This is a genomic window from Aeromonas enterica, assembly GCF_054052465.1.
This window is the reverse complement of record NZ_JBSTYL010000017.1, coordinates 1-104,211: the sequence shown is the minus strand read 5'-3', so window position 1 is coordinate 104,211 and position 104,211 is coordinate 1. Positions and strand designations below refer to the sequence as shown.

Annotated in this window: 106 protein-coding genes, 1 tRNA gene and 1 riboswitch; of the genes, 64 read left to right on the top strand and 43 right to left on the bottom strand. The window is 59.1% G+C overall.

Annotated elements, in window-relative coordinates; translation table 11 throughout:
* Positions 1-96 precede the first annotated feature (96 nt).
* From ACW5XD_RS16715 to uhpC, 6 genes are all read left to right on the top strand, one after another.
* The gene (locus ACW5XD_RS16715) at positions 97-780 is read left to right on the top strand and encodes a hypothetical protein (protein WP_456495820.1); all 684 of its coding nucleotides are present in this window, start codon (positions 97-99) and stop codon (positions 778-780) included.
* 53 nt (positions 781-833) lie between these two features.
* The gene (locus ACW5XD_RS16710) at positions 834-1,595 is read left to right on the top strand and encodes a substrate-binding periplasmic protein (protein ID WP_456495819.1); all 762 of its coding nucleotides are present in this window, start codon (positions 834-836) and stop codon (positions 1,593-1,595) included.
* Between the two features lie 228 nt (positions 1,596-1,823).
* Positions 1,824-2,219 (top strand): nucleoside diphosphate kinase regulator, encoded by a 396-nt coding sequence (gene rnk / locus ACW5XD_RS16705; RefSeq protein ID WP_043137446.1) that lies wholly within the window; start codon positions 1,824-1,826, stop codon positions 2,217-2,219.
* Between the two features lie 217 nt (positions 2,220-2,436).
* Entirely contained in the window at positions 2,437-3,027 is a 591-nt protein-coding gene (gene uhpA / locus ACW5XD_RS16700) for a transcriptional regulator UhpA (RefSeq protein ID WP_042036506.1), read from the top strand.
* Entirely contained in the window at positions 3,024-4,544 is a 1,521-nt protein-coding gene (gene uhpB / locus ACW5XD_RS16695) for a signal transduction histidine-protein kinase/phosphatase UhpB (protein WP_456495818.1), read from the top strand. The genes uhpA and uhpB overlap by 4 nt, the downstream gene beginning before the upstream one ends.
* A 24-nt stretch (positions 4,545-4,568) precedes the next feature.
* Positions 4,569-5,912 carry an MFS transporter family glucose-6-phosphate receptor UhpC gene (gene uhpC, locus ACW5XD_RS16690; protein WP_456495817.1) on the top strand — a complete coding sequence of 448 codons (1,344 nt, stop codon included), beginning with the start codon at positions 4,569-4,571 and terminating at the stop codon, positions 5,910-5,912.
* A 4-nt stretch (positions 5,913-5,916) separates the two neighbouring features.
* On the opposite strand, the gene ACW5XD_RS16685 is transcribed toward uhpC, so the two are convergent.
* The gene (locus ACW5XD_RS16685; protein ID WP_456495816.1) at positions 5,917-7,050 is read right to left on the bottom strand and encodes a GGDEF domain-containing protein; all 1,134 of its coding nucleotides are present in this window, start codon (positions 7,048-7,050) and stop codon (positions 5,917-5,919) included.
* Between the two features lie 498 nt (positions 7,051-7,548).
* Between ACW5XD_RS16685 and ACW5XD_RS16680 the strand changes: the two genes are divergently transcribed.
* The 3 genes from ACW5XD_RS16680 (at position 7,549) to ACW5XD_RS16670 (ending at position 10,118) form a co-directional block, all read left to right on the top strand.
* On the top strand, positions 7,549-8,337 hold the full coding sequence (locus ACW5XD_RS16680) for a transporter substrate-binding domain-containing protein (protein ID WP_456495815.1): 789 nt from the start codon (positions 7,549-7,551) through the stop codon (positions 8,335-8,337).
* 94 nt (positions 8,338-8,431) lie between these two features.
* Entirely contained in the window at positions 8,432-9,391 is a 960-nt protein-coding gene (locus ACW5XD_RS16675) for an amino acid ABC transporter permease (RefSeq protein ID WP_456495814.1), read from the top strand.
* On the top strand, positions 9,375-10,118 hold the full coding sequence (locus ACW5XD_RS16670; protein ID WP_274453873.1) for an amino acid ABC transporter ATP-binding protein: 744 nt from the start codon (positions 9,375-9,377) through the stop codon (positions 10,116-10,118). The genes ACW5XD_RS16675 and ACW5XD_RS16670 overlap by 17 nt, the downstream gene beginning before the upstream one ends.
* A 102-nt stretch (positions 10,119-10,220) precedes the next feature.
* On the opposite strand, the gene ACW5XD_RS16665 is transcribed toward ACW5XD_RS16670, so the two are convergent.
* Positions 10,221-10,988 carry a substrate-binding periplasmic protein gene (locus tag ACW5XD_RS16665; RefSeq protein ID WP_456495826.1) on the bottom strand — a complete coding sequence of 256 codons (768 nt, stop codon included), beginning with the start codon at positions 10,986-10,988 and terminating at the stop codon, positions 10,221-10,223.
* Between the two features lie 234 nt (positions 10,989-11,222).
* Here ACW5XD_RS16665 and ACW5XD_RS16660 point away from each other — a divergent pair, with 234 nt between their 5' ends.
* The gene (locus ACW5XD_RS16660) at positions 11,223-12,062 is read left to right on the top strand and encodes a sterol desaturase family protein (protein ID WP_456495813.1); all 840 of its coding nucleotides are present in this window, start codon (positions 11,223-11,225) and stop codon (positions 12,060-12,062) included.
* 66 nt (positions 12,063-12,128) lie between these two features.
* On the opposite strand, the gene ACW5XD_RS16655 is transcribed toward ACW5XD_RS16660, so the two are convergent.
* From ACW5XD_RS16655 to ACW5XD_RS16635, 5 genes are all read right to left on the bottom strand, one after another.
* Positions 12,129-12,668: a hypothetical protein gene (locus ACW5XD_RS16655; protein WP_456495812.1), complete on the bottom strand. Its 540-nt coding sequence runs from the start codon at positions 12,666-12,668 to the stop codon at positions 12,129-12,131.
* Between the two features lie 18 nt (positions 12,669-12,686).
* Positions 12,687-12,842, bottom strand: coding sequence for a hypothetical protein (locus tag ACW5XD_RS16650; RefSeq protein WP_456495828.1), 156 nt, complete (start codon positions 12,840-12,842; stop codon positions 12,687-12,689).
* Positions 12,839-14,161 carry a hemolysin family protein gene (locus ACW5XD_RS16645; protein WP_456495811.1) on the bottom strand — a complete coding sequence of 441 codons (1,323 nt, stop codon included), beginning with the start codon at positions 14,159-14,161 and terminating at the stop codon, positions 12,839-12,841. Before ACW5XD_RS16645 ends, ACW5XD_RS16650 begins: the two co-directional genes overlap by 4 nt.
* 348 nt (positions 14,162-14,509) lie before the next feature.
* Positions 14,510-15,490 carry a phage integrase gene (locus ACW5XD_RS16640; RefSeq protein ID WP_456495810.1) on the bottom strand — a complete coding sequence of 327 codons (981 nt, stop codon included), beginning with the start codon at positions 15,488-15,490 and terminating at the stop codon, positions 14,510-14,512.
* 82 nt (positions 15,491-15,572) lie between these two features.
* A complete protein-coding gene (locus ACW5XD_RS16635) occupies positions 15,573-15,872 on the bottom strand; it encodes a helix-turn-helix transcriptional regulator (RefSeq protein WP_456495809.1) in 300 nt (99 codons plus the stop codon).
* Between the two features lie 118 nt (positions 15,873-15,990).
* On the opposite strand from ACW5XD_RS16635, the gene ACW5XD_RS16630 reads away from it, so the two are divergent.
* The 9 genes from ACW5XD_RS16630 to ACW5XD_RS16590 all read left to right on the top strand — a co-directional run bounded on the left by ACW5XD_RS16630 (position 15,991) and on the right by ACW5XD_RS16590 (position 21,119).
* Positions 15,991-16,317, top strand: a complete 327-nt coding sequence (locus tag ACW5XD_RS16630) for a Cox family DNA-binding protein (protein WP_456495808.1) — start codon at positions 15,991-15,993, stop codon at positions 16,315-16,317.
* A complete protein-coding gene (locus ACW5XD_RS16625; RefSeq protein WP_456495807.1) occupies positions 16,314-16,724 on the top strand; it encodes a hypothetical protein in 411 nt (136 codons plus the stop codon). Before ACW5XD_RS16630 ends, ACW5XD_RS16625 begins: the two co-directional genes overlap by 4 nt.
* 39 nt (positions 16,725-16,763) lie before the next feature.
* Complete coding sequence (locus tag ACW5XD_RS16620) at positions 16,764-16,946, top strand: hypothetical protein (protein WP_456495806.1); 183 nt, start codon at positions 16,764-16,766, stop codon at positions 16,944-16,946.
* Positions 16,946-17,167: a hypothetical protein gene (locus ACW5XD_RS16615; RefSeq protein WP_456495805.1), complete on the top strand. Its 222-nt coding sequence runs from the start codon at positions 16,946-16,948 to the stop codon at positions 17,165-17,167. The genes ACW5XD_RS16620 and ACW5XD_RS16615 overlap by 1 nt, the downstream gene beginning before the upstream one ends.
* On the top strand, positions 17,154-17,447 hold the full coding sequence (locus tag ACW5XD_RS16610) for a helix-turn-helix domain-containing protein (RefSeq protein ID WP_456495825.1): 294 nt from the start codon (positions 17,154-17,156) through the stop codon (positions 17,445-17,447). Before ACW5XD_RS16615 ends, ACW5XD_RS16610 begins: the two co-directional genes overlap by 14 nt.
* Before the next feature lie 84 nt (positions 17,448-17,531).
* Positions 17,532-17,768: a hypothetical protein gene (locus ACW5XD_RS16605; protein WP_456495804.1), complete on the top strand. Its 237-nt coding sequence runs from the start codon at positions 17,532-17,534 to the stop codon at positions 17,766-17,768.
* Positions 17,765-18,199, top strand: a complete 435-nt coding sequence (locus ACW5XD_RS16600; RefSeq protein WP_456495803.1) for a hypothetical protein — start codon at positions 17,765-17,767, stop codon at positions 18,197-18,199. The genes ACW5XD_RS16605 and ACW5XD_RS16600 overlap by 4 nt, the downstream gene beginning before the upstream one ends.
* Positions 18,196-18,480 (top strand): hypothetical protein, encoded by a 285-nt coding sequence (locus tag ACW5XD_RS16595; protein ID WP_456495802.1) that lies wholly within the window; start codon positions 18,196-18,198, stop codon positions 18,478-18,480. Before ACW5XD_RS16600 ends, ACW5XD_RS16595 begins: the two co-directional genes overlap by 4 nt.
* A gap of 104 nt (positions 18,481-18,584) precedes the next feature.
* Positions 18,585-21,119, top strand: a complete 2,535-nt coding sequence (locus ACW5XD_RS16590; protein WP_456495801.1) for a replication endonuclease — start codon at positions 18,585-18,587, stop codon at positions 21,117-21,119.
* Between the two features lie 1,107 nt (positions 21,120-22,226).
* Here the strand turns inward: ACW5XD_RS16590 and ACW5XD_RS16585 are convergent.
* The 3 genes from ACW5XD_RS16585 to ACW5XD_RS16575 are packed head-to-tail and all read right to left on the bottom strand — an operon-like array spanning position 22,227 to position 25,398.
* On the bottom strand, positions 22,227-22,481 hold the full coding sequence (locus ACW5XD_RS16585; protein ID WP_456495800.1) for an ogr/Delta-like zinc finger family protein: 255 nt from the start codon (positions 22,479-22,481) through the stop codon (positions 22,227-22,229).
* Between the two features lie 54 nt (positions 22,482-22,535).
* Positions 22,536-23,387, bottom strand: a complete 852-nt coding sequence (locus ACW5XD_RS16580) for a phage portal protein (protein WP_456495824.1) — start codon at positions 23,385-23,387, stop codon at positions 22,536-22,538.
* Entirely contained in the window at positions 23,269-25,398 is a 2,130-nt protein-coding gene (locus tag ACW5XD_RS16575) for a terminase large subunit domain-containing protein (protein WP_456495799.1), read from the bottom strand. The genes ACW5XD_RS16580 and ACW5XD_RS16575 overlap by 119 nt, the downstream gene beginning before the upstream one ends.
* Positions 25,399-25,578: 180 nt before the next feature.
* On the opposite strand from ACW5XD_RS16575, the gene ACW5XD_RS16570 reads away from it, so the two are divergent.
* From ACW5XD_RS16570 to ACW5XD_RS16445, 26 genes are all read left to right on the top strand, one after another.
* Positions 25,579-26,487 carry a GPO family capsid scaffolding protein gene (locus tag ACW5XD_RS16570; protein WP_456495798.1) on the top strand — a complete coding sequence of 303 codons (909 nt, stop codon included), beginning with the start codon at positions 25,579-25,581 and terminating at the stop codon, positions 26,485-26,487.
* A 9-nt stretch (positions 26,488-26,496) separates the two neighbouring features.
* On the top strand, positions 26,497-27,552 hold the full coding sequence (locus ACW5XD_RS16565) for a phage major capsid protein, P2 family (protein WP_456495797.1): 1,056 nt from the start codon (positions 26,497-26,499) through the stop codon (positions 27,550-27,552).
* A 38-nt stretch (positions 27,553-27,590) separates the two neighbouring features.
* Positions 27,591-28,277: a phage terminase small subunit gene (gene gpM / locus ACW5XD_RS16560; protein WP_456495796.1), complete on the top strand. Its 687-nt coding sequence runs from the start codon at positions 27,591-27,593 to the stop codon at positions 28,275-28,277.
* 119 nt (positions 28,278-28,396) lie between these two features.
* Positions 28,397-28,858 carry a head completion/stabilization protein gene (locus tag ACW5XD_RS16555; protein ID WP_456495795.1) on the top strand — a complete coding sequence of 154 codons (462 nt, stop codon included), beginning with the start codon at positions 28,397-28,399 and terminating at the stop codon, positions 28,856-28,858.
* Positions 28,855-29,346, top strand: coding sequence for a phage tail protein (locus ACW5XD_RS16550; protein WP_456495794.1), 492 nt, complete (start codon positions 28,855-28,857; stop codon positions 29,344-29,346). The genes ACW5XD_RS16555 and ACW5XD_RS16550 overlap by 4 nt, the downstream gene beginning before the upstream one ends.
* A gap of 11 nt (positions 29,347-29,357) precedes the next feature.
* The gene (locus ACW5XD_RS16545; protein ID WP_456495793.1) at positions 29,358-30,503 is read left to right on the top strand and encodes a DUF2586 domain-containing protein; all 1,146 of its coding nucleotides are present in this window, start codon (positions 29,358-29,360) and stop codon (positions 30,501-30,503) included.
* Positions 30,500-30,961 carry a phage protein gene (locus tag ACW5XD_RS16540; protein WP_456495792.1) on the top strand — a complete coding sequence of 154 codons (462 nt, stop codon included), beginning with the start codon at positions 30,500-30,502 and terminating at the stop codon, positions 30,959-30,961. Before ACW5XD_RS16545 ends, ACW5XD_RS16540 begins: the two co-directional genes overlap by 4 nt.
* Before the next feature lie 3 nt (positions 30,962-30,964).
* Complete coding sequence (locus tag ACW5XD_RS16535; protein WP_456495791.1) at positions 30,965-31,279, top strand: phage holin, lambda family; 315 nt, start codon at positions 30,965-30,967, stop codon at positions 31,277-31,279.
* Between the two features lie 5 nt (positions 31,280-31,284).
* The gene (locus tag ACW5XD_RS16530; RefSeq protein WP_456495790.1) at positions 31,285-32,364 is read left to right on the top strand and encodes a DNA-methyltransferase; all 1,080 of its coding nucleotides are present in this window, start codon (positions 31,285-31,287) and stop codon (positions 32,362-32,364) included.
* Positions 32,361-32,819 carry a glycoside hydrolase family 24 protein gene (locus ACW5XD_RS16525; protein WP_456495789.1) on the top strand — a complete coding sequence of 153 codons (459 nt, stop codon included), beginning with the start codon at positions 32,361-32,363 and terminating at the stop codon, positions 32,817-32,819. Before ACW5XD_RS16530 ends, ACW5XD_RS16525 begins: the two co-directional genes overlap by 4 nt.
* The gene (locus ACW5XD_RS16520; RefSeq protein WP_456495827.1) at positions 32,816-33,241 is read left to right on the top strand and encodes a hypothetical protein; all 426 of its coding nucleotides are present in this window, start codon (positions 32,816-32,818) and stop codon (positions 33,239-33,241) included. Before ACW5XD_RS16525 ends, ACW5XD_RS16520 begins: the two co-directional genes overlap by 4 nt.
* Positions 33,123-33,377 (top strand): Rz1-like lysis system protein LysC, encoded by a 255-nt coding sequence (gene lysC, locus ACW5XD_RS16515; protein ID WP_456495823.1) that lies wholly within the window; start codon positions 33,123-33,125, stop codon positions 33,375-33,377. The genes ACW5XD_RS16520 and lysC overlap by 119 nt, the downstream gene beginning before the upstream one ends.
* Entirely contained in the window at positions 33,374-33,649 is a 276-nt protein-coding gene (locus tag ACW5XD_RS16510; protein WP_456495788.1) for a putative phage tail assembly chaperone, read from the top strand. The genes lysC and ACW5XD_RS16510 overlap by 4 nt, the downstream gene beginning before the upstream one ends.
* A gap of 14 nt (positions 33,650-33,663) precedes the next feature.
* The gene (locus ACW5XD_RS16505) at positions 33,664-33,831 is read left to right on the top strand and encodes a DUF6890 family protein (protein WP_456495822.1); all 168 of its coding nucleotides are present in this window, start codon (positions 33,664-33,666) and stop codon (positions 33,829-33,831) included.
* A 16-nt stretch (positions 33,832-33,847) separates the two neighbouring features.
* Complete coding sequence (locus ACW5XD_RS16500) at positions 33,848-35,761, top strand: phage tail tape measure protein (RefSeq protein WP_456495787.1); 1,914 nt, start codon at positions 33,848-33,850, stop codon at positions 35,759-35,761.
* A complete protein-coding gene (locus ACW5XD_RS16495; protein WP_456495786.1) occupies positions 35,758-36,081 on the top strand; it encodes a DUF2590 family protein in 324 nt (107 codons plus the stop codon). Before ACW5XD_RS16500 ends, ACW5XD_RS16495 begins: the two co-directional genes overlap by 4 nt.
* A complete protein-coding gene (locus tag ACW5XD_RS16490; RefSeq protein ID WP_456495785.1) occupies positions 36,078-37,259 on the top strand; it encodes a baseplate J/gp47 family protein in 1,182 nt (393 codons plus the stop codon). Before ACW5XD_RS16495 ends, ACW5XD_RS16490 begins: the two co-directional genes overlap by 4 nt.
* Entirely contained in the window at positions 37,256-37,849 is a 594-nt protein-coding gene (locus tag ACW5XD_RS16485; RefSeq protein WP_456495784.1) for a phage tail protein, read from the top strand. The genes ACW5XD_RS16490 and ACW5XD_RS16485 overlap by 4 nt, the downstream gene beginning before the upstream one ends.
* On the top strand, positions 37,846-39,579 hold the full coding sequence (locus tag ACW5XD_RS16480; RefSeq protein WP_456495783.1) for a phage tail-collar fiber domain-containing protein: 1,734 nt from the start codon (positions 37,846-37,848) through the stop codon (positions 39,577-39,579). The genes ACW5XD_RS16485 and ACW5XD_RS16480 overlap by 4 nt, the downstream gene beginning before the upstream one ends.
* Before the next feature lie 9 nt (positions 39,580-39,588).
* Positions 39,589-40,143, top strand: coding sequence for a hypothetical protein (locus ACW5XD_RS16475; RefSeq protein ID WP_456495782.1), 555 nt, complete (start codon positions 39,589-39,591; stop codon positions 40,141-40,143).
* 9 nt (positions 40,144-40,152) lie between these two features.
* The gene (locus ACW5XD_RS16470; RefSeq protein WP_456495781.1) at positions 40,153-41,034 is read left to right on the top strand and encodes a hypothetical protein; all 882 of its coding nucleotides are present in this window, start codon (positions 40,153-40,155) and stop codon (positions 41,032-41,034) included.
* On the top strand, positions 41,031-41,564 hold the full coding sequence (locus tag ACW5XD_RS16465; RefSeq protein ID WP_456495780.1) for a baseplate complex protein: 534 nt from the start codon (positions 41,031-41,033) through the stop codon (positions 41,562-41,564). Before ACW5XD_RS16470 ends, ACW5XD_RS16465 begins: the two co-directional genes overlap by 4 nt.
* A complete protein-coding gene (locus ACW5XD_RS16460) occupies positions 41,561-43,174 on the top strand; it encodes a hypothetical protein (protein ID WP_456495779.1) in 1,614 nt (537 codons plus the stop codon). Before ACW5XD_RS16465 ends, ACW5XD_RS16460 begins: the two co-directional genes overlap by 4 nt.
* A 200-nt stretch (positions 43,175-43,374) precedes the next feature.
* Entirely contained in the window at positions 43,375-44,028 is a 654-nt protein-coding gene (locus tag ACW5XD_RS16455; protein WP_456495778.1) for a phage virion morphogenesis protein, read from the top strand.
* Positions 44,029-44,555: 527 nt separating this feature from the next.
* The gene (locus ACW5XD_RS16450; protein ID WP_456495777.1) at positions 44,556-45,797 is read left to right on the top strand and encodes an SIR2 family anti-phage-associated protein; all 1,242 of its coding nucleotides are present in this window, start codon (positions 44,556-44,558) and stop codon (positions 45,795-45,797) included.
* Entirely contained in the window at positions 45,794-47,656 is a 1,863-nt protein-coding gene (locus ACW5XD_RS16445) for an ATP-binding protein (RefSeq protein WP_456495776.1), read from the top strand. The genes ACW5XD_RS16450 and ACW5XD_RS16445 overlap by 4 nt, the downstream gene beginning before the upstream one ends.
* Positions 47,657-47,857: 201 nt before the next feature.
* Here ACW5XD_RS16445 and phoU read toward each other — a convergent pair whose 3' ends face one another.
* From phoU to ACW5XD_RS16415, 6 genes are all read right to left on the bottom strand, one after another.
* A complete protein-coding gene (gene phoU, locus ACW5XD_RS16440; RefSeq protein WP_042036494.1) occupies positions 47,858-48,568 on the bottom strand; it encodes a phosphate signaling complex protein PhoU in 711 nt (236 codons plus the stop codon).
* A 111-nt stretch (positions 48,569-48,679) separates the two neighbouring features.
* Entirely contained in the window at positions 48,680-49,498 is an 819-nt protein-coding gene (pstB, locus tag ACW5XD_RS16435) for a phosphate ABC transporter ATP-binding protein PstB (RefSeq protein WP_043137469.1), read from the bottom strand.
* A gap of 119 nt (positions 49,499-49,617) precedes the next feature.
* Positions 49,618-51,267: a phosphate ABC transporter permease PstA gene (pstA, locus tag ACW5XD_RS16430; protein ID WP_456495775.1), complete on the bottom strand. Its 1,650-nt coding sequence runs from the start codon at positions 51,265-51,267 to the stop codon at positions 49,618-49,620.
* 50 nt (positions 51,268-51,317) lie between these two features.
* The gene (locus ACW5XD_RS16425; protein WP_456495774.1) at positions 51,318-53,555 is read right to left on the bottom strand and encodes a phosphate ABC transporter permease; all 2,238 of its coding nucleotides are present in this window, start codon (positions 53,553-53,555) and stop codon (positions 51,318-51,320) included.
* Positions 53,556-53,762: 207 nt separating this feature from the next.
* Complete coding sequence (gene tadA, locus ACW5XD_RS16420; RefSeq protein WP_456495773.1) at positions 53,763-54,302, bottom strand: tRNA adenosine(34) deaminase TadA; 540 nt, start codon at positions 54,300-54,302, stop codon at positions 53,763-53,765.
* Positions 54,299-54,544, bottom strand: coding sequence for a hypothetical protein (locus ACW5XD_RS16415; protein ID WP_456495772.1), 246 nt, complete (start codon positions 54,542-54,544; stop codon positions 54,299-54,301). Before ACW5XD_RS16415 ends, tadA begins: the two co-directional genes overlap by 4 nt.
* A 267-nt stretch (positions 54,545-54,811) precedes the next feature.
* Between ACW5XD_RS16415 and ACW5XD_RS16410 the strand changes: the two genes are divergently transcribed.
* The 4 genes from ACW5XD_RS16410 to aceA all read left to right on the top strand — a co-directional run bounded on the left by ACW5XD_RS16410 (position 54,812) and on the right by aceA (position 58,992).
* Positions 54,812-54,888 (top strand) — tRNA-Pro (locus ACW5XD_RS16410).
* A gap of 259 nt (positions 54,889-55,147) precedes the next feature.
* Entirely contained in the window at positions 55,148-55,294 is a 147-nt protein-coding gene (locus ACW5XD_RS16405) for a hypothetical protein (RefSeq protein ID WP_456495771.1), read from the top strand.
* 703 nt (positions 55,295-55,997) lie between these two features.
* Positions 55,998-57,605 (top strand): malate synthase A, encoded by a 1,608-nt coding sequence (gene aceB, locus ACW5XD_RS16400; protein WP_456495770.1) that lies wholly within the window; start codon positions 55,998-56,000, stop codon positions 57,603-57,605.
* A gap of 73 nt (positions 57,606-57,678) precedes the next feature.
* Entirely contained in the window at positions 57,679-58,992 is a 1,314-nt protein-coding gene (gene aceA, locus ACW5XD_RS16395) for an isocitrate lyase (RefSeq protein WP_043137483.1), read from the top strand.
* A 111-nt stretch (positions 58,993-59,103) separates the two neighbouring features.
* Here aceA and hda read toward each other — a convergent pair whose 3' ends face one another.
* From hda to upp, 3 genes are all read right to left on the bottom strand, one after another.
* Positions 59,104-59,805, bottom strand: coding sequence for a DnaA inactivator Hda (gene hda / locus ACW5XD_RS16390; protein ID WP_016351307.1), 702 nt, complete (start codon positions 59,803-59,805; stop codon positions 59,104-59,106).
* Between the two features lie 103 nt (positions 59,806-59,908).
* Complete coding sequence (locus tag ACW5XD_RS16385; RefSeq protein ID WP_456495769.1) at positions 59,909-60,928, bottom strand: DUF2066 domain-containing protein; 1,020 nt, start codon at positions 60,926-60,928, stop codon at positions 59,909-59,911.
* A 147-nt stretch (positions 60,929-61,075) separates the two neighbouring features.
* Positions 61,076-61,702, bottom strand: a complete 627-nt coding sequence (upp, locus tag ACW5XD_RS16380; protein ID WP_043137488.1) for a uracil phosphoribosyltransferase — start codon at positions 61,700-61,702, stop codon at positions 61,076-61,078.
* Between the two features lie 175 nt (positions 61,703-61,877).
* On the opposite strand from upp, the gene purM reads away from it, so the two are divergent.
* Both purM and purN read left to right on the top strand, forming a co-directional pair.
* Complete coding sequence (gene purM, locus ACW5XD_RS16375; protein WP_456495768.1) at positions 61,878-62,915, top strand: phosphoribosylformylglycinamidine cyclo-ligase; 1,038 nt, start codon at positions 61,878-61,880, stop codon at positions 62,913-62,915.
* A gap of 32 nt (positions 62,916-62,947) precedes the next feature.
* Positions 62,948-63,586 carry a phosphoribosylglycinamide formyltransferase gene (gene purN / locus ACW5XD_RS16370; protein ID WP_456495767.1) on the top strand — a complete coding sequence of 213 codons (639 nt, stop codon included), beginning with the start codon at positions 62,948-62,950 and terminating at the stop codon, positions 63,584-63,586.
* Between the two features lie 119 nt (positions 63,587-63,705).
* Here the strand turns inward: purN and ACW5XD_RS16365 are convergent, their stop codons facing one another.
* The 5 genes from ACW5XD_RS16365 to ACW5XD_RS16345 form a co-directional block, all read right to left on the bottom strand.
* Complete coding sequence (locus ACW5XD_RS16365) at positions 63,706-64,467, bottom strand: Nif3-like dinuclear metal center hexameric protein (RefSeq protein WP_456495766.1); 762 nt, start codon at positions 64,465-64,467, stop codon at positions 63,706-63,708.
* Positions 64,468-64,646: 179 nt separating this feature from the next.
* On the bottom strand, positions 64,647-65,990 hold the full coding sequence (locus tag ACW5XD_RS16360) for a sigma-54-dependent transcriptional regulator (protein WP_456495765.1): 1,344 nt from the start codon (positions 65,988-65,990) through the stop codon (positions 64,647-64,649).
* Positions 65,987-67,021 carry a sensor histidine kinase gene (locus ACW5XD_RS16355; protein WP_456495764.1) on the bottom strand — a complete coding sequence of 345 codons (1,035 nt, stop codon included), beginning with the start codon at positions 67,019-67,021 and terminating at the stop codon, positions 65,987-65,989. Before ACW5XD_RS16355 ends, ACW5XD_RS16360 begins: the two co-directional genes overlap by 4 nt.
* 106 nt (positions 67,022-67,127) lie before the next feature.
* Entirely contained in the window at positions 67,128-68,549 is a 1,422-nt protein-coding gene (locus ACW5XD_RS16350) for a sigma-54 dependent transcriptional regulator (protein WP_456495763.1), read from the bottom strand.
* Positions 68,550-68,817: 268 nt separating this feature from the next.
* Positions 68,818-69,684: a DUF2726 domain-containing protein gene (locus ACW5XD_RS16345; protein WP_456495762.1), complete on the bottom strand. Its 867-nt coding sequence runs from the start codon at positions 69,682-69,684 to the stop codon at positions 68,818-68,820.
* Positions 69,685-69,876: 192 nt separating this feature from the next.
* Between ACW5XD_RS16345 and ACW5XD_RS16340 the strand changes: the two genes are divergently transcribed.
* From ACW5XD_RS16340 to ppx, 3 genes are all read left to right on the top strand, one after another.
* On the top strand, positions 69,877-70,389 hold the full coding sequence (locus ACW5XD_RS16340) for a glycine cleavage system protein R (protein WP_456495761.1): 513 nt from the start codon (positions 69,877-69,879) through the stop codon (positions 70,387-70,389).
* 75 nt (positions 70,390-70,464) lie between these two features.
* Positions 70,465-72,534: a polyphosphate kinase 1 gene (gene ppk1, locus ACW5XD_RS16335; RefSeq protein WP_456495760.1), complete on the top strand. Its 2,070-nt coding sequence runs from the start codon at positions 70,465-70,467 to the stop codon at positions 72,532-72,534.
* Positions 72,524-74,014 (top strand): exopolyphosphatase, encoded by a 1,491-nt coding sequence (gene ppx, locus ACW5XD_RS16330; RefSeq protein WP_456495759.1) that lies wholly within the window; start codon positions 72,524-72,526, stop codon positions 74,012-74,014. Before ppk1 ends, ppx begins: the two co-directional genes overlap by 11 nt.
* A gap of 58 nt (positions 74,015-74,072) precedes the next feature.
* On the opposite strand, the gene mgtE is transcribed toward ppx, so the two are convergent.
* The 14 genes from mgtE to ACW5XD_RS16260 all read right to left on the bottom strand — a co-directional run bounded on the left by mgtE (position 74,073) and on the right by ACW5XD_RS16260 (position 88,556).
* Entirely contained in the window at positions 74,073-75,416 is a 1,344-nt protein-coding gene (gene mgtE, locus ACW5XD_RS16325) for a magnesium transporter (protein WP_456495758.1), read from the bottom strand.
* A gap of 122 nt (positions 75,417-75,538) precedes the next feature.
* Positions 75,539-75,708: riboswitch (M-box (ykoK) riboswitch) on the bottom strand.
* Positions 75,709-75,929: 221 nt separating this feature from the next.
* Positions 75,930-77,138 carry a flagellar hook-associated protein FlgL gene (gene flgL, locus ACW5XD_RS16320; RefSeq protein WP_456495757.1) on the bottom strand — a complete coding sequence of 403 codons (1,209 nt, stop codon included), beginning with the start codon at positions 77,136-77,138 and terminating at the stop codon, positions 75,930-75,932.
* Between the two features lie 4 nt (positions 77,139-77,142).
* Positions 77,143-79,146, bottom strand: coding sequence for a FlgK family flagellar hook-associated protein (locus ACW5XD_RS16315; protein WP_456495756.1), 2,004 nt, complete (start codon positions 79,144-79,146; stop codon positions 77,143-77,145).
* A gap of 3 nt (positions 79,147-79,149) precedes the next feature.
* Positions 79,150-80,226, bottom strand: a complete 1,077-nt coding sequence (gene flgJ / locus ACW5XD_RS16310; protein ID WP_456495755.1) for a flagellar assembly peptidoglycan hydrolase FlgJ — start codon at positions 80,224-80,226, stop codon at positions 79,150-79,152.
* 43 nt (positions 80,227-80,269) lie between these two features.
* On the bottom strand, positions 80,270-81,367 hold the full coding sequence (locus ACW5XD_RS16305; protein WP_456495754.1) for a flagellar basal body P-ring protein FlgI: 1,098 nt from the start codon (positions 81,365-81,367) through the stop codon (positions 80,270-80,272).
* A gap of 8 nt (positions 81,368-81,375) precedes the next feature.
* Complete coding sequence (gene flgH / locus ACW5XD_RS16300) at positions 81,376-82,047, bottom strand: flagellar basal body L-ring protein FlgH (RefSeq protein WP_456495753.1); 672 nt, start codon at positions 82,045-82,047, stop codon at positions 81,376-81,378.
* A 60-nt stretch (positions 82,048-82,107) separates the two neighbouring features.
* On the bottom strand, positions 82,108-82,896 hold the full coding sequence (gene flgG, locus ACW5XD_RS16295; RefSeq protein WP_456495752.1) for a flagellar basal-body rod protein FlgG: 789 nt from the start codon (positions 82,894-82,896) through the stop codon (positions 82,108-82,110).
* A 14-nt stretch (positions 82,897-82,910) separates the two neighbouring features.
* Positions 82,911-83,657: a flagellar basal-body rod protein FlgF gene (gene flgF / locus ACW5XD_RS16290; protein WP_456495751.1), complete on the bottom strand. Its 747-nt coding sequence runs from the start codon at positions 83,655-83,657 to the stop codon at positions 82,911-82,913.
* Positions 83,658-83,802: 145 nt separating this feature from the next.
* Positions 83,803-85,164: a flagellar hook protein FlgE gene (flgE, locus tag ACW5XD_RS16285; protein ID WP_456495750.1), complete on the bottom strand. Its 1,362-nt coding sequence runs from the start codon at positions 85,162-85,164 to the stop codon at positions 83,803-83,805.
* 10 nt (positions 85,165-85,174) lie between these two features.
* On the bottom strand, positions 85,175-85,906 hold the full coding sequence (locus ACW5XD_RS16280; RefSeq protein ID WP_456495749.1) for a flagellar hook assembly protein FlgD: 732 nt from the start codon (positions 85,904-85,906) through the stop codon (positions 85,175-85,177).
* Positions 85,907-85,921: 15 nt separating this feature from the next.
* Positions 85,922-86,341: a flagellar basal body rod protein FlgC gene (flgC, locus tag ACW5XD_RS16275; protein ID WP_042870559.1), complete on the bottom strand. Its 420-nt coding sequence runs from the start codon at positions 86,339-86,341 to the stop codon at positions 85,922-85,924.
* Positions 86,341-86,739 (bottom strand): flagellar basal body rod protein FlgB, encoded by a 399-nt coding sequence (gene flgB / locus ACW5XD_RS16270; RefSeq protein WP_456495748.1) that lies wholly within the window; start codon positions 86,737-86,739, stop codon positions 86,341-86,343. The genes flgC and flgB overlap by 1 nt, the downstream gene beginning before the upstream one ends.
* A 62-nt stretch (positions 86,740-86,801) precedes the next feature.
* Positions 86,802-87,626 carry a CheR family methyltransferase gene (locus ACW5XD_RS16265; protein WP_043137538.1) on the bottom strand — a complete coding sequence of 275 codons (825 nt, stop codon included), beginning with the start codon at positions 87,624-87,626 and terminating at the stop codon, positions 86,802-86,804.
* Positions 87,627-87,644: 18 nt separating this feature from the next.
* On the bottom strand, positions 87,645-88,556 hold the full coding sequence (locus ACW5XD_RS16260) for a chemotaxis protein CheV (protein WP_042870567.1): 912 nt from the start codon (positions 88,554-88,556) through the stop codon (positions 87,645-87,647).
* Between the two features lie 222 nt (positions 88,557-88,778).
* Between ACW5XD_RS16260 and flgA the strand changes: the two genes are divergently transcribed.
* From flgA to ACW5XD_RS16245, 3 genes are all read left to right on the top strand, one after another.
* On the top strand, positions 88,779-89,384 hold the full coding sequence (flgA, locus tag ACW5XD_RS16255; RefSeq protein ID WP_456495821.1) for a flagellar basal body P-ring formation chaperone FlgA: 606 nt from the start codon (positions 88,779-88,781) through the stop codon (positions 89,382-89,384).
* A gap of 90 nt (positions 89,385-89,474) precedes the next feature.
* Positions 89,475-89,798 (top strand): flagellar biosynthesis anti-sigma factor FlgM, encoded by a 324-nt coding sequence (gene flgM / locus ACW5XD_RS16250; protein ID WP_456495747.1) that lies wholly within the window; start codon positions 89,475-89,477, stop codon positions 89,796-89,798.
* Positions 89,795-90,211, top strand: a complete 417-nt coding sequence (locus ACW5XD_RS16245; RefSeq protein ID WP_456495746.1) for a flagella synthesis protein FlgN — start codon at positions 89,795-89,797, stop codon at positions 90,209-90,211. Before flgM ends, ACW5XD_RS16245 begins: the two co-directional genes overlap by 4 nt.
* Before the next feature lie 64 nt (positions 90,212-90,275).
* Here the strand turns inward: ACW5XD_RS16245 and yfcE are convergent, their stop codons facing one another.
* On the bottom strand, positions 90,276-90,818 hold the full coding sequence (gene yfcE, locus ACW5XD_RS16240) for a phosphodiesterase (RefSeq protein WP_456495745.1): 543 nt from the start codon (positions 90,816-90,818) through the stop codon (positions 90,276-90,278).
* Positions 90,819-90,828: 10 nt separating this feature from the next.
* Complete coding sequence (locus tag ACW5XD_RS16235) at positions 90,829-92,466, bottom strand: peptide ABC transporter substrate-binding protein (protein WP_456495744.1); 1,638 nt, start codon at positions 92,464-92,466, stop codon at positions 90,829-90,831.
* A 240-nt stretch (positions 92,467-92,706) separates the two neighbouring features.
* Between ACW5XD_RS16235 and ACW5XD_RS16230 the strand changes: the two genes are divergently transcribed.
* Positions 92,707-93,606 carry a DMT family transporter gene (locus tag ACW5XD_RS16230; protein WP_456495743.1) on the top strand — a complete coding sequence of 300 codons (900 nt, stop codon included), beginning with the start codon at positions 92,707-92,709 and terminating at the stop codon, positions 93,604-93,606.
* Positions 93,607-93,742: 136 nt separating this feature from the next.
* Here the strand turns inward: ACW5XD_RS16230 and rsuA are convergent, their stop codons facing one another.
* Entirely contained in the window at positions 93,743-94,435 is a 693-nt protein-coding gene (gene rsuA / locus ACW5XD_RS16225) for a 16S rRNA pseudouridine(516) synthase RsuA (protein WP_456495742.1), read from the bottom strand.
* Between the two features lie 173 nt (positions 94,436-94,608).
* Between rsuA and ACW5XD_RS16220 the strand changes: the two genes are divergently transcribed.
* Positions 94,609-95,805 carry an HD-GYP domain-containing protein gene (locus ACW5XD_RS16220; RefSeq protein ID WP_456495741.1) on the top strand — a complete coding sequence of 399 codons (1,197 nt, stop codon included), beginning with the start codon at positions 94,609-94,611 and terminating at the stop codon, positions 95,803-95,805.
* Here the strand turns inward: ACW5XD_RS16220 and ACW5XD_RS16215 are convergent.
* Together ACW5XD_RS16215 and fsa are read right to left on the bottom strand one after the other, a co-directional pair.
* Entirely contained in the window at positions 95,802-95,990 is a 189-nt protein-coding gene (locus ACW5XD_RS16215; RefSeq protein ID WP_456495740.1) for a hypothetical protein, read from the bottom strand. The genes ACW5XD_RS16220 and ACW5XD_RS16215 overlap by 4 nt on opposite strands.
* A 109-nt stretch (positions 95,991-96,099) precedes the next feature.
* The gene (gene fsa, locus ACW5XD_RS16210; protein ID WP_456495739.1) at positions 96,100-96,750 is read right to left on the bottom strand and encodes a fructose-6-phosphate aldolase; all 651 of its coding nucleotides are present in this window, start codon (positions 96,748-96,750) and stop codon (positions 96,100-96,102) included.
* 127 nt (positions 96,751-96,877) lie between these two features.
* On the opposite strand from fsa, the gene ACW5XD_RS16205 reads away from it, so the two are divergent.
* The 5 genes from ACW5XD_RS16205 (at position 96,878) to ACW5XD_RS16185 (ending at position 104,059) form a co-directional block, all read left to right on the top strand.
* On the top strand, positions 96,878-97,774 hold the full coding sequence (locus ACW5XD_RS16205) for a glycyl-radical enzyme activating protein (RefSeq protein ID WP_456495738.1): 897 nt from the start codon (positions 96,878-96,880) through the stop codon (positions 97,772-97,774).
* Between the two features lie 4 nt (positions 97,775-97,778).
* Entirely contained in the window at positions 97,779-100,211 is a 2,433-nt protein-coding gene (locus ACW5XD_RS16200; protein ID WP_456495737.1) for a formate C-acetyltransferase/glycerol dehydratase family glycyl radical enzyme, read from the top strand.
* A gap of 94 nt (positions 100,212-100,305) precedes the next feature.
* Positions 100,306-101,052, top strand: coding sequence for a DeoR family transcriptional regulator (locus ACW5XD_RS16195; RefSeq protein ID WP_456495736.1), 747 nt, complete (start codon positions 100,306-100,308; stop codon positions 101,050-101,052).
* 142 nt (positions 101,053-101,194) lie between these two features.
* Positions 101,195-102,088: an EamA family transporter gene (locus tag ACW5XD_RS16190; RefSeq protein WP_456495735.1), complete on the top strand. Its 894-nt coding sequence runs from the start codon at positions 101,195-101,197 to the stop codon at positions 102,086-102,088.
* A gap of 120 nt (positions 102,089-102,208) precedes the next feature.
* The gene (locus ACW5XD_RS16185; protein ID WP_456495734.1) at positions 102,209-104,059 is read left to right on the top strand and encodes an extracellular solute-binding protein; all 1,851 of its coding nucleotides are present in this window, start codon (positions 102,209-102,211) and stop codon (positions 104,057-104,059) included.
* Positions 104,060-104,211: the final 152 nt, after the last annotated feature.

The following is a 104,211-nucleotide window of genomic DNA, read 5'->3' as shown; positions in this document are numbered from 1 at the left end:
CCCGTGTGTGCGCCAACGGGGGGTGGGGGCCCGCCGTTACCGCGGCGGGGGCCGGGGTCCCTCACCCGGGGCCCCTGCTCTTTCGAGCGATCAAGCATGATGCGATTGTTACTTCCGTTATGGCTGCTTGGCAGCGCCCTCTCCTTTCAGGCTCATGCCGAGGAGACTCCCGATCTGGCCGCCCGGATCAGCTATCACGACAGGGTCACCAGCAGCGATGGCATCGCCAAGGAAAACAGCTGGCAGGAGAAGTGGATGCGGGTCGGCAACCAGGTGTGGAGTCAGCGGCTCATCCCGCTGCCGCTGGCGCGCGCCTATCACGCCACTCACGATGCCAACCCGGGCCACAAACACTTTACCCATCAGATGGCGGCACGCTGGGTGACCCGTGACGAGCAAGGGGAGCTGCAACTGCGCTACGCCGACAGCTGGCACAACCAGCTGGTGGAAGTGCCGGAGGAAGAGTACGGCCAGGTGGCCTTCAAGCCGGATTGGGAGCGGATCCGCTACCTCATCAACCCGGCCCTGCTGCAAGGGATGACGCCTCTGGATGAGGCCGCCCCCGAACAGGCACGCTGGTATGAAGGGCGCGAGGGCAAGCAGCGTACCCGCATCCTCTGGTCGAGCCGTTGGCAGATCCCGCTGGTGGTGGAGTCGGCAAGCCTGGACGGCTATCGTAGCTACCGGATGGAGGTGACCCTCAAACCCGTGCCAAAACAGCTGCCCTGGCTGCAGCTGGAGGACTACCAGACCCTGGATCTGAGGGATTTCTTCGACTGACGTGCCACCCTGAATGGGGTGAGCTGACTTGTGGTAACGGGATGTTACACTCTATGTACTCATCCCTGATCCGGTTTCCTATGCGCATTCCCGTTCTCATGCTGCTGTTCTGCAGCCTGCTCTTTCCCGCCATTCAGGCCCATGCCGTTGTGGTCATCGCGGCCGAGGTCCCCCCTTATGTCATTCGATCCTACCAGGGCGCGCCGAGCGGCATGGCCATAGAGGTGCTGGAGGAAGCCGCCCGCCGTCTCAAGGAGCCGCTGACAATCGAGCTGATGCCGCTGGCCCGCGCCCTCAGCCAGACCCGTCATCGCCAGAACGTATTGCTGGTGCCGCCGGTCAGAAGTCCCCAGCGCGAGCCGCAGTTTCTCTGGATTGCCCCCCTGCTGGACGAAGCCTTCGTGCTGGTCAGTCATCGCCGGCATCACCCCGATCCACTCTCGGTCAAGGCGCTGCCCGGCCTGACCATAGGGGTGATGCGCGGTTCCTATGGCCAGAGCCTGATCCAGCCGCTTGGCCGGGTGAAACAGGATGTGGTAGCCGAGGAGGTCAGCAATGCCAGCAAGCTGGCGCTGGATCGCATTCAGGGTTGGGCCGTGGCCTGGAACAGCGCCCGTTACAATCAGCAGCAGGCCGGCTTGCCGCTGACGGATCTGGTGCGCGGCGACACCCTGCAACAGACGGCCCTCTACCTTGCCGCCAGCCCCCGCTTTCCCCCTGCCGAAGCGCTGCGCTGGCGCAAGACCATTCTGGCCATGCGCGACGATGGCAGCTTGGCGCGCATCATCAAGCAGTACGATTATCAGGCCCCCTGACAAGCCTATCAGGATAATTGCCAAAGCAGTCCAGAATGGTTATGGTATCCCCATGAAAGCGTTCATGATTTTTCCAAGCCAGCTCACACCCCGTTGAGCCCCCGCCCTCGCCCCTGACAGCGAGTCGTTCGGGGGCATGCGTTCCCGATCTATTTTTTCGTATCGACCCCTTTTGCGACCAGCTTGCCCGCCATCCTGGTCATATGACCCATTGATAAGGAATATCCTATGCAAAGACCTCATCTCGTGATTTCCAGCCTGGATCTCGATCGCATCGAACAACTGCTCGGCAACCACCCGCAACACCTGGCATTGCAGGAGGAACTCGACCGCGCCGAGATGCGCGAGCCAGCCGACATGCCGCCGGACGTGGTGACCATGAACAGCACGGTGCGCTTCAAGATGCAGAGCAGCGGCAACGACTTCTGCCTGACCCTGGTCTATCCGAAGGATGTGCAGGGTGATGAGTCCAAGATCTCCGTGCTGGCACCGGTCGGCAGCGCCTTGCTGGGGCTGAAGGTGGGCGACAGCATCGCCTGGCCGGGCCCCGCCGGTCGCACCATCCAGGTCGAGATCCTGGAGGTGGTCTATCAGCCGGAGCGGGCGGGCGAGCTGCACCGCTAACCGCCACGGGCACGCGCCGACCTCCACGAGGGACGGCGCGTGTTCTCCCCGGCCTGGGCCGGGTGCAAAGCCGCCCCCTCCCTGATCCCGATCAAGCTTTGGGGCACAAGCGCCCACCATACCGACCACAATGCGCCCTTCCTCTTGAGCCCGAGCGAGGCGGCAGGTATCTTGTTGGCCGCGCCAGCACCCTGGCCGCAGATTTCAGGCTGACATCATGATAAAGATTGCCCTCATCGACGATCACCAGATCGTCCGCTCCGGTTTTGCCCAGTTGCTCAATCTCGAGCCCGATCTCAAGGTCGTGGCCGAATTCGGCTCGGCCGCCGACGCCCTCGCCGGGTTGCCAGGCAGCGGCGTACAGCTGTGCGTGTGCGATATCTCAATGCCGGATCAATCCGGGCTGGACCTGCTCAAGCGCCTCCCCTCCGGCCTCGCCGTGGTGATGCTGTCGGTGCACGACAGTCCGGCATTGATCGAGCAGGCCCTGCAGGCCGGTGCCAAGGGTTTTCTCTCCAAGCGTTGCAGCCCGGATGAGCTGATCGCCGCGGTGCGCACCGCCGCCCACGGTGGCTGCTACCTGACCCCGGATATCGCCCACAAGCTGGCCTGCAACAGCCAGGATCCCCTCACCAATCGGGAGCGGGAAGTGGCGCAGCTGCTGGCGCGCGGGCTGGAAGTCAAAGCCATCGCCGAACAGCTCGGCCTCTCTCCCAAGACGGTGCACGTGCACCGCGCCAACCTGATGGACAAACTGAAAGTCAGCAACAACGTGGAGCTGGCCCATCGCATGCTGGACAGCTGGTGATCCCCCGCCTTGCCAGCTATGTCGCCATCTCGCTGGCGGCCTGCTTCATCTTTGCCGCCGGCTGGTTTTGCCTGTGGAGCATCAGCCTGCATCTGGCGGGATCCCCCATACTGGCGGTGCTGCTGTTCCCGTTCGGCCTGCGCCTCGGCCTCTTGCTGCAAAGCCCGATCGCCTACTGGCCGCCGCTGCTGCTGTGTGAATCCCTGCTGCTCTACTGGCTCAATCAGGAGGTAGGGCTGCCACTGTGGCCGCTGATCCAGGCGGGCAGCCTGCTCACCCTGCTGCCGCTGCTCATCGCCCGCCGCCAGCAGGTGCGCAACGACTGGCAACAGCTGTTGGTGCTGCTCGCCACCGTCACTGTGGCGGCGCTGCTGCAATCCCTGCTCTGGCATCTGGCCGGGGAAGATGGCCTCACCGCCCTGCTGCTCACCCTGACCGGCGGCCTGACCCTCACCTCCACCTGCATGCTGATCTGGCACTACCTCACCCGCGCCACCTGGGTGCCGCTCGGGCCTGCGCTAGTGGATCAACCGGTGGACTGGCGCTTTCGTCATCTGGTCTGGTATCTGCTGCTGTTCGTGCTGAGCCTCTGGCTGCAGCTCGGCCTGCCGGACTCGCTGGTGCGCTTCACCCCGTTTTGCCTCGCCATTCCCATCATGGCCATGGCCTGGCGCTACGGCTGGCAGGGGGCTCTGCTCGCCACCCTGATGAACACGGTCGCCCTGATGGCGGGCCAGGCCTGGCACGAACACCCGCTGGATCTGCTGCTCTCCCTGCTGGCCCAGAGCCTGACCGGCCTGCTGCTGGGGGCCGGCATCCAGCGCCAGCGCGAGCTCAATCAGGCGCTGACCCGCCAGCTCGCCTACAACCGCCAGCTCACCGAGCGGCTGCTGGAAACCGAGGAGAGCATTCGCAAGGAGGTAGCCCGCGAGCTGCACGACGACATAGGCCAGACCATCACCGCCATCCGCACCCAGGCCGGCATAGTGCGCCGTCTCGCGCCAGACAACGCCGGGGTCGGCCAGAGCAGCGCCCTCATCGAAACCCTGTCGCTCGGTATCTACGATGCGGTGCGCGGCCTGCTCGGTCGTCTGCGTCCCCGCCAGCTCGACGACATGAGTCTGGAGCAGGCGGTACGCAGCCTGCTGCGGGAGCTGGAGCTGGAGCGCCGCGGTATCGTCACCCGGCTCGAGTGGCAGCTGGCGGACGAGGGGCTCTCCGACGCCCAGCGGGTCACCCTGTTTCGGGTCTGTCAGGAGGGGCTCAACAACGTGGTCAAACACGCCAACGCCAGCTCGGTCACCATTCGCGCCCATCGCCAGGCCGAGCGCCTGCTGCTGTTGCTGGAGGATGACGGCTGCGGCCTGCCGGAGCACCGCACGCCCCAGGGGTATGGCCTGCTCGGCATTCGCGAACGGGTGCAGGCCCTCGGCGGCAGCCTGCAACTCTCCTGCATCCACGGCACCCAGCTGACCGTGGCCCTGCCCAATCGCAAACGGGAGGAGCCTCATGGCTGACCCCCTTATCCAGCGAGGCCCTGCATGCTGAGTTTTATGAGAAGCGCGCCGCCCCAGCCGCTCATCCGCGATCAGGCCGAGATCGATGCCAGCTACCGTCACTGGCGGCTGCATATTCTGCTGACCATGTACCTGGGCTATGCGGTCTTCTACTTCACCCGCAAGAGCTTCAACTTCGCCATGCCGGACATGCTGGCGGACGGCATGCTGGACAAGTCCGACATCGGCATGCTGTGGACCCTGTTCTACATCACCTACGGCTGCTCCAAGTTCTTCTCCGGCATCATCAGCGACCGCGCCAACCCGCGCTACTTCATGGGGCTGGGGCTGATGGCCACCGGGGCCATCAACATATTGTTCGGCCTCTCCTCGTCCCTCTGGCTGTATGCGGCACTCTGGGTCGCCAACGCCTTCTTCCAGGGCTGGGGCTGGCCCCCCTGCTCCAAGCTGCTCACCAGCTGGTATTCGCGTACCGAGCGCGGCTTCTGGTGGTCGGCCTGGAACACGGCCCACAACGTGGGCGGGGCCCTGATCCCGCTCATCGTCAGCACCATCGCCCTGCAACACGGCTGGCGCTACGGCATGATAGTGCCCGGTGTCATCGCCATTCTGACCGGCTTGTTCCTCTGCTGGCGGCTGCGGGACACCCCGAGCGCCATGGGGCTGCCCACGGTCGGCGAGTGGCGCCAGGATGCCCTGGAGATCGCCCAGCAGACCCAGGATGCGGGCCTCTCTCCTCGCCAGATCCTGCGTAAATACGTGCTCGGCAACCCCTACATCTGGCTGCTGGCCTGCTGTTACGTGCTGGTCTACGTGGTGCGCACCGCCATCAACGACTGGGGCAATCTCTACATGACGGAGCAGCGCGGCTTCAACCTGATGAGCGCCAACTCGGCCATCTCCATGTTCGAGGTGGGGGGCTTTATCGGCGCCCTGGTGGCGGGCTGGGGATCGGACAAGCTGTTCAACGGCAACCGGGGGCCCATGAACCTCATCTTCGCGGTGGGGATATTGCTGGCGGTGGGGTCGCTGTGGCTGATGCCCTTCTTCAGCTATGTGATGCAGGCGGCCTGCTTCTTCACCATCGGCTTCTTCGTGTTCGGCCCCCAGATGCTGATCGGCATGGCGGCGGCCGAGTGCTCCCACAAAAATTCGGCGGGGGCCGCCACCGGCTTCGTCGGCCTGTTCGCCTACATGGGGGCGGCGCTGTCGGGTTATCCGCTGGCCAAGGTGATGGAGATCTGGCACTGGAACGGCTTCTTCGTGGTGATCTCGGTGGCGGCCGGGGTCTCGGCCCTGTTGCTGCTTCCCTTCCTCAAGGCCCAGGCGCCGCGCACCCAGGCTCCGGAAGTGGAGTTGGCGCCTTGAGGCGTCAGGCCAGTCGGCAGATCCGGTTCTTGCCCTCCCGCTTGGCCTGATAGAGGGCGCCGTCGGCCTGGCTGAACAGGGTGTCGAAATGCCAGCCGTGCTGGCAACGCGCCAGCCCCATGCTGACCGTGATGCCGATGCCGTCCAGCTCCAGCGCCGCCAGATCCTGCAATATCTGCTCGCAGCGCGCCTGCTGGGCTTGCTCATCCTCCTGCGGCAGCAGCACGACAAACTCCTCGCCGCCAAAGCGGCTGGCCACCAGCTCAGGCTGAGCGCCGAGATAAGCCCCCACCGCTGCCAGCACCCGGTCCCCCATCTCGTGGCCGTGACGATCATTGATCTGCTTGAAATCATCCAGATCCAGCACCGCCAGGGCGCCAAATTTGCTCACCCGTCGCGCCGCCATCCGCTCCATGAAGCCGCGCCGGTTCAACAGACCGGTCAGGGAGTCGTGGCTGGCCTGCTGGCGCAGCGCCAGCGCCCGGTACTGGGTACAGAGCAGCAGCACCCCGAAGGTGGAGAGGTAACTCCCCATCAGCATGGAGAGAAAAGGCAGCACATTGACGCCGCTCTGATCCATCAGCACCCGCACATCCCCCTGCAGCAGAAACCCCATCCGCATCAGATTGAAGCCATAGAGCAGGATATTGACCACGGTGAACACCAGCACAGCCGGCAGGTAGTCAGGATAGCCGTGCCGCCAGATGAGCAGCACTATCACGGCCCCCAGCACCATGTAGCTCAGGCAGGCCAGCAATACCCGTGGCGCCATCTGTTCGTTGAACAAGATGCTCCAGCTCAGGGTCAACACATAGATCAGCATGAACAGGGCTGTGGCGCGCCAGCTGAGGGGCTTGCCAAAGAAACGTTGCAATGCCAGCGGCATCAGGGCGATGCAGACGGTGATCAGCAGATTGGCCAGCCAGATCCCCGCCAGATTGGGCATGAAGGCCTGCAGTGAGAAGAGACTCTGGGCCACGAGGGCGCACAGGCTGGACCACCACCAGAGTCCGAGTCCGGGGATCTCCCTGTGGGTCGACCAGATGATGGAGAGGGTGATAAAACCGAGGCTGTAGCCACCCAACGCCATGATCATCAGGGTGAATACATCCAGCTTGAGCAGTATTGAGGTGTCCATACCCGTGCCACTAAACGAAGGTAAGTGAGTATATTGGAAGCGCAAAACAAGACCCAGTGGTGTCTGACTAAATTCTCAATAAAAGTTCATCGGTTGCATAAAATCTCGCTTGAGCCGCCCCATAAGAATCCCATCCATGCTGCCCGCAGGAGGGTAAGGAACGTTTGGCACCGTTGATGAGGGGAGCGGTGTAACAAAGTGTCCCACAGGCATTTTGGACTTGAACCCGCACCATTAGATAGATATGTTGTTTTCGTGTGATTTTATGAGTGCAGCCACGGGGAAAAGACGCCACTAACCTATTGAGTCATCTGGCACAATCGGAGTTTGGTACATTTTTCACTCAGCACTGAGAATATGGAATCTCATATGGGGCTTTTGCCTCAACCAAGACAATAATCCTGTCTTGCCTGTTGCCGGATGCAGCAGTCTCTTGTGCCACGGAGTCGCACGGGAGCAGGTTCAAGGCCGAACACAACATCGACAGAGACGTCACTTATGATCAAAAAACTCATTCTATCTACCTTGCTGTTTTGCGGGCTGGCCAGTGCCGCGCCCAGTTCCACCCTGGACGCCGTACTGGAGCGCGGCGTGCTGCGCGTCGGCTTCGACGCCGGCTATCAACCCTTCGAAATGACCAACAAGCAGGGGCAGTACATCGGCTTCGACGTGGATCTTGCCAAGATGGTCGCCAAGGAGATGGGCGTGAAGGTCGAGTTCGTCAACACCGCATGGGATGGCATCATTCCAGCACTGCTGACCGACAAATTCGACGTCATCATGGGCGGCATGACAGTCACCCCCCAGCGCAACCTGCGCGTCAACTTCGCCGATCCCTACATAGTCGTCGGTCAGACCATAGTGCTGCGCAAGGACAAAGCAAACGAAATCAAGTCCTTCAGCGATCTCAACGATCCCAAGTACAAGATCGCGGTCAAGCTTGGCACCACAGGCGAGCAGGCAGTCAAGCGCCTGATCCCCAAAGCCACCCTGCTGCAGTTTGAAACTCAGGATGATGCCAAGCTGGAAGTGATCAACGGCAAGGTGGATGCCTTCGTCTACGACCTGCCTTACAACGCCATCTTTGCCTCCCAGAATGCAGGCGCCGTGGTGCACCTCGACAAGCCGTTCACCTTCGAGCCGCTGGCCTGGGCCATCCGCAAGGGCGATCAGGACACCCTCAACTGGTTCAACAACTACCTGCGCCAGATCAAGGGCGATGGCAGCTACGACCGCCTCTACAAGAAGTGGTTCGAATCCCACGCCTGGCTGAACCAGCTCAAGTAACCTCTCAAGGGGCGGTTCGCCGCCCCTTCACGCAGATCCCCACACAATAAATAACTACAACGAGGTTGCGACAGTGCACAACCCAACAAGACAGATGGAAAAACAACCCAATCAACTGCTCTGGCACGGCGTCTTCCTGCTGATGCTGCTGGCTGCCGTATTCGGTATCTATAAAGCGGTTCAATCCGTGGATTACACCTGGCGCTGGGAGCGGATACCCCAATACATCGCTTACCAGGCGGAGCAGAACAATCTGGCCGAATTTGATGGCACAGTGGTCGCCGGCACCACCAGCGCCGAACAGGGCAAGCTGTTCCTGCAAAACGATCTCGACCCCAATCAGCGCCAGGCCATCGCCAGCACAGGCGTGAAAGTCGCAGAAGGCGACACCATCTTCCGGGGCGATACCCTGGATACCGAACTCACCTGGACCGCAGGCCCCATCGCCTGGGGCGTCTGGGTCACGGTCAAGCTCTCCCTGGTGGCGGGCGTGTTCGCCATCCTGCTCGGCACCCTGGCAGGCCTGGCCCGCCTCTCCCCCAACCCGGCCCTGCGCAATCTGGCCGTCACCTATGTAGAACTCATTCGTGGCACGCCGCTGCTGGTGCAGATCTTCATCGTCTACTTCTTCATCGGCACAGTGCTGAACCTGGACCGGTTCACTGCCGGGGTCGCGGCGCTGGCCGTCTTTACCGGCGCCTATGTCGCGGAGATCGTGCGCGCCGGCATCAGCTCCATTCACAAGGGGCAGATGGAGGCCGGTCGCAGCCTCGGGCTCACCTCCGCCCAGACCATGCGCTACGTCATCCTGCCGCAAGCCTTCAAGCGGGTGCTGCCACCGCTGGCGGGACAGTTCATCAACCTCATCAAGGACTCCTCCCTGGTTTCGGTCATCTCCATCACGGATCTCACCAAGGCGGGGCGTGAGGTGGTGAGCTCCACCTTCAGTCCGTTCGAGGTGTGGTTCACCGTGGCCCTGCTCTATCTGGTGCTGACCGGCACCCTCTCCTTTCTGGTACGTCGTCTGGAGGTGAAATATGCGCGTAGCAACTGATCCGATTATCAAGGCGACAGGTGTCGAGAAATTCTATGGTACCGAGGTACACGCCCTGAAAAACGTCAGCACCCAGGTGGCTGAAGGGGAAGTGGTGGTGATCGTCGGCCCCAGCGGCTCGGGCAAGTCCACCTTCCTGCGCACCCTCAACCAGCTGGAAACCATCAACGACGGCAACATAGTGGTCGATGGCATCTCTCTGACCGAACCGGGCGACGTCAACAAGCTGCGGGAAGAGGTGGGCATGGTGTTCCAGTCCTTCAACCTCTTCCCCCACCTGAACGTGCTGGACAACATCTGCCTGGCACCGCAGAAGGTGCGTGGGCTTTCGCGCAATGATGCGCGGGACAGGGCCAAGGCTCTGCTGCTGAAAGTGGGGTTGTCGAACAAAGCAGAGAGCTATCCGTCCCAGCTCTCCGGCGGCCAGCAACAGCGGGTGGCCATCGCCCGGGCACTCGCCATGCAACCGCGCATCATGCTGTTCGATGAGCCCACCAGTGCGCTCGACCCCGAGATGGTGGGCGAGGTGCTGGATGTCATGAAGGGGCTGGCCCGCGAGGGCATGACCATGGTGGTGGTGACCCATGAGATGGGTTTTGCCCGCGAGGTGGCGGATCGGGTGCTGTTCATGGAAAACGGCGAGCTGCTGGTGGATGAGAAGCCGACCGACTTCTTTGATAATCCCCCCTCCCCCCGCCTGCGCCAGTTCCTGAGCCAGGTGCTGTAAACGGCGACTCAGAAAAAGTAAAAAGAGGGACTCGCAGTCCCTCTTCTATTTTGGCCGAAACACTGGGTTCAACGGCTGAATCTGACCGGTTCCGTCATCAGTTCAGCGCGGGGACTTTCCCAGATAATGCTCCACTATGGAACGGATCCCGTCCCGCTTCTTGAGCTCGTAGAGCCGCTTGTCGAACTGCTCGGCAAAGTCCTCCTTGAAGTCAAACTCCCCCTTGCGGCTGTAGCCGAGAAACCCCTGCTCCTTGCTGAGCACTGGCCCTTGCTTGAGCTGGGACATGTCGGCCACCGCCAGCTGGTTGCCCTTGATCATGTTGAGCAGCTCATAGAGCAGGGAGAGGCGGTCGTTGATTGTGCAGTCCACCCGACCACGCACAATCTTGAGCAGGTTCTCCCGGTTGCTTTTCACCTCCTCCAGCCCGATCTTCTGCTGCTGGACGGCCTGCCAGAAGGGGGCACCACCGATGGTGAAACCGGCATTCATGCCAAAGCGCAGCCCGTAGTAGTCGGCCGGGAACTGCGCCTGCGGAGTATTGACCGCCACCCCGGCGCCGCACATCACTACCAGCTCCTCGTCGAGCAGAGGCTGGGAGTAGGGCCATATCCAGGGGCGGCTGTCGGGCTGGTAGTAGGGCGGGAAGATGGCGAAGGCGCTGCCCTGCTCCACCATGCTGAGGCCGCGTCGCCAGGGTATGGCCTTGATCACCACCTCGTAGTCATCCATGGAGGCCGTCACACTGCGCACTATGTCGGCATAGATCCCCTTCACCTCATCCCCCTCCTGCCAGGAGTAGGGGGGATAGTTGGCATCGGCCAGGATCTCGACCCGGGTCTTGGCCTGCGCCAACAGGCAGACCCCCATCAACAAGCAACACCACAGCCGCATCATCTATCTGCCACTCCAGAGGTAGAAAATCTCATCAAGCATAGTCACGGTGGCTTCCGCTCAGGGAGGCATAGCGCCAATTTATGAAAAGCGGCTCGCTGCGCTTCATGACGAGCACCTGATGACGACACCCCACCGGCAAAAAATGTTAATGAAAGATTAAATCCATCCTTTATGCTGGAAAGCAATTGCTCTGACCGGATACCCGACATGGATGTGCAACTGCTGCTTCTCTATCTCTCCCCGATCTTTCTGGCCTTTATCGGCTGGGAGATGATCTATCTGCGCAAGCACGGGACGGCCTTTCCCACCGCCACTTACCAGTGGCGAGACTTGTTCGCCAACGCCACTTTGGCACTGATGCATCAGGGGGGCGATGCGCTGGCGGCCATCGCCATCGCCTACCTCTATGACGCCCTCTGGGGCTGGCGATTGTTCGACATCGAGCTCAATCTCTGGAACCTGTTGCTGCTCTTTCTCCTGCAGGATCTCTGCTACTGGCTGTTCCACTTCGCCAGCCACCACGTGCGCTGGCTCTGGGCCTCCCACGTGGTGCACCACAGCTCGGAGCGACTCAACCTCTCCACCGCCTTTCGCCAGAGCCTGATGTACCCCATCTCGGGCATGTGGCTGTTCTGGATCCCCATGATCCTCATCGGCTTCCCGCCCGAGGCCGTGGTGGCGACCGTGCTCTTGAGCCTGGGCTTTCAGTTCTTCGTCCACACCCAGGTGGTGGGCAAGCTCGGCAAACTGGAGTGGGTTTTCAACACCCCCTCCCACCACAGGGTGCACCACGCCAGCAACGCCAAATACATAGATCGCAACTTCGCCGGGGTGCTCATTATCTGGGACAGGCTATTCGGCACCTTCGTGGAAGAAGACCCGGCCGAGCCGTGCCGCTTCGGCATCACCAAGCCAATCCACAGCTTCAACCCGCTCACCCTCACCTTCCACGAATGGCGCGACATGCTGCGCGAGGCCAGTGGCCTCCCCTGGCAGAAGAAAATAAGCGTGCTGTTTGGCAAGCCGGCCGGCCCGGCCTCCTCCTGATTGCCTACCACGCAAACGACTGAGGCCACCCAATGGGTAGCCTCATCTCTTGTCGGTGGTGACGACTCAACGTCCTGCCAACACCCGTTTTATCTGTTTGGTCCAGTCGGACACCCGGCCCTGCTGGGGCAGCCCCTTCCAGATCTGTTCCCACTGAGCCGGGCTCAGAGGACGACCCAGTCGACGCTGTACCCCGGCATAGAGATAATCGTGGGCCGTGGTGCGGGCCTGGGCCGAGGTGAGGAACTTGGCCACAGGGTCGGTCAGCCGCACATCCCGCATACCGAGCAAGGGATAATCGCTGTGCACCGCCGCCAGCATGGTCTCGCGCATGGCCGACTCGATATAACCGCGGGCAAACAGGGCGGTCACCGACTCCAGCGACCCCTGCTCCGGGCCGTGATACTCTTCATCGAATACCGGGCTCGGCTCTGCCACGGCACTTTGCACCACGGCATCGGGATCCTGCTGCGGCACCACCACCGCCTTGGGAGCGGCAGGCTTGGCAACGGCAGTGGCCTTGCGGGGTGCGCTCTGGCTGCAAGCACCCAGCGCAAGGGCGAGCGCCACACAGGCCAGCGCACGGGAATGAGACTGCATCTTCATGACTCCTTGATAGCTCCTTTACGATTCCTGAGCAGGCTTCTCGGTCACCACGGGTTCGACCCGGGTAACCAGCAGTTGGTCGATCTTGTAGCTGTCGATGTCGACGACTTCGAACTTGTAGCCCGCGTACTTCACCGACACCAGGCGCGCTTGGGGAGCCTGGCATCCGATCACACAGCTGCGTCCGCAGGCTTCTCAGCCACCACGGGTTCGACCCGGGTGACCAGCAGTTGGTCGATCTTGTAGCTGTCGATGTCGACGACTTCGAACTTGTAGCCCGCGTACTTCACCGAATCGGTGCGCTTGGGGATCTTGCGCAGCATGAACATGATGAAGCCGGCTATGGTCTCGTAGTTCTGGCTATCCGGAAACGCCTCTATGTCGAAAGCACGCATCACGTCGGAGATCGGAGTCACCCCGTCCACCAGCCAGGAGTTTTCGTCCCGCTGCACTATTTGCTCTTCCACCACGTGGGTGGCCCACTCGCCCATGACGGTACTCATCAGGTCGTTCATGGTGACTATCCCCACCACCAGCGCGTATTCGTTCATCACCACGGCGAAGTCGCCCCTGTGGTTCTTGAAGTACTCCATCGCCTCGTAGAGGTTGAGGGTGTCGGGAATGATGATGACGTTCTGCACCAGGGAGCCGCTGTTGAGGTCTATGCTCTGGCCGCTGATGACGCGGATCAGCAGCTCTTTGGCATCGACGAAACCCTTGATGCTGTCGAGGTTGTGGTCGCACACCAGAAACTTGTTGTGCGGGTGTTCGGCAATCTTGGCCTTGATGCTCTCCTCACCCTCTTGCAGGGTGAAATAGATCAGGCTCTCGCGGGCGGTCATGGCGGAGGTGACGCCGAGGGACTGCAACTCGAACACGTTCTCGATGAGCTGATGCTCTTCACGCTGGATGACGCCGGCCTCGGCGCCTGCATCCATCACCGCATAGATGTCGTCAGAGGTGATCTCGTCGTTGCGTATCATGGAGACTCGCAACAGACGGAACAACGCATTCGCCATGCCATTGAAGAACCACACCAGCGGCATCAGCAGGGTCACGCACAGCAGCATGGGGCGTACCACCACCACGGCGATCCGCTCCGGCATGGTCATGGCCAGGCGCTTGGGCATCAGGTCGGCGATCAGGATGAACATACCGGTGACGAACACGAAGGAGGCGGCGGAGCTTATCTGGCTGAGCCAGGGGCCCTGATAGAAGCCGGAGATGAACCCCTTGATGGCAGGATTCAGGGCCGACTCGCCCAGGATACCACCCAGGATGGCGACGGTATTGAGGCCGATTTGCACCACGGTAAAGAAATTACCCGGCTGGGCCTGCAGCGCCAGCACCTTGGCGGCATGGCGATTTCCCTCATCGGCCATCACCTGCAACTTGATCTTGCGGGAGGCGGCAAGGGATATCTCGGAAAGAGAGAAGAACACGCTGCCGGCAACCAGCAACATCAGAAAAAATAAACTATCGGCAAAACTCATGATTAACCTATTGCTACACCCGCCTTAGCACAAGACGGCAAACTGGGCCTGGGAGACCAGACCGTGAGTCCATCCGGGACTCACACAGGGGGCATATTCTAGCAGAAAAGCGCCTGTTGGGTGGCGATATCTTACTCTGCCCCTCAGTGCAACAAAAAAGGCGCCCAAAGCGCCTTTTTATTCATTTTGTCATCAGATTCACTCACCCTTGAAAACTCAAGGAATACAGCGTGACACCTTGCTATACCTGGCTTGCCGCAACAATCCTTTATCCAGGCTAGAGGCTCTGGTGAGCTTTCATCCACCCTCTCTAGTGGTCAGGTGTGGTCAATCATGTGGACACAACACCTAACCAGCTCCCCCTTTCAGCGGGTTGAACTGCACCGCATCCTGTAAGAAATCAGGAGCGAAATGGGCATAGGTCATAGTCTGCTGGATGCTGCCATGACCTAGGATCCGTTGAAGCACTAGGATGTTGCCACCATTAGCTATGAAGTGAGTCGCAAAGGTATGCCGCAGTACATGCACGGCTTGTCCTTTGGGCAAATCGGGCTTCACAGCTCTAAGCGTCTCTCTCACCCGCAGATAATTCGCCATGGGGAACAATACCCCCCGCTTGTTTGCCACCCATTCAACCTCAACTTCTGCACTAATGGGGACAGCCCGATTCTTGCCGTTCTTGGTGGCCACGAACGTGACCCGCCGATTCACCACATGCTCGGCCCGTAAGGTGTAGGCCTCACTCCACCGTGCGCCGGTGCTCAGGCATAGTACGGCAATCCCGCGATCATCCCCTGTCAACCCTGCCAGCAACTGCTTGACCTCAAACGGAGAGAGATAGCTCATCTCCCTAGGGGCAACCTTCAACGCTTTCAGTTTCCGAATCGGATTCTCACCCCTGTACAAACCGCCCTCGATGAGGAAGTTAAACATGCCACTTAACTCCACCACCAGGCGGTTGACGCTATTGGGGGTGATACCTGCAGCCAGCATACCTGAGCGCAAAAAAGTCAAGGTATGAGCATCAAGCTGATTGACCCGGACCTCGCCCAGATAGCGATCTGCCCGCAGCAAGGTACGTCGTGCATGGATGCCCCATTTTTGATATTGCCCTTTGTGCACCCACCAGATTTCGATGAGCTCGGCCAGCATGCGGGCATCTGCGGGCTTACTCTGCCAGGGCTTGTCATGCTGCGTCGCCAGCACATGACGCTCAAAGGCAACAGCTTCGTGTTTCTTGGCAAACCTCCGCCGGACCCGCTTTCCATTGCGACCCGTCGGTCTTACGTCCACTTGGTATTGACCATCATCGAGCTTCTTAATAGACATTAGAGAAGCCCTCCGATCGATTGAACAGCCTGCTCACACAGACTCATTGCATCAATGGCGTCGAGAAACGCCAAGTGCAGGGTTAACCAGTTTTCTTGCCTGAGGCTGAACAGGCGCCTTCGTCTTGCCCAGAGTGTGCGAGAGCCGGTGCGATTTGTCCGGCTCCTGGCGCGATTTTGTCTGTCATAAACCAGAGAGCGTATTTTTCAAGCTGTGGATGATTCAGCATTCTCATCACCACCTCTGTGGAGGGCACGCTTCGACCATTCTCATAGTGTACGTACGAGCTATAGATCACCCCTATCAGCTCCGCGAATTCCTTCTTGTTTAGTCTCTCCGACTCTCTGATTAACGCCATTTTTTGATTAATGGTGGTTGACATGAATATCCAATCCCATATTTAATATGCAAATAGATTTTGCCGATGAGCGATATTTGAATCGCTAGAGCCCCTGAAAGCTCGCAGCAGCTAACAGGGATAACCGGAGAGGTTACCAGAGATGAGCGACACAACAAAAAAGCCAGAGGGTGAGAGCGAGATCCCCGCTCGGTTTACGATCGGGCTGACACCAACCATGGTTCATACCGATGCCGTCACAGCAGACGCTTTTGGCAGAGCCATTGGCAAAACACGCAAGGCCGTGGTGGAAATGATCAAGGCGGGCAAACTGCCTGGTGTCGAAATGAAGATCCCCGGCAACCCAAGTGCCAAAGGCGATTACTACGTTTACCTCCCCGCCTGGAACGCCGGTATAAAGCTCGCATTTGAGAGCCGCCCCAAGGAAATCCGCGACGGCTGGCTGGCTTGGCTGGGGCTGAGTGTATGACTTCCCCCGAAGATTTCCCCGCCCTGCTGAGGGCGCAACTCCTACAAAGCAAATCCCAAGTGCCGCGTTACTGGCGCGAAGCCAATCAAAAACAGCGTGCAGCCATCTGCTACACCGCCGAACTCCCGGCGGCATGTGCAGGCCCCGTATTGCCCATCGGTAGAGCAGATAGAGAGTCGATCCGCCAGGCGGTGGTAGAGCTCGGGTTACAACATCTGTTCCATGGGCGCATGTCGGAATACGAGTGGCACACCGGCTGTTTACCGGAGCTGCAATCGATAGAGGAGACAAGGTCAGCCGATCGGCTGGAGAGGAAGAAGGGCCTGTTGATGACACTGGTCAACAGCCTACAAACCGCAAATAGCGGGCAAAAGAAAACCCCGATCACTGGTGCTAGTAACACCTAACGGGGCTCTTTATCAAAGTTCGGACTAAGGAAAATTGACATGCCAATGTTACCCATTCGTCACGCCGTCCGCAATGCTCGGCTCCAAAACCGCAAACTCGCTGGCCATCCCGGCCGCCATTTGAAAAGCAATCCCGACCGCATCGCCGCCGCCGAACGTCCCGCCGCCATGGCATGGGGTGGCCTGTGGGCGCTGGTCAACCGCCGCAAAGGGGGCCTTTGATGGTCTTCCACCCCATCAGCTCCCGCACGGCTGGCCATGGGGTGCGCTGCACCCTGCTGGTCTTGCGGCTGTCTGCCTGGGCGCCACTACCGTCCGAGAGAGCCCACTGCTACATCGAACGCAAAAACGCCCGTGCCGCTGTGCGCTGGTTCGATACCCATTGCCACCTTAACGCTATCATTCGGAGCCATCACTATGTCTATCCCCATGCACACCACTGAGCTGCAATCTACCTACCACCTCAACAAAGAAACCTGTGCCCGTATGCGTCAGTTGCGTGAGGCCATGGGATTGAGTCGCCCCAAGTTCGCCGAGAAGTTGGGGATCCCGCCAACCACCTTGAAAAACTACGAGCTCGGCTATCGCGAGATCGGCGGTTACCTCCTCCTGCAGATCGCCAACCACGGCGAACTCAAAGAGCACATCACATGGCTGATGACCGGCACTAATGCAGCTCAGCTCATTCTCACTGCGAATGACATCAAACAATCCCATCAGTAACCCCTCATTCCTGGCCGGTTCGCCGGCCTTATCGCTGAGCCCCTATGCGTGGTGGCTCAGCGATAACCACTACGAGGAAACGCCATGGATATGTCAGCGCTCTCAGCCGGGATCTGTGCAACGGCAAACACCGTCATCAGTTCATACCGGCCATCAATGTCCGATGCGGAGTTGTTCTGTATCAGGGTGACCCTAGAAGCCCTGATTGACTTGGCTGCCGACTATGGCCTGGTCATCGTTCGCCAGCAATTACTGGACATGGTCAGCAGGATTGAGGGCCGCAGACTCACCCGCCGCATCGAAGAGGAAGCCGTCTCATGAGCGACGCTATCAAGATCGCCAGCCAGGCCCCCAAGCTGATCGAGGGCATGCTGGCCGATATGTTCGCCGCCCGGGCGGACGACAACCGCGTTTGTATGGGCAGCGTCCAGTCTGGCCCACAGCACATCCAGATCCAGCTGGTTGTCACCAGTCGCCCGGATGCGCTGCTCGATGATGACAGTGGAGACGAAGCCGACTCCGCTGAACCGACCAACCCGAAAAGCGGGCTGTATATGCACTGGCTGACCTACCGTGCGCAATATCTTGTTATTGGCCTAAGCGGATATAGAGATGAGCTCCTCGCCCTAGGGGCGATCCGTTCCATCTACTGGCTGGCGCTCGGCCAAGGGGATGCGGTGCTGGCTGCCGAGATCGGTAACTGGTGGGAAGAGTGCGCCCCGTTGCATGGACTGGGCGAGGTGATCCGATGACCGAGAACACCCCGGACTTTTCAGCACTGCAAGCGGAACTGGAGGCCGACATTGCCACCTTGTATGCCATCGCCGAGGTGCAGCTGGCCACCCTTCATCAGTACCAGCGCAAGCTCCTTGCCTTGCGGGAGGCTCGCTTACCAAGGTCCAAGTTTGCCCTATGCCGCCTGCTGTTTGAATGCAGGTGGGAGCGTTGCGCCCGTCAAAAAACGTTAGAAACCATCTCTCACCAGGAGCTGATGCTCGTCAATTTGCGTTGCGATGAGCAGCTGCCGTTCTGATGCGGGACTACCACGGCGAGCTGTTCGACGCCAAACCCATCCCACCCAGGCAGCCCGCTGCCTGGAAATTGGCGACGGCCGTCAAGGCCCAAGCGAAAAACATCATGAACACACGCCGCGTGGCGCTGTGCTCCCTGGCACATTCACGCCTCCCGCCTGCCCGCCGTCCACCCGCCGCACTCGATCTCGATAGCCAGATAGCGGCTATTCGTTCCTATTTCGTGGGAGTCCAGGGGGCCTACGATCTGGACTGGGCACTTGACCTGCTTGAGCGCCCCATCCCCCGCGCCAACGGCGGGCCTGGGGTACAGCTGCCCAAAGACCTGATCGCCGAGCTGTTCGTGGGCTACTGCATCCGCCGCGCGTCTGATGTACTCAAGGGCCTGGCCATCTGCAAGGAGGCCAACCGCTGGCTATCGAGCCGCATCACCACCCTGCGCCAGGTGCAGAACGTGATCCCCGAACCCCTCGAGCAGCTGCGAACCAAGGAGAGTCGCGAGCGCCTGGCCGTCAACTACGTCGAGCGGGTCACCCGGCTGTTTAATGCCACCACCGATTTCGGCGCTGAGCAGGTACCGGCACTCCGCTTGTGGAACGTGTGCAAACAACCGATCGCGGCCTGGGGCATGCTGCCCCGCTTGCCCAAGTTCAGAACGGCCGCAAACCGCGACGATTTCATCGCCCATCACCTTATCCGCTGGCTCGACCCCAAGTGGTGGGCCAGGCGCCTGCGCAAGATATGGGACCAGTACAACGAGCATTGCGCCATCCTGCTCGGCAAGGTGCGCAAGGGGGTCTCGGCCTATGTATCAAGTCAGGGCTTGCAAGCCTTCATTGAGCGCCAGCGGATGGCCGCTGCTTGGCTCAAGGACATGGAAGCCTATAACGCCCAGGATGACATCATCATCAGCCTGGAGGATGCAGTAAAAGCCTCTATTGCCAACCCCACGAACCGCCGCCATGAACTGGTGGTGCGGGCCCGGGGATTTTCTGATGTGGCTGACGAAATGGGTTATGTGGGCCTGTTCTTCACCTGGACCGCGCCGAGCCGCTTTCACCCCTGGAAGACGGTCAAGGCTTCCCAAGCCGGCAAGACTGACAGCACAACAGAAAACCCCAAGCACGATGGCTCATCCCCTCGCGACTCACAGCACTACATCAGCGAACTGTGGAAGCGCTGCCGCTCTGCCCTCGACCGCAACGTGTCACAGCGGGGCGAATTCCTGGTGGAAGACCCCATCGACTATTTCGGCTTTCGAGTGGTCGAGCCTCACCACGATGGCACGCCCCACTGGCACTTGCTGATCTGGGTCAAGCCAGAACACCAGCACCGCCTGATCGGTATCCTGCAGCGTTACGCCCTGAGCCATGACAAGGATGACCTGGTGCGCAAGCGCCACCCCGACAGCAAGCAGCCTTATAGCGATATCACACCCCGCTTTGACTGGAAGGTGATGGACCCGGAGAAAGGCGGCGCCGTGGGCTATATCGTCAAGTACATCGCCAAGAACATTGACGGCCACCGGGTCGGCGACGAGGGCGACCTGGAAGCCGAAACCGCCGCCACCGAAGGCGCCCGCCGGGTGCGTGCCTGGGCCTCACTCTGGGGCCTGCGCCAGTTCCAGCCTTTGAAAGGCCCGCCGGTCGGGATCTGGCGTGAACTGCGCCGCCTACCTGGCCGCCTGCAAGAGGCCAAGGGGATCCCCGTTGCCCCGCTGACCAGCCCCATCATGGAAGAGTGCCGGCGTTATGCCGACGCGGTTGACTGGAAGAACTTCACCCAGGCCATGGGCGGCCCCTGTTGCCGGCGTGATGAACGCCCCCTGAGCATCCATCGCACCGCCCTAGCTGAGCACTACAACCAATATGGCGAACTGCAAACCAAGCTTGTGGGCGTGCGGGCCACTGACGGCCTTATCCAGCAAACTCGAACAGGGGAATGGGTGCTGCGTAAATGTGGCTCACAGAACGCCACCAAGGCCCAGGGCAGCGAGTTTTGGGGTGTGGACGAGCGCAGCGAGTTAAGTGTTTGCGAGCGAAGCGAAGCCCTTCCCCCCCTTGGAGCTCTGGCAACAACTGTACGGGGGGATTTTCAAGGATCTAAAGAGGATCCATTGAGTGAGAGAAATCTATTTCATTTGGGGCTAGATACGGATGGCGTGGCCATGATCCGACGGGGGTCAATTGTAAGAGTAGGTGATAGGTTCGTGTGTATCCGAAACGGAGAGCTGAAAGTGACCGAGCGGCACCCGTACTCACAACCAAACGCACCATCGCTGTATCAGATTGAAGCCGAAGCCAGACGCCGGGCGGCAAAACGCCAGGAGACACTGGATGATGTGCGGGGCCTGCTGGTCCAGTCAGGCGATCCCGCGGCCTGGCTGGCGAGCATGACGGCTGCCGGCGCTGACGATGCCCTAGCGCTACTAGATGTCCTGGAGGATGGAGACGCCGAGCGAACACTCGCCCTGCTTGGCCGACTGCGCGATACCGTCGATTTGCGCACGTGGCCACAACCGCCCATTGAGATTAGGCAAGAGGCGACGGCCGATGCCGAGTTTTTCTGGGTGCCAGCAGATGTCATGACCCCCAACAGCTGCGATACAGTGGCTTTCGTCTCAGAGCAGCTACTGTCGTGAGTTCAATAAACGAGATGGCCATCCACGGCTAGTGTTATGACCACTCAAGGCATTACTCTAGTTATCAGAAATGATAAAGTGTGGATCAGATTCAATGTCTCTTATGTGCTGGATACCATTGGTGCGGTAGAATGCTTGAAGTATCGCGGTAACGCGTCGTGATGTAGCAATAGAGCGGTCAGTTATCGCATCAGGAGAATGTGTGTCCAATCAGCCTTACTTCCCCCCGCTCATTGCCGGAGGGATAAACTATTCATTCCAACATCTGGAACCATTCACTTTCAGCTTTAACAGTGAGGCTGCCCGTCGAGTGCTACGAGTGCGAGTTCGCTATAGTAACCACTGTTTCACCCACGCTTATGACGCACAATCAGCACCTTACACTTTCCCTATACTGCTAGACCAAGGCAATAGGGAGCGGGTGTTTTGCCCTGTTAGGCATAATTTATCCATGGGTCTAAATTCAGTAATTAACGATATGAACCACCCCAAAATTAAAGTGCATGAAACAGAAACAAGACGTAATTGGACGCATAGTATTGCTGTTGATGCCCCAGCTGGACCATATCACTTATTTTTTACCATAAAGAAGGCTGGGCAGGCAGAGAAACGCTATCAGGATCTAAACATGTTCATAGAAAGTGCATACCCCGAACAACCTATTGGCGATGCTCCAGCAGTGCTAGGACGAATTGGATTCCAGTTGTTATGCACAAACGTCTATCTGAATAAGCCAACCTCGACCAAACGTTAAAAGTAAAAGGGCGCCTTTCGGCGCCCAAAACTAAGCTTGATTAAAATTTAAATTAATATAATCAATACTCTTAATGATATATAAAACTACTCTATTGGATATTGCATATTGCCAATATCAGATCCGGCCACCACTTTACGACTAGCCTTGCGCTAGTACGGCTTTCACCGCTGGGAAACGCTCTCTCATCCGGTTTGTCGTTTCGTCACTCACATTATAGCCCGATCTTTGACCGTGATGTCAACAGATGATCAGACTATTGGCACCCAACAGTATAAATACCGCCTGAAGTTTTCGGCTCAAGAGAAAAACCATAACATATTGATTTAAAACAGAAATGAATGAATTTTTTGTTATGATTTTTGATTCAAGCCCTGTAGTAACATCTGTCGCCCATCCGGACTAAGTGAGTTGATGAGACTCAAGGCCAACTGCGTGGTAGTGCGCCCCGATGGGCTCAACGGGTGGCTGTATGACATCTGTGACACCCAACTATGCCCACATTCCGCGTCCGTGCATTGGCAGTATAAATCCGATGTATCCCGGCTCAGACGGTGCGTTTTGGTGATACGCCCCAGCGCGCCACACTCCCGACAAAATACCCGCATACATACCCCCGCCCTGACGATAACTCCGCCCGATTATAACCATCCGTTGGGGTTTCACACAGCAGTGACATCCTCCAGGCTGCGGTTGAAACTGACCTGCAACCGAGACGGCAAGCCCGCCCCGTTAATCGCATCTGCCACCAGTTCGCACATCGGGATCACTTCATTACGTGCATAGGTCCGGTCGTACTGCTCCGGGTTGCCCAGCCCCCCGCTGCCGTTCGCCGGGATAATACCCGCCAAGGCCGCCGGGAACCGGTGCGCCGTCAGCACATCCTGGGCAGTGATTGCCTTGATGGCCGCAAACTCGTCCTTGGTCGCAATGTCCCCCACCGGAATAAGCTTGATCCCGTCCGGCTTGCCGTTGGGGATGTTGACGAACATCGAGCGAAAATTCCCGACCCCTTTACTGCTGGCGATCATTTCCTTCATTTCATCCTCCTGCTCATCGTCCATGTTTGGATCGGTGGCGTAGAAGATGAAGCCCATGTGGGCGCCATTGAGGAAATACTTGCGCCGAAACATCGTCGCGTCCTGGTTGAGCAGGGCCGACTGCAACCCGCCCAGGTAATCAGGCTGGCCATACACCTGCTGCACCGGGTCATATTGCGCCAGCCAGATGATATCCCGCGCGGGGTAGCGCTTGTGATTGCCGTCGCGCTCCAGCATCAAAAAATCCCCTTCAGGGCAGCGGCGCAGATATAACCCTGACAGTGGGTGCAGCCCCACCACCTGGCCAAAGCCATTGCGCAGTTTGAGCAATGCCCCATCCCCGAACTGCAGCAGGTTATGCACAAAGGCGGTGATCACCTCTCGGGGCACGCCCTCGGTACTGATGAACCGACCCGACACCATGTTGCGCCGCGCCATCAAAATGGCGCCATGGTGTGCATTGGCGCGCGCCACCTTGGCCAGGCCATGCCGATCGAGCGGCGGCATGTAGTATTCCCCCCACGGGCTGTAAAACACGTCTGTGTAGTCGGTCATCCAGGCGGTGGGATCCACCATTTCCGGAATAGAAAAGGTCACTGCCGAGCGGGCGCTGACCACATTGGATGGGATGGGCCGCTGGGCCCGCTGATGAAAGCGCTGTTTGCGGCTCATGTGTTCCTCGTTGGCTTATGGCCCAGGTGGATTTACGCCGGCGCGACGTATCGAGTGGCTCGTTGTCCACCGCGTGAGCGATGGCAAAGAACACGTCGGCGTGGCCGGTTTCACTGCTGCGCGATGCCCTGAACGTCATCTGACCGCCACCGGTGGTGCTGCGCTTGATACTCATGAAGGCGAGTGGGATCTCGGTATCTTCCTGATCCCACTCGATACGGTTTGACTCGACCACGTCCACCATCTTGAGGACCAGTCTGGCCTTGCTCTCGACGTTGTAGTTAATCGGGGTAATGGTGGACTTGAACACCGGCTGCAGCAGGTCATAGACCCCACTTCCTACACCGGACACGTCGATCCCCAAATACGTCACCCGAAACTTCTTAGCGATCTTCTCTATCTCGCCAGCCTGATAGCGAAAGTTCATCCCGCGCCAGAAATGCTTCTCCAGCACCCGGAATTTCTCGCCAGGGAACAGCGGTGGGGCAACCACCACCAGGGTGGCGTTGTCGCGGGTTCGGCTCGGGTCGTACCCCAGCCACACCTCCCGCTTGCCAAAGGGCTCGGGCAGTCCCTGGGTGTAGTCGTTCCAGTTGCTGATCTCAGTGCCGGCCCGCTCCATGTGCTGAAACTTGAACACCGAGGCTTCATCGTCAACGAACTCGCACATGTAGAGGTGATCAAACACCTCAACAGCGGTCTCTTCACGCAGCGCCTCGATGTCGATCATGTCAAAACCGGCTGCCACCACATCTGCCAGCGTCATGATGTAGCGCCATACCCGGTCCGGGCAGACACGGCCCCCATCGCGCAGCTCGGTATCGGTCGGGAAGTCCATCGCCTGGCGCGCCGGATCTTTGCCCTTCCAGTCGTCCCCGGTCCACAGTCGATAACCGCCGTGGGCCTTGCTGGACGGAGTCGAGAAGTAGGTTTTACGCCAGCGTGCTTGTGTGCCCATGCCGGTGGCCACGTCGGTAACTGCCTTGAAGTTACGGATCCAGAAATACTCGTCGGCGTAGAAATTACCGGTGTAACTCTGGGCACTGTTGGCACTGGTTGAGCAAAACACCAGGGTGGCGCCGTTGGACAGTACAATCGGGTTGCCGGTGAGCTCAACCCCGAGGAAGGTACGTGCCAGGCTGATGATGTAGGCGCGGAAGATCTCCGCCTGGGCGCGAGTAGCCGACAGGAATATCTGGTTACCGCCGGTCAGTACCGCATCTTCCAGCGCCTCGCCGGCAAAGTAGTAGGTCATGCCGATCTGACGGGCTTTGAGGATGTTGCGGGTGCGCGGCATGGCCGGATCATTTTTGACATCCCGCACATACAACTGATGGGGATAGAGCGAGGCCAGCCAGCTGGCAAAATCGTCGGGCCCCAGGTCACCTACCCAGTTCTTGGCCTTTTTGCCGCCCTTCTTACCCGCCTTTCGCTCACCCGGCCGCCCCCCACCCTCAGCCTGCGTAGCGTGGCCGCCCGCAGTCTCATCTTGTTGGCGGGCGTTGAGTGCAACCTCTCGCTCTTTGAGCTTGGCGGCTTGCTCTTTGAGTTTGACGTGCTGATTGATAAGGCCGTGCAGCTCCTCCAGCTCGCTGGCAGTTTTCTTTTCACGCTTGAGCAGGGCCTGCACTCGCCGATCAATGGCATCTTCGATCGCCTCATCACCAAGCAGGGCCGCCCAACTACCCTTTTCTGCCCACAGGTATACCACCCGCACGCTGCCCAGCCCCAGCTCGCGCATTATCTCTCGGGGTGTGCAGCGGGCCAGGTACAACCGCTTTGCCGCTTTTCGTATCTCTTCGGTATAGGCCACGAACGCCCCTCAGTGTCATCGCTGAGGGCCATGATACTGAGCGCGGCTGACGCATCCCGCCGCCTTCATTCGGATGAGTTCGGATAGAGGGCCATATCCGAAATCGCCCGAACGCATGTGAGTGCTCCCCCTACCCCGCCCCGATAACCTGACACCAATTCGACGCAACAGGGGGCCGCTGTGCCAACTCCAACAGACTCATCACTGCGCACCGGCTGGGTAGCCATCGCCACCGAGGGCGAATCCATCGATGGGCGCCTCATTTCGGCGCAGTGGATAACCGACATGGCCGAGACCTACGACCCCGAGTTCTATTGCGCCCAGCTCTGGCCTGAGCACATCCACTACGCCGAGAACATGGGCCACGTACAGGCTCTCAAGAGTGACACCGTTGACGGCAAGATGACCCTGTTTGCCGTGCTGAGCCCGACCCGCGATCTCATCTATTCCAACTCTCGCGGCCAGATGAAGTTTTGCTCCATCGAACCCTGGGAAAATTTCGCCAGCACCGGCAAAACCTACCTGTTCGGGCTGGGGGTCACCGACCTGCCCGCCAGCACTGGCACCACTATGCTCAAGTTTTCCGCCAAGCACCCCCACCGCCTAGTGGGGCACAGCATGCCACTGGACTTGTCCGGCTTCACTGCCGAGCCCCAAGCGCAGATGCGCCCCAACCTGGCCCAACAGTTTTTCCGCTTCCTCGCCGGCCCCGGTGACGCCCCAGCGTCCACTCGGCAGGAACCCCACACCGTCCCCGACGAGGAAACCGATGATATGAAAGACGAACAATTCACCGCCTTAAACGACACCCTCACAGGCCTGGGCACCGCGGTTGCGTCATTTAGCACCAAGCTGGATGCCCTGGGCAAAGACGTGCCCACCGCCGATCCGGATAAACCGGACGCGAAGGGGGGCGATGACAACCAAGCCGACGACGGCGCCCAGTTCACTGCGCTCAATGACACCCTCAAAGGGCTGGGTGAGAAGTTCGACACCCTCAATCAGAAAATCGACACCTTCTCCGCCGAGGTGCCGGGCCAGCGCCCGGGCGCGCTTGGCGGCAAAGACACCAAGCTCAAGGCATTTTAAGGACTCACCATGTCACAGAACCTGACCCCGCTTGCCCGCGAGCGCATCACCCAATATTTCTCGGTCCTTTCCGAATCGTTCGGCGTCCCCCTGCCCGATCTTGCCAACCTGTTCAGTGTCACTGATCCGGTAGAGACCAGCTTTCGTGACGCCCTGCTCGAGGCCACCGACTTTCTGAACCTCATCACCTGTGTGGATGTGGATCAGGTCAAAGGCCAGGTAGTGCAAACCGGCATAGGTGGCCTCTACACCGGCCGCGTCAAGGGCGGGCGCTTCAAGCGCAAGCTCGGCGTGGATGGCGACAGCTACGAGCTGGTGTCGGTCGATTCGTGCGCCTCGCTCGACTGGGCCACCCTGTGCACCTGGGCCAACGCCGGCAGCGATGGCGAATTTGTCCGCCGCATGAATGACTTTGTCACCAAGTCCTTTGGTCTGGACATGCTGCGCATCGGCTGGAACGGCATCGAGACCGCCGACGACACCGATCCCGCCACCAACCCGCTGGGCGAAGACATCAATAAAGGCTGGTACCAGCTCGCCCGTGAGTGGCACGGCGGTAGCCAGATTGTGGCCGCCGATGCCGGCGACAAGCTCTATTTCGACCCGGATGGCGCAGGGGATTTTGCCACCCTGGATGCCATGGCCTCCGATCTCATCAATGCCACTATCCACCCGGCGCACCGCACCGACACCGGCTTGGTGGTACTGGTCGGCTCCGGGCTGATGGCCGCCGCCCAGCACCAGCTCTACAGCGAGGCCACCAAGCCGAGCGAGCAAAAGGCCGCCCAAGACCTGGCCAAGTCAGTCGCTGGCCGCCGCGCCTTTGTGCCACCGTTCTTCCCGGCCAACGGCATGGTGGTCACCCGCCTGGCAAACCTGCACATCTACACCCAGCGTGGCACCCGCCAGCGCAGCGCCAAGAACAACCAGGACACCCTGAGCTTTGATAATCAGTACTGGCGCATGGAAGGCTACGCGATCCCCGATTACGAGGCGTTTGCAGGCTACGAGCCGGCGGATATCGAGATTGGCCCGCGCCCTGAGCCACCGCCCGCTGAGGGTTAACCATGTTGTCCCCGGCGCTTAAGCATCGACAGCGGATCATGGCGACCCAAGCCGCTGAAAAGGCAGCAGTGACCGGCCAGGCCACCGGCATGGTGGCCAACAGCCTGCACCTGCAGCTCATCGCGCTGGAGCAGGACATGGTTCGGCTCAAAGCGCTGGCCCGGGTCAGTGACAAGGTGGCGATGAAACGCACCGAGCTGCTGCCCAAATACCGGCCCTATGTCGAGTCATACCTGGCGCTAGCCACCCAGGGCACTGTGTATCAAAACGCCTTGTTTCAACGGCTGATCATCTGGGCCTTTGACGTGGGCGATCTGGACACCGCCATCAACTGGGCACTGCTGGCCATCGAGCAGAACCAGCGCACGCCGAGCAACATCAAGCGCGATTGGGCGCACTTTACCGCCGACACCGTGTTGGCCTGGGCCGAGGAGCAAGCTGCCACGGGGCACGCCGTCGAGCCCTGGTTCTCCCAGGTATTTGACAAGGTACGCGGACAGTGGCGCTTGAACGAACAGGCTACCGCCAAGTGGTACAAGCTGGCCGGCTGCCTGCTGCTTCGAGACAAAGACGGGGTGCCACGCCCCAGTGCGCTGGCTGACAGCGCCACCCTGGAGCAGGCCGACCACTGGCTGGCGCTGGCAGACAAGACCCACCGCAAGATTGGGGTGGGCACCTTGCGCCAGAAGATTGCGATGCGCCTGCGGGCACTTGAGTCCACATAACGACTCCCACGCCACCGCGCCCCGGCGGGAATGAGCCTGGCAACCCAGGTTCGCCTTGCGCTCAATTTCGTGGCTTCAGGGGCGCCCCATTCGTTACGACACGTTAAGGCGAGATCAGCATGTTTGCAGGCGGCGATATCACTTACAGCGCAGACGTCATCACCAATGACGGCTTTTGGCCTGACATCAGCGCGGCGGACTTTGAAAAGCGCCGCGCCGTGCCGGCAGAACAAGACCCGGGTGCCATCACCGCCGCCTTGCTGGCGGCGGCCAGTGAAATCAACCTGCAGTTGGCCAGCCATCAAATCACCTTGCTGGCGGCGGGCTACAAGCACGCAGAGGAGGTGCCCGGCATCAGCATCCAGGGCGGCAACAACGCACTGATAGAGCTTTACCTCAGCGCCGTGTTTGCCCGTGCCAAAGCAGCCATGTTGCCGGAGTTCGCCAGCGTCACCGAGCGCGAGGCCGCCAACAACCTCAATGAGCGCAGCGTGGATACCCGCGAGCAGCTGCTGGCCGAAAGCCAGCAGGCTATCCGGGCTATCAAGGGCAAGCGCCGCACCGGGGCGGTGCTGATATGACCCCGCCACCGGAGCAAGGCGCCTTTTTGCATGCCCTACATGCCGCGCTCAAGCAGGCGTTGCCCGAGAGTCTGCACAAGCGGCTCGACAGTTGGATGGAGGGCGGCACGGTCAAGCTGGAGCCCAAGAACATGGGCGATGGCGGCTACATCATCGCCCGGCTCAGTTATCAGGCGGTGTTCACGATAGAGGGATTGCCGTTTCGTGACGTGGACCCGGCCATGCTGCTGGCGGTGGCGGCAGCCTGGATACAAGAGCACGACGTGGACCGCGACATGCGCGGCCTTGATGACCCGGGTTACACCGTCACCCCGCTTGATGAACACACCGCCGACATGGAGCTGACCGTGGATTTCTCGGAGCCACTTTCCCTGGTCCCCGATGTGGATGGTCTCATTCACTGGCAGGGCCAGCGCTGGGCCGTCGCCCCCTATGAAGTGTGGGTGGCAGAAGATGCCGATATCACCGTGAGCATTGCCCACGATTAACAGGAGTCCCTATGACCGTTCCCTTTGTCGAGGTCAACAACCTCAACCAGATGCAGGGCGAGACCGCCGAGATTGAGCGGCACTTTCTTTTCATCGGCAGCGGCGTCACCAACGCCGGCAAGCTCCTGAGCGTCAACGCCCAGACCGATTTTGATACCGCGCTTGGCACCGATGATACCCCGCTGAAACTCAACCTTTTGGCCGCTCGCGACAATGCCGGCCAGAACTGGACCGCCGGCGTCTTTGTGCTGCCCACCGACATGGAGTGGATGGACGCGGTGCGCACCGCCCAGGCCACCCAGTCGTTTGAAGCCGTGGTGGTGCTCGAACAAACTTGGGACGAGGCCGCCATCAATGCCGCCGAAGCGCTCAACAAAGAGCTGCTGGCCACGTACTCGCGCTGGACCTTTATGCTGCTGGCCGTGCCAGGCATCCGGACGGAAGACGACACCGAGGATGAGACCTTGCTGGCCCAGGGCTGGCCCGATTACGAGGCCGAGCTGTCCGCCCTGCAGGATGGCATCGCCGCCCCCTCCGTGGGACTGATGCCCATGCTCTGGCCCAACCTCGCCGGCGTCTATGCTGGCCGCCTGTGCAACCGGGCGGTGAGCATCGCCGACAGCCCGTGTCGGGTCAAAACCGGCGCCCTGGTCGGCCTTGGTGACACCCCGGTGGACATGGATGGCATCGAGTTGCCACTGGCCACCCTGGTGACCCTTTCCACCAATCGCTTTTCGGTGCCTATCTGGTACCCCGACTATGACGGCGTGTACTGGTCCGATGGCATGCAGCTCGACGCCGAGGGCGGCGATTACCAGGTAATTGAAAACTTGCGGGTCGCCTACAAGGTCAGCCGCCGGATGCGCCTGATTGCCATCCCGCGCTTGGGGGACCGCAGCTTCAATTCCACCCCGCAATCCACCGCCGCCAACATCACCTCGTTGGGCAAGCCGCTGCGTGAGATGTCACGGGTGACCACCATCAACGGCCAGCCGTTCCCGGGTGATATCAGCCCGCCCAAGGATGGCGATATCACCATCACCTGGACCAGCAAAACCCGGGTATCCATCTACGTGGTGGTGCGCACCGTGGATTGTCCCAAGGGCATCACCATCAACATCATCCTCGATACCAGCTTGACCTCGGAGGCCGCATGAGTGGCAGCAAACGCATTTCCGGCATGAACGTCGATGTGACCCTGCTCGGGGTTGACGTTCAGGCCAGCAAGGTGACCCTCACCATCACCGACAACACCGCTGCCGCCTCAACCGGTGGCGTGCCGGATGGCTTTGTCGATGGCGATGTGACGGCCGAGATTGAATACGAGTTCACCACCAAGTACCTGAAATTTCTGCTCGACGCGGCCCGCTCATTCGGCAGCTTTCGCGGCGTGGAACCCGACGATGCGCTGTTCTACGCCAACACCGGCGGCGAGGAGCTGAAAATCGAGGTGTTCGGCGTGAAGCTCATCATGACCGACCTGCTCGACTCGGACTCCCAGGGCGGCAGCACGCTGACCCACAAGGTCAAGGGGCTGGTCACCTCGCCCGAGTTCGTGCGCATCAACGGTATCCCGTACCTGTCCGATGACGACACCCGTCACCTGCTGGGGTAGCCGATGCCCTATCGCGACTCGGCCTTGTGGGAAAGCCTGGCGGCATGGCTCGCCGCGCACTGGCCCACGCTCTACGCCGTGGCATTGGCTGTGCTGACCGCCTGGCTACGCATCACCTACGGCGGCGGCACCGGCCGCGCCCGCACGCTGGAAATGCTGTTGTGCGGCGCCATCACCCTGGCAGCCAGCAGCGGCTTTACCTGGCTCGGTATCCCCGGTCAGGCCGGCGGCTTTATCGGCGGCATGATTGGCCTGCTTGGGGTCGATACCCTGCGCGAGGCGGCCAAACAACTGCTCAGCAACAAAACAAAGGAGTAAGCCCCGTGAAGGCTGCCAACATCACCATTCATCAGATCCACGAGCGACTCCAGTTGGTGAACGCCGATTCACTGGACTACCTGAAAACCCTGCCCGCCCATGCACTGGATCTGGTGGCCGTCGACCCGCCCTATTACCGGGTCAAGGACGTCGATTGGGATAACCAATGGCCAACCGTCACCGCCTATCTGGATTGGCTCGAGCAGTGTGTGATGGAGTTCGCCCGTATCCTCAAGCCCAACGGGTCGCTCTATCTGTTTTGTACTCCTCGCCTGAATGCAGATATCGAGATGCTGGTACGCCGGCACTTTAACGTGTTGAGCCACATTGTCTGGGCCAAGCCCTCCGGGGTCTGGAACCGGATGGACAAATCCACCATGCGCAATTTCTGGCCCGCCAGCGAGCGGGTCATCTTTGCCGAGCAGCTCAATGCCCACGGCGCAGCCGATGCCAGTGGCTACCGCCAGGCGTGCCACTCCCTGCGTGGCCAGGTGATGCGCCCCCTGATTGACTACTTTCAGGCAGCCAAACAGGCCGCCGGTGTGACGGCGCGGGAGATCAATCAGGCCACCGGCACCCGCATGAGTAGCCACTGGTTTGGGGCCAGTCAATGGCAGCTCCCCAGTGAACAGCAATATGCCCAACTGCAGGCGCTGTTTGCGCGCAAGGCAGGCTACTTGGACCGCCCTCATGACGCCCTGAAAGAGACCTATCAGGGACTGCATAAAACGTATCAGTCTCTGGTTGCCAGTTACGACCAGCTCAAGAGCGAGCACGCGCGACTGCGTCGCCCCTTCGCGGTCAGTAAAGAGGTGCCCTTTACCGACGTCTGGCACTACCCCTCGGTGCAGGCTTATCCGGGTAAACACCCGTGTGAGAAACCCGCCGCCATGATGGAACACATCATCCGTACCAGCAGTCGCCCGGGCGATGTGGTCGGCGATTTTTTCATGGGATCCGGGGCCACCGGCAAGGCAGCCTGGCGCCTTGGGCGCCGCTTTGTCGGGGTCGAACTGGAAGCCCCCCGCTTTGCCCAGACCTGCCAGGAGTTTGATGCCCTCATCAATCAGGAGACACACCCATGACCCGCTCCTACAGCGTCAACCTCTCCGCCTTCCTGGACATGCTCGCCTTCTCGGAAGGTACCAAGGGCTTGGGCGATGACGGTTACAACAAGCTGGTCAACCCGGGCGGCTTCTTTGACAGCTACGCCACCCACCCCAACATCAAAATTGAAGTGCGGCCGGGGCTCATCAGTACCGCTGCAGGACGCTATCAACAGCTCGGAAAATATTGGCAACACTATCGCACCCGATTAGACCTGCCCGATTTTGGCCCGGCTTCACAAGATGCCTGGGCGGTGCAACTCATCCGTGAGCAGCATGCCTTGGCAGATGTGGAGGCCGGCCGCATCGAGCAGGCCCTCATCAAATGTAGCAACATCTGGGCAAGCTTCCCCGGCGCTGGATACAACCAGCCCGAGCACACCATTGAGGTACTGCTGGCCAAGTTCACCGAGTTCGGCGGGGTGCTGGCATGAAAGCGCAATTGATCCCCATCGGCCTACTGGTCGCCCTGTTTACCGCCGTGGTGTGGTGGCAGGGCGGGCGCATCGATGCCGCCAATGAACAGATTGGCCAGTCGGCTCAACGAGTCGCCGACCTGGCCCAGGCCAACACCGACCAGGCGGCCCAGCTCAAACAGGCGGCCGTTGAGCGTGCCCAGGCCTACGCCCTGTTGCAAACCCTGGGCACCCGGCTGGATGCCATCCAGGGCGACACAAAGAGGAATATCGATGCCGTTAACACTGCGATCGCCACCCCTGCACCCGGTCGCCCGGACTGTGCTGCTGAGCCTCTGCCTGCTGACGCTGTGCGCCTGCTCAAGCCGCCCACTGCCGGCAACGGTAGTGCAGCGGGTACCGGTACTGCCCCCGGCCGGACTGATGCCCCGCTGCCCTGAACCGCCGTTCACCGGTCGCACCTTTGGTGACGCGGTGGCCTTTATTCCCGTCCTGCAGGGTGCCTTGCGCCGCTGTCAGGCCCAGATAGACACACAAGCACACTGGTTTATTCAACAACAGGAAGCCCACAAATGAGCAAGACCGATCGCACTATCACCCTGACCATTGCCGGTACCGACGTTCGCTTTACCCCGAACATGACCGCCCACAACGGCTACATCAACGAGTTGACCCCCCATGACAAGGTCGGCCCCAGCAAGCGTTACCTGGATCGGGTGGTGCACCCCGAAGACAAGGCCGCCCTCAAGGGACTGCTCGACACGCACCCGGGCCTGGCATTCCAGCTGGCTCAGGCCGTTGTTGATCAGTACGCCCCGACCGTGGAGATCGAGGTAAAAAACTCTTAAGCCGGTGCGAGGCTATCGGTTCAAACCCGTATGAGCAGGCGCTGGCGCTGCGGCGCCAGTACCTGCCGGGCGAGCCAGACGATACCGACTCACTGGCTCGCGCCCTCTGGCTCGACAAGCACCACTTTGACAATCAGGTGATCGCCGTGGCCAACGGCATCGCCACTGCCTTTAACGGCTGACAGGAGCAACAGGCACATGAGCGGTTCATTTGAAAAGCTGATGCTCCAGATCGGCATCGTGGACAAGGTTTCCGGCCCGCTGAAAGGGATCGACAAGGGCATCGCCCGCACCGCCGCCGGCTGGGGCAAGATGGCCGGCGGCGTGGCCACCATCATGGCGGTGGGCATGGCCCTGCGCTCCGTGCTCGATCCTGCGATCGAAATGGACCGCGCCCTGGGCGAGGTGGCCTCACTGGGCGTTGCACAAGATGCCCTGCAGGGCTTAAGCCAGACCGCGCTCGCCTTCTCCATGGAATACGGCAAAAGCGCCGTGGAGTTTGTGCGGGCCTCCTACGATATCCAGTCTGCCATCGCGGGCCTCAATGGCTCGGAGCTTTCCACCTTCACCAAGTCGTCCGCCGTCCTGGCTGCCGCCACCAAAGCCGACACGGGCACCATCACCAGCTACATGGGCACCATGTACGGCATCTTCAAACAACAAGCGGCCCAGATGGGCAAGGCCAACTGGGTGCAAGCCGTGGCCGGCAAAACCGCGCTGGCCGTGCAGATGTTCAAGACCACCGGCGCGGCCATGAGCGAGGCATTCAGTAACCTGGGCGCACAGGCAACCACTGCTGGCGTCAGCATGAACGAGCAATTTGCGATCCTGGGTACGCTGCAAGCCACCATGAGCGGCAGCGAAGCCGGTACCAAATTCAAGGCATTTTTGGCCGGCCTCACCGGCGCCGGCAAAAAGCTGGGCATGACGTTCACCGATGCCAAGGGCCAGCTGCTGCCCATGCTCACTATCCTGGACAAGCTCAAAAAGCGTTTTGGCAGTGGGACACTGAAAAATGCCGACATGGGCAAACTCAGCGAGGCGTTCGGCGGCAAGAATGGCCTGGCGTTTGTCTCCTTGCTGATGAAGGAAACCAACGGCCTGCACCAGAGCATGGACTCGCTGGGCAAAACCACGGGATTGAGCAAGGCAGAGGAAATGGCCGGCGCCATGACCGACCAATGGGAACGGCTGGGCGCAGTCAGTACCGCACTGAAAACCAAACTCATGGGCTCGATACTGGCCCCCATCAACAGCGTGGCCAAGGCCTTTGCCGATGGCGGCGCCCAGGTCGAAAAGTGGATGGATATGTTTCCCCACCTGACCAAGCTGCTCGGCACCGTCACTCTCGTGGTGCTGGGGCTGGCCGGTGCGGCAGGTGTCTGGGCGGTGGTATCGGGGGTCAGTGCCCTGGCAACCGGCGTGCTGGCCAGCGCCGTCGGCATCGCGGCCACCGCCTTCAGTGCCCTGCTCTGGCCCCTGCTGCTGATCGCCGGCGCCATCGCCGTGGTGGTGGCCTACTGGGCCCCTTTGAGCGCCTTCTTTAGCGGGATCTGGGACGTGCTCGGCCCGGTCATCTTTGAGTTGTTCCAACCTTTTGTCGATGTGCTCGGCGCGCTGGCCAGCGGCTTTGGCTCGCTCATCAGCTGGGTGGGCTCGTTCTTTGGCACCCTGGACACCGGCGCAGCCTCTCTCAACGACATGAAAAGCGCCGGCCAGTCGGTCGGCGAGGTGCTGGCCTGGATGTTCAAGATTGCCCTGTGGCCCATGAATACCCTGATGAAAGGGGTGCTCAAGCTGCTGGACATGATGAACCTCATCCCCGGTGTGAGCGTCGATACCAGCGGTATAGGCGCACTGCCCGACCTCACCCAAGCGGTGTCGCTGCAACGACAAAACCAGCAGGCCACCGCGCCCCTGGCCAGCTATCTGGCCCCGCCGGCGACCACCGTGCCAGCAGGTGGCCTTGGCATGAGCCTCATTCAAGCCAACGCCAATGCCCAGCGCGGTAACGCTGGCAAAACCGTGACCGTGGGCGAGGTGCACAACCACTTCCAAAATCCGATGTCGCCCGCCCAGCTGGCACAAGAAGCATTCATGGGGGCGCCATGAGTGAGCCGCTTTATGTGGATATCCGGGTCGAGGGCGGTGCCTGGTTGCTCGATGACGGCAGCCAGCCGCGCTACACCGCCGATCGGCACAGCATCGGCCAGGACATTGCGCACTCCATCATGGAGTCAGGACTGGCCCGCAAGCTCCTGGGCGAGCGCAGCCCCACCCAGCGTGCAGATGTGATGACCGAGATTGAGTTGCTGGTCGAGGTGGATGTGCGCCTGGTACCGGGCACGATTGAGCTGACCGAGGTGCACCCTGGCACCATCGCCCTGACCGCTCAAACCTACGATTTCGGATTGATAGAGGTAACCCTATGAGCATCCGCCCCCGTGTGGATTTTACCGCCCTGCTCGATGAGGCGGGGATCCCCACCACCGACGAGGCGATCACCGCCGAGCTCAAACGCCAGGTCACCGCCAGCGGCTCGCTGATTTCTAATGACAGCGCGGTCAGTCCGTTCTGGCGCCTGGTGCAAGGGGTGGTGGTCACCCCGGCTGCTTTCCTGCTGCGCACCCTGCTCGCCGGCTACGTGCTGCCCAACAGCTTTGCCGCCACCGCCAAAGCCGTCTATCTCGACCTCAAGGCCTGGGATGTAGACCTCACCCGCAAGCCTGCTCAGAAGACCCGGGGCCTGGTCGATTTCGTCAAGGCCAACCCCGCCGACTCTGTCACCATCCTGGCGTCTGTGTCTGTGGCCACCGAACGCATCGATGGCGTGGTCTATCGTCTGCGCCCTGTGCAAGCCGTGGTCAGCCCCGCCGGCGAGGCCGTGGCCCAGGTGGTGTGCGAGGCCGAAAAGGCCGGCGTGGCCTACAACCTGGCACCGGGCTATTACAACCTGCTGAGCGAACCCATCACCGGCATTGTCTCGGCCAGCAATGGCCCGGACTGGATCACCCAGGTAGGCAGCAATGAGGAGGATGACGACTCGCTGGGTCTGCGCATTCAGACCCAGTTCTCGGCCGTCTCGCACTATCACATCGATTCGGTGTACCGCAGCATGCTGGCCAGTGTCGCCGGCGTGCGCCCGGATCAGATCTACTTTGAACACGATGGTCCTCGCGGGCCCGGTACCGCCAACGCTTACATCCTGCTGGACGTGGGGCCCACCCCTGACACTCTGATCGCCCAGCTCAACGATTATGTGACCGTGCAAGGCAACCACGGTCACGGCGATGATCTGCAGGTGTTCCCGCTAGCCGACACCCTGGTGGATGTCAGCGTGACGATCTGGCCAGTGGCCAACCTCGAAGAGGAAGAACTGGCCGCGCTCCTGGCCGGTGTCGATGCCCTTATCCGGGCAGCCTTTCGTGAATCCACCGCCTACCCGGACGTGACCCGCACCGCGCCCCGCTCGCGCTTCTCGTTCAGTCAGTTGGGGCGCGAGCTGCACGAGACCTTCCCAGCCTTGGCAAGCCTGGATTTTGCGAATACGGATATCGTGTCACTGCTTGATGTTCCTCGCCTGGCCTCACTGGAGGTAGTCACCGCATGACCCCCCGTGAACGTGATGACCAGGCCCCACTGCTGCCAGCACACACCGTGCCCTGGTGGGAGGATGGCGACACCCTGCCAGAAGTCCCCCAAGAGCCGTCTTTCCTGATAGCCGGGATCATGGGGTTCTGGCGGCAGCTGCGTACCTGGTTGCTTTACCCGCTGGCCAGCCAGGATCCGCTGACCTGTTCGCCCCGCCTGTTGGCGCTGTTGGCGTGGGAGCGGGACATTACCCGCTTTGACGGCGAGCCGTTGGATTTGTACCGCAAGCGGGTGAAGTGGGCTTACCTCAACGCCCGGGACGCCGGCGACGTGGCAGGCTTTAAACGCATCTTTGAGCGCCTGGGGCTCGGCTGGTGTGAACTGCACGAACGCCAGGCCGACACAGACTGGGACGTGATCACTATCGAGGTGACCGACAGCGCGGCAGCCGGCAACCAGGCGCTGATGATGGAACTGATCCAGCACTACGGGCGCACCTGCCGCCGCTATCGCTTTCAGGTGGTCTATCCACAAGCCGCGACCGTGCACGCGGCCCGTATCGACATGAGCCAGCAAGTCTTTGGCGCATCACTCAAGAGGAACTTATGAGTCAAGTTATCACCAACGCCTTTGCCAGCTACTGGCAAGCCTGCCTGACCGACGAAGCCCCGGTGGTGCTCGATGCCTTCGTGCTGGCCAACATCCCGGATCTCGATCCCGAGCTGCCCATCAGCCCCGATGACGGCTTGCCGACGGCTGCGCAGATTGTGTATCGCCAGGCGGTGGACCAGCGCGGGCGCATCAATCTCGACGCGGTGGCCTACACCATTGTGATGGACACCCGCGTCGGCGATTTCGAGTTCAATGCCATGTACCTCATCAACACCGAAACCAACCTGGTGGGGATGATCGTGCACAAGGGGCTGGAGGCCAAACTCAAGACCGATGAGGCCAGCGGCCAGACCGGCAACAGCCTGGTCAAATCCATGCTGATGGAGTACGACCGGGCGAGCCTGGCCACCATCACCACGGTCGATGCCAGTACCTGGCAGATTGACTATGCCGCCCGCCTGCGCGGGCTGGATGAGGACATGCGCGCGCTGGCGATGCCGCTCTATGGTCCCGCCTGGTTTGAGGGGAATGGCTTTCTGGTCACCAACAACGCCGGGGTGTACCACACGCACCCAGGTTTAGGGGTGATCGGCGGCTTGTTGGCGGTACTGAGCGACGATCAGATCGTGACACCGGCAGCTCTACCAATGGGTGTTTGGGTCGATGTGTACCGGGCCGGATCCTTGCTTGGTGCCTGGGAAAATCACGTCAACCTGGTGCTCAGCGCCACACCATTAACCGACTACACCGACGAAGGCTATCTGCATCACGTTGCCCAGGTAGCCACCATCACAGCCGATGGCACCGTGACAGATGCCCGCCGGCAGCGCACCCATGCCCATTTTTGGGATGAGATACTTGACCCGCCCACGGCGGAAGAGATTGGGGCGCTGCCTGTGGCGGCCTACACCCCCCGCACCGACAGCTTGAACAACCAGCAAGGTGAAATTGCGATCATCAGCAATAAGGACATGAACGGCTGTCTGGCGGGCGAGTTTGGCTTGTACGAGAAGGCCACCTGCGCCCATTACCCGCCGAGTGCGGGAGAAATGTTTTATTGCGAAACCAAATCTATTTATGCCAGCGACACCCTTATTCAGTTGGCATACCCCAATGCGGGCTCGGGGGTGCTGGCATGGCGAAATTTCGGACACAGTGCAGGTGAATGGGACGAACAATGGCGCGAAGCCTATGACACCGGCAATCCGCCCCCCGCCCAAAATTCCCCTCCCATCATCGGAGCGGTGCTGATACTCGATAGCCTGGACAACCCAGCAGCTATCTATCCAGGCACAACCTGGGGGCGCATCGCTGTCAATCAGCACCTCCGGGGCGCCGCAGAGGGAGAGGGGCTCGGCCTGTATGGCGGCAGTGATACGGCAGCCATTGGCGTCGAGCACATGCCACCTCACGCTCATACGGTTGCCGATCACGCCCACCACGTGCCCGGCCATGCTCACTCCCTCTTTTTGGACCAATACAGCGGTGATGCAGGCACGTTACTGGAAAATGTCCCGAGCTCAACAGTGGCTATCGCCAACGATTCCGCAGCAGCAGGCGCCTATTACATGCATGCATCAGCAGGTGGGAATTGGGCCGGTGTATCAAGCACGGCTGAAAGTGACACATGGGGAGCCACGCCTGGCACGGACACTCAAGGGGGCGGCGCGGCCTTCTCTGTGCTTAACGCGTTCTACAAACTCCACATCTGGAAACGCCTGTCATAAGGAGGACTCATGAAAAAACGGTACTACTACCTGTATCTCGCCGATCTGCTGCAGGGCTATCCCCGCGTAAAATGGGTGTCTGACACGCCAATCAAGCAATATCAGCAACAAGCGGAAGAAGGGATCGCGTTGTGCGAATACCGGGGAGAGACATTACCGGAGCGCCTGGTCTATGACCCCAAGAAAAAGTGCTGCCGGACCCCGACCGAACAGGAGAAATACGAGCTGGCGCCAGGCCAATACCAGCCGCCCGCTGGCTACTACGTCAAAAGCGGAAAAGTAAACATCCAGCCATCGATGCCGGCAATGTTGCAGCCACAGTTCGATATTGAGTCGGAGCGATGGATTGAGATCGCCACCCGTGAGCAGGTAGCACGGAGGGATGAGCGCGCCAAGGCGCAAACGTATCTTAATGAATTGGAGTGTTACGGCTACGCCAGATCGGAACACGCGTTGGGGCTTATCACTGACGCCGCACTGGGAGAGGCAACTGCCTATCTGCAAACACTGGCTGAAAAGGGCGACGCGACCCGCCCTGCCTTGTTCAACCGCTATATCGCATAAGGGGACCTGATGAGCTGGACCACAAGCTCCATCCGTTGGCCCGCCAGCGCTGCCGGGATGCGTGAACAGATGCAGCCTGTCCTTGCCCAGGTTCCGGGCAGCAACACGGCCGCCCAGGCTCGCCTGGATGCCTTAGCCGATCGGGCACACTACCCGGTCAACCCGCTATCCGGTCAGGCTACTGCCCTGGCCGCCCTTCGCGCCTCGCTGGATGCCCTGCTGGCAACCGGCCGCGCCCTCAGCGTCACCCCTGAGCAATACGGGGTCGGTCAGGTGCAGGGGACGGAGCACGCTTTGTCCGCCCCCAATGCGGTGGCGCGGCTGGCGGCCAAACTGCGCGACGGCGCCGACCCGTTGACCCCGGCCGGTTCCGGCTATGCCGTGGCCTGGTTGGTCACGGCCCAAAGCGCCAGTGAGCTGGCCTCCCTGCTGGCCACCCTGTGCCCAGTGCTGCCAATCCCAGCCTGGTGCGCTACCTTGCGCCGCCTACAAGCCAGCAATGCCACCATGATCCAACCCACGGCACCTATGGTGCCCCGCTGGCGCCAGGGTGAGCCGCTGCTCTGGGATCCCCTGCGCCAAACCCGAAGCGCCCTGGGCGCCGGTATCGCGCACCTGGAAAGCCTGGCAGCAGACAGCCAGACCCCCATCGCACGGTTGCAGGCATTGGCCACACGCCGGGAGGCCCGCTTGACCGAGCTTGGCCAGGCGCTGGATCGACTCGCCGCCCTCAGCGGTCAGGTGTGGCACTGGCAAGGCGAGGGGGACGCCGCCAGCCTGGCCAGCCAGCTCGACGCCTCAACCCCACCCAGCCATGCCCATACCCACACCGTGGCCACCTTGTTGCTATCGGCCACCCCGATCACCTTCTGGCAGGAGCTTGCCCCATGAAAACTGCCTTGCTCACCCTGGACGGTCAACCGATGGCACTGCTGGGAATGAAAGTCTCTCTCTCGATGCAGTACAAGGACAAAGACCAGTCCGGCCAGACCAGCAGCGCAACCAGTTCGGAGCAGGGGACCAAGGCCAAGGAATTGAAAGTAACCGGTCTCATCCCCTTCAAACAGGCGGCAGATCTGACGGCGTTGTTTGCCCTGGCCGGCGCAAATGACAGCGGTGGCCAGCGGCACATTTACCGCATTGGGTCACAGCTGGCCCGCGCGGTGAAAATCCGCCAGGTCAAGTTTGCCGGCACAATCTCGGCTGATGAGCAGGACGGTCAGATGGCCTGGCATGTGTCGCTGACCCTGCGTGAGTACAACTCGGTGCCGGAGAAGCGCGAGCAGCGTCAGACGCTCCCCGCCGCCAGTACCGGCTCGGGGACCGACGGCGCCGAACCGGCAGATGACACAAAACAACCTGTCGAGCAGCGAACCGCCTTTGAGCAATTTCTGAAAAAATGGGATGACTCTCTCGCATGAAACTAGCTACTCGCCTGACCATCGCCGACACCCCCTGCGCCCTGGTCGAACATGATGTCGCACTCGACCTGTCCGCCGGCGGTCGGGCGGTGCTGGTCATCCAGGGGGCAGCCGCCAAAGGGGATACCTTCGCCCTGGACGTGGGATACAACAACGATCTGCGCCGCTGGTTCACCGGCTACGTGGAAACGGTGCAGCCCACCGACAATGGCAGTAGTCGGCTGTTGTGCCGGGAGCTGGCAGGCGCGCTGGCGGCCCCCCTGCCGGTCAGCCAACAACACACCACCTTGCGCGGCATGCTGGCCTGGTTGACCGAGCAGACCGGCCTGACCTTCCTGCTCCCCCAGGGGGCCGATTACACCGACACCCCGATCCCTAATTTCACCAGCGCCGGCACCGGCTATCAGTTGCTCAACAATGCCGGCCGCGCATTTTCAGTACCGGACTTTATCTGGTACCAGCAACCGGACGGCACGATCTTTGTCGGCAGCCACGCGCACAGCCGCTGGGCGGGCAAGAATGTGACGATGGATCCGGCCTGGGCGCGAGCCCAGGCGGGCAATCAGTTCACCATGCCCCCCTCGCCAGTGCTGCGTCCCGGGGCCACCGTGGATGGCAAGCGGGTCATCCGGGTACGGCTCACCGGTGAAGATATGACTATCACCACGGCCACCCCGGGGAAGGTGGCCAAGAGCGCCCAGCAGCGCCAGACCGAGCAGCAGTTTCCCGAACTGGCCGCCGGTACCCACCTGCCACAATTTGGCATCGTGGTTAGCATCAGCGACCGAGCCAGCGCCGGCCAAACAGCCGATCCATTTCGGCCGCGCTATGCGGTTGATGTGCAGGTGCTGGGAGAAGATGGCAAGCCGGACAGCAAGACCCCGCTTTATCGGGCGGTGCCGCTGCCGGTGCTGTTTGGTGGTCAGGAACAAGGACTGCTGCAGTATCCGCTGGAGGGCACCGTGGTGGAGCTGGGCTTTGCCTTTGGCCGGGTCGACCGGCCGTTTGTGCGCACTATTCTGGGCCAGGGCTGGCCCCTGCCCGATATCACCCCGGGTGAGCAACTGCAACAGCAGCGGGCCGAGGTGGCGCAGCGCATCGATGCGGTGGGCAACCGCACAGCAATCACCGATCGCACTCACACCGACAGCGCCTGGCAGTTGCGCCAGCAGGCCGACGACGATCTGGGGGAATTTGGCCAGCATCAGATAAGCACGCAGCAACACAGCGTGGAGCTGATAGGGGCCATGAAGCGCATCGAGGCGCTGGGCGGTATTGAGCTCTTGGCCGGTGATGCGTTCACCCTGGGGAGCTTGGGCAACATGAGCCAGACCACGGCGGGCAGCCTCACCGAGGTGGTGGGTGAACTGCGCCGAGCCATCGCCGGCACAAGCCAGCACCTGGAAGCACCGCAATCCTGGATGGGGACCGACAGCACCAATATTTTTCAGCTACTGCTCCAGCTGATGAACCTGGTGGAGCAACTGGCCACCACCACCGCGACCCACACCCACCCCAGCGTCGGCACACCGAACGAAGCGGGAGAGCTGCAAGCCCATGCCCAAACAGCCAACGCCCTGGCCAACACGCTCAATCCCATCATCGAATAAACAAAAAAAGGCCACTCGGTAGAGTGGCCCAGCAAGACATCAAAATATCAGGATACGAAATGAATAGTTCTCAGCGAAAAAACTATTCTCCTCAAGAGAAACAATATCAATCCAAAGCTGAATGGCAGCCCAACCAGCGACCGAAACTTGCATATAAATTAATCACCTCATCAGGGTGACCAATCCAGGAAAGAGAGCTGATGAATGATATATCCACGACCCAACGATCCTTCCTGCGCTTGCGAGAACAGTTGGGCATGCTGGCGCTGACGCCCAAGAAGCGACGCGCCCTCAATGCCGCGATTGGTAAGGCCATCGTCACTGCCAACCGTAAGACCATTCGCAAAAGCCAGGCCCCTGACGGTTCACCCTGGGCGAAGCGTCACAGCAAACGTAAAGACAAAAAGCTGAGCGGTTTTGCCAAACGCCTGCGCTCAAAGCCCACCGCTGATACCTTAACCGTGACCCTCAATCAACCATTCGCAGCCCGCATTGCCTATCAGCATCAGAAGGGGAACAGCTGGCGCATGACCAAACGCAGCGGTCAGCGCACGAACACCGCCCATGATGAACCGTGCTCTCGTTTCCAAGCGGTGCGCCTGCGGGAACTGGGTTACACCGTCAAGCGCAAGCAGGGCAAACGTACCCGCACGACCAAGCCCTCGCTCAAGTGGATGCAGACCAACCTGACCCAGGGCAAAGCCGGTATCATCATCAAGACCATGCGCCACCAGTCCAGCAAGAGCACATGGACACAGAAGGCCCCACCACGCCCGCTTATCTTTGAACCCGGCGACCCCCTACTGCAGCGCCTCTGTGCTGAGGTATTCAGAGACATGACCCCACCTAACTAGCCCGCCCTCGTTCATACCCAACGCGCCAGCTATGCTGCCGCGTTTTTTTTCACCCCTGACAACCTTGGCTGCAAAATGGGCACACGGCATTCTCTGTCCCACGGAATCCGCACTCCTCCCCGCCCACCTTCGGGCTAAAAATGTGGCATTTTTTGCACAAATAAAATGGTGCAAATTCATGGTCTAGCCCTCACCGTGGCTGGGTTCTTGGAGGGAATTCAGAATTTCACAAAACGTCATTCGATGATCGTTTTGGGCGGTTTGATCACAGCCAGCAGGCGGCGTAAAAAAGCGTAAGCAATTGAAGATAAAGAGATAGTTGTTACTTTTCGTGAGGATCTGAGCCAACAAGATGGATCTGGTACGACCTCGTGATAACTAAGTTAATCCAAGTTAAATCATGCACTTACATTCTTTTTTTGATAAGAGTGAAAAATTCATGAGTAAAATATTTGTATGGGCATCTAGGAGAGCTATGGAGGTATCGTTATATTGTGACTATTAACTTTTCCAGAGAGGAACTTTTTATGGTTACAACATATTATCAAGGTGGAAATGAAATAAGCTTAAAAGATATTGAGAATCATCTTTCTTCTTTGTGCCAACTAGAAAATGTGGGAATTCTATTAGGTGCAGGAGCATCTAAATCTGCAGGTGGCAAAGTTATGAAGGAAATCTGGCTGGATTTCAAAAATAACAATCCAGGTTCAGTCACCTATCTCACTGATAAATGCAACCTTATAACTAGCGATGAAATTGAAGATGACTCTGTTAATGTGGAGATTTTAATTGACCAAGTACTTAAATTTATTGATGTAGAAAGCACTAAAAATGAAAATACGCAAGAACTAGAACTTGCAAGAATAGCTCTTTACAGATCTGTAATAAATGCAGCATTATTAGTTGGCACCGACTTTCCTATTTCACACGTTGGAAAAAAAGATAACTTTGATAAGCATAGAAATTTACTAGAAAAGCTACTATCAAATCGTCAGCCCGGACAATCAGCACCCGCAATTTTTACAACAAACTACGATCTTGCTATAGAATGGGCTGCCGAAGAATCCGGAATAAGCATAATAAATGGATTTTCAGGAATTCATTCTCGCACATTCCAGCCTCATTCATTTGACCTAGGCTTTCGAAATGTGAATGCCATTGGCGAAGCTCGTTTCGGTCACTATTGCTTATATTTATATAAATTGCACGGGTCACTAACTTGGCATAAAGATATAAATGGTGACATAAGTGAAAGCACGTCATCTATTGTATTTAAAGAAATACTTTCGCCATTAATATCTGGCAGCGATATATCGCATAAACAACATCTTATTTTTCCAGGTGCAAATAAATACCATCACACAATTGGTTTTGTCTATGGTGAAATGTTCCGGCGATTTAGTGAATTCCTATCTAAACCTCAAGCCGCATTATTTATTAATGGTTATGGCTTTGGAGATTATCATATAAACCGCCTTATATTAGGAGCATTATTAAATCCATCGCTTCATATTGTTATCTGCTATCCTGAGATGGAATTTCTTAATGATGACATCATAAATGGAAAGTCTCTGACTGAAGCACAGAAATGCATTGATAAAATCAGAAAAATGAAATTAAACCAAATAACTTTAATTTGTGGTGAGAGTGCATATTTTAATAATTTTGTAGACTTAATACCTAAACCAGTTTTATTCCCTCGAAGCAATGCGGCACAAATAATTGCTGAGGCAATTCGAGACGTAACTAGTCAAGGTGACAATATATGACAATGCAACAACATGATATATCACAGATTGGTTATGTTGTTTCTCTGGAAGGCACCAAGATAAGAATGAACATTCTTGAGGGGCATAAAGGCCAATTAGCATCACATAGAGTAGGCGTCAATTCTGTTTCTCAACCAGGAGATATAATTGGATTTGAAGCTGGACGAAATTTAATTGTCGCAAGAGTTTCTGATATGTCATTCATCGAACCAGAGAAGGCGCATGCCGCTAACATTGGCACAATGAATACATCAGGAGTTCCCTTACGTCAAATAATATGCCATGCCATTGGATATATTAAATCTGGTGTTAATAATCTCGAGTTTATATCAGAGAACTGGATGTTGCCTCCTTTAGGTGCAAAAGCAATTCCTCTTGATAGAAATCATTTAAATGTAGTTTTCGGTCTAGATCAGGATGACAAGCGCCATTCAATTAAGCTAGGGTATGATTCGAGAACATCTTCAATTGAGATTAGAGCAAATTTGAATAAAATTTTGAGTCGACATCTTGCTGTCTTAGGGAGTACCGGATATGGAAAATCAAACTTCAACGCATTAATCACTCGTCAAATAGCACAAAACTTCCCAAATTCTAGAATTGTAATATTTGATATTAATGGTGAATACGCTCAGGCATTTGAGGGATTACCAAGGGTTAAACAAACAATCCTTGGCGAAGGTGTTAACAACCATCAAAAAGGCCCCTTCAAAAAAGAATATGCTACGTTTCACAAGATACCATACCAAGCTTTGGGATGGGCTGGTTTAATAAAATTACTGCGTCCTAGCGATAAAACTCAGCTTCCAGCATTAAGAAATGCATTGAAATGCCTAACAATGGTAAAAGCTATAGATAACCACCAAGGAGACATGTTAATTCAACAACAAGATGGGCTAACGTTTACGCTTTATGATGACTGTCGTCCATTTGGACAAGAACATCTTGGATCTTGGCTGAATGCACTTCGTTGTCGCAATGTAAAGACCCAACCAACATGGCCTCCATTTAGAGCTCTAGCTACCCTTGTCGCAGAATTTGGATGTGTGACAGCGGCAAGAAATGCTAATACAACAGAGCGAAATCCATTCAACTATGGCAATGTCCTGCCTCTTATAAAAATAATACAGCAACTTTCTGAAGATACCCGGTTTAAAACTGTTATTAATACCAATGGTGGAGAAACCACTAATAACGTTAGTGCTGATCATTGGGCTGACCCAATAAATATAGAAGTTAATAACATATTTGGTCTGCCAAGGGGAGAGCCTCAAGACTGGAACGTTCATATTATAAATTTAAAAAACCTTGCTGACGATCTATCTCCCATGATTCTTGGTGCTCTTTTAGAAATGTATGCAGAAGTTATTTTTAAACGAGGACAGGATAAAAATTATCCGACACTATTGCTCCTTGAAGAGGCTCACCAGTACCTCAGAGATCCATATGCTGAAGATGATAATAGACTTAAAGCTTATGAACGCTTAGCGAAAGAAGGGAGAAAATTTAGCTGTTCTCTCTTAGTAAGCACACAACGACCTTCTGAATTATCTCCGACCGTCCTTGCGATGTGCTCTAACTGGATCTCTTTAAGATTGACAAATGAAAGGGACCTTATTTCTTTACGTTATGCTATTGAAAATGGGAACGAACACCTTTTGAAAGAAGTATCTGGGCTGCCACGAGGGGACGCAATAGGATTTGGTTCAGCATTTAATCTCCCGATCAGATTTTCCATTGACAAGTCAGAACCAGGACCGGCATCAACTGACGCAGATTTTTCGAGTCTCTGGAGCTGCCCTAGCCCTCCTATGGGACTCACAATCGGAGCGCCTTATAAACCACCTCACAACCAATGAACGATCAAAAAAAGACAGCCAAAGCTGTTATAGGGAATGAAAAAACAAATCTTTCTTCAGTAAAAAGCCCCGACGTCGCGGGGCTTTATTTTTCTCTCAATGTGGTCATCATGTGGACACAACTTGAAATAAATCCTTTTATTTCAATTAAGTAAGTCTGTTTGCCAAGGCGCCCAAAGCGCCTTTTTATTCATTTTGCGGTCAGTGCTTGCCGAGCAGCTCATTGAGCTCGTCCGCCTTGGTGTGGCGCACGTCCTTGCCCTTGACGTAATAGACGATGTACTCGCAGATGTGCTGGCAGCGATCGCCGACCCGCTCGATGGCCCGCGCCGCCCACAGCACGTTCAGCACCTGGGGTATGGTGCGCGGGTCTTCCATCATGTAGGTCATCAGCTCGCGAATGATGGACTCGTACTCTCTGTCCACCTTGTCATCTTCCTTGTAGACGGCGATGGCCGCCTCCAGATCCATGCGGGCAAAGGCATCGAGCACGTCGTGCAGCATCTTGATGGTGCGCCGGCCCATGTTCTCCAGCGACACCAGCGGCGGCTGCGGCTTGTTGGCGTTGTCGGTCAGCATGCGGGCAATCTTGTCCGCCACGTCGCCGATGCGCTCCAGATCCGTGATGGTCTTGATGATGGCCATCACCAGCCGCAGGTCGGACGCGGTGGGCTGACGCTTGGCGATGATGCGGGTGCACTCCTCGTCGATCGCCACTTCCATGGCGTTGACCTTGTGATCGTTCGCCACTATCTTGCGCGCCGCATCCAGATCCTGATCGTGGATGGCCGCGATGGCGTCGGTCAGTTGCTGCTCCACCAGGCCGCCCATCACCAGCACCTGATTGCGCACGCTCTCAAGTTCGGCATTGAACTGACCGGAGATGTGTTTATTGAGGTTCATATTGTCCATACAAATAATCCTTGATGCTCCGATTATGCCTTAGCCATTGAACTGACCGGTAATCTGTTTACTGATGCTCATCTTCTTCATACCAATGATCCTTGTTGCACCAACCATGTCTTAGCCGTAACGGCCGGTGATGTAGTCTTCGGTCTTTTTCTTGGCCGGGGTGGTGAAGATGGTGTTGGTGTTCGAGTACTCGATGAGCTCGCCCATGTACATGAAGGCGGTCTGATCCGAGACCCGCGCCGCCTGCTGCATGTTGTGGGTGACGATCACCACGGTGAACTGGCTCTTGAGCTCGTTGATCAGCTCCTCGATGGTGAGGGTCGAAATCGGGTCCAGCGCCGAGGTGGGTTCATCCAGCAGCAGCACTTCCGGCTCGATGGCGATGGCGCGGGCGATCACCAGACGCTGCTGCTGACCACCGGAGAGGCCGAAGGCATTGTCGTGCAGGCGATCCTTCACCTCGTCCCACAGGGCCGCGCCGCGCAGTGAACGCTCGGCCGCCTCATCCAGGGTGCGTCTGTCGTTGATGCCCTGCAGGCGCAGGCCGTAGACCACGTTCTCGTAGATGGACTTGGGGAAAGGGTTGGGGCGCTGGAACACCATGCCCACCTGGCGACGCAGGGCGGAGACATCCACCCCCTTGTCGTAGATGTTGTGGCCGTGCAGCTGGATCTCGCCCTCGATGCGGCAGATCTCTACCAGATCGTTCATCCGGTTGATGCAGCGCAACAGGGTCGATTTACCGCAACCGGACGGGCCGATAAAGGCCGTCACCTGCCCCTTGGGGATCTTCATGTTGACGTTGAACAACGCCTGCTTGTTGCCGTAATACAGGTTGAGATCCTTGACCTCCAGCGCGGTCTGCTCCGGGCTCAGGTTGAGCAGGTCCAGCGCAGTGTGCTGGGTGGAAGCTGTCGTTACGTTGATCATCTGTTACCTCAAATCAGTCGGTGGCGGCGGACATCTTGATGTGCCAGCGGCCGGAACACTTGACTGGCAAGGGGGGCTGCCGCCCATCCCTTGCCTCACATCAGTCTGGGGTGGCTGGATTAATGTTCCAGCGACCGGAATTTTTCACGCAAGTGGTTACGAATGGCGATGGCCGTCAGGTTGAGGCCGACGATCACCGTTACCAGCAAGAAGGAGGTGGCATACACCAGTGGCCGCGCCGCCTCGACGTTGGGGCTCTGGAAGCCCACATCGTAAATGTGGAAGCCCAGGTGCATGAACTTGCGCTCCACGTGCAGATACGGGAAGTTGCCATCCATCGGCAGGGTCGGTGCCAGCTTCACCACCCCCACCAGCATCAGCGGCGCCACTTCACCGGCCGCCCGTGCTATGGCCAGAATGAGGCCGGTCATGATGGCCGGGCTCGCCATGGGCAGCACGATACGCCACAGGGTCTCGGCCTGGGTGGCCCCCAGTGCCAGCGAACCCTGACGAATGGTGCTCGGGATCCGGGCCAGCCCCTCTTCGGTGGAGACGATCACCACCGGCAAGGTCAGGATGGCCAGAGTCAACGCCGACCAGATGACGCCGGGGGAGCCAAAGGTCGGGCTCGGCAGCGCTTCCGGGTAGAACAGCTGATCTAACGAACCGCCGAGCGTGTAGACGAAGAAGCCCAGACCGAACACGCCGTACACAATCGAGGGAACACCCGCCAGGTTGATCACGGCGATGCGGATGATCTTGGTCAGGCTGTTCTTGCCCGCGTACTCGTGCAGGTAGACAGCCGCCACCACGCCGAGCGGCGTGACGATGATCGCCATCAGGAACACCATGAACACGGTGCCGAAGATGGCCGGGAACACGCCGCCCTCGGTGTTGGCCTCGCGGGGGTCGTCAGAGACGAACTTGCCAATCTGGTGGAACCAGTAGCCCACCTTGGCCGGCAGGCTCATGTCGTTGGGCCACACCACGTCCAGTACCTTGGACATGGGCATGACCACCAGCTCGCCGCGCATGTCCTTGACCGTAATGCTGTCTCTGTCCGCTTGGGCACGCAGGGAGAACAGCTCTTTTTCCAGCACCTGATAATGGTCATTGAGAGCCTGGCGCTCGCTCGCCAGCTGGGTTTTAAGCTGATCGGTCAGCTTGTCGTCCAGTTCGGCTTTGCGCTCTTTGAGGCGCAGCCGCTCCAGCTGATAGTTGATGCTGCCTATGTCCCCTTTTTGCAGATCGTCAGCCTGTTCGGAAAGATCGTTGGCACGAGCAAGCACCCGTTGCAGCGCAGGATGCAGATCTTGGCTCAGCTCACGGCCATCCTCCTTGACCCCGACGATATAACCGTAGAAGTTGCCGTTGGTGGCACGCTCCACCATGGCGAGCTCGGTCGGCAGGCTCTGGGACTTGATGTCGGTCTCCAGCACCCAGCGAAAATCGAGGTCGACAAACTCGCGGTTGCCGGTCTTGACCAGATAGCGGGTCAGCAGCTCTCGCTCCTCCCCCTCCAGCGGCAAGCCTGAGGCCCGCAGCCGCTCGACCGGCACCAGCTCACGATCGTTGATCTCGCCGATCAGCACGCTCTTGTTGCCGCTGGCGTCTTCGAGCTGCCACTCATAGATGGGGTGAGGCCAGAAGTAGACCAGACCGCGCCAGCCGATGAGCAGCAACAGACCCAGTACCGCGACCAGACTCAGGCTGACGGCACCGCCGGTCATCCAGATCCAGGGGGCCCCTGATTTAAACCACTTACCCATTATCGATTCCTTGTTCATATACAGAACGCCGCTTTTGATGGAACGGCTCATTACAGAGAGCTGTATTTTTCACGCAACCGCTGACGAATGAACTCAGCCAGGGTGTTGAACATAAAGGTGAACACAAACAGGACGAAGGCCGCGAGGAACAACACCCGATAGTGGGAGCTGCCCACTTCCGATTCCGGCATCTCCACCGCGATATTGGCGGCCAGGGTGCGCAGTCCCTGGAACATGGAGAAGTCCATGATAGGGGTGTTGCCGGTGGCCATCAGCACTATCATGGTCTCGCCAACGGCGCGGCCAAGGCCCATCATCACCGCCGAGAAGATGCCAGGGCTGGCGGTGAGGATCACCACCCGGCTCAGGGTCTGCCAGGGGGTGGCGCCGAGTGCCAGTGACCCTTGGGTGAGGTGCTTGGGCACGGAGAAGACCGCGTCCTCGGCGATGGAGAAAATAGTGGGGATGACCGCAAAGCCCATGGCGATACCGACCACCAGGGAGTTGCGCTGGTCAAACTTGATGCCCATCTCGTGAGTCAGCCAGATGCGCGAATCACCTTGCATGAATGCATTCTCGATGAGCGGGCTCACCGCGAAGGCGCCCCAGCCGATCAGCAACAACACGGGGATCAGCAAGATGGCGTGCCACCCCTCCGGCAACCAGGAACGGCCGCGCTCCGGCAGGTAGTTCCAGATCAAGGCGGTGAGCAGCATCCCCATCGGCAGCAGGATGAGCAACAGCACAACGCCGGGCAGCGCCCCTTCGATGATGGGAGCAAGCCAGAGACCGGCCAGGAAGCCCAGAATAACGGTCGGCAGCGCCGCCATGATCTCGACCGTCGGCTTGACGTATTTGCGCAGCCCGGCCGACATGAAGTAGGCGGTATAGATGGCACCGGCGACGCCGAGCGGCACCGCAAACATCATGGCGTAGAAGGAGGCTTTCAAGGTGCCGAATACCAGCGGCACCAGGCTCAACTTGGCTTCGAAGTCGTTGCTGGCGGAGGTGGATTGCCACACATATTGGGGCTCGGGATAGCCTTCGTACCACACCTCTTGCCACAGAGCGGACCAGGTCACCTCGGGGTGTTCATTCTCCACCGCGAACAGCTTGAAGTCATCTCCCTGCTGCATCAGCAGTACGTTGTGACGTGGCGAAATGGCCAGCGCCGACAAGGAGCCGCCCTCGACTTTCTCGCTCAGCAGCTTGGTCTCGCCGGTGGCGTGGAAGAAGCTGACGGTGCCATCCTTGCCTGCGCTGATGAAGCCCTTGCGAAAGTGCTCCGGGGTCAGCAAGTCGACCGGGCCATCGCCCTTGAATTCACGAATGGGGGTGAACTGGCGCTTGCCGTCCTTTGCCACCTCGAACCACTGGGAGATAACGCCATTGTCATTGCCCACCAGCAGGGAGGAGGCACCGGAGAGCAGCTCGACCCGGGTCACGTTGGCATTGGGAGCGTTGATCTCCATGACATTGCGCAAGGAGATGTCATTGAGGTTGTGGATGTCGTAGACGGAGAGGCGATTGCCTTCACGCACGAACAGGATGCGCAGGTTGGGGGTCAGCAGCATCTGATCCACGTGGCGCGGCAATGAGGGGATGCTGTAGTTCTGGGCGCTCCACTCCACCTCGCCGGAGAGGAAATTCTCCTCGCCGCTCATCACCGTCATCACGCCACGACCATCCTCGGTCACGGCGGCGGTGGCCATCTTCTCCTTGGTCGCCTCGAACACCATCAGCTGCAAGGCTTTTCCTTGCGGATCTATCACTACCGGCTCTTCGCCGAAGGGATACTGCAGGCTGGGGTCGATGACTCGCACGTCGTTGGGATAGGAGACCTTGAAATAGGGCTGCATCACCAGCGCCTTGCCATCGGCAAACCCGTAGGCGATGAGCTTTTGACCCGGCGCCGGCGGCGCGACCGTGGTGATGTCACCCGCGACCTGGGCCTGACCCAGGGCCTGACCTACCTTGATCTTGCCATCCCCCTGAACGGCGAAGAAGTTGACCAGCCCCTTGTCGCTGAAGCGGTAACCGATCTCGTTCTGCTCCTCCACCCCGAGCCAGGCGGTCTTGCCCGCAACGGGTAGCGTGAACGACGCGGTCGGCTCCATCGTGGCGCCATTGAAGATGGGTTTCACCACATAGAGCAGGTAGAAGAAAATGAGCAACAGGGCCACCAGCACCAGGGCACCGCCTGTGGTGACCCCGTACTTGGCCAACTTATCCTTGATACGGCGCTTTCTACTGCCCGCCATACCCAAGTTTATCGATTCCGATGACATGCAAGACCTCAATGTGAGCTAGGCTTGGCGGCATTATATGGCGGTTGCATGACAGTTTTGTTACACCAAGGCTATCTGGGAAGGGGTTATTTTGGGGGGACATTCAGGCAGCACGTTATCGGTAAGTATCCGTGCCAACCATCTGTTTTATATGAGGATATATGAAGGGGTAACGTGCGGGGGCAAGACGGTTCTCCCCCGTTGGTCTCAGGCGGCTGTGCCACCGCTTTGTTGTTGTGCCTGTCTGGCCGCTTTTTTCTCGGCGCGGCGACGTTTGAAGAAGGCCGACAGCTGGGCTGAGCAGGCTTCTGCCAGCACACCGCCGGTCAGTACCACCCTGTGGTTATGGCGCGGGTCCTGCAATATCTCGAACACGGACCCGGCCGCCCCGGTCTTGAGATCCCGGGCGCCGTAAACCACCCGTTTGACCCGGCTGTGGATGAGGGCGCCAGCGCACATGCAGCAGGGTTCCAGCGTCACATAGAGGGTGGTGTCAAGCAGCCGGTAGTTCTCCAGCCGAACACCTCCGGCGCGGATCGCCATGATTTCCGCATGGGCGCAGGCGTCATGAGCGCTGATGGAGCGATTCCACCCCTCACCGACCACCTCGTCCCCCAGCACCAGCACGGCACCGACCGGGATCTCGCCTATCCCCTCGGCCCTGGCGGCCAGTGCCATGGCATGGCGCATCCAGCGCTCGTCTTGCTGCGCTTGCTCAAAGGAGTCAGCATTCTCTGATGGTGTCACGCCCTTACCTCTTTGTCGTTATGTTGCCTGTGCGCCTTGAACATTGGCGCCGTGCCGACCGGGATCTCACCTGTTTTCCCCTCGGCCCTGGCGGCCAGCTCCATGGCGTGGCGCATCCAGCGCTCTTCCTGTTCGCTCAAGCACGGGGCGGCTTCTGATAGATCCGCCACCTTGTCCTCTCTCGACGGCTTGTTCATGATGGTTTGTTCTGCCTCCCGGCCTGACTGATGACGATCATCCATCTCTTCTTTATTTGGATACGGTTATCCGGGACCGGTCCCTGCCCGGTGGGTGATGACCACATGTATGATAGCCCGGCAAGGCTGCTTGCCTGGCCGAATGCACACCCAGCAACACGGGGCGGCGATTATGCCAAATCTCACCTGCAGGCCCAAGCTACATCTTGATTGCACAATAAAGAAGCAGTCGGCATCTCCCTGATAAAAAAGGAGTTGCACCAACCGAGCCATATCATTAGACTCCTTTTCGTCAGCTCAGACTGACCTCGTCGGTGTGTAGCGCAGCCAGGTAGCGCATCTGCATGGGGTGTAGAGGGTCGGAGGTTCGAATCCTCTCACACCGACCATTTTCCCCGAAAATAGCCCAGTCTCGCGACTGGGCTATTTTTTTGCCTCGTTGTCAGCGCCCCATCTTTATTGTCCTGCCGAACACCCTGCCCACAGTGCCATCGCTTATCGTCGGCATATTTTTTATACAGAACCGCTTGAAACCTCTTGCGAGTATCGCTAGGATACGCAACTTTTCCGCCGGCAATGGATACAGGGAGGTGGAAATCCGGGTGATGGAGTCACCAACCGGCTTGCAATCCAACGAGGCAAGCACCCATGACGCAAGCAGTTGACATACAACCCGACCAGGTCCCCCTGCCACAACCTAACGTCGAACTCGGCGATAACGAACCCGGTACTGAATACGGCACCATAGTGCGCCTTGACGTGGTCGATCTGGCGGCGCCGGACGACGATTACTGATCGGATCCCCGTCACACAATGGGAGAATGTGGCCGCTGAGCCGTGAATTTCGCCACCCTTTCATCCTCCCGAGGGGCCAGGAAGGCCCGCTGATACAAATAACAATAAAATGCTGAAAATCTGAGCATTATTAGTTGCATTCACTACTCATTACCCTCCCCTCCCTCTGCAGGTTGTCAGGACAAGGTGATACAAACCTACGTTATTGCTCGTCACTTTCCCTTCGCTGATGGGCTAAATCCCATTCGCCCACGATTTGCACCCCAAGTTTTAAACAAACGTTCACTAGGCAATGCTGGCAGGAGCTGGATATTCACTGGGATCGCCGATCTCATTTCATACAGCTGTTTTTTGAAAGCTTGGAGTTAGGTCGGGATTTGTTTTTGCATTTGTAATTTTATTACGTAATAAATTACATCACGAGCCATATTCTCTCCACTGGATCACACCACCATCAGGGGTCGGAAAACAAGAGCATAACCATCTGCATAGAGCTTTTGCGCTAATCACATAACATCATTAAAAACATCACCTTAACTACCAGTCAAAAACAGGCGTTTTAAAAAAGTGGTTGACGAATAGAGCAATATTTCGCACCTTATGAATCGTGTTATCCCGTTGTTACGGGAAGTTTGAAAGAACAGGGATCGACTTTAGTCGTAGTTAGTAAGTTCAAAATGTAATTCTCAAAGGAGTGAACCTTATGTCGGCACCGGCTCAGACCCACTGCAGCGCCCGCCTTCACATCCAGGGCGAGATGCTGCCCGAATACGCGCAAATTCTGACGCCGGACGCGGTGGCTCTGGTCTCCGAACTGGTGGAACGCTTTGCTCCCCAAAGAGGGGAATTGCTGAAACAACGTGTGGCACGCCAGGCTCGTATCGATGGCGGTGAGCTGCCGGACTTCCTGCCCGAAACCGCCCACATCCGCGCCGGTGACTGGACCATTCGCGGCATTCCCGCCGATCTGCAAGACAGACGGGTGGAGATAACGGGCCCGGTCGAGCGCAAGATGGTGATCAATGCCCTCAATGCCAACGTCAAAGTGTTCATGGCAGACTTCGAGGATTCGCTGGCCCCCGCTTGGAACAAGGTGATCGAGGGTCAAATCAACCTGCGCGATGCGGTCAATGGCACCGTCTCCTACACCAGTCCCGAAGGCAAGTCATATACCCTCAATCCCGATCCGGCCGTGCTCATCTGCCGGGTACGTGGTCTGCACCTGCCGGAAAAGCATGTGACCTTTGATGGCGAGCCCATCCCAGGCGGCCTGTTCGACTTCGCCCTCTACTTCCTGCACAACCATCAGGCGCTGCTGGCCAAGGGGTCCGGCCCCTACTTCTACGTGCCCAAGCTGCAGAGCCATCTGGAAGGACGCTGGTGGAGCGAAGTGTTCGCCTGGACCGAAGACAAGTTCGGCCTGCCCCGCGGCACCATCAAGGCCACTGTGCTGATCGAAACCCTGCCTGCGGTGTTCGAGATGGATGAGCTGCTCTATCAGATGCAGGATCACATAGTCGCGCTCAACTGCGGCCGCTGGGACTACATCTTCAGCTACATCAAGACGCTCAAGAACCACCCAGATCGGGTACTGCCGGACAGGCAGGTGGTGACCATGGACAAACCCTTCCTCTCCGCCTACTCACGCCTGCTGATCAAGACCTGCCACAAGCGCGGCGCGCTGGCCATGGGTGGCATGGCCGCCTTCATTCCGGCCAAGGATGCGGCCATCAACGAGCAGGTGTTTGCCAAGGTCAAGGCGGATAAGGAACGCGAAGCCCACAACGGCCACGACGGCACCTGGGTGGCCCACCCCGGCCTCGCCGACACCGCCATGGCGGTCTTCAACGCCACCATTCCCGTTGGCACCAAGAACCAGATCGGCGTGCTGCGCGAGCAGGATGCCCCCATCACAGCCGCCGACCTGCTGGCCCCCTGCGAGGGTGAACGCACCGAGGCGGGCATGCGCACCAACATCCGGGTCGCTCTGCAATACCTGGAAGCCTGGATCAACGGCAACGGCTGCGTGCCCATCTATGGCCTGATGGAAGATGCGGCCACCGCCGAGATCTCCCGCACCTCCATCTGGCAGTGGATCCGCCACGGCAAGAGCCTGTCGAACGGCCAGGTGGTGACCAAGGCGCTGTTCCGCCAGATGCTGGCCGAGGAGCAGCAGGTGGTCAAACACGAACTGGGCGATGCCCGCTGGCAAGCAGGACGCTTTGCCGAAGCGAGCGATCTGATGGAAGAGATCACCTGCGCCGACACCCTGATCGATTTTCTGACGCTGCCCGGTTACGAGCGGCTCTGAATCACGGGCCCCCAGCGGGGCTCGCCAATAACAAGTCAATGGAAACGTGAAATCAATGAAAGAGGGAACTGATATGGCACTGACCCGTGAGCAACAGATCCAGGCTATCGAGAAAGACTGGGCGGAAAACCCCCGCTGGAAAGGGATCAAGCGCGGCTACAGCGCCGAAGACGTGGTGAATCTACGCGGCAGCTTGCAGCCTGCGCACACCCTGGCTCAGCGCGGCGCCGACAAACTGTGGGAATTGATCCACGGCAGCGCCAAGAAAGGCTACGTCAACTGTCTCGGCGCCCTGACCGGCGGCCAGGCGGTGCAGCAGGCCAAGGCGGGCATAGAGGCCATCTACCTCTCCGGCTGGCAAGTGGCGGCGGACAACAACCTCTCTTCCACCATGTATCCGGATCAGTCCCTCTACCCGGCCAACTCGGTCCCGTCCGTGGTGGAGCGTATCAATAACTCGTTTGCCCGTGCCGACCAGATCCAGTGGGCCAACAAGGTGGGTCCGCAGGATGCCGGTTTCATCGACTACTTCCTGCCGATCGTGGCGGATGCCGAAGCCGGTTTCGGCGGCGTGCTGAACGCCTTTGAACTGATGAAGGGGATGATTGAAGCAGGCGCCGCCGGCGTGCATTTCGAAGATCAGCTGGCCTCGGTGAAAAAATGCGGTCACATGGGTGGCAAGGTGCTGGTCCCCACTCAGGAGGCGGTACAAAAGCTGGTCGCCGCCCGTCTGGCAGCCGATGTCTGCGGCACCACTACCCTGGTGATTGCCCGTACCGACGCCAACGCGGCCGACTTGCTGACCACGGATGCAGATCCTTACGACGCTGGCTTCCTGACCGGTGAGCGCACTGCAGAAGGCTTCTACAAGGTGCAGGCCGGTATCGAGCAGGCCATTTCCCGTGGCCTGGCCTATGCCCCTTACGCCGACATGGTGTGGTGTGAAACCGCCAAACCGGATCTGGACGAGGCGCGCAAGTTTGCCGAAGCCATCAAGGCGCAGTACCCGGACACTATACTGGCCTACAACTGCTCCCCCAGCTTCAACTGGAAGAAGAACCTGGACGATGCCACCATCGCCCGCTTCCAGCAGGAGCTGTCCGACATGGGCTACAAGTACCAGTTCATCACCCTCGCGGGCATCCACAACATGTGGTTCCACATGTACGAACTGGCCTACCAGTACGCCCGTGGCGAGGGGATGAAGCACTACGTCGAGATGGTGCAGGAGCCGGAATTTGCCGCCGCCAGCCGTGGTTACACCTTCGTGGCACACCAGCAGGAAGTGGGCACGGGTTACTTCGACAAGGTGACCACCGTCATCCAAGGTGGCCAATCGTCAGTGACAGCGCTGACAGGTTCCACCGAAGAAGATCAGTTCCACTGATAACCGCATGACGCGAGCCACCTCGCTCGAACAAAAACCCCGGCCTGGTGCCGGGGTTTCTTTTTTGCTCGCCACTCAAGGATTCAGCGCAGACAGGCGGTCGCCGCTGGCTCAGAGTTCGAGGATCTCTTTGACAAAGGGGATGGTGAGCTTGCGCTTGGCGCGAAATGAGGCGTTATCGAGCTGATTGAGGGTGGTAAGCAGGGTGCGCATGTCGCGGGAGAGTCGGTTGAGCAGGAAGCGGCCCACGTCGATGGGCAATTTGAAGCCCCGCAGCTCGGCACGCAGCTGCAGGGCACTGAGCTTGCCTTCATCATCCAGCTCGTCGAGATGGAAACTCACCCCCCAATCGAGACGGGAGGCGAGATCCGGCAACTGCAGCCCCAGCTTGCGCGGTGCGCTGCAACCTGTGACCACCAGCGTCCCCTCGCCCTTCTCCTGCCAGCGATTGTAGAAATCGAACAGGGCCCGCTCCCACAGCGCATTGCCGGCGATGGCTTCCAGACTGTCCAGACAGACCAGCGGCAGGCTTTCGAGGGCGTCGAGCATGCTGGGATCCAGCTGTTCGAACTGATCGAGGGAGAGATAGGCCGCCGCCGCATCGCGGGCATTGACCTCGGCGCAGGTGGCGTGGAGCAGGTGGGAGCGTCCCGATCCCTTGGCCCCCCAGAAATAGAGGAAAGGTGATCCCTGACCGATGGCCGCATTCTTGAGGGCGGTGATCAGATGAGCATTGTTGCCGGGATAAAAACTGACGAAGGTTTCATCATCCGGTAATTGTACGGCTAAAGACAGTTGGGCCGGTTGCTTCACTCGTTGGGCTTTGACTGTGACATTTGTGGCTGAGTGTATCATCGCAAAGGCAGATAGAGAACCGCCCGGACTTGGCCGGGCGGTTGGGACAAGGCAGAAATGATCAGGGCTGCGACCATTGGTAGCGCAAACCGCTGTCATTATCATCAATCTGGCGCAACCGGCTCTCCAGTTGCAAGCCGCGGATGAGCTCGGCCTTGTCCCCCTGCAATGCGAGGTTGAAGGTGACCTTGTCCCCCTCCAGCTTGCCGATCTCCACCTTGGTCACGCTGGCCATGCCCTGCAGCATCTTTTGCACCGTGATCATGCCGTCGATGCCGGACAAGCCTTCCACCACTAGGGTCTGGCTGGAAGCGACACCCGAGATGCGCGCCCCGTAATTCTGTACCAGCCAGCCCGCCAAGGCGTCGGCAAAGCCCTGTGCCACCTCGGCCTGGGTCCCCGTCCCTTCTCCCTTGGTCAATTCTGCCAGCTCACCGCCGGCCTTGGGTCCATAGAGGCCCCAGTCGATGCTCCACTTCTCCCCTTCCGGAGTCAGCTTGCCCAGCACCACCATCTCGGCGCCATAACGCTGGCTCGCCTTGAGGATCGGGTCGGCGAAGCGGCCCCAAACATCGGTGGCATTGACCGCCATGTTGTCATCGAGATCCATCAAGGGAATGCTGACCGGCAGACCCAGGGCCTGGCTCTGGGTACGCAACGCGGCGGCCCAGCCATCGCTGGACTGATCCGGCAGGACGCGGCGTTCTCCCTCATTGATCACCAGCCAGATGGCCACCTGCGGTCGGGCAGGCCCAAGCAGGGCAAATTTGCTTTGGGAGATCAGGGCGTTGACCTTGGCGACGTCAAAATCGGCCTTGAGAAACTTGACCGGCCCCACGTCCTGATAGCCGTAGTGCTGCACATAGTCGCCAGGGGCTGCCAGCGCCTTGACCACGGCCGGCTGGGTGAGGATATCCCGCTTGCCGGTCACCTTGACCAGCACATCCCCCAACGCCTGGGACTGGGCCGCCACCATGTCGCCGCTGGTGGGCGCCTTGCCCTGATAGAGATCGGTCACCTGAGCGGCCGACACCATGAATGACAAGCCGCAGCAGAGGGCGGTCACAACACGTTTGAACATGAGAAGAGTCTCGAAATGGGAGATGGTGCTTATGGTAGCGGCAAGGCGCGCATTGCAGCAAGCTGGAGGGGGATAAACAGCAAAGCCGGCGAGGAGCCGGCTCAGTTCCCATCCTTAACCAAAGAAGGCAGGTTAAGGCATCAGGAGTTATTTGGTGCCAAAGATCTTGTCGCCGGCATCGCCCAGACCCGGGACTATATAGCCCTTCTCGTTCAGGCCTTTGTCGACGGAGGCGCAGTAAAGCTCTACATCGGGGTGAGCGGCTTCCAGCGCCTTGATCCCTTCCGGCGCGGCAACCAGCACCAGCACCTTGATGGACTGGCAGCCTTTCTTCTTCAGCAGATCGATGGTGGCGATCATGGAACCGCCGGTAGCCAGCATGGGGTCGATAACCAGCGCCAGACGCTCTTCGATGTTGCTGACGATCTTCTCGAAGTAGGGAACCGGTTGCAGGGTCTCTTCATCGCGGTAGATACCGACCACGCTGACGCGGGCGCTCGGCATGTGCTCCAGCACGCCATCCATCATGCCCAGACCGGCACGCAGGATGGGCACGACCGTGACCTTCTTGCCCTTGATCTGGTCAACTTCCACTGGCCCGTTCCAGCCATCGATGGTAACCTTCTCGGTTTCGAAGTCAGAGGTCGCTTCGTAGGTCAACAAACTGCCCACTTCTTTGGCCAGTTCACGGAAACGCTTGGTGCTGATATCGCCTTCACGCATCAGCCCGATCTTGTGTTTGACCAGGGGGTGTTTGACTTCAACGACTTTCATTATTATCTCCTCTAACTGCCGCAAAAAAATCGCGGAATCATACAACAAAAGCCCGCGCTTGTAGAGTTTTTCCGCGCAAAAACGCGCAAACGATTTCCTTTCTGCTTTTACCCGGCCACTGTTAGAATACGCCCCGAATTTTACCCTCCACTTCTTTATATGACGGGGAATACGCGTGACTGACAAAACCTCACTGAGCTACAAGGATGCTGGCGTAGATATCGATGCCGGCAATGCACTGGTTGAACGTATCAAGGGCGTGTCAAAGCGCACTCGTCGTCCTGAAGTCCTTGGCGGTCTTGGCGGCTTTGGGGCCCTGTGTCAAATCCCTGCGGGCTACAAGGAGCCGGTGCTGGTTTCCGGCACCGACGGGGTGGGCACCAAGCTGCGTCTCGCCATCGATCTGAAAAAGCACGATACCGTCGGCATCGACCTGGTGGCCATGTGCGTCAATGACCTGATAGTGCAAGGTGCCGAGCCGCTGTTCTTCCTCGACTACTATGCCACCGGCAAGCTGGACGTAGACACGGCCGCCGCCGTGGTCACCGGTATAGGTGCCGGCTGCGAGCAGTCCGGCTGTGCCCTGGTGGGCGGCGAAACCGCCGAGATGCCGGGCATGTATGAAGGGGAAGACTACGACATCGCCGGTTTCTGCGTCGGCGTGGTGGAGAAGAGCGAGATCATCGACGGCAGCAAGGTCGGTGACGGCGATGCCCTGATCGCCCTGGCCGCCAGCGGCCCCCACTCCAACGGCTTCTCTCTGGTGCGCAAGATCCTGGAAGTCTCCAAGGCCGACGTGCAGCAGCCACTGGGCGATACCACCCTGGCCAACGCTCTGCTGGAGCCGACCCGTATCTACGTCAAGCCTGTGCTCAAGCTCATCAAGGAGTGCGAGATCCACGCCCTGTCCCACATCACCGGCGGCGGCTTCTGGGAGAACATCCCCCGCGTGCTGCCCGCCAACACCCAGGCGGTGATCGACGAGCAGAGCTGGCAGTGGCCGGCGGTGTTCAGCTGGTTGCAGCAGGCCGGCAACGTCACCCGCCACGAGATGTACCGCACCTTCAACTGCGGCGTCGGCATGATCATCGCCCTGCCGGCGGATCAGCTCGAGAAGGCGCTGACCCTGCTCAAGGCGGAAGGGGAAAACGCCTGGCATATCGGCCACATCACCAAGGCAGCCGACGGTGAGGAGCAGGTCATCATTCAATGAATGACCGAGTCAACAGCCAAATGACCACCCCAATGAAACGCATCCTGGTCCTTATCTCCGGCAGCGGCAGCAACCTGCAGGCGATCCTCGACAATTGCGCCAACGGCAAGATTGCCGGGGACGTGGTCGGCGTCATCAGCAACAAGGCCGATGCCTATGGTCTGGTTCGCGCCAAACAGGCGGGGGTGGCCACTGCCATCCTCGCCCAGCAGCAGTTTGCCAACCGGGCCGAGTATGACGCGGCCCTGTTGGCGCTGATGGTGGACTATCAGCCCGATCTGGTGGTACTGGCCGGCTTTATGCGGATCCTGAGTGCCGACCTGGTGCGTCACTTTGCCGGGCGGATGGTCAATATCCACCCCTCCCTGCTGCCCAGGTACCAGGGGCTGCACACCCACCAGCGCGCCATCGATGCCGGTGACGACGAGCATGGCGCCAGCGTCCACTTCGTCACCGAAGAACTGGATGGCGGCCCGGTGATCCTGCAGGCACGTGTCCCCATCTTCGAAGGGGATGATGCTGACGAGGTGGCGGCACGGGTACAGGTGCAGGAGCACAGCATCTACCCGCTGGTAGTGCAGTGGTTCTGTGAAGGCCGGCTGCAGATGCTGGATGGGGCCGCTCTGCTCGACGGCGCCCTGCTCGGCCCCGCAGGTTATGCCTGCGAGTAACGGCTAATCACAGCATGCAAAATGTAACAAAGGGAGGCTTCGGCCTCCCTTGTCATTGCTACATATTAACGCGATGACCGCGATCATGTCCGATTACGCCGCTACGCGGCTAATCGAACCTAGACCGGATTGTCGATATCGATAAAGGTGACCTCCAGCCCGTGCACGGTCGCCAGCCACTCCCCCAGCGCCTTGACGCCATAGCGTTCGGTGGCGTGGTGGCCGGCAGCGTAGAAGTGCATCCCCATCTCGCGGGCGGTATGGATGGTCTGCTCGGAGGCTTCGCCGGAGATAAAGGCATCGATGCCCTGCTCCGCCGCCAGATTGATGTAGCTCTGGCCACCGCCGGTGCACCAGGCCACGGAGCGAATAAGCTCGGGGCCGCTGTCACCGCAATGCAGCGGTTCACGACCGAGCCGCTCGGCAATGAGCTTTGCAAAGTCGCTGCCGCTCATCGGCTGTTCCAGCTTGCCCACCATGGCGACGCTCTTGCTGTTCCAGGGCTCCAGGCCGCGGAGCACCTTGATATCCAGCAGCTTGGCGAGCTGGGCGTTGTTGCCCACCTCGGGATGCACATCCAGCGGCAGATGATAGGCAAACAGGTTGATGTCGTGGGTCAGCAGGGTCTTGAGGCGACGCTGCTTCATGCCGGTGATCTGAGCCGGTTCACCGCTCCAGAAATAGCCATGGTGCACCAGGATGGCATCGGCATTGGCGGCCACGGCCGCATCGATCAGGGCCTGGCTGGCGGTGACACCGGTCACCACCTTGCGAATACGCTCGCGCCCTTCCACCTGCAAACCATTGGGACAATAATCCTTGATGGCATGCGGTTCGAGCAGATGGTTGAGTACGGTTTCGAGTTTTCGATGAGAGATCATAGGGGTCCCTTATAAAGGCGCCGACCCCTGTGGTGCGATGCAAACAGGGCCCGGGCTCATAACGCCGAGGCCCCATGATAGTCGAGGCTGGCCAGCAAGACCATGATGCTTCCACACTCAGGCCAGACGCAAATATCCAGATACCCGCAAAGTGGATAACAGTGGCAGGATCTCGCCCCTCAGGCGGGCAGATCGATCCCCGCCTCCCGCATCTGGGCCAGCTTGTAGCGCAGGGTGCGTGGGCTGATACCAAGCCGGTCGGCCACCGCCTTGCGGCTGCCGTTGCAGTCTTGCAGGGTATCGAGGATGATCTGGTGCTCCTGCTGCTTGAGCTCACTGCCCAGATGCTCGCTGCCGCTGCTGCGCTCGCCGCCGGTGAAGCGGATCTCCTCCTCGTCCACCTCTTCCAGGATGAGGTGCTCGCAGCCGATGAGCCCATCCGGGCTCAGGATCAGGGCACGCTGCACCACGTTGTCCAGTTCCCGCACGTTGCCGGGCCAGGGGTGGGCCAGCAGGCGTTCGCGCGCTCCATCTGCCAGCTGCGGCGTCGGCAGCCCCTGCTGGCTGGCATGCAGTGCCAGCAGGTGTTCTGCCAGCGGCAGTATGTCGCCGGGACGCTCCCAGAGCGAGGTCCAGCGCAGGGGGAAGACGTTGAGACGATAGTAGAGATCCTCGCGGAACAAACCGTCCTGTACCGCCTTCTTGAGATCCCGGTTGCTGGTGGCGATGACCCGCACATCGAGGGGGATCATCTTGCGGCTGCCGAGCCGCTCCACCTCTTTCTCCTGCAAGACCCGCAGCAGCTTGGCCTGCAGCCCCAGATCCATCTCGGTGATCTCGTCGAGCAGCAAGGTGCCGCCCTGGGCCTGTTCGAACTTGCCGGGGCACCCTTGCACGGCGCCGGTGAAGGCCCCCTTCTCGTAGCCAAACAGGGTCGCCTCCAGCATGTTTTCCGGAATGGCGGCGCAGTTGATGGCGACGAAGGTCTGCTCGGCGCGGCTGGAGTTATCGTGAATGTAGCGCGCCAGCACCTCTTTCCCTGTTCCGCTCGGGCCTGTCACCATGACGGTGGCTTCGCTTCGGGCTACCCGGGTCGCCAGCTGGAACAGCTCGGCCGTCTTGGGATCCCCGTAGACCACGGCGCGCTTCTCCACCTTCTGGGCCGGTACATAACGACTGACCTGGTTGAGCAGCACCTCGGGCGAAAACGGCTTGGCGAGGTAGTCGATGGCCCCTTCGCGCATGGCGCGCACGGCCCCGTCTATGTTGGCGTAGGCGGTCATCAGGAGCACCGGTACCTGGGGGTATTGCTGGCGAATGTTGGCCAGCAGGGTCAGGCCATCCATGCCCCCCATCTGGATATCCGAGATCACCATGTCGAAGCTCTGGCGCGACAACGCCAGCAGGGCGCGCTCGCCGCTGTCCGCTTCACGGCACTCGTAGCCGCCGAGCAACAGGGTATCCACCAGCGCCTCGCGCAGGCCATTGTCATCTTCCACGACCAGAATACGGGCCTGAGTCATGCGACACCTCCAAGCTGCACCGCTTGCTGATGCAGGGGAAACGACAGGGTAAAGCAGGTGCCTTCAGCGGGCACTGAGGCCACGCTGACCTCCCCCTGATGGGCACGGACCACGGATTGCACCACCGCCAGACCCAGGCCTGTGCCTTGGGAGCGGGTGGTGAAGAAGGGTTCGAAAATCTGGTTGAGCAGGTGGGCGGGCATCCCTTTGCCATTGTCGAGGATGCGCATCTCCACCCGGGCGCCGCTGCGCACCGCACTCACCAGCAGCGAGGTGGCCCCCGCCTGCTGGGCGTTGGCGATCAGGTTGTTGATGGCCCCCGCCAGCGCATTGCTGTTGGCGAGCAGGCAGAGATCCGGCTCGGGCGCCTCCATGTGCAGCTCACAGCCCTGCTGGTTGCAAAATGCCTCGGCACCGGCCTGCACCTCCGCCAGCAATCCCTGGACCGAAATGGGCGTCACCACCTGGTTGTCACCGTTGCGGGCGAACAGCAGTATGTCGTTGATCTGTTTCTCCAGATCCTTGAGCCGGTCCATCAGCTTTTGCTGGAACTGGCTGCGAGACTCGGGCTTGAGGGTGCGGTTGGCCAGGTTGGCCGCATAGAGCATGGCGGCGGAGAGCGGTGTGCGGATCTGGTGTGCCAGCGAGGCGGCCATGTTGCCCAGGGCAGACAACCGCTTCATGTGGTTGACTCTGTCCTGCAGTTTGCGGGTTTCGGTGAGATCCGTGATGAACACCAGCTGGCCGGGTTGATCCGGCAGCGGCTGGGTCGAGAGTTGCACCCGACGGCCGTCGCGCAGGGAAATCTCGTGGCCGTCATCTTCACGGGGCTGGAAACAGCGAGCGATGATCTGGCGCCAGGCCTGGCCTTCCAGCGGCTCCCCCAGCAGCGCCAGGGCGGCGGGGTTGGCACGGGTGATACGACCCTCGCCATCGAGCAGCAATACACCGGTCGGCAGCGCCGTGAAGATGGCGTAGAGCTGGCTCACCTCGTGAGACTGGAGTGGGTTGTCTTGCTGCTGGGCTGTCATAAAGCTGACCTCAAACTGGCTATTGGGTCAGGTTATTCAATTTCCATGCCACTAAAATTATCACTATAAATCAAAGCCTTGAACAAAGGCGTCAAGGCTTTGACCCTTATACTTCCTTGCTCATCCCGTATTTTTTCATCTTCTCCACCAGGGTGGTACGACGCATGCCGAGCAAGTCGGCAGCGCGGGCCACCACCCCGTCCTGGGATTCCAGGGCCTGACGGATCAGCTCCACCTCAAGGTCGGCCAGCATCTCCTTGAGATTGACCCCCTCCTCCGGCAGCTGCATGGCTCGGGAGTGGCAGGCATGGTGCTCCAGTTCGGGGGGATCCTGGAACACGGCTGCCAATGCATCGCGCTCGTCCATCTCGGTCAGCCGCTCATCCCTCGGCTCGCACGGCAGCAGGCGATAGCGACTCGGCAGGTCGGCCACATCGACTATCTGTTGCGGGTAGAGGATGAGCAGTCGCTCCAGCAGGTTGGAGAGCTCGCGCACATTGCCGGGCCAGGGGTACTGCATCAGGGACTCCAGGGCCCGCTGGGTGAGGCGAATGATACCCTGATGCTGCTCGGCATGGCGATTGAGCAGCTCCTGCAGCAGCAGGGGAATGTCGTCGATACGATCCCGCAGCGGCGGCGTCTCGATGGGGAAGACGTTGAGGCGGTAGTAGAGATCTTCCCGAAAACCCTGGGTGCGGATCATGGCCTCCAGATCTCTGTGGGTAGCCGCTATGATGCGCACGTCCGCCTGAATGGGCTTGCCACCGCCCACCCGATCGAACAACCGTTCCTGCAATACCCGCAACAACTTGACTTGCATCGGCAAGGGCATGTCGCCGATCTCGTCGAGGAACAGGGTCCCGCCCTGGGCCAGCTCGAAGCGGCCCCGGCGGGCGGCGATGGCGCCGGTGAAGGCGCCCTTCTCGTGGCCAAACAGCTCGCTCTCCAGCAATTCGGCCGGGATGGCGCCACAGTTGATGGGCACGAAGGGGCCACCGCTGCGGGGAGAAAGCTCGTGAATGGCGCGGGCCACCACCTCCTTGCCGGTCCCCGACTCGCCGAGGATCAGCACGTTGGCTTCGGTCTCCGCCACCTGGCTGATGAGACGGCGCACCTCCTGGATGCCCCGCCCCTTGCCCACCAGCAGACGCAGCAGCGCCTGGCCCTTGTCGTGAGTCTGCTGACGGGGATGCAGGGAGACAAACGCCTGACAGAAGTGCAGATGACGGGTGAGGGATTCGTAGGTGAAGGGCGCTTCGGCGACGCCGATGAAGTTGCTGTTGGGAAAGTCCGCCTCGACCAGAGACAGGAAGGGCACGCGGGGGAAGCTGGCCAGCAGCTCATCCAGCGAACGGCCGGTCAAGGTTCCCGCCAGCACCCCTTGCAACGGGCCGGACGACTCGATGGCAACATCCAGCTCGTTCTCGACTATCTCCTGCCACGGGATCCCCATGAACGAGAGCACAGTGCCCAACTGTTGGCGCCGCTGCGCATCGGCATCAACAATCAATACTCCCATCGCCATCATATACATCCCTCTTACTAGTCGACGTAACTTATTGTTTTATTGTGCTTCTGTGGTCTAGCCACGCACTTTATGCAGGAGGCACAAAGTGCCAAAATTCCGACGCATTGTCAAAAAATGTCGCATTTAACCTAAGTTTATCGACGCAACTGCGACATAAGATAAATTTTGTCGCCTCTTTTTTTGATGAGGGCGTGAACAAGCACAAGAGGCGGGGCTATCAGCCACCCATTTCCGGCCCCATGACGGGGTCGGAAATGGCGACAGGGGATCAGTGATGGGCGTTCGTGTGGGGCGCGGCGTAGCGGCACTCGGGGAAGCGGCTGCAGGCCATGAACAGGCGACCAGCATGAGGGCCTTTTTTGGCCTCCCGCTCGACCAGCGGGGCATCGCAGCGAGGGCAATGCGGTGCCTGGTGCGAGTGGTGGTCCTCTTCGTCGTCCACATCGGCAAACAAGTTGTCCACCAGCTCGCTGTCCGTGGCAGAAACCAGGGCGCTCTTGACCGGTGTCGACATGGTCGAGGAACTGGAAGACGAGCGTCCGCCATGACGGGTCTCTTCCGTGTCGACGCCATCGAGCAACAGGGGGCTGAAGGTCGGCTCGCGACGCTCGCCAGGCATCAGCTCGTCGCTCAACGGTGCAGTCGTCTTGCTCAACAGCGGCAGGATCAGATCCCGCAACTCTTCCACCTGATAGTGGCTGCTTGCCGGGATCTGCAGCAGCGGCAAACCTGCGCTGTCGAAGGCCGCCTTGAGGAAGCTGTCCCTGGCTCTGCGCTTCTGCTGGCGGTGGGAACTGTCATCGAGCTCAATGGCGCAGATGAAGGAGAGGTCGGCCGGATGGCAGAGCAGGTAATCCACATGCTTGGCGCTGATCTTGTTGAACGCCTGCTGCCACTTGCTCTTGCCCATGCCCGCCTCCGGCGTCAGCACATCGGCCACCCGCACCTTGGCAAACACCCGGGCCTGGTCACCCACCGCTAGATCCAGCACGCCGAGAAAGGAGCGCTCGGCCGGACTGAACAGGGTCTCCTGCACATCATAGGGCAACGGCTTGCCTTTCTTGCCTCGGGTCCAGAAGACCGCCAGCAAGAGCAGCACCAACAACACCAATCCCGATACGACAAGGGTATTCATGAGCGCACTATCCAGTTCACAAAACAAAAGAGGGGCATCACTCTACCACAGGGGCCCAGTGGCAGGCAGCGCTGAAACATGGCCCGCCCCCTCCCTTCTGCGCTTTTTCACCCTATTTACGCCGGGCGGGGCTTCATATGGCCTGTCACAGCAGGCACAATGCTACAGAAACCCAATTCCAAGGAGAGCAGGATGCAAAAGCAATTGGTCGTGACCGTAATAGGCACAGACAAACCCGGCATAGTCGAGAGTCTGGCGGATGTCATCACTCAGCAGCAGGGCAACTGGCTGGGCAGCTCCATGAGCGAGCTGGCGGGACAATTTGCCGGCATCCTGCACGTGACAGTGCCCGACGAGCACTACCGCAGCCTGTGTGAGGCACTGGTGATGCTGCCCGGCCTCACCGTCAGTTTTGCCGAAGGCCAGCCTGGCCAGGAGCCGGAACGTCAGGTGATGCTCAGCGTCACCGGCAACGACAGGGCCGGCATTGTCCACGAAGTGGCCAGCATATTGCGCCAGCTCGACATCAACGTGTCTGACCTCACCACGGGTTGCGAGCCGGCCCCCCACTCCGGCGCACCGCTCTTCTATGCCCACGCCCTGGTGGCTCTGCCACCCCAGCTCGAACTCGACGATCTGATCAGAGCGCTGGAATCCCTCTCCGACGATTTGGTGGTCGACATAGACCAGGCATTTACCGACTGAGCGGATGGTCATCACTCTGTCATATTTTTACGCCATTACTGCCGCGCAGACGCGACCTGACCACAGAGGCATCACATGAGCACCGACAAGCAGTATGAAGAGAAAGAGCTGAGCTGGCTCTCATTCAATGAACGGGTGTTGCAAGAGGCGATGGACAAGACCGTGCCGCTCATAGAGCGGGTCCGTTTTCTGGGGATCTTCTCCTCCAACCAGGATGAATTCTTCAAGGTGCGGGTGTCGGACGTCAAGCGCCGCATCCTGATCAACGAAGTGCATGGTGGCGACGACGAGGCCAAGGTGCTGCTGCGCGCCATCCAGCAGAAGGTGATGGCGCTCGGCGAAGCGTTCGACAACACCTACAAGGAGCTGTTGATAGCGCTCGCCCGTCACAACATCTTCCTGGTCAACGAGTACCAGCTCTCTGAATCGATCCAGCAGTGGCTGCGGGTCTTCTTCAAGGAGAAAGTGCTGCGCCACATCATCCCGATCCTGCTCAACAAGGAGGTCAACCCGGTCAAGTTCCTCAAGGATGAGTACACCTATCTGGCCATCGAGATGAAGAAGAACGGCCAGGTGATCCAGTACGCACTGGTGGAAGTGCCGACCGATGACCTGCCCCGCTTCTTCCAGCTGCCACCGGAAGGCACCCGTCGCAAGAAGCAGATCATCATCCTCGACAACGTTATCCGCTTCTGCCTTGACGAGATCTTCAAGGGCTTCTTCGACTACGACGAGATCGCCGCCTATGCGGTCAAGCTGACCCGGGACGCCGAGTATGACCTCTCCGACCAGCTGGACTTGAGCCTGGTGGACAAGATGAGTGACGGCCTCAAGCAGCGCCTCACCGCCATGCCGGTGCGCTTCGTCTACGAGCGGGAAATGCCGGCCGCCATGATAAGCTTCCTCAAGCTCAAGCTGCAGATCAGCTCCTATGACGCCATCATGCCCGGTGGTCGCTATCACAACTTCAAGGATTTCATCGGCTTCCCCAACGTGGGCCGGGACTATCTGGAAAACCCCAAGCTGCCAGCCCTCGATTGCCGCGACTTCGACGGTTTCGTCAACGCTTTCGACGCCATCACCAAGCAGGACATACTGCTCTACTACCCGTATCACAAGTTCCACCACTTCACCGAGCTGGTACGTCAGGCGGCGTTCGATCCGGCGGTCAGCGCCATTCGCATCAACATCTACCGGGTCGCCAAGAAGTCGCGGATCATCCACTCCCTCATCGATGCCGCCAACAACGGCAAGAAGGTGACCGTGGTGGTGGAGCTGCGCGCCCGTTTCGACGAGGCGGCCAACATCGACTGGGCCAACATTCTCACCGACGCCGGGGTCAAGGTGGTGTTCGGGGTGCCGAGCCTCAAGATCCACTCCAAGCTCTGCCTCATCACTCGCCACGAACATGGCGAGGCGGTGCGCTACGCCCACATCGGTACCGGCAACTTCAACGAGAAAACGGCGAAGATTTACACCGACTTCTCCCTGCTGACCCGCCACCCGGACATCACCGCCGAGGTGGAGGGGGTGTTCGAGTACATCGAATATCCCTATCGGCGCTACAAGTTCAACCACCTGCTGGTCTCCCCCATCAACAGCCGCCGCCAGCTCTACCGTCTCATCGACAACGAGCTGGCCAACGCCAAGGCGGGCCAGCCGAGCGGTATCACCCTCAAGATCAACAACCTGGTAGACAGGGATCTCATCAACCGGCTCTATGCCGCCGGCCAGGCCGGGGTGCCGATCCAGATGATCATCCGCGGCATGTGCGCCCTGCGTCCTGGGGTGCCTGGCCTCAGCGACAACATCAGGGTGATCAGCATCATCGACCGCTTCCTCGAGCATCCGCGAGTCATGGTGTTCCATAACAAGGGCAACCCCCAGCTCTATATCTCCAGCGCCGACTGGATGAGCCGCAACATAGATGGCCGGATCGAGGTGGGGACTCCCATCTATGACGAGCGCCTCAAGCAGCGCATCCAGGATATTTTGCAGCTGCAGCTCAGCGACACCTGCAAGGCAAGGGTCATAGATGCAGATCAGCAAAACGCGTATGTGAAGCGGGGCAACCGCCGCAAGATCCGCTCCCAGGTCGCAATTTACGACTATCTCAAACGCATAGAGTCAAACAATGGACAATAGCCTGTACGCCGCAGTGGATCTTGGCTCGAACAGTTTTCACATGGTGATCGCCCGTCTCAACGAGGGACGTCTGCAGATCGTCGATCGCATCAAGGAGCGGGTACGGCTGGCGGAAGGGATGGACGGCCAGCGCCGCATGTCGGTGGAAGCCATGGCCCGGGGACTGGACTGCCTCGCCCTGTTTGCCGAACGGCTGACCAACATCAAGCCGGATCAAATCCGCATTGCCGGTACCTATACCCTGCGCCGCGCCAGCAACGCCCGCGAATTTGTGAGCGAAGCCGCCAAGGTGTTGAACCATCCCATCGAGATCATCAGTGGTCAGGAAGAGGCACGCCTCATCTATCAGGGCGTTGCCCATACCCAGCATATCGAGGGCCAGGTGCTGGTGGTGGACATTGGCGGTGGCAGCACGGAGCTCATCATAGGTGAAGGCTTCGAACACAAGGCACTCACCAGCCGCAAGATGGGCTGTGTCAGTTTCACCCAGCGTTTCTTTGCCAACGGCAAGCTGAGCGACAAGGCTTTCAACGGCGCCGTGCTGGAGACGCAACATCAGCTCGCCCCCATCATCAACCAGTATCGCAAGCTGGGCTGGCAGAGTTGCCTCGGCAGCTCAGGGTCGATTCGCACCGTGCGCGACGTACTGCAAGGAGAAGGCTGGACCGACGGCAGCATCACGCTGGCGGGGCTGGAGCGGCTCAAGCGGGAAATGCTGGACCACAAGCGAGTCGATCAGCTGAAGCTTGCCGGTCTGACCGAGGAGCGTCAGGAGGTATTTGCCGCCGCAGTGGCCATACTGCTTGGGCTGTTTACCTCCCTGCCCATAGAGAGAATGGAATATTCGGACGGTGCCCTGCGCGAAGGGCTGCTGTATGAGTTTGAAGAGCGATTGCAGCACCACGACATTCGCGAGCGTACCGCGCTGGCCCTCTCAACCCATTATCGCATCGACAAGCGTCAGGCCACACGGGTCGAGCAGAGCGTGCTGACCCTGTTCGATACGCTGAGCGAGCCCTGGCAGATGCAGATCGAACCCTATCGCGCCATCCTCGGCTGGGCGGCGCGGTTGCACGAGATTGGTCTGGCCATCAACTACAGCGGCATCCACCGCCACTCCGCCTATATCTTGCAGCACACCGACCTGCCCGGCTTCAATCAGGACGATCAGTCCCTGCTGGCGGCCCTGGTGCGCTTTCAGCGCAAGGGGCTCAAACTTTCCGAACTGCCTGCTCTGCCCAACCACGATGAGCAGACGGTGCTTCGCTGCATCCGCATCCTGCGCCTTGCGGTGGCGGCCCACCACAGACGCCAGGACAACCTGCTGCCAGAGTGGCGGGTGCAGGCCGCCGGGGATCAGCTGGTGGTCACCCTGCCCACCGACTGGTGCGAGGAGAACCGCCTGCTGATCCAAAACCTGGAGAAGGAGCACCGCTATTGCCAGGAGCAGGGCTGGCCCCTGCTGTTCCAGCTCGGGTGATCGTTCACCTCAAACGAAAGAAGGCAGCCGATGGCTGCCTTCTTGCTTTCTGTCGGTGTCACTGCAGCTCGGGCAGCAACCACTTGGCCATCTCGAAGTAGATGATGAGGCCGGTACCGTCCACCAGGGTGGCGATGAAGGGGGCAGACACCACGGCCGGATCGATGCGGAAGCGACGCAGCACCATGGGGATAATGGACGCCACTGTGGCGCTCCACAGCACGATGGCAATGATGGTAAAGGTCACAACCATGCCGATCTCGGGACCGACACCCAGACTCCAGGCACGGATCCAGGCTGCCACTGCGATCGCTGCCGAGATGAGCAGACCAGTGGACAGCTCCTTCTTCAAGACAGTCCCCAGATTGCGCATGCTCACTTCGCCAACCGCCATGGCGCGCACTATGGTGGTGGTGATCTGGGTACCACTGTTACCCCCGGTGCCGATCAGCAGTGGAATGAAGAAGGCCAGCGCGATGGCGGCTTCCAGCTGCTCCTCAAACGCCCGCAGCACTGTGCCTGTATAGGCTTCGGCCACGAACAGGATCAAGAGCCAACCCACCCGCTTGCGCCACAGTTGCCAGGGTGTGGCCTGCAGATAGGGGGTATCGAGCGGCGAGGAACCGCCCTGCATCTCCGCATCCTCGGTAGATTCGAGTTCCAGGATGTCGGCGGCATCGTCCACATGGAAGATCCCCACCAGCTTGCTCTGCTCTTCCACCGGCAGAGTGGAGAGATCGCGGTCAATCAACAGGCGGGCCGCCAGCTCCTGATCCGCCCTGGCGTTGATGCGCACCGTCTCCCTGTCCATCAGCTCACTCACCGGCAACAAAGGGTCGGCAATCAGCAAGGATTTGAGCGAGATGCTGCCGAGCAGACGGTTGTCTTTGTTGACCACATAGAGGTTCTGGAACAGCTGGGCATTGTCCCAGGCATCGTGGATCAGCTGTTTTGCGCTGCCTACCGTCTCCTGATCGCCAATGGCCAGGAACTCATGGCGCATGTTGGCACCGACCGATTCGGTCGGCCAGTCGAGCAGGGAGTAGAAGGTGGACTGCACCTGCTCCGGGAAGCGAGAGAGCAGCATGGTGCGATCGCTGCTACCGAGTCGGCGCAGGATAGCCAATATGTCACGCCGGGGCATGGCTCCCTGCAACACGCTGACGATGCTGGCATGCAGCCGCATCAGTAGCCGCCCGGCACACTCCGCCGACAGTGAACAGAGCAGTGCCGCCCCCTCGCGAATGGGCAAGGTATCGAAGATGCAGTTGAGCTCTTCCGGACGCAGGGTCAGCAGTTGATCGGCGCGCTGAACCGGATCCAGGTTATGTTGCAGCCAACCCTGCAGGGTGGCCAGATCGAGCAGTTGATGACGATTGAGTAATGTCTGTGTTTTCTTCATCACAAAGGACCTCATGTGATTCCAGGCAGAGCCTGAGCGCGAACGGATATCCGGTCGCGGTCTGAAAGAAAACAGCAATTTGATTGACGAGTAATAGGCAGGAAATGACGCCGTCCGGCGTGTCATCATCCCCACGTACCAGCTTTAGCACTGTATAACGTATCCGGCATGCCGGAAGCCACTTGGGTTTACACCTTAATCCGATGAAAACTGTCCTGAGCTTGGGCGTCTCTCGACGTCGTGAGATCAGTGGCCTTTGTTTATACAGGAGCCTCGCCTAACGAGATGCTGCAAATAATCGCACAACCCTCTGTTGTGCGGGCTGCATGATTATCGAATGATCAATAGGAGTCAACCTGCCGGGAAGGGCTAAATGGCCCATGGCAACAGCTTGTTACAATTGGCATGAAAGAGGATTTAAATGAGGACAAATAATGGTAATAAATCGCGGAATGTCATGAAGAAATTCCGCTCACCTCCGCCAAGACGGAAGTGAACGGGGCACAAGCAATATCAGCGAATATAGTCAAACAGAGTCAGCTTGCTTATTTTGCTGAAGGAGAGCTGAGTGGCACTCAGGGCCGCATCCTCTTTTGACAAGGTGGCGATCACTTCATACAAATCCGCCTCTGAGACCTTGGCTCTTGCCTCTTGGTTCAAGGTACTCAGTCCCTCGTTCGAACTCGTCACCTGCTCCAGGCTGTTCATTCTCCCGCCAATTTCGCCCAGCCCCTGGTCGACATTCAGGCGGGCATTTTTCATGTGGGCAGTGGCATCAGCCACCTTCATCTGGAAGGTGTCTGGAGTAATATTGGGATCCCGCAATGCCGTAATGAAATCGGACATGCCATCCAGAATATTGTTGTTTTTGGGCGGATCCAGCACAAAGTTTTGGGCTGCGCTGCCAGCTGGCAAATCCAGCGTCAACTCCAAACCGTTGAAGGGAATTTTATTGCCTGCTACATAGTCACCGTTTTGCAGCAAAGTACCGCCACCGTCTCTTATTTCATAGGTATCTGGTGTCCCTGCTGCCGTGGTAACCGTATATTGGTTGCTGGCCAGGGCAGGATCATAATTGTTGCGATAAAAGCTGTCGAAATTTCCCTGGTCGGCTATTCCGACCTGAATATTGGCACTGCCCGCACTGCTGGTTCTGCGGGTCGGTACGATTTCAAACAAGTTGAAACCGGAATCATTGGCCGCAATTTGAACCGTCGGCGACACTTGAATATTGCGCTGCCCAGTATCCCCCTGAAAGACATAATTACCACTGGCATCCTTGACGAAAGGCTGGGTCTTGCTCTGGTTGCCCCCAAAAATATATTCGCCTTGGGAGTTCTTGCTGTTCATCAGGTCAAACATCTGCTTCTGCAGCCCCTCCAGTTCGCTGGCTATCGCCATGCGATCGTCGGAGCCCACCGCCGAGTCGTTGGACTTCTGGATCAGGGTCTGGGCACTGGTCATGGCGTTGTTGAGCGCGGTCAGCACCGTCTCTTCATGGCCGAGGCTGTTTTCCAGCAGGCTGCCATTGACCCCGTACTGCTTGAACAGGTCGATCTCCTTGGTCAGCGCCATCTTCTGGCTCATGCCGGAGGGATCTTCCCCCGCAGTCTTGAACTTGTTCCCGGTCATCAGCTGTTCATAGGCTGTGCTCAACCGCTCATTGGCATTGTTCAGCGAGGATAAATTCCGGTTATAAACCATGTTGGTGGTAATACGCATCTGCTTACCTCACTGATGACAACAGGGTGTCGAAAATGGTCTTGGCGGTGCTGACAATCTGGGCCGATGCCGCATAAGACTGCTGATAGCGGATAAGATTGGCCGCCTCCTCCTCGAGACTCACGCCGGAGACACTCTCGAAAATATTGGTACTCTGGGTCAATTTCGCCTCGTTGGCCTTGAGCAATGTCTTGGCCTGGCTAGTACTGTTGCCCACCCCTGTCACCAAGCCGGTGTAAGCCTCGTTGAAGGTCATCTTGTCACTGCCGGTTCCGGCATTGCTGCTCTTGCGCACCAGATCCTTGTTTTGCAGCTCCGCCAGCGCCAAGCCGTTGGCGTTGTCGGCAAACCCATCCTGATTGTAACTCAGGGTAAAACTGTCTTTGGGCTGCACCGAGCCATTGATGCTGAACTCATAACCCGGTGTCTGTTTGGGATCCGCATAGACATTGGTGCCGGCCGGGAAGGGATTGACGATCGCGGACATCAGATTCTGACCCTTGCTGGACGCCGGAGCGACCCCGATGAGGGTAGTGCCATCCGCCGCATAGACCTCGTAGTTGCCGCTGTTGTCGATCTTCACTATCTGAGGCGAGGCCGGATCCAGCGTATTGGTACCAAAACCCGAGCCCGTGCTGGTGTTGAAGATCCCATTGATCTTGATCTCGGCAGAACCGAAGTTGTTCTTGCCCTTGTCCGCCTTGAGGGGAGAGGCCAGCGCCAGATCTTCCGGACGGGTAGCAAGCTGCCCCAATCCCGCAGCCGCCCGCTTGGTTGGTTGCAACAGGATCCTGTCACCCGCCGCCGGCGTACCGGACAGATCGATCTCGATGCCATGACCGGGCACCTGGAACGTGGCGGGGGGGGTCGTACCAGTGGCCAGCGAAGTACGATTGCCATCCTTGTCCAGCGAGAACACCTCATAACCTGTGGCGCTGCTGAACTGCACCTCGTAATCAAAGGTGGTCACCTCACTGCCTTTGCCGGGTACAAAGCTGACTTTGGCGGCCCCCGTGCCGGTATTCTGGTCATAAGGCAGACCGTCGCTCGCCTCGAGGGAGAAAAGATCCCCCCCCAGCTCATTGTCCAGATCCATGCCCAACCGGTTTTGCTGATTCATGGCATCGGCCATGGCAGCGGCCAATTGGCCCAGCTCACGCTTGGCAGGCTCCAGATCGTTGCGGGCGGAGAACAGACCGCCAATCCCGCCACCGATATCATCCTGATTGATCGTGCTCTTGTTGGTGCCCATGGTCAGCTGCAACTCGGATTCCCGGGAGTCAGGGTTGCCCGATACAATATTGAACTGGGCCACACTGCCATTGAGTACCAGCGAATGACCCGTGCTCATGTTGACCAGCATGCTGCCATTGGCCTGAGGCACGGTGCGGATCTCCATTTTTTCAGAGAGCTGGCGGATAGCTTCATCCCGCTGATCGAACAGCATCAGGTTCTCTTCCGGTGACCCCTGGGTACGGACGATGGCCTGGTTCAGATCGTTGATGCTGTTGATCAGGCTGTTCACCCGTTTGGTCTCGTCACCTATGGTGGTGTTGATGGTATCGGACTGCTTGTCCAGCTGGGCAGACAAGGTATGAAAGCGATTGACCATGCCGCCGAGCTCGCTCAGGGTGGTCTTGCGCCCTGAGACATCGGCGGGTGCTTCGTTAGCTGTATGAAACGCTTCAAAATAGGAGCTGATGGCGGCACCGACACTGTTGCTGGTATCCCCCAGCAGTGAATCTGTATTGGAGAGCTGCTCGTAGCGGGTAGAAGAGGCAAAGTAGGCGGAGGTGTCGCGGCGTACTTCACCCTGGGCATAGGCATTGATGACCCGTTCGGTCAGCATGTCGCCCGCCCCCAATCCGCTGGCATTGGTATAAACCAGGGTCCGTTCACGCACATAGCCCTGGCTATTGACGTTCACTATGTTGTTACTGGTGGTCTGCAGCAACCGCTGCTGGGCCATCACACCCGAGGTACCAATTCCAAGCAGATCGCTTGCCATGACTTACAACTCCATTTCTGTGTATTGGGCAATGGCATCACTGCGCAATACCTGTTTCAGTTTCCTGGCGTACTGGGGATCGGTGGCATATCCAGCCTGTTGCAAGGCCTCAAAATAGTGATCCGGACTGTCCGCCTTGGCCAGGGCCCCCTTGTAACGGGAACCCGAGGTCAGGAAATCGACATAATCGTTGAAGCTATCTTCAAACGACTCGTAGGAGCGAAACGACGCCTTCTGGCGCGAGGCTACCCCTTTCTCATATTCCAGAGTGCTGACCACCGCCTTGGGGCCTTCCCAGCGGGGATCGGCCTTGATGCCGAACAGGTTATGGGTCATCTGCCCTTCCCCGTCCTTGATCACTCGCTTGCCCCAACCGCTTTCCAGCGCCGCCTGAGCCACCAGCACCGCCGGGCTCAACCCCAGCTTGTCCGCCGCCTTCTTGGCAAGCGGCATCAGACGATTGACGAACTCTTCCGGGGTTTCAAACACTTGTGCCGTCTTGTCCAGCGCTTTGGTCGTCTGCACATCTTGTATCCCTTGTGCTGCCCCCATAGGAGGAACACTGCGATGGGGACGGCGTGGCACTTTCAACGCTTGAGCGTCAGCACTCATTTCGTTATCAGCAAAATCTTTGCCAACTTTTGAGGCAGAGATAAGATCGTGAGGGGCAGAGGTAGGGGGCTGATAGGGCTTGTAGACTCGTTCGGTGCGCTGCGGCATCTTTAGCACACGTCCATCATGACGGGTAAAGGTCTCTGGAGAGAGCTGTTTGGCCACCATCTCGGCCAGTCCCATGCCGCCCTTGCTGGTCATGTCGGCCACCCGCTGTTCGTCCAGCATGCCTTCATAGAACTGGGTATAACTGCTGTTCATGGGGTTGTCCTGAGTCAGCGCCTGGTTGGCCTGACGCATGCCCTGAAACAGAGTCTGGGTGAAGATGGACTCAAACTGGCGAGAGGCCGCCATGAGCGCATCGGCTTTGCCCTCTTTGCTCTGGCTCAACTGGCGCAGACGATCCAGGTTCTGGATATCCTGCACCATCCCCATGTTCGCGCCGCTGCTGGTGTCGAATTCTGCCATTTTGCTTACCTCATTGCCGCCCGTGGCAACCCCTTGCCGCTTGTTACAGTATGATCAGCTGACCTTCGATGGCGCCGGCTTGCTGCAACGCCTCGAGGATCGCCATCAGATCGCCGGGAGCCACCCCGACCTGATTCACCGCTCTCACCAGATCATCCAGAGTCGCACCGGTATCCAGCTTGAACATGCGCCCCTGCTCCTGCTGTATATTGATGGTGGAATTGTTGGTGACTGTGGTCTGTCCCCCTGCAAGCGGGTTAGGTTGAGAAACTTGTTTGTTTTCAGCAATTGTGACTGTTAACCCGCCATGGCTGATGGCCGCCGGCTTGAGTCGCACCTGACTGCCGATGACGATGGTACCGGTACGGGAGTTGACGATGATCTTGGCAGCCTCGCTGGCCGGATCCACTTCCAGATTCTCGATGGTGGCGAGGTAGGAGACCCGTTGCCCAGGATCCCGCGGCGCATAGACCTTGATTGAAGTCGCATCAAGTGCCTGTGCCGTGTTGGGGCCCACCAGATCGTTGACCACATCCGCCAGCCGGCGAGCTGTGGTGAAATCGGGTCGATTGAGGTTGAAGGTAATGGTATCGCCCTGGCTGAAAGAGTTCGGCACTTCCCGCTCCACGGTCGCACCGTTGGCGATGCGGCCCACGGTCGGCGTATTGACCACCACCTTGGAGCCATCGGCGCCTTCGGCGCCCAGACCACCCACCACCAGACTACCCTGTGCCACCGCATAGACTCGACCATCCAGCCCTTTCAGGAAGCTTTGCAGCAGGGTGCCGCCCCGCAGACTCTTGGCCTCGCCGATGGCCGATACCGTCACATCTATGGTCTGGCCCGGCTTGGAAAACGGAGGCAGCTCCGCATGAATGGCCACCGGCGCCACGTCCTTGATCTTGGGCTTGATGTTGTCCGGCACCTTGATGCCGAAGTTGTTGAGCATGGTACGGAAGGTCTGTTCGGTGAAAGCGTTGTTCTTCTCGCCGGTGCCGGGCAAGCCGACGACCAGACCGTAGCCGATCAACTGGTTGCTACGTACCCCGTCCACCGAGCTGATGTCCTTGATACGGGAGGCATAGGCCATCCCCAAGGGCATCAGGCAGCAGAGCAGGGTCACAAGACGGAGTGACTTCATAACATCTCCTAGAGCGGCCACCAGGGGCCATTGAAAAAGCTGGTAAGCCACCCCTGTTCCTGACTGTTGGCCAGGTCACCGGTACCGCCGTAATGGATACGGGCATTGGCGACCCGTTGTGACGACACGCTGTTTTCGGACGTCACATCTTCGGGGCGGATCATGCCGGTAATCCGGATATATTCGTTGCCATTGTTGAGCATGATCCACTTCTCGCCGCGCACTATCAGGTTGCCGTTGGGCAGCACCTTGGCCACGCTGACCGAGATATTGCCCTGCAGACTGTTGCTCTGATCCGCCTTGGCCTGCCCTTTGAAAGCGCTGTTCTGGCCCAGCGACGCCGACAGATCATAAGGACCTGCCGTGACCGGCACACCGCCCAGCGTGACAGGCTCCATGCTCAGCTTGTTGTCCTTGCCACTTTGGGTATTGGCCTTCTTGGAGGCAGAGGTCGACTCGGACAACTCAATGGTGATGATGTCGCCCACCCTGTGCGCCTTGATGTCCGAATAGATGCCGTTAGCCTGATCCGGCTGAAAAATGGCCCCGGTCGGTCTGACGGAGACGGGCTCCGATTCCCCGTACACCGGGGAGAATTCGGGATCATCTGGCTTGGCCGTGTTGGGAGTACTGCTGCAGCCCCCCAGCGCCAACAGCCCCAGCATCCATATGGCTTTCATCATGCGCCTCCTACCGATGTGCGCGGGATCAAAAATGAGATCATGGCATCCATCACCCACTTATGTACGCTGGATCAGGAAGGACATCATGCCATCCACCGCCGAGAGAACCTTGGAGTTCATCTCGTAGACCCGCTGGGCCTGGATCAGGTTGACCAGCTCTTCGGTCACGTTGACGTTGGACGTTTCCAGCATGCCCTGCTTGATGACGCCGAGCCCGTCCGCCCCGGCAGTCCCCTGAATGGGAGCGCCGCTGGACTGGGTTTCGACAAACATGTTCTCCCCCATGGGTTGCAGGCCGGAGGCGTTGACGAAGTCCGTGGTGTTGATCTGACCCACCACCTGAGAGGCGCCGTCCCCCTTGAGCTGCACGGAGACCTGCCCATCCTCGCCCACGGTCACGCTCTGGGCATTCTCGGGGATCTGGATTTCGGGTTGCAGCGGATAGCCGTTGCCCGGGGTGACGATAGTCCCTTCATCATTGAGGGTAAACTGACCGTTGCGGGTATAGGCGGCGCTGCCATCAGGCAACTGGATTTCGAAGTAGCCACGGCCGCTGATCATCAAATCCAGCGAGTTGTCCGTGGTCTGCACGTTGCCTTGACTGTGGTTCTTCTGGGTGGCAACGACCTTGGCACCGGCCCCCAGCATCAAGCCGGAAGGGAGCTCGGTATCCGCCGACGAGCGGCCACCCGGCTGGTTGATATTTTGATAAAGCAGATCTTCAAATATGGCCCGGGATTTTTTGTAACCCACGGTGCTGGCGTTCGCCAGGTTGTTCGAGGTGACCGCGATGTTGGTCTGCTGAGCATCCAAGCCGGTCTTGCTGATCCAGAGTGCAGGGTTCATTTAAAACTCCTTGATTAGCTGATACGCAGCAGCTGGGTTTGGGCTTCGTCGTTTTCTTCTGCGGTCTTCATGATTTTGACCTGAGTTTCAAACTGACGTTGCAACCGGATAAGGTTGGTCATCTCGTCCACCACATTGACGTTGCTCCCCTCGAGGGAACCTGCGATGAGACCGACATTGGCAGAGGCAGCTTCATTTTTGCCATCCTTGCGGCGAAACAGGCCATCCTGACCTTTTTCCACCGCATCGGCGGCGGGCTTGACCAGCTTGATGCGCTGGAAATCCTCGGGCAAGCTGGGCGCAGCACCTTCTGGACGACCACTGATGGTGCCGTCCCGGTTGATTTCAATTTTTTCCATTGGTAGCGGCAGCACTATGGGCTGACCACCGTCATCCACGACATTGAGGCCGGTAGAGGTCTGCAGGTTGCCGGTCGCACTCAGCTGCAGGTTGCCCATACGGGTGTAGGCTTCCCCTCCCTTGGGATCCTGCACCGCGATCCAGCCTTGACCGTCAACGGCCACGTCAAGATCCCGACCCGTGGTCATCAGCATGCCGTGCTCCAGATTCTGGCCCGGCCGCTCCGTCATGGCGAACACCCGGGATGGCAAGCCTTCGCCAAACGCCTGCATGCTGCGCGCCTGCTCGAAGTCAGACTTGAAACCGACTGTGTTGGCGTTGGCCAGGTTGTTGCTTCGAACAGCCAGGCTGTTCATGTTTTCCTTGGCCCCGGACATGGCGATATAAAGCAGGTGATCCATGGGATCCTCCGTCAAACTGATGACTCTGAAGAGAGAACTGCAATTTGAGTGCCAATAGCGGTTAAGGCATGCAAGAGAGGAGATAAAACGGGAGGAAGCAGAGGAAAAAAAGGGCGCCGAGGCGCCCTTGTCATCATGGTGTGACTTAGCGGATCTGCAGTATGGTCTGCTGCAGCGAACTGTTCACTTCCAGCGAACGGGAGTTGGCCTGGAAGTTGCGCTGCGCCGTGATCAGGTTTACCAGCTGGGAGGTCAAGTCCACGTTGGATTGCTCCAACGAAGAGGACTTGATGCTGCCGAAGGTACCCGAGTTGGGTGTGCCGGGCAAAGCATCGCCGGAGAGCAGGGACTGGCGCCAGGAGGTATCACCCACCTGAGTCAGCCCTTGCGAGTTGGCGAACTTGGCCATGGCGACCATGGCCACTTTCAAGGTGGTGGCGTTGCTGTAAGTCGCCGAAACGATGCCATCGGCGGTGATCTCGACCTTGGTCAGACGGCCAACGGTGGAACCATCCTGAGTCAATTTGTTCACTTCAAACGGAGAAGAAAACTGGGTCACAGTGCCCAACTGGACTTCCACCTGCTGAGTACCGTCTGCACCATTATTGATGATACCCGCACCCGGGGTACCAAGCGGTATGGTCTTGATGGTGGCTGGCGTTGTGGGCGTCACCATTTTGCCATCTTTATCAAAGGTGACTTGCGCACACAATGGCGCAGCCGGTTTACCGGTCGCCATGGTTGTGGTGACGCCACCAGACACATCGATCGGCTTCTTGTCCTCGTACATGTACATACGCCAGGTTGTTGGCGTTGCTGGCTTGGTCACATCCGCAGGGTCGGCTTCCTTGACGAAATATTGGGTGATGACATGGGGCGTCCCCAACGAGTCATAGATGGTCACCGAGGTGGATGAGGCGTAACTCTTTGGATCATTGATAGGGTCAAAAGATGAAGCATCTGTGGCCGAGGTGCCGGCAGCCTGCGGTGTTGAATCGGACTGGAGATTGAAACTGGCCTCAATTTTGGTCGTCTGCTTGGGCTCACCTGCCCGATCCGGGATTTGGATGGGCTTGGTAGCATTGATGCTGACCGCCTTGGGGGTGCCGTCTGAGTTGACTTCATACCCCTGCAGATAGTTGCCCTGATTGTTGACCATGTAGCTGCTTTCGTTGAGCTTGAAGGCCCCGGCCCGGGTATAGGTGCGATCCAGATTGGTCAAACCGTCCGAGGTCACGAAGAAACCGTTGCCCTGAATGGCAAGATCCAGCGAGTTGTTGGTGAATTGCAGTGCCCCCTGATGGAACTGCTGAGCAACAGCCCCCGTGGCCACACCATTACCGACTTGCGTCTTGGCATTGACGAAGATCGAGTTCGCATACACATCGGCAAATTCGGCTCGCGACTCCTTGAAGCCGATCGAGTTGACGTTGGCAATGTTGTTGGCGGTGACGTTCAGATCTTTTTGTGCCGCGTTGACACCGCTCAAGGCATTGTTAAATGACATATCCAGCTCCTTAGATCGATGCTGTAGGCTTGGTCGTTGATGGTGTGGTTTGGTTTGAATTGGTTCCGGCGATCTCCAGGATATCCCCCAGAGAAATGGCCCCAAGTCCTTTCAATTTAACCAAGGTGGGAGAGGTGCCATTACCCAGGGTGACGCTTTCTACTCGCCCATAGGTCAAGGCCGAAATACTCTCTGATTTGCCGGCCACTGTGCCGGTCGCTTTAATCTGGTACTTGCCCTCTTTGACGGGATTGCCGTCCTTGTCGGTCCCATCCCAGCTGAAGGCCACGTTACCCTGATGTTCTCCATCAAGAGAGAATGTCTTGACAACCTGCCCTTTTTCATCTTCCACCGTGATTTTCACGTTCGACATTGTCTTGTCGCCGACGGCCGCCACCCCGGAGATCTTGCCATCTTTTTCCAGATAGCCGGTATTGGAGGGGATCAGTACGTTCTGCCCCACCAGAGCGGAAGCCTGCAACGCCTGGCTGGAGGTCATCAAGGTATTGAGGTTGCCCATCTGGGTCGACAGACTCGTGATCCCTTCCGAGGTCGACATGGATGTCATCTGGGACAACATCTGAGCGTTATCGACGGGTTTGAACGGATCCTGATAAGAGAGCTGCATGGTCAGCAGCTTCAGAAACGACGCCTGATCCAGTTCTTTCTTGGGGGTCGTTGTCGTGCCTGTGGTCTGGGTTGTGGTACGGCTGATGCCGTTCACACTGCTTGTATCTGCCATCTGTGCTTACCCCTATCAGGACTTGCCAAGCTGAAGAGTCTGCTGCAGCATCTTCTTGGCAGAATCGGCAACCTGCACATTTGTCTGATAACTGCGTGAGGCGTTGATCATGTCTGCCATCTCTTCCACCATGTTGACGTTGGGCTTGAAAATAAAGCCATCCTTGTCAGCCATGGGGTGGCCCGGGTTGTACTCCTTGAGCAAGGGCGCCTCGCTCTCGACAATCCCCTTCACCTCGACCCCGACGGATGCCTGCTTGTCTGACATGGCCTGATCCAGCTGAGCGGCAAAGATTGGCCGCCTGGCATGGTAAGTATTTTCCACACTGGAGCTGACGCTGTCGGCGTTGGCCATGTTGCTGGCCACCGTGTTGAGTCGAACAGACTGTGCACTCATGGCCGAGCCTGCAATGTCAAAGACCTTGAACAAACTCATTACTGTTCTCCTTTCAGCGCCTTCAGCAGGCCACTGATCTTGCTATTCATAAATTCGAGGGAGGTCTGGTACTCAAGGCTGTTACGCAAGAACTCGCTGCGCTCCTGCTGCACGTCTACCGTGTTGCCATCACCGGTGTCGGGCTGCAGAGGATTGCGGTACTGCGTCAGGCCAGGGGCATCCGACTGCAAGGCAAAGTGCTTCTCACTGGTCGTCGCCAGACCGACCCCCTGCTGATGCTGGGCCTCTTCCAGTGCCTGTGAGAAGTTGATATCCCTGGCCTTGAAACCCGGGGTATCCGCGTTGGCAATGTTGCTGGACAACACCTCTGCACGCTTGGAGCGAACGCTCAGCGCGTATTGATGAATACCAAATGCCTTGTCGAATGAAATTGCCATAGCACACCTCCTGCTTGATAAATTATTAGCAAGAGATGTGCCAAAGGGGATTTAGGCGGGGATTATTTGACTTTGTAGACGATGCCGGGATTGCAGCGGACCATTTCGAACCTGTCGGTCAGACCGGCCAGTGACTCGGAAGCCCCCAACATCAGATAACCGCCGGGATTGAGACTGGCTGCGAACTGGTTGAGGATCTTGGACTTCACTTCCGGCGCAAAATAGATGAGCACGTTGCGGCAGAAGATGATGTCGAACTTGCCGAGCAGACTGTAACTCTCCAGCAGGTTCAGTGGCCGGAAGGTGGTCAATTTTCTGACACGCTCCACCACCCGCATCTTGTTGTCGCCATACGCTTCGAAAAAGAGCTTCTTGCGCTCCGGCGACAAGCCGCGAGCCAGCGCCAGGCTGTCGTACACCCCTTCCTTGCACTGGTTCAGCATGGTGCTGGAAATATCCGTTCCCACAATCTGGACGCCACCAGGCAAGGTGCCCGGCTTCTTGACCTGCTGCTCCAGCGCCGTCATGGCGATGGAATAGGGTTCTTGGCCGGACGAGGATGCTGCCGACCAGATCTTGATTGGACGACCGCTCTTGCCGAGTTCAGGAAAAATCTTGTCCGTCAGCAACTGGAATGGATAGGTATCCCGAAACCACAATGTTTCGTTGGTAGTCATGGCATCAACTACTGCCATTTTCAGATCGCGCTCACGCACACTCATCGCTCGCGTAACCAGATCAGACAGACTCTCAATACCAAACTGAGTCATCAAGGGCGAAAGCCGACTCTTGACCAGATACTGTTTGTTGTCACCCAGCACGATCCCGCTCTGTACCGCCAGAAAGTTGCTGAATTGTTTGTATAAGTCGTCCGAAAGTGTCTTCATGCAGTTTGTTCTTCTTGATTAGAGTGCGCCTTGTACGGCCTTGGCCAATTCATCCGGTTGGAATTTGGCAATGAAATTGTTCGCACCGACTTTCTGCACCATGGCCTGATTGAACACCCCACTGAGGGATGTGTGCAGAATAACATGTAAGTCCTTGAGATTGGGATTGTTGCGGATCTCGGCGGTAAAAGTATAACCGTCCATTTCCGGCATCTCGATGTCCGAAATTACCAGGGCAATCTGATCCTTGATGGGGCCATTCTTGGCCATCTCCAGCAACATGTTCAGCGCCTCACGTCCATCCTTGGCCAGCACACACTGCACGCCGATAGCCTCAAGGGCTCGTTGTACCTGCTTGCGAGCAACGGAGGAATCATCTGCCACCAGCACGGGGCGACCATGAGTATTGTGCTCGGCACTGGCATCCACCAACTCGGCACTCACCTCGGTCGACACCGGAGAGATCTCGTTGAGGATGCGTTCAACGTCCAGGATCTCCACCAGCTCGCCATCCACCTCGGTGACCGCCGTCATGTAGTTGATACGCCCGGCCCCTTTTGGAGGGGGCAGAATGGATTCCCAGTTCATGTTGATGATGCGCTCGACCGAGTGCACCAAGAAGCCCTGCACTGAACGGTTGTACTCGGAAATAATGATGAAGCACTTGCTCAGGTCCTCGATAGGACGCTTGCCTACCGCCATGCTGAGATCGATCACCGAAATAGTCTGGCCACGGATATGAGCAACCCCACGAATGCAGGAGTTCAACTTGGGCATGACGGTCAAGGAGGGACATTGCAACACTTCACGCACTTTGAATACGTTGATGCCAAATCTTTGACGTCCATTGAGACGAAACAACAATAACTCCAACCGGTTTTGTCCCACCAGTTGGGTACGTTGGTTGACCGAGTCCAGAATACTGGCCATAAACACTCCCTAAAAACGCTTGGCATTAATCATGCATGCGTGTTGGCTTGCGTCAGACTATCGATGTCACTACGAACGAATTCTGAAGCAAGCATAGTTAAATATGGTGATATGCGTGAACAACTTATCGGCCTGCGAGCGAAAATGATTAGTAGACTTTTCCTCACCTTACTGCTGTTTTGCGGCATTTCTCACGCCACGGCATCCGAGGTGACCAGTTATCTGCAAGAAATGGCACAAGAGTTTGTGCTCGGCCAGCTCGATCTTCCGCTCGATGCCCAAGCACAGGTGCAAGCCGCCTCCATCGATGAACGCCTGCCCTTGAGCCGCTGCGAACAACATCTCACCATCAGTTTTCCCGCCAGAATGGAGGTACGTCGCAACACCACCGTCTACCTCAAATGCGAGGAGGAGAAGCCATGGGATATTTATCTGCCGGTACGGGTCAGCATACAGAAGCCTTATGTGACCGTCTCGGCGCCGGTGGCCAAGGGCGACATCCTCAGCGAAGGCATGCTGACCCTAGCCTATCAGGATCAGACGCTGATCCGCGGTGACTATTTAAGCGATCCGTCCCCCCTTATAGGCGTGCGCAGCAAGCGGGAGCTCAAACCGGGTCAGCCAATACGGCTCACTCAGGTTTGCGTGGTGTGCAAAGGCGATCAGGTGACCCTCAGTGCAGAAAATAGCAGCATGCAAATCAAAACCATGGCCCGAGCCTTGCAAGATGGCAGCTTCGGAGACATGATCAGGCTCGTCAATATTCGGTCAGGAAAGACAGTGCAGGGTAAAGTCAACGCAGTTGGATCAGTGGTGGTCACCTTCTGAGTGTTTTTCAGATCACTTTTTTTCTAAAGTTATGACGCCAGCCACCGATAAACAGGTAAGCGAACAGCAAAGCAGACGAAGGTAAACACTATGGCTATTAACAATATCAACAACTTGGCGAACAACCGGTTGCAAAATACCGGGAGCAGCCAGGGTGCCAATACCAAACCAGCGACCTCGTCCCCCGACAACCGTGCGGCGACCGTCAAGACTGACTCCGTCTCCTTGACCAATGAGGCGCAGCAATTGCAACAGATGCAGAAAAACCTCAACGCGACCTCGACTACCGGCAATGAGAGTCGGGTCGAGAGCTTGAAGAAAGCCGTGGCCAATGGTGAATATCAGGTCAACAGCGAAGCTGTGGCCAAGAAGATGTTCAGCTTTGAATCCAATCTGGACAAGCTGCTGGGATGATGGATTTACCTTCGCTGCTGCATACCCAAGATGAATACCTCTCCCAGATGAAAGGTTTGCTGGAGGAGGAATTCAACCTGCTCAAGCAACACCAGGCCTTGGCACTACCCGAGCTGGCAGAGCGCAAGCAGAAACTGCTTGCCGATATTGAAGTGCTGGATCAGACCCTGGCCCAGATGCCCGAGCTGCAACTACAGCTCAATGCCTTTCCCGAGCAAATGCATCGCCTGCGTAAAAAGCTCGATGCCTGCCAGGAACAAAATGATCTCAATGGTCGCCTGCTCGAGCTCAGCATCGTCTCCAACCGCAGACTGGCAAGCTTCCTCAGCAAGTTGCGCGATCGCAACTCCCTGACCTATGACGCCAAGGGCAATACCCGCTCCGGTACCCGCTCATTCGGCATCAAGGCCTGATCCCTTTCTTCTCGCTTCCAGTTTTCCCTCACAGCCATCCTGATCAGCGCCTTCGTCACACACCTTACAAGGTCAGACGCAGCAAGGTCTCGCTATCTGCACAGGCATGAATGCTCAATACTCCATCTTCATAACGGCCATAAGTTGCCGCCAGCTCCCCCCGTGGAAAACAGATGGATCCTGGATTCATCAGCACCAGCACCCCTTCCCGCTGCAACATGGGCAGATGGGTATGGCCGCTGATGAACAGGCTGCCTGCCGGCAGCGGCACCGCTTCCGGGCGATAGAGATGACCATGGCTGACAAACCAGCGCCGGCCATCCACCAGCAACTGGTTGTAGGGGGCCATCATGGGGAAATCCAGCAGCATCTGATCCACTTCCGAGTCGCAATTGCCACGCACCGCCATGATCTGCGGCGCCAGCTGATTGAGCCGATCGGCCACGGCGGCGGGGGCATAACCCGGCGGGACCGGGTTGCGCGGGCCGTGGTTGAGCACGTCGCCGAGCAACAGGTAGTGATCCGGCTGCCAGGCGGCAAGCTGGTCAAGTACCTGTTCCAAGGCACTCAGGCTGCCGTGCAGGTCCGAAATAATGGCAATCTTCATCACATGCTCCTCACGGCTGGCTGAAATAGAGGTCCTTGGTGGCAATCGCCCCCTTGAGATTCTGAACGGGCAGGCCACGCAGGGTGGGATCCACCAACCGCATCTGGTTGTAGTGATAGACGGGAATGGCGGGCATCTCGTCCATCAGCAACTGCTCGGCCTGACGGTAGAGCCCGGTCCTGACGTTACCATCCAGGGTGTCCGAGGCCTGTTGCAACAGGCCGTCAAAGGCCGGATTGCAGTAGCCGCTCTCGTTCTGGGGATCCTGGCAACGGAAGCTGTTGAGCATGGATGAGGGCTCCACGTAATCCCCGAACAGGAAGGAGCGGGCCAGCATGAAGTCCCCGCTGTCTTTGGCCACCTGATAGGCGTTCCACTCCATGTTGTTGAGCGCCACTTCCACCCCCAGCGGCTTCCACATGGAAGCTACCGCCAGTGCCAGCTTCTTGTGATTTTCGGAGGTGTTGTAGGTCAGAGTCAGCTTGAGGGGATGGGCGCTGTTGTAACCAGCCTGTGCCAGCAGCGCGCTCGCCCTGGCCAGCCGGGTCGGCTGATCCTGCAAAGCCAGTGGTGAGCTCAACGCCTCATAACCCGGCATGGTGGGCAGCAGCGACCAGGCGGCTTGCTCACCCTGGCCGCTGACCTTCTCGGTCAGCAAATGGCGATCTATGGTCATGGCCAGCGCCTGACGCACCCGCACATCCTGCAACTCGGGGCGACGCAGGTTGAAGGTATAGAGATAGGTGCCGAGCAGCGGCAGGCCCCAGATCCGCTCGGGAGTCGCGTCTTTGGTCTTCTGGTAATACTCCAGCGCCACCTTGTTGGTGAGCTGGATCTCGCCAGCCTCGTAGCGCAGTCGCTCGGCGTGCTGGGAGGCAAGCGGCAAATAGGTAACCCGCAGGATCCGGGTATGAGCATCATCCCAATACTGGACGTTGCGCTCCGCCTCGATGCGCTCGTTGGGCACCCAGTTCACCAGCTTGTAGGCGCCATTGCTGACCAGCTTGCCCGGCTGGGTCCACTGCTTGCCAAACTGGCTGATGGCCTTCTCGTTGACCGGCACGAAGGGACGCTGGCTTATCAGCTGCAGGAAATAGGGCACAGGCCGCTCCAGGGTCACTTTCAGGATCTGCTCGCTCTCGGCCTCCACCCCCAGGGTATTGAGATCCAGCGCCCCTGCGTAGATGGACTGGGCATTGTTGATGCCGGTCGCCAGCAGCAACCCGGCAGACGGGGAGCCCTGCGCCGGATCCAGCAGTCGCCGCCAGGCATAGACAAAATCCTGCGCGCCGAGCGGTTCGCCGTTGGACCACTTGAGCTGCGGGCGCAGGAAGAAGCGCCAGACCAGCCCATCCTCGCTGGTCTCCCAGCGCTGGGCCTGGGCCGGCACGATCCGCCCCTGCCCATCTTCGCTCACCAGCCCCTCGAACAAGTCCACCAGCACCACTTCGCCGGGGAAACCGGAGCGGATCTGGGCAGGGTCGAGGGATTCCGGCTCGGCGCCGTTGCCCTTGACCAGAGTCTGGCGGTCCGACAACGCGGGCTCTTGGGACACAGTGGTGGCCTGCACTGAAGGGGCCATCAACAGACCCAGCAGCAAGGGAGAGAGCCAGCGACGGGCTGGCCGGGAAGCGGGGCAAAAAACCATGACATAAACCTCGTTCAATTCACTTTATTTCAAGAAGGGGGAAGGCCGGCTGCTCGCCTGAATACGAATGCATGATGCTGCGCTTGTTATCCCCGAAGACGCCCCGTATTGTATCGGGCTTGCTCAAGAGATGGAGTCTTTCGGGCTATTTTTTTCTGTAGTTTTTTATGAAGTGCGAATGGCTGTCGCCGGTAACGGCCTGATGCGTCTTTCGATTTAGCTACATTTTCAGGAGTTGTTATGGGGTATGAGTGGCTGGCGCTGGCTGCGGCCAGTTTGTGGGCAGTGGCGGCCCTGATTTCCGTCAAACCGGCCCGTCACCTGGGAGCGTTTGCCTACAGTCGCTGGCGCATGTTTCTGGTCAGCCTAATGCTGGGCTCCGTCAGCCTCGCCACCGGCGGCTGGCAATCTCTCACCGAGAGCGCCCTGCCCCTGCTGGCATTGTCGGGCCTTATCGGCATCTTCGTCGGCGATACCGCCCTGTTTGCCTGCATGAACCGGCTGGGCCCCAGGCGCAGCGGCCTGCTGTTCTCCTGCCATGCCCTCTTCTCCGCCCTGCTCGGCCTCTGGTTGTTTGGCGAGCAGCTCGGTGGCTGGCGACTGGTGGGGGCCTTGCTGGTGTTTGCCGGCGTCATGCTCGCCATTTTATTCGGCCGGCGTGGCGGCAATGAGCACAACGAGTGGGAACAGGTGCGCGGGCATCTCGCCATCGGCATAGGTCTGGGTCTGACGGCCGCCTTCTGCCAGAGCCTGGGCGCCATCATCGCCAAGCCCGTGATGATGAGCGGCAGCGTGGATGCGGTGAGCGCCTCCGGCATCCGCATGGGCAGCGCCCTGTTGGCCCACTGCACCTTGCGGGCGCTGCGGGTGCCGCTGTCACTGCCGCACAACCCCATCAACCGTCAGGTACTGGGGATGATTGGCATCAACGGCTTCCTGGCGATGGCCATGGGGATGACGCTCATTCTGGTCGCCTTGCGTCAGGGGGACGTCGGCATGGTGGCGATCCTCTCCTCCACCACCCCTGTCATTCTGCTGCCCCTGCTGTGGTGGCACTCGGGTCAGCGCCCTTCGCTGGCGGCCTGGGCTGGCGCCCTGCTGGCCACTCTGGGTACGGCCATGGTGCTGGGAGCCGGGTAAGATGGCCCGACATCAACGCAGGGTTTGAACTATCGTCCGCATACGCTTCATTAATCCAACCTGCGACCAAATTTCGCCCGCAGGTTCGATCAACTCCATGGCGACGTAACCGGATCTTGATTGCCGGGTCGGGTGACTAGAACTGGGCGATTTCCTCGGCCGTCAGCTCGCGGTATTCGCCCGGTGCCAACGCCTCATCCAGCGCCAGTGCACCGATCTGCTCCCGATGCAGCCCCACCACCTTGTTGCCAATGGAAGCAAACATCCGCTTCACCTGATGATATTTGCCTTCATGGATGGTGAGGCGGGCCTCGCACTCCCCCAGAATTTCCAGCTGGGCGGGACGGGTCTTCTCGGATTCGTTGCGCAGGAAGACTCCATCGGCAAACAAGGAGATGGCATCCTGATGCACGGGGTCGGCCAGCCAGACATGATAGGTCTTGGCACACTCATGGCGTGGCGAGGTGATGCGGTGGGACCATTTGCCATCGTCGGTGACCAGCACCAGACCCGTGGTGTCGAGATCCAGTCGGCCAACCACGTGCAGCTTGCCCATGGCGGGCTCGTCCATCAGAAAGAAGACGGTCGGGTGATCCGGGTCTTCGTTGGAGCAGACGTACCCTTCCGGTTTGTGCAGCATGAAGTAGCGATTGCGCTGATCCAGCGTCAGCGTGACGCCATCGAATTCGACCTGGCTCTGCTCGTTGATGTGAAAAGCGGGTTGTTTGACCACTATGCCGTCCACCGTGACCTCTCCCTGCCGGATCAGCTTGCCCGCCAGGGACCGGGTCAAATCGGAACAATCGCAAAGAAATTTATCGAGCCGCATGCACAACCTCAGAGTCCATCAATAAAGGGGCGCCATTATATAGGGCAAGGCCCACAACTCCAGCACTAAGCGGTGGCGATGCAGACCATGTCGTCATGACGAAGCCAGGCGCGGGTGTTAGACTGCCTGCAGAGGGTCTAACGTTCCGCATAATAATAACGTCAGGAAGCCGTATGAAGTCGCACACTCCTCACCCCGTCATTCCCGTCAACCAGCTGCAAACCGGCATGTATGTGATCGCCATCATCAGCCAGACAGGCGGCATGGAGATCGCCCAGATGGGGCTGGTGACCACCCGCCAGCAGATTGATGATCTGGTCCGGCGCGGTGTGCTCACAGTGCGCGTGGATCTCGCCCGCAGCAAGCTGCCCGGCATAGAACAGATCATCTCCCCCGACCCGGCCGCCTTGTCTGCGTCATCACAGCGCCCGGCAGGCAGTGCGAGCGGTGAGGGCCGTGAACTCAAGATCCGCCGCCTTTATCAGGAAGCCCGCGAGCTGCAGGGCAAATTCATCCGTCATCTCAAGGCGGGTGAGCCCATCGACATCACGCCGTTGGCGGCAGTGGCCGAAGAGATGGTGGACACCATGTTCACCCACGGCGATGCCATGCTCTGCCTGGCACGCATTCGTGCCAAGGATGCCTACCTGATGGAGCACTCCATGAACGTGGCCATCCTGCTGGCCAACTTCGGCCGCTATCTGGACCTGGATCGCAGCGTGCTCAAGGAGCTGACGCTGGGGGGCTTGCTGCACGATGTGGGCAAGATCATGACCCCGGACGAGGTGCTCAACAAACCGGGCAAGCTGACCGATGAAGAGTTCACCGTGATGCGACAGCATGTGGTGCACAGTTACGACATCCTCAGCCATACCCCCGGTATCACGGCCACCATGCTGGAAGTCGCCGCCAATCACCACGAGCGACTCGATGGCACGGGTTATCCCCGCCACCTCAAAGGAGATCAACTCTCCCTCCATACCCGCATGAGCGGCATTGTCGATGTCTACGACGCCGTGACGGCGGATCGGGTCTACAAGCAGGGGATGCAGCCGACTCAGGCGTTCCGGATCCTGCTCAAGGGGGCCGACCACCATTTCGATCGGGTGCTGGTGACCAAGTTCATCAAGTGCATGGGAGTCTATCCGGTGGGTACCCTGGTGCAGCTCTCCAACCAGCGGCTGGCCATCGTCATGCAGCGCAATCCCCATGAACCGCTCAAACCGGTGGTGAAGGTGATCTATCACGCCACCCAGCGCCACTACCTCGAGGTGCAGTGGCTGGATCTGGCAAAGTCGGGGGTACAGGAGAGCATAGAAAGCACAGTCGATCCCAAGGAGTTCGGCATCAGCCTCGCCAACTTCGTCTAATTGCTCCCACCCTCCCGGGACCGCTCGACACAATGCTGGATGAGAAATTCCTCATCCAGCGGCGACAGATCAAAGCGGATGCAGGCCTCTTCGATGGCCCGGATGTCGTGTTGATGGTGCTCGCCGAGCCAGCGCACTGCGCGACGCAGATCTTCACCATGGGGCAACAGGGTATGGTCGCTCATGAGGCACCTCCGATAAGCCATCGACATCAGCCCGTCACACCGGGTTGTCTCTTATAGCTTAGTCCGCCCGCCACCCCTCCTCTACACCCCCTCAATCCGGCCGCTGACCTCAGGCAAAGGCCCGTTGCCAATCCTGATCAAACTTCGCCAATGCCGCATCCACCGCGGGTACGTTCAGCAACTGCTCGGCCACGTCGAGTGGCAGTGTGATGGATTGGCAACCGGCCAGCAGGCAGTCGAGGGCCTGACGGGGAGTACGGAATGACGCCGCCAGCACCTTGCTTTTTGGTGCATGCAGCGCCAGCAGCTGTTGCAGCTCTTGCACTGTGGCGATGCCATCGCCGCCCTGAGCATCCAGCCGGTTGACGTAAGGCGCGACATATTCCGCCCCCGCTACCGCCGCCAGCCAGCCTTGCAACGGGGTATAGACCGCCGTGCCCAGAGTCGGCACACCGTTGGCGGTCAGGCTCTTGATCGCCGCCAACCCCTCTGCGCATACCGGGATCTTGATCACCAGATCGGGGTCCAGCTCACGCAGGGCGAACGCCTCACGCACCATCTCGGTTTCGGTTTTGGCCATCACCTGGGCAAACAAGCGAGCCTTGGGCCCCAGCACGTCGCGCAGGGCGGGCAGCAGCTCGCTCAGCGGCAATCCCCCGGCGGCAGTAATGGAAGGATTGGTGGTGACACCGGCCAACGGCAGGATCCGTGACCAGCGACGCACTGCCGCCACATCGGCGGTATCGAGATACAGCTCCATCTCTAACTCCTTAACGGGATGTTCAATATGTCGCCATTCTAGCGATAAAACATCTGCAAATTGCTTGATCGAAATCAAATCAACTTTCGAATGAAAGCAAATAGAATGAAAAATAAAAGGAGGCGGTATGATTTTCGACCTGCAACGATATTCAACCCACGATGGCCCCGGCATTCGCACCCTGGTATTTCTCAAGGGGTGTTCGCTGGCCTGTCTGTGGTGTCAAAACCCGGAGAGCCGCTCTCCCAAGCCGGACATACTACTCGACCGGCGCCAATGCATCGAGGGATGCCAGCTCTGCAGCCAGGCCTGTCCGGCAATCTTGCGTGACAGCGAGGGCATCCAGCTCACCCGTTCAGCCCTCAGTATTCAGGATATGGAGCGGCTGCGCGGTCTCTGCCCCAGCGAAGCGCTACAGGTGTGCGGCCGGGATGAAACGCTGGACACCCTGATGGACACCATACTGCGGGATCGCCCCTTCTTCGAGCGCAGCGGCGGTGGCGTCACCCTCTCCGGTGGCGAGCCTTTTATGCAGCCCGACTTTGCCGCTGCCCTGCTGGCCCGTTGCAAGGCACAAGGGCTGCACACCGCGGTCGAGAGCTGCCTGCATGTGCCCTGGCACCAGATTGAGCCAAGCCTCCCCTCGCTGGATCTGGTGCTGGCGGATCTCAAACACGTGGATAAAGAACGCTTCTTCCACTGGACCCGCGGCAAGGTGGAATTGCCCATCGTGAACCTCAAACGCCTCGCCGAGCGCGGTGTGCCGATGCAGATCCGGGTACCGCTCATTCCCGGCTTCAATGCCGACCGCACATCAATCGAAGCCATCACCGACACCGCCGCCAGCCTCGGCACGGTGCAGGAGATCCACTTCCTCCCCTACCACACGCTGGGGATGGGCAAATATGCCCTGCTGGATCTGCCCTATCAGGCACCGGAGACACCGCTCGACGACCCCGATTTACTCCGCTTCGCCCACGCATACGCCCAACGTCAGGGGCTGACCCCTGTGACCAGAGGATAAGATCATGACCCAGCTCGACCTCCATACCCTCAGCCCGCGGATCCGCGCCCACAAGGAGAGCCTGATCCACATCGTTCAGCCACCGGTCTGCACCGAGCGTGCCCACCACTACACGCAAGCCTATCAGGCTCATCTCGCCCGCCCGCTGCCGGTGCGCCGCGCCCTGGCGCTGGCTCATCACCTCAAGGAACGCACCATCTGGATCAAGCACGACGAACTTATCGTCGGCAATCAGGCCAGTCAGGTACGGGCGGCGCCGCTCTTTCCCGAATACACGGTGAGCTGGATCGAGAAGGAGATCGACGAGCTGGCAGACAGACCCGGTGCCGGCTTTGCGGTCAGCGAAACCGACAAGGCGATCATCCATGCCCTCACCCCCTTCTGGCGCGGCCAGACGGTGCAGGATCGCTGCTTCGGCCTCTTTACCGACGAGCAGAAAGCGCTGCTGGAGAGCGGCATCATCAAGGCCGAGGGCAACATGACCTCGGGGGATGCCCACCTCGCGGTCAACTACGAGGAGCTGCTCACGCTGGGGCTCGATGGCTTCAAGGCCAAGGTGGCCGAGCGGCGCAGTCGGCTGGATCTGGCGGATTGGGCCGATCTGCAGCGCGAGCAGTTCCTGCACGCCGTCGCCATCACCCTGGAGGCGGTCAGCGATCACATCGGGCGCTACGCCACCCTGGCCGGCGAGATGGCCCAGCAGGAATCACGACAAGATCGTCAAGCCGAGCTGCAGATCATGGCGCTGAACTGCGCCCACATCGCCCACCAGCCTCCCGAGACCTTCTGGCAGGCGCTGCAGCTTTGCTACTTTATCCAGCTCATCCTGCAGATCGAATCCAACGGCCACTCGGTGTCGTTCGGCCGGATGGATCAATACCTCTACCCCTGGTATCGCCGCGAAGTTGAGCTGTCGGAATCCCTGTCACGCCCCCGCGCCATCGAACTGCTGCAAGGATGCTGGCTCAAGTTGCTGGAGGTGAACAAGATCCGCTCCGGCACCCACTCCAAGGCCTCCGCCGGCAGTCCGCTCTATCAAAACGTCACCATCGGTGGCCAGAACTGGCGGGATGGCGCTGCCCATGACGCGGTCAACGGCCTCTCCTATGCGATTCTGGAGTCCTGCGGCCAGCTGCGATCCACCCAACCCAACCTCTCGGTGCGCTACCACGCAGGGATGAGCGAGGATTTCCTCGACGCCTGCATTCAGGTGATCCGCTGCGGCTTCGGCATGCCCGCCTTCAACAACGACGAGGTGGTGATCCCCGAGTTCATCAAGCTCGGGGTGAGCGTGGAGGATGCCCACCACTATGCCGCCATCGGCTGCATCGAGACCGCCGTGCCCGGCAAGTGGGGCTACCGCTGCACCGGCATGAGCTTTATCAACTTCGCCCGTATCCTGCTGGCCTCCCTCGATGGCGGCCGCGATGCCACCACCGGCAAAGTATTCCTGCCCCAGCCCCAGTCGCTGCGAGACGGGAGCTTTGGCAACTTTGACGAGGTGATGGCCCGCTGGGATGAGCAGGTACGCTACTTCACCCGCAAATCCATCGAGATCGACTGCGTGGTCGACAGCGTGCTGGAAGCGCAGGCCCACGACATCCTCTGCAGCACGCTGGTAGATGACTGTATCGAACGCGGCAAGACCGTCAAGGAGGGGGGCGCCGTCTATGACTGGGTCTCCGGTCTGCAGGTGGGGATCGCCAACCTCGGCAACAGTCTGGCGGCCCTGAAGAAACTGGTGTTCGAACAGGGTGTGGTGGATCAGGCCGAACTGGCTGCCGCGCTGGAGCAAGACTTTGCCGGGCTGGCGGGGGAGCAGTTGCGCCAGCGCCTCACCAACGCCGCCCCCAAATATGGCAACGATCTGGACGAGGTAGACCTGCTGCTGGTACAGGCCTACCAGAGCTACATCGACGAGCTAAAAGGATTGCACAACACCCGCTTCGGCCGCGGCCCCATTGGCGGCACCTACTATGCGGGCACCTCCTCCATCTCGGCCAACGTGCCGTTTGGTGCGGCCACCCTGGCCACCCCGGATGGCCGCCACGCCCGCACCCCGCTGGCGGAAGGGGCCAGCCCCGCCTCGGGCTCGGATCGCCTCGGCCCCACGGCGGTATTCAACTCCATCGGCAAACTGCCCACGGCGGCGATCCTCGGCGGCGTGCTGCTCAACCAGAAGCTCAGTCCGGCCAGCCTTGAAAATGATCGGGACAAGGCCAAGCTGATGAGCCTGCTGCGCACCTTCTTCGAGGTGCACAAGGGGTGGCACGTGCAGTACAACATCGTCTCGCGCGAAACCCTGCTGGCAGCCAAGGCCCATCCGGATCAGTACCGGGATCTGGTGGTGCGGGTGGCCGGTTACTCCGCCTTCTTCACCGCCTTATCCCCGGATGCACAAGATGATATCATCGCCCGCACCGAGCATAGTCTCTGACGGGGCCCTTTCGATGGCACTGTGCCGTCCTATGATTGGCAAGCCACCCCACGGGTGGCTTGCCGCTATCCACCATCTTGCATGCGAGCACACCATGAATCCACGCCACCAACTGATCCTCACCCTGGTCCATCAGGCCCGCAAGATGAGCGTGGCAGAGCTGTCCCGGCACACAGGGGTGTCAGAGGTGACGGTGCGCAACGACCTCACCGCGCTGGAGAAACAGGGACTGCTCAGACGGGTGCACGGCTCGGCCATGGCACTGGAGACCGATGACCCGGATGCCCGAATGAACATCAACTACCTGCTCAAGGAGCGCCTCGCCGAACGGGCCGCCCAGCTGGTGGAAGATGGCGAGACGGTCTTTATCGAAGGGGGCAGCGCCAACGCCATGTTGGCTCGCCACCTTGCCCTGCACAAACGGGTCACCATCATCACCATCAGCAGCTATATCGCCCATCTGCTCAAAGACACCCCGGCTCAGGTGGTGCTGCTCGGCGGGCTGTTCCAGCATCAGAGCGAGAGCGTGGTGGGGCCGCTGACCAGGCTGTGCATCGAACAGGTGCACTTCTCCAAGGCCTTCATCGGGGTCGACGGTTTTCACCCCGAAGTGGGCTTCACCAGCCGCGACATGATGCGGGCCGACGTGGTCAACAGCGTGCTGGCCAAGAGGATGACCAATGTGGTCATCACCGACAGCAGCAAATTTGGCGCCATCCACCCCAGCCAGCTGGGTGCGCCGGGCCAGATCAGCCTGCTGGTCACCGACGATGCGCTGCCCGCCCCCATGCGCGCCGCCATCGTGGCCCGCGGCATCACCCTGCATTGCGTCACCGCCTGAACCTGTCATTGCGGCTCGCCGCCTGGACCCGCGCCCCCGCCTGGCGGCTTGACGCCAGCCACCCTCTCAGGGGTATGCTCGTCCACTTGCCGATCCGCCCGCGCAACGCGGATCGCCATTTCGCTGATGACAAGGACTGAGTATGCAAACCAAGGACAAGTGTCTGGCCGCCCTGGTCATCCTCTGCTGGGGACTCAACTTCGTGGCGATCAAGTGGGGGTTGGAGGGGATACCACCGCTGCTGCTGGGGGCGCTGCGTTTCGTCGGGGTCGTCTTCCCTGCTATTTTGCTGGTCCCCAGACCCGCCATGCCCTGGCGTTGGCTGCTGGCCTATGGCGGCGCCATCAGTCTGGGGCAGTTTGCCTTCCTGTTTTGCGCCATGAAGTTCGGTATGCCGGCGGGCATGGCCTCGCTGGTGCTGCAATCCCAAGTGGTGTTCACCCTGCTGTTCGCCATGCTCTGGCTGGGGGAGCGCTGGCAGCCCCACCACTGGGTAGCGTTGCCGCTGGCGGGCGCCGGTCTCTATCTCATCGCCACCCATGGCGAGGGCAACCTGACCCTGCTCGGGTTCGTCTTGACGCTGTGCGCGGCCGCCTGCTGGGGCCTTGGCAACGTCATCAATCGCCAGATTGGTCTGCGCTATCAAACCTCCCTGCCCAGCCTCATCGCCTGGGGCGGCCTGGTGCCCATACTGCCCTTCTTCGCGCTCTCCTGGCTGTTCGAAGGGCCGGAGCTGATTGCCGCCAGCCTGCTCAATTTCAGCTGGCAGGGGCTGCTGTGCGTGCTCTACCTTTCGCTGGTCGCCACCTGGCTCGGTTACGGCCTGTGGGGCCGGCTGCTGATGCGCTATCCGGTGGCGCAGGTGGCGCCACTCTCCCTGCTGGTGCCCTGTGTCGGCATGGTAGCGGCCGCCCTGCTGCTCGATGAACACCCCACCCCCTTGCAGTGGCTGGGATCTGGTCTGGTGTTGCTCGGCTTCGTGGTACATCTGCTGGGTGGCCGGCTGCGCTGGTTCACGCAAGAGACGGCGCCTTGATGGTCATCCGGTTATTTGCCGCACACCATTGACCCGGCTGGTGAAAATTTCCATCATGAGCCAGTCCCCATCGGGACTCGCATCACCAGAGCGTGACCTGCATCAGGAGAGAGCAAGGATATGCCATCGACAGCCTCAGCCGGGGTCAACCCCGTCCCACCCCTTATTCGTACTGCCGCCATCACCTTGACCCTGTGCTGGTGCCAGCTTGGCTGGAGCGCCACTCTGCCGGCTGATCTCAAGTGGGAGAGCAACAACACGGATCCTGTCTACGCCGATCCGGCCGCCAGACGGGGCGGCACCTTCCACGGCTTTATCCAGAGCTTTCCACTAACCCTGCGCAAATTCGGCCCCGACTCCAATGGCGGGTTTGCCGGTTATGTCAGGGAGACCAATCTGCCGCTGTTGAGCACCCATCCGGTCACCGGCAACCCCATTCCCATGCTGGCAAATGAGTGGGCCTTCGGTGCCGACAACAAGACCCTCTACTTTCGCATCAACCCCAAGGTACGCTGGTCGGATGGCCAGCCCGTCACCGCCGATGATTGGGTGTTTACCCTCAAGATGATGCGCAGCAAGGAGATAAACGATCCCTGGTACAACAACTACTACAGCACCCAGATCACAGGGGTGACCCGCTTCGATGACCGTACCCTCGCCATCACCAGCGGCAGCGAGAAAAGCCGGCAAGATCTGCTGGAGTCCTTGCCGTTCAGCCCGGAGCCGAGCCACGCCATCACGCTCACCGGCAACTGGGTCAAGGAGTACAACTGGAAGATATTGCCAGTCACTGGCCCCTATCAACTCGGCGAGGTGAAGAAGGGCAAGTCGGTCAGCCTAGTGCGGATCAAGGATTGGTGGGGGAATGATGAGCGATACTTCCAGCACCGCTTCAATCCGGACAGGATAGAAATCAAAGTGCTGCGGGATCAAAACATCGCCTGGCAGCATTTCTTGCGCGGCGAGCTGGATACCTTCCCGCTGGTCATGCCCAACTGGTGGCACGACAAGACCAAAACTGCCGAGTTCGAGAAGGGTTATATCGAGCGGCGCTGGTTCTACAACCAGACTCCCCAATCCCCCATGGGACTCTATCTCAACACCGCCGACCCGCTGCTGCGCGACCTCAACGTGCGGCTCGGCATCCAGCACGCTCTCAACCTCGACAAGATGCTCACCACCCTGCTGCGGGGGGACTACCAGCGCCTCAACAGCTACGGCTCCGGCCAGGGGGATTTCACCAACACCGAGCTCAAGGCCCGCCCGTTTGATCCCCAGCTTGCGCGCAACTACTTCGCCAAGGCCGGTTTCACCAAACCCGGCCCCGACGGCACCCTGCAAAACGATCAGGGGCAGCCGCTGACCCTGAGCATCACCTACACCACGGCGGAACATGCCCAGCGCCTCACCCTGCTGCGAGAAGAGGCCAAGAAGGCGGGGCTCAATCTGGAACTCAACCTGATGGATGCCTCGGCCGGCTTCAAATCCATGCTGGAGAAGAAGCACCAGAGCGCCTGGATGGCATGGTCGGGTAGTCGCTATCCAGCCTATTGGGAGTTCTTCCACAAGGTCAATGCCAACAAGCCCCAGACCAACAACATCATGAACATAGATGACGAGGCCATCACGGCACTGGTGGATCAGTACGACAAAGAGTTCGATTTTGCCAAAAAGGCGACCCTGTCACGGCAGATCCAGCAGCGGCTCTACGAGCTGGCCAGCTTCGTGCCAGCCTATCAGGTGCCCTATACCCGGGAAGGGGCCTGGCGCTGGATAAAACTGCCCAAGGTGCCGGCAACCCCCAAGAGCGAGCTGCTCTACTGGCCCCTTGATGGCGGAAATAGTGGCTATAGCTATGGCGGCCTGTTCTGGATTGACGAACAGGTGAAAATTGAAACAAAAGCAGCCATCGAGAACGGCAAGACCTTCCCCGCCGTCACCCTGACCGACACCCGCTACCAGCAGCACTAAGGCTGCCAGCCCAACCATGGGTCCCTGCCCAACAAGGACCAGGTCCATCAGAGCCGAAAACAAAAGGCTCTGTCCCAATTACGTGTTGAAAGGCTAATCTTGAAGTAGGCCATCTCCTTGAGGTCTACCATCATGGATACCCCTGCCTTTCA

What these genes read in the sequence shown, in the direction of transcription:
- ACW5XD_RS16200 (WP_456495737.1), top strand. Translation starts at nt 97,779, where the DNA reads ATGACCCAGCTCGACCTCCATACCCTCAGCCCGCGGATCCGCGCCCAC.
- ACW5XD_RS16470 (WP_456495781.1), top strand. Translation starts at nt 40,153, where the DNA reads ATGAGCTGGACCACAAGCTCCATCCGTTGGCCCGCCAGCGCTGCCGGG.
- ACW5XD_RS16475 (WP_456495782.1), top strand. Translation starts at nt 39,589, where the DNA reads ATGAAAAAACGGTACTACTACCTGTATCTCGCCGATCTGCTGCAGGGC.
- ACW5XD_RS16215 (WP_456495740.1), bottom strand. Translation starts at nt 95,990, where the DNA reads ATGAGCGACCATACCCTGTTGCCCCATGGTGAAGATCTGCGTCGCGCA.
- flgF (WP_456495751.1), bottom strand. Translation starts at nt 83,657, where the DNA reads ATGGATCACCTGCTTTATATCGCCATGTCCGGGGCCAAGGAAAACATG.
- ACW5XD_RS16485 (WP_456495784.1), top strand. Translation starts at nt 37,256, where the DNA reads ATGACCCCCCGTGAACGTGATGACCAGGCCCCACTGCTGCCAGCACAC.
- ACW5XD_RS16585 (WP_456495800.1), bottom strand. Translation starts at nt 22,481, where the DNA reads ATGCGGGTATTTTGTCGGGAGTGTGGCGCGCTGGGGCGTATCACCAAA.
- ACW5XD_RS16715 (WP_456495820.1), top strand. Translation starts at nt 97, where the DNA reads ATGATGCGATTGTTACTTCCGTTATGGCTGCTTGGCAGCGCCCTCTCC.
- upp (WP_043137488.1), bottom strand. Translation starts at nt 61,702, where the DNA reads ATGAAAGTCGTTGAAGTCAAACACCCCCTGGTCAAACACAAGATCGGG.
- ACW5XD_RS16445 (WP_456495776.1), top strand. Translation starts at nt 45,794, where the DNA reads ATGACAATGCAACAACATGATATATCACAGATTGGTTATGTTGTTTCT.
- yfcE (WP_456495745.1), bottom strand. Translation starts at nt 90,818, where the DNA reads ATGAAGATTGCCATTATTTCGGACCTGCACGGCAGCCTGAGTGCCTTG.
- flgM (WP_456495747.1), top strand. Translation starts at nt 89,475, where the DNA reads ATGGCTATTAACAATATCAACAACTTGGCGAACAACCGGTTGCAAAAT.
- uhpC (WP_456495817.1), top strand. Translation starts at nt 4,569, where the DNA reads ATGCTGAGTTTTATGAGAAGCGCGCCGCCCCAGCCGCTCATCCGCGAT.
- flgG (WP_456495752.1), bottom strand. Translation starts at nt 82,896, where the DNA reads ATGAACCCTGCACTCTGGATCAGCAAGACCGGCTTGGATGCTCAGCAG.
- ACW5XD_RS16555 (WP_456495795.1), top strand. Translation starts at nt 28,397, where the DNA reads ATGTTTGCAGGCGGCGATATCACTTACAGCGCAGACGTCATCACCAAT.
- ACW5XD_RS16495 (WP_456495786.1), top strand. Translation starts at nt 35,758, where the DNA reads ATGAGTGAGCCGCTTTATGTGGATATCCGGGTCGAGGGCGGTGCCTGG.
- ACW5XD_RS16640 (WP_456495810.1), bottom strand. Translation starts at nt 15,490, where the DNA reads ATGTCTATTAAGAAGCTCGATGATGGTCAATACCAAGTGGACGTAAGA.
- ppk1 (WP_456495760.1), top strand. Translation starts at nt 70,465, where the DNA reads ATGAGCACCGACAAGCAGTATGAAGAGAAAGAGCTGAGCTGGCTCTCA.
- ACW5XD_RS16635 (WP_456495809.1), bottom strand. Translation starts at nt 15,872, where the DNA reads ATGTCAACCACCATTAATCAAAAAATGGCGTTAATCAGAGAGTCGGAG.
- ACW5XD_RS16220 (WP_456495741.1), top strand. Translation starts at nt 94,609, where the DNA reads ATGAAGTCGCACACTCCTCACCCCGTCATTCCCGTCAACCAGCTGCAA.
- ACW5XD_RS16565 (WP_456495797.1), top strand. Translation starts at nt 26,497, where the DNA reads ATGTCACAGAACCTGACCCCGCTTGCCCGCGAGCGCATCACCCAATAT.
- ACW5XD_RS16305 (WP_456495754.1), bottom strand. Translation starts at nt 81,367, where the DNA reads ATGAAGTCACTCCGTCTTGTGACCCTGCTCTGCTGCCTGATGCCCTTG.
- ACW5XD_RS16340 (WP_456495761.1), top strand. Translation starts at nt 69,877, where the DNA reads ATGCAAAAGCAATTGGTCGTGACCGTAATAGGCACAGACAAACCCGGC.
- flgC (WP_042870559.1), bottom strand. Translation starts at nt 86,341, where the DNA reads ATGAGTTTGTTCAAGGTCTTTGACATTGCAGGCTCGGCCATGAGTGCA.
- ACW5XD_RS16315 (WP_456495756.1), bottom strand. Translation starts at nt 79,146, where the DNA reads ATGGCAAGCGATCTGCTTGGAATTGGTACCTCGGGTGTGATGGCCCAG.
- phoU (WP_042036494.1), bottom strand. Translation starts at nt 48,568, where the DNA reads ATGGACAATATGAACCTCAATAAACACATCTCCGGTCAGTTCAATGCC.
- mgtE (WP_456495758.1), bottom strand. Translation starts at nt 75,416, where the DNA reads ATGAAGAAAACACAGACATTACTCAATCGTCATCAACTGCTCGATCTG.
- ACW5XD_RS16500 (WP_456495787.1), top strand. Translation starts at nt 33,848, where the DNA reads ATGAGCGGTTCATTTGAAAAGCTGATGCTCCAGATCGGCATCGTGGAC.
- ACW5XD_RS16510 (WP_456495788.1), top strand. Translation starts at nt 33,374, where the DNA reads ATGAGCAAGACCGATCGCACTATCACCCTGACCATTGCCGGTACCGAC.
- ACW5XD_RS16665 (WP_456495826.1), bottom strand. Translation starts at nt 10,988, where the DNA reads ATGGGGGTCTGCCTGTTGGCGCAGGCCAAGACCCGGGTCGAGATCCTG.
- ACW5XD_RS16365 (WP_456495766.1), bottom strand. Translation starts at nt 64,467, where the DNA reads ATGATCTCTCATCGAAAACTCGAAACCGTACTCAACCATCTGCTCGAA.
- ACW5XD_RS16355 (WP_456495764.1), bottom strand. Translation starts at nt 67,021, where the DNA reads ATGACAGCCCAGCAGCAAGACAACCCACTCCAGTCTCACGAGGTGAGC.
- ACW5XD_RS16345 (WP_456495762.1), bottom strand. Translation starts at nt 69,684, where the DNA reads ATGAATACCCTTGTCGTATCGGGATTGGTGTTGTTGGTGCTGCTCTTG.
- ACW5XD_RS16535 (WP_456495791.1), top strand. Translation starts at nt 30,965, where the DNA reads ATGCCCTATCGCGACTCGGCCTTGTGGGAAAGCCTGGCGGCATGGCTC.
- ACW5XD_RS16490 (WP_456495785.1), top strand. Translation starts at nt 36,078, where the DNA reads ATGAGCATCCGCCCCCGTGTGGATTTTACCGCCCTGCTCGATGAGGCG.
- rsuA (WP_456495742.1), bottom strand. Translation starts at nt 94,435, where the DNA reads ATGCGGCTCGATAAATTTCTTTGCGATTGTTCCGATTTGACCCGGTCC.
- purN (WP_456495767.1), top strand. Translation starts at nt 62,948, where the DNA reads ATGAAACGCATCCTGGTCCTTATCTCCGGCAGCGGCAGCAACCTGCAG.
- ACW5XD_RS16680 (WP_456495815.1), top strand. Translation starts at nt 7,549, where the DNA reads ATGATCAAAAAACTCATTCTATCTACCTTGCTGTTTTGCGGGCTGGCC.
- ACW5XD_RS16425 (WP_456495774.1), bottom strand. Translation starts at nt 53,555, where the DNA reads ATGTCATCGGAATCGATAAACTTGGGTATGGCGGGCAGTAGAAAGCGC.
- ACW5XD_RS16190 (WP_456495735.1), top strand. Translation starts at nt 101,195, where the DNA reads ATGCAAACCAAGGACAAGTGTCTGGCCGCCCTGGTCATCCTCTGCTGG.
- ACW5XD_RS16545 (WP_456495793.1), top strand. Translation starts at nt 29,358, where the DNA reads ATGACCGTTCCCTTTGTCGAGGTCAACAACCTCAACCAGATGCAGGGC.
- ACW5XD_RS16605 (WP_456495804.1), top strand. Translation starts at nt 17,532, where the DNA reads ATGGATATGTCAGCGCTCTCAGCCGGGATCTGTGCAACGGCAAACACC.
- ACW5XD_RS16615 (WP_456495805.1), top strand. Translation starts at nt 16,946, where the DNA reads ATGGTCTTCCACCCCATCAGCTCCCGCACGGCTGGCCATGGGGTGCGC.
- ACW5XD_RS16550 (WP_456495794.1), top strand. Translation starts at nt 28,855, where the DNA reads ATGACCCCGCCACCGGAGCAAGGCGCCTTTTTGCATGCCCTACATGCC.
- ACW5XD_RS16230 (WP_456495743.1), top strand. Translation starts at nt 92,707, where the DNA reads ATGGGGTATGAGTGGCTGGCGCTGGCTGCGGCCAGTTTGTGGGCAGTG.
- ACW5XD_RS16675 (WP_456495814.1), top strand. Translation starts at nt 8,432, where the DNA reads ATGGAAAAACAACCCAATCAACTGCTCTGGCACGGCGTCTTCCTGCTG.
- ACW5XD_RS16235 (WP_456495744.1), bottom strand. Translation starts at nt 92,466, where the DNA reads ATGGTTTTTTGCCCCGCTTCCCGGCCAGCCCGTCGCTGGCTCTCTCCC.
- uhpA (WP_042036506.1), top strand. Translation starts at nt 2,437, where the DNA reads ATGATAAAGATTGCCCTCATCGACGATCACCAGATCGTCCGCTCCGGT.
- rnk (WP_043137446.1), top strand. Translation starts at nt 1,824, where the DNA reads ATGCAAAGACCTCATCTCGTGATTTCCAGCCTGGATCTCGATCGCATC.
- ACW5XD_RS16645 (WP_456495811.1), bottom strand. Translation starts at nt 14,161, where the DNA reads ATGAGTTTTGCCGATAGTTTATTTTTTCTGATGTTGCTGGTTGCCGGC.
- ACW5XD_RS16655 (WP_456495812.1), bottom strand. Translation starts at nt 12,668, where the DNA reads ATGAAGATGCAGTCTCATTCCCGTGCGCTGGCCTGTGTGGCGCTCGCC.
- ACW5XD_RS16660 (WP_456495813.1), top strand. Translation starts at nt 11,223, where the DNA reads ATGGATGTGCAACTGCTGCTTCTCTATCTCTCCCCGATCTTTCTGGCC.
- ACW5XD_RS16625 (WP_456495807.1), top strand. Translation starts at nt 16,314, where the DNA reads ATGACTTCCCCCGAAGATTTCCCCGCCCTGCTGAGGGCGCAACTCCTA.
- ACW5XD_RS16205 (WP_456495738.1), top strand. Translation starts at nt 96,878, where the DNA reads ATGATTTTCGACCTGCAACGATATTCAACCCACGATGGCCCCGGCATT.
- ACW5XD_RS16520 (WP_456495827.1), top strand. Translation starts at nt 32,816, where the DNA reads ATGAAAGCGCAATTGATCCCCATCGGCCTACTGGTCGCCCTGTTTACC.
- ACW5XD_RS16465 (WP_456495780.1), top strand. Translation starts at nt 41,031, where the DNA reads ATGAAAACTGCCTTGCTCACCCTGGACGGTCAACCGATGGCACTGCTG.
- ACW5XD_RS16280 (WP_456495749.1), bottom strand. Translation starts at nt 85,906, where the DNA reads ATGGCAGATACAAGCAGTGTGAACGGCATCAGCCGTACCACAACCCAG.
- flgL (WP_456495757.1), bottom strand. Translation starts at nt 77,138, where the DNA reads ATGCGTATTACCACCAACATGGTTTATAACCGGAATTTATCCTCGCTG.
- ACW5XD_RS16385 (WP_456495769.1), bottom strand. Translation starts at nt 60,928, where the DNA reads ATGTTCAAACGTGTTGTGACCGCCCTCTGCTGCGGCTTGTCATTCATG.
- flgH (WP_456495753.1), bottom strand. Translation starts at nt 82,047, where the DNA reads ATGAAAGCCATATGGATGCTGGGGCTGTTGGCGCTGGGGGGCTGCAGC.
- ACW5XD_RS16525 (WP_456495789.1), top strand. Translation starts at nt 32,361, where the DNA reads ATGACCCGCTCCTACAGCGTCAACCTCTCCGCCTTCCTGGACATGCTC.
- ACW5XD_RS16245 (WP_456495746.1), top strand. Translation starts at nt 89,795, where the DNA reads ATGATGGATTTACCTTCGCTGCTGCATACCCAAGATGAATACCTCTCC.
- ppx (WP_456495759.1), top strand. Translation starts at nt 72,524, where the DNA reads ATGGACAATAGCCTGTACGCCGCAGTGGATCTTGGCTCGAACAGTTTT.
- ACW5XD_RS16670 (WP_274453873.1), top strand. Translation starts at nt 9,375, where the DNA reads ATGCGCGTAGCAACTGATCCGATTATCAAGGCGACAGGTGTCGAGAAA.
- ACW5XD_RS16405 (WP_456495771.1), top strand. Translation starts at nt 55,148, where the DNA reads ATGACGCAAGCAGTTGACATACAACCCGACCAGGTCCCCCTGCCACAA.
- ACW5XD_RS16540 (WP_456495792.1), top strand. Translation starts at nt 30,500, where the DNA reads ATGAGTGGCAGCAAACGCATTTCCGGCATGAACGTCGATGTGACCCTG.
- ACW5XD_RS16260 (WP_042870567.1), bottom strand. Translation starts at nt 88,556, where the DNA reads ATGGCCAGTATTCTGGACTCGGTCAACCAACGTACCCAACTGGTGGGA.
- ACW5XD_RS16710 (WP_456495819.1), top strand. Translation starts at nt 834, where the DNA reads ATGTACTCATCCCTGATCCGGTTTCCTATGCGCATTCCCGTTCTCATG.
- aceA (WP_043137483.1), top strand. Translation starts at nt 57,679, where the DNA reads ATGGCACTGACCCGTGAGCAACAGATCCAGGCTATCGAGAAAGACTGG.
- ACW5XD_RS16350 (WP_456495763.1), bottom strand. Translation starts at nt 68,549, where the DNA reads ATGATGGCGATGGGAGTATTGATTGTTGATGCCGATGCGCAGCGGCGC.
- ACW5XD_RS16610 (WP_456495825.1), top strand. Translation starts at nt 17,154, where the DNA reads ATGCACACCACTGAGCTGCAATCTACCTACCACCTCAACAAAGAAACC.
- flgE (WP_456495750.1), bottom strand. Translation starts at nt 85,164, where the DNA reads ATGTCATTTAACAATGCCTTGAGCGGTGTCAACGCGGCACAAAAAGAT.
- ACW5XD_RS16415 (WP_456495772.1), bottom strand. Translation starts at nt 54,544, where the DNA reads ATGGATGATCGTCATCAGTCAGGCCGGGAGGCAGAACAAACCATCATG.
- aceB (WP_456495770.1), top strand. Translation starts at nt 55,998, where the DNA reads ATGTCGGCACCGGCTCAGACCCACTGCAGCGCCCGCCTTCACATCCAG.
- fsa (WP_456495739.1), bottom strand. Translation starts at nt 96,750, where the DNA reads ATGGAGCTGTATCTCGATACCGCCGATGTGGCGGCAGTGCGTCGCTGG.
- ACW5XD_RS16185 (WP_456495734.1), top strand. Translation starts at nt 102,209, where the DNA reads ATGCCATCGACAGCCTCAGCCGGGGTCAACCCCGTCCCACCCCTTATT.
- ACW5XD_RS16480 (WP_456495783.1), top strand. Translation starts at nt 37,846, where the DNA reads ATGAGTCAAGTTATCACCAACGCCTTTGCCAGCTACTGGCAAGCCTGC.
- ACW5XD_RS16360 (WP_456495765.1), bottom strand. Translation starts at nt 65,990, where the DNA reads ATGACTCAGGCCCGTATTCTGGTCGTGGAAGATGACAATGGCCTGCGC.
- ACW5XD_RS16685 (WP_456495816.1), bottom strand. Translation starts at nt 7,050, where the DNA reads ATGGACACCTCAATACTGCTCAAGCTGGATGTATTCACCCTGATGATC.
- ACW5XD_RS16600 (WP_456495803.1), top strand. Translation starts at nt 17,765, where the DNA reads ATGAGCGACGCTATCAAGATCGCCAGCCAGGCCCCCAAGCTGATCGAG.
- ACW5XD_RS16265 (WP_043137538.1), bottom strand. Translation starts at nt 87,626, where the DNA reads ATGAAGACACTTTCGGACGACTTATACAAACAATTCAGCAACTTTCTG.
- ACW5XD_RS16455 (WP_456495778.1), top strand. Translation starts at nt 43,375, where the DNA reads ATGAATGATATATCCACGACCCAACGATCCTTCCTGCGCTTGCGAGAA.
- pstB (WP_043137469.1), bottom strand. Translation starts at nt 49,498, where the DNA reads ATGATCAACGTAACGACAGCTTCCACCCAGCACACTGCGCTGGACCTG.
- ACW5XD_RS16595 (WP_456495802.1), top strand. Translation starts at nt 18,196, where the DNA reads ATGACCGAGAACACCCCGGACTTTTCAGCACTGCAAGCGGAACTGGAG.
- ACW5XD_RS16195 (WP_456495736.1), top strand. Translation starts at nt 100,306, where the DNA reads ATGAATCCACGCCACCAACTGATCCTCACCCTGGTCCATCAGGCCCGC.
- ACW5XD_RS16450 (WP_456495777.1), top strand. Translation starts at nt 44,556, where the DNA reads ATGGTTACAACATATTATCAAGGTGGAAATGAAATAAGCTTAAAAGAT.
- ACW5XD_RS16620 (WP_456495806.1), top strand. Translation starts at nt 16,764, where the DNA reads ATGCCAATGTTACCCATTCGTCACGCCGTCCGCAATGCTCGGCTCCAA.
- pstA (WP_456495775.1), bottom strand. Translation starts at nt 51,267, where the DNA reads ATGGGTAAGTGGTTTAAATCAGGGGCCCCCTGGATCTGGATGACCGGC.
- flgB (WP_456495748.1), bottom strand. Translation starts at nt 86,739, where the DNA reads ATGGCAATTTCATTCGACAAGGCATTTGGTATTCATCAATACGCGCTG.
- ACW5XD_RS16630 (WP_456495808.1), top strand. Translation starts at nt 15,991, where the DNA reads ATGAGCGACACAACAAAAAAGCCAGAGGGTGAGAGCGAGATCCCCGCT.
- ACW5XD_RS16590 (WP_456495801.1), top strand. Translation starts at nt 18,585, where the DNA reads ATGAACACACGCCGCGTGGCGCTGTGCTCCCTGGCACATTCACGCCTC.
- flgJ (WP_456495755.1), bottom strand. Translation starts at nt 80,226, where the DNA reads ATGGCAGAATTCGACACCAGCAGCGGCGCGAACATGGGGATGGTGCAG.
- gpM (WP_456495796.1), top strand. Translation starts at nt 27,591, where the DNA reads ATGGCGACCCAAGCCGCTGAAAAGGCAGCAGTGACCGGCCAGGCCACC.
- ACW5XD_RS16460 (WP_456495779.1), top strand. Translation starts at nt 41,561, where the DNA reads ATGAAACTAGCTACTCGCCTGACCATCGCCGACACCCCCTGCGCCCTG.